This window comes from Cupriavidus sp. GW822-FHT03E04, from assembly GCF_058801495.1.
On record NZ_JBXANI010000032.1, the window covers coordinates 1 to 88916 of the forward strand.

The 88916-nt window shown below is 64.1% G+C and carries 70 protein-coding genes, 7 pseudogenes and 1 riboswitch; of the genes and pseudogenes, 41 read left to right on the forward strand and 36 right to left on the reverse strand.

The genetic code is table 11. The features are described from left to right. A partial coding sequence (locus tag AC1RQC_RS33965; RefSeq protein ID WP_492885888.1) for an amino acid adenylation domain-containing protein occupies positions 1 to 3375 on the forward strand: 3375 nt, incomplete at its 5' end. Between the two features lie 67 nt (positions 3376 to 3442). Here the strand turns inward: AC1RQC_RS33965 and AC1RQC_RS33970 are convergent. The 4 genes from AC1RQC_RS33970 to AC1RQC_RS33985 all read right to left on the reverse strand — a co-directional run bounded on the left by AC1RQC_RS33970 (position 3443) and on the right by AC1RQC_RS33985 (position 9379). After that, positions 3443 to 5884, reverse strand: coding sequence for a TonB-dependent siderophore receptor (locus tag AC1RQC_RS33970; protein WP_492885890.1), 2442 nt, complete (start codon positions 5882 to 5884; stop codon positions 3443 to 3445). Positions 5885 to 6093: 209 nt separating this feature from the next. Beyond that, positions 6094 to 7107, reverse strand: a complete 1014-nt coding sequence (locus AC1RQC_RS33975; RefSeq protein WP_492885892.1) for a FecR family protein — start codon at positions 7105 to 7107, stop codon at positions 6094 to 6096. Positions 7108 to 7124: 17 nt separating this feature from the next. Beyond that, positions 7125 to 7724 (reverse strand): RNA polymerase sigma factor, encoded by a 600-nt coding sequence (locus AC1RQC_RS33980; RefSeq protein ID WP_492885894.1) that lies wholly within the window; start codon positions 7722 to 7724, stop codon positions 7125 to 7127. A 212-nt stretch (positions 7725 to 7936) separates the two neighbouring features. Then, positions 7937 to 9379: a diaminobutyrate--2-oxoglutarate transaminase gene (locus AC1RQC_RS33985; protein ID WP_492885896.1), complete on the reverse strand. Its 1443-nt coding sequence runs from the start codon at positions 9377 to 9379 to the stop codon at positions 7937 to 7939. A gap of 244 nt (positions 9380 to 9623) precedes the next feature. On the opposite strand from AC1RQC_RS33985, the gene AC1RQC_RS33990 reads away from it, so the two are divergent. Genes AC1RQC_RS33990 through AC1RQC_RS34005 form a run of 4 tightly spaced genes read left to right on the forward strand, consistent with a single transcriptional unit; the run spans position 9624 to position 15339 of the window. Further along, positions 9624 to 12068, forward strand: a complete 2445-nt coding sequence (locus AC1RQC_RS33990; RefSeq protein ID WP_492885898.1) for a penicillin acylase family protein — start codon at positions 9624 to 9626, stop codon at positions 12066 to 12068. A 40-nt stretch (positions 12069 to 12108) separates the two neighbouring features. Continuing rightward, the gene (locus tag AC1RQC_RS33995) at positions 12109 to 13482 is read left to right on the forward strand and encodes a PepSY-associated TM helix domain-containing protein (RefSeq protein WP_492885900.1); all 1374 of its coding nucleotides are present in this window, start codon (positions 12109 to 12111) and stop codon (positions 13480 to 13482) included. Positions 13483 to 13521: 39 nt separating this feature from the next. Next, complete coding sequence (locus tag AC1RQC_RS34000) at positions 13522 to 15150, forward strand: cyclic peptide export ABC transporter (protein ID WP_492885902.1); 1629 nt, start codon at positions 13522 to 13524, stop codon at positions 15148 to 15150. Positions 15151 to 15210: 60 nt separating this feature from the next. Then, complete coding sequence (locus AC1RQC_RS34005; RefSeq protein WP_492885904.1) at positions 15211 to 15339, forward strand: hypothetical protein; 129 nt, start codon at positions 15211 to 15213, stop codon at positions 15337 to 15339. Positions 15340 to 15523: 184 nt separating this feature from the next. Here the strand turns inward: AC1RQC_RS34005 and AC1RQC_RS34010 are convergent. Next, positions 15524 to 15595: pseudogene (locus AC1RQC_RS34010) on the reverse strand (IS6 family transposase); the annotation flags it as partial. Between the two features lie 262 nt (positions 15596 to 15857). Between AC1RQC_RS34010 and AC1RQC_RS34015 the strand changes: the two are divergent. Beyond that, positions 15858 to 17057 carry a Fic family protein gene (locus tag AC1RQC_RS34015; RefSeq protein ID WP_492885906.1) on the forward strand — a complete coding sequence of 400 codons (1200 nt, stop codon included), beginning with the start codon at positions 15858 to 15860 and terminating at the stop codon, positions 17055 to 17057. An 80-nt stretch (positions 17058 to 17137) separates the two neighbouring features. Here the strand turns inward: AC1RQC_RS34015 and AC1RQC_RS34020 are convergent, their stop codons facing one another. Both AC1RQC_RS34020 and AC1RQC_RS34025 read right to left on the reverse strand, forming a co-directional pair. Then, positions 17138 to 17335, reverse strand: a complete 198-nt coding sequence (locus tag AC1RQC_RS34020; RefSeq protein ID WP_492885908.1) for a type II toxin-antitoxin system VapC family toxin — start codon at positions 17333 to 17335, stop codon at positions 17138 to 17140. Beyond that, positions 17332 to 17499 (reverse strand): type II toxin-antitoxin system VapB family antitoxin, encoded by a 168-nt coding sequence (locus AC1RQC_RS34025; protein ID WP_492885910.1) that lies wholly within the window; start codon positions 17497 to 17499, stop codon positions 17332 to 17334. The genes AC1RQC_RS34020 and AC1RQC_RS34025 overlap by 4 nt, the downstream gene beginning before the upstream one ends. A gap of 199 nt (positions 17500 to 17698) precedes the next feature. Here AC1RQC_RS34025 and AC1RQC_RS34030 point away from each other — a divergent pair, with 199 nt between their 5' ends. Continuing rightward, positions 17699 to 18352, forward strand: a complete 654-nt coding sequence (locus tag AC1RQC_RS34030) for an alternative oxidase (RefSeq protein ID WP_492885912.1) — start codon at positions 17699 to 17701, stop codon at positions 18350 to 18352. Between the two features lie 197 nt (positions 18353 to 18549). On the opposite strand, the gene AC1RQC_RS34035 is transcribed toward AC1RQC_RS34030, so the two are convergent. Beyond that, the gene (locus AC1RQC_RS34035; RefSeq protein ID WP_492885914.1) at positions 18550 to 18879 is read right to left on the reverse strand and encodes a hypothetical protein; all 330 of its coding nucleotides are present in this window, start codon (positions 18877 to 18879) and stop codon (positions 18550 to 18552) included. A gap of 408 nt (positions 18880 to 19287) precedes the next feature. Between AC1RQC_RS34035 and AC1RQC_RS34040 the strand changes: the two genes are divergently transcribed. Continuing rightward, positions 19288 to 19713, forward strand: coding sequence for a transposase (locus AC1RQC_RS34040; RefSeq protein WP_492885916.1), 426 nt, complete (start codon positions 19288 to 19290; stop codon positions 19711 to 19713). A gap of 214 nt (positions 19714 to 19927) precedes the next feature. Here AC1RQC_RS34040 and AC1RQC_RS34045 read toward each other — a convergent pair whose 3' ends face one another. Beyond that, positions 19928 to 20209 carry a hypothetical protein gene (locus AC1RQC_RS34045; protein ID WP_492809542.1) on the reverse strand — a complete coding sequence of 94 codons (282 nt, stop codon included), beginning with the start codon at positions 20207 to 20209 and terminating at the stop codon, positions 19928 to 19930. Between the two features lie 685 nt (positions 20210 to 20894). On the opposite strand from AC1RQC_RS34045, the gene AC1RQC_RS34050 reads away from it, so the two are divergent. Beyond that, positions 20895 to 22475, forward strand: coding sequence for a methyl-accepting chemotaxis protein (locus AC1RQC_RS34050; protein ID WP_492885970.1), 1581 nt, complete (start codon positions 20895 to 20897; stop codon positions 22473 to 22475). A gap of 524 nt (positions 22476 to 22999) precedes the next feature. Then, a complete protein-coding gene (locus AC1RQC_RS34055; protein WP_492885918.1) occupies positions 23000 to 23662 on the forward strand; it encodes a hypothetical protein in 663 nt (220 codons plus the stop codon). A gap of 45 nt (positions 23663 to 23707) precedes the next feature. Here AC1RQC_RS34055 and AC1RQC_RS34060 read toward each other — a convergent pair whose 3' ends face one another. Beyond that, positions 23708 to 23911 (reverse strand): hypothetical protein, encoded by a 204-nt coding sequence (locus AC1RQC_RS34060; protein WP_492809468.1) that lies wholly within the window; start codon positions 23909 to 23911, stop codon positions 23708 to 23710. Between the two features lie 562 nt (positions 23912 to 24473). Next, positions 24474 to 24740: a hypothetical protein gene (locus AC1RQC_RS34065; RefSeq protein ID WP_492885920.1), complete on the reverse strand. Its 267-nt coding sequence runs from the start codon at positions 24738 to 24740 to the stop codon at positions 24474 to 24476. Here AC1RQC_RS34065 and AC1RQC_RS34070 point away from each other — a divergent pair. Further along, positions 24739 to 25164: a DUF5990 family protein gene (locus tag AC1RQC_RS34070; RefSeq protein ID WP_492885922.1), complete on the forward strand. Its 426-nt coding sequence runs from the start codon at positions 24739 to 24741 to the stop codon at positions 25162 to 25164. The genes AC1RQC_RS34065 and AC1RQC_RS34070 overlap by 2 nt on opposite strands. Continuing rightward, complete coding sequence (locus AC1RQC_RS34075) at positions 25161 to 26108, forward strand: GNAT family N-acetyltransferase (protein WP_492885924.1); 948 nt, start codon at positions 25161 to 25163, stop codon at positions 26106 to 26108. The genes AC1RQC_RS34070 and AC1RQC_RS34075 overlap by 4 nt, the downstream gene beginning before the upstream one ends. 139 nt (positions 26109 to 26247) lie before the next feature. On the opposite strand, the gene tnpC is transcribed toward AC1RQC_RS34075, so the two are convergent. The 3 genes from tnpC to tnpA form a co-directional block, all read right to left on the reverse strand. After that, positions 26248 to 27852 (reverse strand): IS66 family transposase, encoded by a 1605-nt coding sequence (gene tnpC / locus AC1RQC_RS34080; RefSeq protein ID WP_492885926.1) that lies wholly within the window; start codon positions 27850 to 27852, stop codon positions 26248 to 26250. Between the two features lie 71 nt (positions 27853 to 27923). Further along, positions 27924 to 28262: an IS66 family insertion sequence element accessory protein TnpB gene (gene tnpB / locus AC1RQC_RS34085; protein WP_492885928.1), complete on the reverse strand. Its 339-nt coding sequence runs from the start codon at positions 28260 to 28262 to the stop codon at positions 27924 to 27926. 41 nt (positions 28263 to 28303) lie between these two features. Further along, positions 28304 to 28660 (reverse strand): IS66-like element accessory protein TnpA, encoded by a 357-nt coding sequence (tnpA, locus tag AC1RQC_RS34090; protein WP_492885972.1) that lies wholly within the window; start codon positions 28658 to 28660, stop codon positions 28304 to 28306. A 639-nt stretch (positions 28661 to 29299) separates the two neighbouring features. On the opposite strand from tnpA, the pseudogene AC1RQC_RS34095 reads away from it, so the two are divergent. From AC1RQC_RS34095 to AC1RQC_RS34140, 10 genes and pseudogenes are all read left to right on the forward strand, one after another. Beyond that, positions 29300 to 30299: pseudogene (locus tag AC1RQC_RS34095) on the forward strand (IS110 family RNA-guided transposase). Between the two features lie 563 nt (positions 30300 to 30862). Further along, positions 30863 to 31687: an ABC transporter substrate-binding protein gene (locus AC1RQC_RS34100; RefSeq protein WP_492809469.1), complete on the forward strand. Its 825-nt coding sequence runs from the start codon at positions 30863 to 30865 to the stop codon at positions 31685 to 31687. After that, entirely contained in the window at positions 31684 to 32529 is an 846-nt protein-coding gene (locus AC1RQC_RS34105; protein WP_492885930.1) for a class II aldolase/adducin family protein, read from the forward strand. The genes AC1RQC_RS34100 and AC1RQC_RS34105 overlap by 4 nt, the downstream gene beginning before the upstream one ends. 8 nt (positions 32530 to 32537) lie before the next feature. Next, on the forward strand, positions 32538 to 33869 hold the full coding sequence (locus AC1RQC_RS34110; protein WP_492885932.1) for an LLM class flavin-dependent oxidoreductase: 1332 nt from the start codon (positions 32538 to 32540) through the stop codon (positions 33867 to 33869). Next, entirely contained in the window at positions 33866 to 34666 is an 801-nt protein-coding gene (locus AC1RQC_RS34115) for an N-acyl homoserine lactonase family protein (RefSeq protein WP_492885934.1), read from the forward strand. Before AC1RQC_RS34110 ends, AC1RQC_RS34115 begins: the two co-directional genes overlap by 4 nt. A gap of 107 nt (positions 34667 to 34773) precedes the next feature. After that, positions 34774 to 35793, forward strand: a complete 1020-nt coding sequence (locus AC1RQC_RS34120; protein ID WP_492885936.1) for a D-2-hydroxyacid dehydrogenase — start codon at positions 34774 to 34776, stop codon at positions 35791 to 35793. After that, positions 35790 to 37055 (forward strand): tripartite tricarboxylate transporter substrate-binding protein, encoded by a 1266-nt coding sequence (locus AC1RQC_RS34125; protein ID WP_492885938.1) that lies wholly within the window; start codon positions 35790 to 35792, stop codon positions 37053 to 37055. Before AC1RQC_RS34120 ends, AC1RQC_RS34125 begins: the two co-directional genes overlap by 4 nt. A 32-nt stretch (positions 37056 to 37087) precedes the next feature. Then, entirely contained in the window at positions 37088 to 38077 is a 990-nt protein-coding gene (locus AC1RQC_RS34130) for a Bug family tripartite tricarboxylate transporter substrate binding protein (protein WP_492885940.1), read from the forward strand. An 11-nt stretch (positions 38078 to 38088) separates the two neighbouring features. Further along, on the forward strand, positions 38089 to 39066 hold the full coding sequence (locus AC1RQC_RS34135; RefSeq protein WP_492885942.1) for a tripartite tricarboxylate transporter substrate binding protein: 978 nt from the start codon (positions 38089 to 38091) through the stop codon (positions 39064 to 39066). 156 nt (positions 39067 to 39222) lie between these two features. After that, on the forward strand, positions 39223 to 40257 hold the full coding sequence (locus AC1RQC_RS34140; protein ID WP_492885944.1) for a porin: 1035 nt from the start codon (positions 39223 to 39225) through the stop codon (positions 40255 to 40257). A gap of 299 nt (positions 40258 to 40556) precedes the next feature. On the opposite strand, the pseudogene AC1RQC_RS34145 reads toward AC1RQC_RS34140, so the two are convergent. The 4 genes and pseudogenes from AC1RQC_RS34145 to AC1RQC_RS34160 all read right to left on the reverse strand — a co-directional run. Continuing rightward, positions 40557 to 40683, reverse strand: a pseudogene (locus AC1RQC_RS34145) (lytic transglycosylase domain-containing protein); the annotation flags it as partial. Positions 40684 to 40691: 8 nt separating this feature from the next. Then, a pseudogene (locus tag AC1RQC_RS34150) lies at positions 40692 to 40855 on the reverse strand (IS5/IS1182 family transposase); the annotation flags it as partial. Positions 40856 to 41869: 1014 nt separating this feature from the next. Then, a complete protein-coding gene (locus AC1RQC_RS34155; protein WP_492809480.1) occupies positions 41870 to 42910 on the reverse strand; it encodes a PDDEXK nuclease domain-containing protein in 1041 nt (346 codons plus the stop codon). Positions 42911 to 43045: 135 nt separating this feature from the next. After that, positions 43046 to 43345 (reverse strand): hypothetical protein, encoded by a 300-nt coding sequence (locus AC1RQC_RS34160; protein ID WP_492809481.1) that lies wholly within the window; start codon positions 43343 to 43345, stop codon positions 43046 to 43048. Positions 43346 to 43647: 302 nt separating this feature from the next. After that, a riboswitch (guanidine-I (ykkC/yxkD leader) is annotated at positions 43648 to 43765 on the forward strand. A 58-nt stretch (positions 43766 to 43823) separates the two neighbouring features. On the opposite strand from AC1RQC_RS34160, the gene AC1RQC_RS34165 reads away from it, so the two are divergent. The 8 genes from AC1RQC_RS34165 (at position 43824) to AC1RQC_RS34200 (ending at position 54855) form a co-directional block, all read left to right on the forward strand. Beyond that, positions 43824 to 44837, forward strand: coding sequence for an ABC transporter substrate-binding protein (locus tag AC1RQC_RS34165; RefSeq protein WP_492809482.1), 1014 nt, complete (start codon positions 43824 to 43826; stop codon positions 44835 to 44837). Between the two features lie 7 nt (positions 44838 to 44844). Beyond that, on the forward strand, positions 44845 to 45747 hold the full coding sequence (locus AC1RQC_RS34170; RefSeq protein WP_492809483.1) for an ABC transporter permease: 903 nt from the start codon (positions 44845 to 44847) through the stop codon (positions 45745 to 45747). 4 nt (positions 45748 to 45751) lie between these two features. Beyond that, positions 45752 to 46636, forward strand: coding sequence for an ABC transporter ATP-binding protein (locus tag AC1RQC_RS34175; RefSeq protein WP_400095694.1), 885 nt, complete (start codon positions 45752 to 45754; stop codon positions 46634 to 46636). A 22-nt stretch (positions 46637 to 46658) separates the two neighbouring features. Further along, positions 46659 to 47465 carry an urea amidolyase associated protein UAAP1 gene (locus tag AC1RQC_RS34180; RefSeq protein ID WP_492885946.1) on the forward strand — a complete coding sequence of 269 codons (807 nt, stop codon included), beginning with the start codon at positions 46659 to 46661 and terminating at the stop codon, positions 47463 to 47465. A gap of 18 nt (positions 47466 to 47483) precedes the next feature. Beyond that, positions 47484 to 48155, forward strand: a complete 672-nt coding sequence (locus AC1RQC_RS34185; RefSeq protein ID WP_492809484.1) for an urea amidolyase associated protein UAAP2 — start codon at positions 47484 to 47486, stop codon at positions 48153 to 48155. Positions 48156 to 48283: 128 nt separating this feature from the next. Then, a complete protein-coding gene (gene uca / locus AC1RQC_RS34190; RefSeq protein ID WP_492885948.1) occupies positions 48284 to 51946 on the forward strand; it encodes an urea carboxylase in 3663 nt (1220 codons plus the stop codon). After that, on the forward strand, positions 51943 to 53784 hold the full coding sequence (atzF, locus tag AC1RQC_RS34195) for an allophanate hydrolase (protein WP_492885950.1): 1842 nt from the start codon (positions 51943 to 51945) through the stop codon (positions 53782 to 53784). The genes uca and atzF overlap by 4 nt, the downstream gene beginning before the upstream one ends. Positions 53785 to 53874: 90 nt before the next feature. Next, positions 53875 to 54855, forward strand: coding sequence for a TorF family putative porin (locus AC1RQC_RS34200; protein ID WP_492809487.1), 981 nt, complete (start codon positions 53875 to 53877; stop codon positions 54853 to 54855). 309 nt (positions 54856 to 55164) lie between these two features. Here AC1RQC_RS34200 and ku read toward each other — a convergent pair. Next, positions 55165 to 55674: pseudogene (ku, locus tag AC1RQC_RS34205) on the reverse strand (non-homologous end joining protein Ku); the annotation flags it as partial. 55 nt (positions 55675 to 55729) lie between these two features. Between ku and AC1RQC_RS34210 the strand changes: the two are divergent. After that, complete coding sequence (locus AC1RQC_RS34210; RefSeq protein WP_492809488.1) at positions 55730 to 56098, forward strand: nucleotidyl transferase AbiEii/AbiGii toxin family protein; 369 nt, start codon at positions 55730 to 55732, stop codon at positions 56096 to 56098. Between the two features lie 349 nt (positions 56099 to 56447). Here the strand turns inward: AC1RQC_RS34210 and AC1RQC_RS34215 are convergent, their stop codons facing one another. The 4 genes from AC1RQC_RS34215 to AC1RQC_RS34230 form a co-directional block, all read right to left on the reverse strand. Further along, on the reverse strand, positions 56448 to 57254 hold the full coding sequence (locus tag AC1RQC_RS34215) for a sterol desaturase family protein (protein ID WP_492809489.1): 807 nt from the start codon (positions 57252 to 57254) through the stop codon (positions 56448 to 56450). A 194-nt stretch (positions 57255 to 57448) separates the two neighbouring features. After that, entirely contained in the window at positions 57449 to 58831 is a 1383-nt protein-coding gene (locus tag AC1RQC_RS34220) for an MFS transporter (RefSeq protein WP_253927715.1), read from the reverse strand. A gap of 146 nt (positions 58832 to 58977) precedes the next feature. Beyond that, entirely contained in the window at positions 58978 to 60264 is a 1287-nt protein-coding gene (locus AC1RQC_RS34225; protein ID WP_492809490.1) for an iron-containing alcohol dehydrogenase, read from the reverse strand. After that, positions 60261 to 61022 carry an alpha/beta fold hydrolase gene (locus AC1RQC_RS34230; protein ID WP_492885952.1) on the reverse strand — a complete coding sequence of 254 codons (762 nt, stop codon included), beginning with the start codon at positions 61020 to 61022 and terminating at the stop codon, positions 60261 to 60263. The genes AC1RQC_RS34225 and AC1RQC_RS34230 overlap by 4 nt, the downstream gene beginning before the upstream one ends. A gap of 125 nt (positions 61023 to 61147) precedes the next feature. On the opposite strand from AC1RQC_RS34230, the gene AC1RQC_RS34235 reads away from it, so the two are divergent. Next, the gene (locus tag AC1RQC_RS34235) at positions 61148 to 61873 is read left to right on the forward strand and encodes a GntR family transcriptional regulator (RefSeq protein WP_253927713.1); all 726 of its coding nucleotides are present in this window, start codon (positions 61148 to 61150) and stop codon (positions 61871 to 61873) included. Positions 61874 to 62234: 361 nt separating this feature from the next. Here the strand turns inward: AC1RQC_RS34235 and AC1RQC_RS34240 are convergent, their stop codons facing one another. Then, positions 62235 to 63845 (reverse strand): IclR family transcriptional regulator domain-containing protein, encoded by a 1611-nt coding sequence (locus AC1RQC_RS34240; RefSeq protein ID WP_492809492.1) that lies wholly within the window; start codon positions 63843 to 63845, stop codon positions 62235 to 62237. 187 nt (positions 63846 to 64032) lie between these two features. Here AC1RQC_RS34240 and AC1RQC_RS34245 point away from each other — a divergent pair, with 187 nt between their 5' ends. The 5 genes from AC1RQC_RS34245 to AC1RQC_RS34265 all read left to right on the forward strand — a co-directional run bounded on the left by AC1RQC_RS34245 (position 64033) and on the right by AC1RQC_RS34265 (position 68381). Beyond that, on the forward strand, positions 64033 to 64854 hold the full coding sequence (locus AC1RQC_RS34245; protein ID WP_253927711.1) for an RraA family protein: 822 nt from the start codon (positions 64033 to 64035) through the stop codon (positions 64852 to 64854). A 27-nt stretch (positions 64855 to 64881) separates the two neighbouring features. Beyond that, positions 64882 to 65334 carry a nuclear transport factor 2 family protein gene (locus tag AC1RQC_RS34250; RefSeq protein ID WP_045242059.1) on the forward strand — a complete coding sequence of 151 codons (453 nt, stop codon included), beginning with the start codon at positions 64882 to 64884 and terminating at the stop codon, positions 65332 to 65334. After that, positions 65331 to 66836: an aldehyde dehydrogenase (NADP(+)) gene (locus tag AC1RQC_RS34255; RefSeq protein ID WP_492809493.1), complete on the forward strand. Its 1506-nt coding sequence runs from the start codon at positions 65331 to 65333 to the stop codon at positions 66834 to 66836. Before AC1RQC_RS34250 ends, AC1RQC_RS34255 begins: the two co-directional genes overlap by 4 nt. Then, positions 66830 to 67135: a Dabb family protein gene (locus AC1RQC_RS34260; RefSeq protein ID WP_492809494.1), complete on the forward strand. Its 306-nt coding sequence runs from the start codon at positions 66830 to 66832 to the stop codon at positions 67133 to 67135. The genes AC1RQC_RS34255 and AC1RQC_RS34260 overlap by 7 nt, the downstream gene beginning before the upstream one ends. Before the next feature lie 145 nt (positions 67136 to 67280). Continuing rightward, positions 67281 to 68381, forward strand: a complete 1101-nt coding sequence (locus tag AC1RQC_RS34265) for an SMP-30/gluconolactonase/LRE family protein (RefSeq protein WP_492809495.1) — start codon at positions 67281 to 67283, stop codon at positions 68379 to 68381. 83 nt (positions 68382 to 68464) lie between these two features. Here AC1RQC_RS34265 and AC1RQC_RS34270 read toward each other — a convergent pair whose 3' ends face one another. The 4 genes from AC1RQC_RS34270 to AC1RQC_RS34285 all read right to left on the reverse strand — a co-directional run bounded on the left by AC1RQC_RS34270 (position 68465) and on the right by AC1RQC_RS34285 (position 73913). Continuing rightward, positions 68465 to 69670 (reverse strand): L-talarate/galactarate dehydratase, encoded by a 1206-nt coding sequence (locus AC1RQC_RS34270; RefSeq protein ID WP_492809496.1) that lies wholly within the window; start codon positions 69668 to 69670, stop codon positions 68465 to 68467. Between the two features lie 72 nt (positions 69671 to 69742). After that, positions 69743 to 70729, reverse strand: coding sequence for a Bug family tripartite tricarboxylate transporter substrate binding protein (locus AC1RQC_RS34275; protein WP_492809497.1), 987 nt, complete (start codon positions 70727 to 70729; stop codon positions 69743 to 69745). A 63-nt stretch (positions 70730 to 70792) separates the two neighbouring features. After that, positions 70793 to 72337, reverse strand: coding sequence for a UxaA family hydrolase (locus tag AC1RQC_RS34280; protein WP_492885974.1), 1545 nt, complete (start codon positions 72335 to 72337; stop codon positions 70793 to 70795). A gap of 43 nt (positions 72338 to 72380) precedes the next feature. Further along, positions 72381 to 73913, reverse strand: coding sequence for a UxaA family hydrolase (locus tag AC1RQC_RS34285; protein ID WP_492885954.1), 1533 nt, complete (start codon positions 73911 to 73913; stop codon positions 72381 to 72383). A 269-nt stretch (positions 73914 to 74182) separates the two neighbouring features. Between AC1RQC_RS34285 and AC1RQC_RS34290 the strand changes: the two genes are divergently transcribed. Both AC1RQC_RS34290 and AC1RQC_RS34295 read left to right on the forward strand, forming a co-directional pair. After that, on the forward strand, positions 74183 to 75232 hold the full coding sequence (locus tag AC1RQC_RS34290; protein ID WP_492885956.1) for a LacI family DNA-binding transcriptional regulator: 1050 nt from the start codon (positions 74183 to 74185) through the stop codon (positions 75230 to 75232). Between the two features lie 54 nt (positions 75233 to 75286). Next, positions 75287 to 76330 carry a LacI family DNA-binding transcriptional regulator gene (locus AC1RQC_RS34295; protein WP_492885958.1) on the forward strand — a complete coding sequence of 348 codons (1044 nt, stop codon included), beginning with the start codon at positions 75287 to 75289 and terminating at the stop codon, positions 76328 to 76330. Positions 76331 to 76456: 126 nt separating this feature from the next. On the opposite strand, the gene araD is transcribed toward AC1RQC_RS34295, so the two are convergent. Then, positions 76457 to 78199 (reverse strand): L-arabinonate dehydratase, encoded by a 1743-nt coding sequence (araD, locus tag AC1RQC_RS34300; RefSeq protein WP_492885960.1) that lies wholly within the window; start codon positions 78197 to 78199, stop codon positions 76457 to 76459. An 18-nt stretch (positions 78200 to 78217) separates the two neighbouring features. Then, positions 78218 to 79306 carry a mannonate dehydratase gene (locus tag AC1RQC_RS34305; RefSeq protein ID WP_492809503.1) on the reverse strand — a complete coding sequence of 363 codons (1089 nt, stop codon included), beginning with the start codon at positions 79304 to 79306 and terminating at the stop codon, positions 78218 to 78220. A gap of 542 nt (positions 79307 to 79848) precedes the next feature. Here AC1RQC_RS34305 and AC1RQC_RS34310 point away from each other — a divergent pair. Continuing rightward, the gene (locus AC1RQC_RS34310; protein ID WP_301542479.1) at positions 79849 to 81243 is read left to right on the forward strand and encodes an MFS transporter; all 1395 of its coding nucleotides are present in this window, start codon (positions 79849 to 79851) and stop codon (positions 81241 to 81243) included. Positions 81244 to 81893: 650 nt separating this feature from the next. Here the strand turns inward: AC1RQC_RS34310 and AC1RQC_RS34315 are convergent. From AC1RQC_RS34315 to AC1RQC_RS34330, 4 genes and pseudogenes are all read right to left on the reverse strand, one after another. Next, positions 81894 to 83261: an AbiJ-related protein gene (locus tag AC1RQC_RS34315; protein WP_492885962.1), complete on the reverse strand. Its 1368-nt coding sequence runs from the start codon at positions 83259 to 83261 to the stop codon at positions 81894 to 81896. Between the two features lie 11 nt (positions 83262 to 83272). Beyond that, positions 83273 to 84142 carry a hypothetical protein gene (locus AC1RQC_RS34320; RefSeq protein ID WP_492885964.1) on the reverse strand — a complete coding sequence of 290 codons (870 nt, stop codon included), beginning with the start codon at positions 84140 to 84142 and terminating at the stop codon, positions 83273 to 83275. Continuing rightward, positions 84130 to 85212, reverse strand: a complete 1083-nt coding sequence (locus AC1RQC_RS34325) for a hypothetical protein (RefSeq protein WP_492809507.1) — start codon at positions 85210 to 85212, stop codon at positions 84130 to 84132. Before AC1RQC_RS34325 ends, AC1RQC_RS34320 begins: the two co-directional genes overlap by 13 nt. A 247-nt stretch (positions 85213 to 85459) precedes the next feature. Further along, positions 85460 to 85824, reverse strand: a pseudogene (locus AC1RQC_RS34330) (DUF4158 domain-containing protein); the annotation flags it as partial. A gap of 160 nt (positions 85825 to 85984) precedes the next feature. On the opposite strand from AC1RQC_RS34330, the pseudogene AC1RQC_RS34335 reads away from it, so the two are divergent. Continuing rightward, a pseudogene (locus AC1RQC_RS34335) lies at positions 85985 to 86323 on the forward strand (transposase); the annotation flags it as partial. Positions 86324 to 86566: 243 nt separating this feature from the next. Here the strand turns inward: AC1RQC_RS34335 and AC1RQC_RS34340 are convergent. Then, the gene (locus AC1RQC_RS34340; RefSeq protein WP_492885966.1) at positions 86567 to 87721 is read right to left on the reverse strand and encodes an ATP-binding protein; all 1155 of its coding nucleotides are present in this window, start codon (positions 87719 to 87721) and stop codon (positions 86567 to 86569) included. Positions 87722 to 88066: 345 nt separating this feature from the next. Next, complete coding sequence (locus tag AC1RQC_RS34345; RefSeq protein WP_492885968.1) at positions 88067 to 88522, reverse strand: hypothetical protein; 456 nt, start codon at positions 88520 to 88522, stop codon at positions 88067 to 88069. Positions 88523 to 88916: the final 394 nt, after the last annotated feature.

An 88916-nucleotide genomic window follows, 5' to 3' on the forward strand; every position in this document is an offset into this window, starting at 1 on the left:
CAGCTTGCTTACTGGACGGCGCAGTTGGGCAACGAGCAGCCGGTGCTGCAGCTGCCGGCGGACCATCCGCGCCGCGCCGATGGCAGCTACCGTGCCGCGCGGCACGGCTTCGTACTGCCTGCGTCGCTGGTGCAGGCGCTGGGCCGCCGGGCGCAGGCAGAGGGCGCGACCTTGTTCATGGTACTGCTGGCCGGCTTCCAGGCCCTATTGCACCGCTACACGGGCGAGGCGGATATCCGCGTTGGCGTGCCCATCGCCAACCGGCATCGCGCCGAGACCGAGGGCGTGGTCGGCTTCTTCGTCAACACGCAGGTGCTGCGCAATGTGATTGGCGGGCGCATGCGCCTAGAGCAGGTATTGCAACAGGCCAGGGAGGGCGCCCTGGGCGCGCAGGCGCACCAGGACCTGCCGTTCGAGCAGCTGGTGGAGGCGCTGCAGCCAGGGCGCAGCCGCAGCCATGGTCCCTTGTTCCAGGTGATGTTCAACCACCAGCGCGATGCCGACGAGGCGCTGGCACGGCTGCCCGGCATCGCGGTGGCGGGCTACGAGCTTGGCGCGAGTGCCGCGCAGTTCGAGCTGACTATGGATGTCACGGAAGCGAAGGACGGCACCGTCGGGGTCAGGCTGATCTACGCGGCGGAGTTGTTCGAGCCGAACACGGTGTGCCGCCTTGGCTGGCACTACGTGGCCTTGCTGGGCGCGCTGGCGGAGCGGCCGAACCAGGCGCTCGGGGATGTGCCGATGGTGGAGGGCACCGAGCGCCGGCAATTCCGGCAATGGGGCGTCAATGACCGGCAGTACCCTGACATGCAACCGGTGCACCGGCTGATCGAGCAGCAGGCGGCAGCGCGGCCGCAGGCCACGGCGCTGGTGTTTGGCGGCGCGCAGCTGAACTACGCGGAACTCAATGCCAGCGCCAACCGGCTCGCGCACCGGCTGATCGCGCTGGGCGTGCGGCCCGAGGCCAAGGTCGGCATCGCGGTGGAGCGCTCGGTCGAGATGGTGGTGGGGCTGCTGGGCATCCTGAAGGCGGGCGGCGCCTACGTGCCGCTGGACCCGGACTACCCCGCCGAGCGCCTTGCCTACATGGTCGAGGACAGCGGCATCGGGCTGTTGCTCACGCAGCGCCACCTGGCACAACGGATCCCGCATACGGCGGCGATGACGGTGCTGGAACTCGACGCGCTGGACCTTGGCAGCAAATCGCAGGACAACCCCGAGGTTGCCCTGCACGGCGAGAACCTGGCCTACGTGATCTACACCTCGGGCTCCACCGGCCGGCCCAAAGGCGCAGCGAACCGGCATCGTTCGTTGAGCAACCGCCTGGCCTGGATGCAGGAGGCCTATTCGCTAACGGCGTCCGACACAGTACTGCAGAAGACGCCGTTCAGCTTCGACGTGTCGGTGTGGGAGTTCTTCTGGCCGCTGATGCAGGGCGCGCGGCTGGTGGTGGCGCAGCCGGGGGATCACCGCGACCCGGCGACGCTGACGGCGCTGATCCGCGAGTACGACGTGACGACGATCCACTTCGTGCCGTCGATGCTGCAAGCCTTCATGGCGCACGAGGGGATCGAGGCCTGCACCAGCCTGCGGCGCATCGTCTGCAGCGGCGAGGCGCTGCCGGTGGAAACGCAGGGCCAGGTCTTTGCACGGCTGCCGGACGCTGCGCTGTACAACCTCTACGGCCCCACCGAAGCGGCCATCGACGTCACGCACTGGACCTGCCGCGATGACGGGCACGGCCACGTGGCCATCGGCCAGCCGATCGCGGGGATCCAGGCGTATGTGCTGGATGCGGATCTCAGCCTGGCGCTGCAGGGCGTGGCGGGCGAGCTGTGCCTGGGCGGCATCGGGCTGGCGCGTGGCTACCTGCACAGGCCGGGGCTGAGCGCGGAGCGCTTCGTGGCCGATCCGCTCGACAGCGGAGGCGGGCGGCTGTACCGCACGGGCGACTTGGTGCGCTGGCGGCAGGACGGGCAGTTGGAGTACCTGGGGCGTTTGGACCACCAGGTGAAGATCCGCGGGCTGCGCATCGAACTGGGCGAGATCGAGGCGCAGCTGCTGGCGCAGCCGGGTGTGGCCGAGGCCGTGGTGGTGGCCAGGCCGATGCCGGCCGGCGCGCAACTGGTGGCCTATGTGTCGGCCCGCCCGGGTGCGCCGCTGGAAGCCGGCGCGCTGCGGGCGCAACTGGCGAAGGCGTTGCCGGACTACATGGTGCCGGGAGCGGTCGTGCTGCTCGATGCGCTGCCGCTGAACCCCAACGGCAAGCTGGACCGCAAGGCCCTGCCCGAGCCAGAGGCCGGCAACGCGCTGGCCTGGGAGCCGCCCCGGGGTGACGCGGAAATTGCCCTGGCGGCGATCTGGGCGGAGGTACTAGGCCTGGACCCGGACCGCGTCGGCCGTCAGGACAACTTCTTTGAACTTGGCGGGCATTCGCTGGCTGTGCTTCGGCTGGTGGCGGCGGCCTGCCGGCGCTTTGGCGAAGGCGCCCTCACCGTGGAAGAGGCCATCCAATGTCCGGTCCTGCACGAGCAGGCTGGCCGGCTGGCCTCGCCCAACCCATGCGAAATCCACTTTGCCAGGCGCAGCGGCCAGGCCGCGGGGATACCTCTGTACTGCTTCCCGGGCCTGCACGTGAACGCGTTCGAATACGGCGCGATCGTCGATGCGGTGGGTGAGGATCGCGCCGTGCACAGCTTTGGCTGCTATACGTTGTCGCGCGCACGTTGGCACACCTGGCGCTTCGAGGATCTGGCGACGCTATACGCCAGCCAGATCGCGGCAATGGCAGGGGGCAAGCCGGTTGCCCTCCTTGGCTGGTCGTCGGGCGGGGACCTGGCATTCGAGACGGCGCGGCAGCTCAAAGGCATGGTGGACGTGCGTTTTGCCGGCATGCTCGATGTCTGCCATCCGGTCGGGGCCGAGACCTGCGCGGAAGGCCGGGAGCGCGACGCCGCGCAATTCGATACAGTGCTCGGGGCGTGGATCGAGCGCTCGGCGATGGCCACGCACTGGCGAGCCTTGTTTGCCGGCATCGGGGAGGGCGAGAAAGCGCTGGTGCTGGACTATGTGCGTGAGAAATGGCAACCGCTGCCGCTTGACGGGCCCGCGCTCGGCTCGGTGGAGTTCGCCGCCTGGGCCGGGATCCGGCACTCGGCCATGATGCGCCGCTACCGTTGGCTGCGGAGCGACGTCGCGGCCTATGTCTGGCATGCCGACGATACGCTGGCGCGCAAGCGGGAAACCGTGCGCGATTGGCGGCCTATCGCGCAGGTGCGCTATGAAAGCGTGATCGGGCAGAGCGACCACCGGTCGCTGTTGACGAAGCCGGCGTTCCTGGCGGAACTGAAGGCTTGCCTGCGCGGGATCGACTAAGCGCGCGCGGCGGGCCCGGATTGGATCGTGGCAGGCCCACTATCCGGTCCGGGCTCGCCCGTCAAACTTACCAGTTGTACCGGACGCCAGCCGTCACCGTGCGCTCCAGGCCGTACAGGCAGTTGCCGAAGAAGCAGGTCATGTAGGTCTTGTCCGTCAGGTTCTTGACATTCAGGTAAGCCAGGGCGCCTTTCAGGCTGGAGCTGGCCCGGCCGAGGTCATAGCGCACCGACAGGTCCAGCAGCGTGTAGCCCGGCACACGCGTGGCGTTCATGCTATCGGCCCAGGTCGCGCCGATATAGCGGATGCCCGCGCCGACATTCAGTCCGGCCACCAGGGCGTAAGGCAGCGCGTAGTCGACCCACAGCGATGCGGTATGGCGCGGTGACTGGACCAGGTCCTTGCCGGCATCGCCATCGTTGCTGCTCTCGACCTTGGCCCGCGTATAGGAGTAGCTGCCGATCAGGTTCAGTCCCCTGGCGATTTCGCTCTTGACTTCTAGCTCAAGCCCGCGCGATCCGACTTCGCCCTTCTGGATCTGGTTAAGCGGCTGGATCGGGTCCGGGGTCATGACATTCTGGCGGCGGATGTCGAACACCGCGGCCGTGACCAGCGTATTGCTGCCTGGCGGCTGGTACTTCATACCCAGCTCGTACTGGCGGCCGGTCTCCGGCTTGAACGGGGTGCCATAGTAGTTGTTACCCAGCGTTGGCACGAAGGATTCGGCATAGCTCGCGTAGGGCGTGATGCCATTGTCGAACAGGTAGGCCGTGCCCGCTTGCCAGGTAAAGGCGCTGTCGGACTGGCTGGTGTGAGCCAGGCTGGTGCCCGGCGTGCCGGCATCGGTCCAGTTCTTGGCCCAGTCCTTGCGGCCGCCCAAGGAAAACACCAGGCGCTTGTCGATCTTGATCTGGTCCTGCACGTACAGGCCGACCTGCTGATCGTTCGCGGTGCGCTGGTAGGTAGCCTTGTTGCTGTAGCTCACCGGCGTGTAGACCGGGTTGAACAGGTCCAGCGGCGCCGCCATGCCGCTGCCCTGCTGCCAGCCGTCCCTCTGCCTGGCGTAGTCCACGCCGGCCAGCACGGTGTGCTCGACAATGCCGGTGTGGAAGTTGGCCTGGGCCTGGTTGTCCATCGTCAGGTTGTAGTTGCCGCCCATCGACCAGTAGTTGCCGACATTGCGGTCAATGATGCGTTCCTGGCCGGCCTGGTAGCCACCGCTGCGCGCGTACTGGCGCTTGCCGGTCTGCTGGTTCAGCCGCAGGTTCGAGCGGAAGGTCCAGATATTGTCGGTGCGGTGCTCGAACAGCCAGCCGACATACTTGTTCTCGAAGTGCGCGTTGTTGTTGTCGTTGACGGCCCGATTGCGCACGATCTTGCCGTTGACGTTAGGCAGCAGCGTGCCGGCCAGGGGCAGGTTGTTGTTCGACTCGCCATCGTTGCGCTGGTAACCGGCGCGGAAGATCAGGTCGGTCCGCGCCGACGGACGCCATGCCAGCGCGCCGGCGAGGAAGTAGCGGTTGTTCTTGGAATAGTCGATCTGCGTATTGCTGTCGCGCGCCAGCCCGGTCAGGCGATAGCTCCATTCACCAGCGGCATCGATCGGGCCGCCGAAGTCCGCCGTCACTTGCTTGCGGTCGAAGCTGCCGAATTCCACGCCGATCTCATGCAGGGGCGTCGCCGTGGGGCGTTTGGAGATCATGTTGATGGTGCCATTGGGCTGGCCCTGGCCGTACATGATCGAGGCCGGCCCGCGCAGCACTTCGATGCGCTCGAAACCGTACGGCTCGTAGCCGCTGAAGCCGAACCAGCCGGGGAACTTGTTGCGCATGCCGTCCTGGTAGAACGCATCGCCATCGCTGGTGCGGAAACCCCGGATGGCGAAGCCCGACGTCGAATCGGTCGAGGAAGCGGCCAGGGGCGGGGCAAAGATGCCGGGCGTATAGCCCAGTGCCTCCTGCATGGTGCTGGGCTGCTGCGCCTCGATCTGTTCTCGGGTGATGACGGAGATGGAGCGGGGCGTCTCGATCAGTGGCGTGTCGGTCTTGGTGCCGGTGGCGCTGCGCTTGGCGACATAGCCGTGCACGGGGCCGTTCGCGGTTTCGGCCTCCGCGCTCGCCACGATATGGACCGCGGGCAGGGTAGCGCCGCTGGCACCTTCGGTCGCGTGGCGAATCGCATAGCCGCCGGCGCTGGTTTTTGTGGCTTCCAGCAGCGTATTTGCTAGTAACGCGCCCAGGGCCTGGTCGGCCGTGAGCTTGCCTGCCACGGCGTTGGCGCGTATGCCGGACACCAGGGTCGCGTCGGCATACACCTGCAGGCCGGTCTGGCGCGAGAATTCGGTGAGTGCCGCGCTAAGCGGCAGGGAGGCAATCCTTACCTCGAATGTTTGCGCCGCGGTCGGCGTGCTGGCCTGGGCGGTAGCGTGTCCGTGCCATGCGAGGGGCGCGGCGCCAAAAGCGGTGGTGAGGGCAGCTGCCAGCAAACGCTGGCGGGGACGGAAACGCATGGCTCGGGAAACTCCTGATTAGTAAATGAGACGTGTTCAATGTTTTTGGCAGCAGCACGCAATAGAAAAAATGCTCTTTGCTATTGGACTTCCTTAATGAAGACGTTTCATTCGCGGAAACTAGGACAGGTAATTCCCCCGCGTCGGGACGGCATGCGGTGCCGCACCCGATGAACCCGTTGTCCGGGTCGGTCCCGAGGCCGCGAGGACTAGCGCCGGGACAGGCGCAGCTCCACACTGCCGTCGGCTTTGGTGTCCGCCCGGACCGGCAGGATGATCGGCAGGGCGGCGACCAGGCCGGCGGAGTCGTCGGTACGGAAGCGCCCCGACAGTTGCAGGGCCTTCACCCGCTCATCAGTGGCGAGGATGGGGCGTGCGCGATAGGCGTTGATGGTGGCGAGCGCATCGCCCAGCGGCATGCCGTCGAAGATCAGCCAGCCATCGACCCAGGATGACAACGAGGCAATGTTCACTGCTCGCACGGCTTCCGCCTCGCCATTGCGGATGGTCAGCGACTGGCCCTGCCACAGGTCGATGGCCTGGGTGGCCGGGTCCCCTGCGTCCTGCCGGGGGGTAACCCGGACCCGGACATGGCCGCGCTCGACGCCGACGGAAATGCGGCCGCCGCGGTCGCTGACAGTGAACACGGTGCCAATGACCTCGATCACGGCTTCCCGCGTGATCACCTGGAACGGGCGCCCGGGGTCGCGCGCCACCTCAAAGCGAACCACGCCTCCCGTCATGTCGGCCACACGCCGGTTGCGGTACAGGGTGATGGCCACCCGGCTTTCGGGTGCGAGGGTGAGCAGGCTTTGCTGTGGGCCATCAGGCAGTGGTACGCGGCGTTGCTCCGCGGTGCCGGTTTCATGACTGGCGCTGTAAACGGGTTGGCGCCAGTGCCAGCGCAGGCCCTGGGCAACGACGGCGCCCGTGCCGATCAGGCTGGCGATGGACAGCAGGACCTTTCTGCGGCGGTGGTCAGGCGCGACGCGGGTAATGCGGGCAGGTTCGACGAATTGCTCGCGCAGGCGGGGGCCAAGGCCACCCAGCATGTCCCATTGGCGTGCGGCCTCGACTGCGGCTTGCTCGTGCACGGGCGACTTCGCCCGCCACTGATCGAGCGAGGTCTGTGCGTGGGCAGCGGTTTCGCGGCTACCGCCATCGATCTGGATGATGAAGGCAAGCGCATGTTCCAGCAGCTTTTCTTGTTGTGAGGAGGCCATCGCGTGGTCGGGTGGGGTCAGTGTTCTTCGGCCAGTGACGCCTTGAAAGTCTGGTGGGTGGGTGCCGGCGCCGGATCCAGTAACTGCGCCCGCAGTTCGAGGAGAATCCTGGAGCAGTCGACCACGGCGCGCACCAGGTGCTTGGCCACCGCCATCTCGGTGATGCCCAGGCGCTGCGCGATCTCGGCATGACTATAGCCATAGGCGCGCGAGAGCAGGAAGACCTCGCGCCGCCTGGGCGGCAGTGCCTCCAGGGTTGCCACGACCCTTTCGAGCACTTGCGATTGCGCTGCCAGGAATTCGCTGGAGGGCGCGGCCGCGTGTGATTCCGTGGCGACGCGGTCGCGCGCCCAGGATTGGACAACCTGGCGATGGCGTGCCTCGTCCACGCACAGGTTGCGAGCGACCCGGAAAAGCAGGGCGCGCATCGAACGGATGCCTACCTCGGTGGATTCTCCCTGGCAGGCGCGGGAGTCTGCCTCGAGCGCCTGCACGTAGACGCGCTCGAAACTGGACTGGGCAATATCGTCCGCATGGTCGCGGTCGCGTAGTTCGCGCGTAAGGTATCGGCGCAGGTCGGCATAGTGCGCCACTAGTTCATGGACCAACGCATTCATCCGGCTCTGCCCCCGATATATCGATTGGTTAAGAGGTGTCGCGCATGGCGCCGGACTGTCCAGCCGGGCGCTTTGCCTTTCTCCGGGACCAAAGGGGAAGCCAGTGGGCGCGCGGGATCTCCAATCCCCGCAAATCTAAATGAGAATTGTTATTAAATTGTAGCGTAATTTCTACAGACCTCCATCGGAAACTTCATCACGCAGGCAGGAATTCAGCGGGTCCCGTGGTCGCCATGCAGGTCGGCGAAGGCGGCACTGATGATATCGGCGACATGATCGGTCTCGGATTCCGAGATGATCAGCGGCGGCAGCAGGCGTACCACGGCGCCATGGCGTCCCCCGAGTTCGATGATCAGCCCCCGGCGCAGGCAGGCTTGTTGCAGACGGGCGGCCAGCGCGGCATCGGCGGGAATGTGGCCCAGGCGGTTCGGCTTACCTTCGTGGTCCACCAGTTCGATACCGATCATCAGCCCCTTGCCGCGCACGTCGCCGATGCAGGGGTAATGGGCCTGGAGTTCGCGCAGGCGGCTGCGCAGGCGCGCGCCCATGCTCTCGGCGTGTACGTCCAGGCGATCGGCGCGCAGCAGGCGCAGTGTGGCAGTGCCCGCCGCCATGGCCAGCTGGTTGCCGCGGAACGTGCCCGCGTGCGCGCCAGGTTTCCATTGGTCTAGTTCGCCGCGATAGACCACCACCGCCAGCGGCAGGCTCCCGCCGATTGCCTTCGACAGCACCAGCACATCCGGAACGATGTCCGCGTGCTCGAATGCAAACATCTTGCCGGTCCGCCCAAGGCCGGTCTGCACTTCGTCGATGATCAGCGGAAGCGCCGCGCGCCGGCTCAGCTCGCGTAGCCCGCGCACCCAGTCATCGGGCGCCGGAATGACGCCGCCTTCGCCCTGGACGATTTCGGTGATGATGCCGGCGGGCGACGGCACCCCCGATTCCGGATCGGCCAGGATGTTCTCGATATAGCTCAGGCTGGCGGTGGTGGTCGCTTGGGGATCCAGCCCAAACGGGCTGCGGAACGTGTAAGGGAAGGGCAGGAACTGCACCCCGGACACCAGCCCGCCCAGCGCGGTCTTCGGCCCCAGGTTGCCCATCAGGTTGAGCGTGCCCTGCGTCATGCCATGGTAGGCGCCATGGAAGCCGAGTATGGTCTGGCGGCCAGTGGCGATCTTTGCCAGCTTGAGTGCGGCCTCGATGCCGTCGGCGCCGGTGGGCCCGCAGAACTGGATACGTGCATTCGCGGCGAACGCCGGCGGCAGCATGTCGAACAAGGTCTCGACGAACGCGTCCTTGACCGGGGTGGTCAGGTCGAGCGTGAGCAGCGGCAATTCGTCGCGCAGTACCTGGTGGATGGCTTCGATCACCAGTGGATGGTTGTGCCCCAGCGCCAGCGTGCCGGCGCCGGCCAGGCAGTCGATGAAAACCCGCCCCTCCACGTCTTCCACGTAGATGCCTCGCCCGCGCTTGAGCGCGATGGGCAGGCGACGTGGATAGCTTCGTGCGTTGGACTCGCGTGCCTTCTGGCGTTCCAGCAAGGGGTTGGTGCCCAGTTCGTAGGGGCGCGACAGCGCGTTGTGGCGGTGTTGCAGGGGCTCTGGCCGTTTCGTCGCGATCGCGTCGGGCAGCGGCAGGACGTTGGAACTTGACATGGAACACGCTCCGGTTGTTGGCGGATCCGCCAGCCACGGCATGCCGCGCCTCGCGCTGGCGAGGGACAAGGGATCCATCGATTGATCTGAAGCAGAGTTGTCCTCCGCTCAGGGTAAAGACGTTGCAGCCGCGCGCTTGTTCAGCCCCTGCCTCTTGCACCCGCGTTAAACAAGATCGTCCCTGATCCGTCTATCTCCGTCATGGAGGGACGTTAGCCGTCCATCGACTACGGGGAGTGAAGGCATGTGGAATCGGTTGTGGCTGCTCGCGGCTATCCAGCTGGGCGTGGTGGGAGTGCTGGGCACGTCCTTGCAAGCACAAGCGCGCGCGGGCCGCGGGGACGGCGCCGCAGCGGCGCAGGTGCAGGTGCGCAGGACGGCGGACGGCATTCCCCACATCCGGGCCGGCGACTGGCAAGGTGCGGGTTTGGGCCTGGGCTATGCGCAGGCGCAGGACGCGCTGTGTCCGCTCGCCGAAGCCTTCGTGACCTTCGCAGGGCGGCGGGCCTACTATTTCGGGGCGCTTGGGCGGCCCGAGAATAACGCCACCTTCGGCCGGCCGAAGAACCTGGACCTGGATTTTTTCTTCCGGGCCTTTGCCGACGCGCGCGCCGTCGAGGGCTTGCGCAGCGCGCAGCCGGCGGAGCTGAATGCGCTGATCGCCGGCTTCGCGCGGGGCTATAACCGCTACCTGCGCGAAACCGCGCACGATAGCGGCAAGCGCGCGTCGCACGATTGCCGCGGCCAGGCCTGGGTGCGCGAGATCACACCCGAAGACATCTATCGCCGCATGTACGCCGCGAACCTGGCCGCCGGCTATGCCCGATTTATCCCTGAGATCGTCAACGCGACGCCTGGCGCGCCCGCGCCAGCACAGGCGCATGGCGCCGACCTGCGCGCGAGGCTGGCCGCCCGCCTGGGCACATCGGCCGGGCTGGGCAGCAATATGCTTGCGTTCGGCAGGGAGGCGACCGGCGAGGAAGGCGGCGTCCTGTTTGGCAACCCGCACTGGTACTGGGGCGGCGCGGACCGCTTCTACCAGGCGCACCTGACGGTGCCGGGCAAGCTCGACGTCGCCGGCGTGTCATTCCTGGGCATCCCGGTGATCATGATCGGCTTCAACAATCATGTGGCCTGGAGCCACACGGTATCGGAAGCACGGCGCTTCGGCCTGTTCGAGCTGGCGCTCGATCCGGCCGATCCCACGCGCTACCGTGTCGACGGCGTGACCGAGGCTATGCAGGCAATTCGCGTCGCGGTCGAGGTCCGCAACCAGGACGGCTCGGTCGGAACGGTCACGCGCACGCTCTACCGCTCGCGATTCGGGCCGGTGATCGACCTGGGGAGCCACAATCCGGCCTTCGGCTGGAACGCGGGGCACGCGCTGGCAATCCGCGACATCAACGCGGACAATTTCCGCCTGTTCCGCAATTTCTTTGCCTGGAACCAAGCGCACTCGCTGGACGAGTTCATCGAAATCCAGCGCCGCGAAGCCGGCATGCCATGGGTCAACACCGCTGCCATCGGCAAGGATGATGGCCGTGCCTGGTACGCGGACATCGGCGCCGTGCCCAATGTGCCAGATGCGCTGCGCCAGGCCTGTACGACCCAGCTCGGCAAGGCATTTGCCGGCGCGGATCGGCGCACCCCGTTCCTGGACGGCAGCCGCTCCGCCTGCGACTGGGTCACCGATCCCGCCGCCGCCCAGCCAGGCGCCATGCCGGCGTCGGCCATGCCGAGCCTGCTGCGCGAGGATTACGTGGCCAACATGAACGACAGCTATTGGCTAAGCAACCCGGCGCAGCCGCTGGAGGGCTTCTCCGCCATGCTCGGCGGCGAACGCGAGGCGCTGTCGCTGCGCGGGCGCCAGGGCCACCAGCTGGCCGGCGCGCTTAGCCGCTCGCGGGCGCCGTCGGCCCGCATGCTGAGCGAGCGCGTCATGGGTGCCGTGCTGGGTTCCCGGGCGTATTCGGCGGAGCAGTTCAAGGCGCCGCTGCTGGATGCGGCGTGCGCCAACGACGCAGTGCTGCTGCCCGCGCAAGTCGGTAGCGGCGACACAGCCGCCGCAGCGCGCCGCGTCGACGTACGCCATGCGTGCACGGTCTTGCGCCATTGGCCTGACCGGGCGTTGGCGCAAGATCGTGGCGCCATCCTTTGGGATGCCTTCTGGGCCCGGCTGGAGAAGATTCCAGCCGCCGCGTTCTACCAGGTCCCGTTCTCGCCTCAAGCGCCGCTGCTCACGCCGAGCACGCCCAATGCCGCTGACGCCAGGGTGGCGCAGGCGCTGGCCGATGCGGTAAGCGAGCTGGCAAGCAAGGGCTTGCCGCTGGATGCGCCGCTGGGTAGCGCGCGCCTCGCCAGCAGTGCCGCGTGGACGGTCCCGCTCTATGGCGGATGCCAGGAAGCCGGGTACTTCACGGTGGCCTGCAACGACGATGGCAGCTACGGCATGGGGCCGAACTCCCATGGGAACAGCTATCTGCAAGTAGTTCGCTTCGGCCAGCAAGGCGTGGAGGCTCATACCTTGCTGGCACACGGACTCAAGGCCTCCGCGCTGGCCCTTGATGCACGCGGCGCGGCCGATCCGGCTGTGCTGCGCTACGCCCGGCAGGAATGGTTGCGGTTCCCCTTCCGCGAGGCCGATATCGCGCGGGATCCGGCGCTCAAGCGCTTGGTGCTGTCGCCATGACCCGGCCATGGCTGGCTTGGCCTCATCTCGCCATGCGCCCATGATTCGCCGCGTACGCTCCCACGCGCAAGCCGCCGCGCGTCGCGCACTGGCACGGTTCAAGGGCAGGGCGCAGGTCGCCGGTGCCGCGCCACGCCCGCAGCCGGCGCGCGCGCTCGTGGTCCTGGCCCATCGCTACGTTGGCCTGGTGATGGCCGGCTTCCTGTTTGTCGCTGGCATTACCGGCATGCTGCTGGCCTGGAACGAAGAACTGGAGGCGCTGGCCAGTCCCGACTTGTTCCGCGTGTCATCGCCTGGGCCGGACGCCAGCCGCCTGGACCCGCTGGCGTTGCGCGATATCGTCGCGCGGCACTATCCCGATGCAACCGTGATGCTTGTGCCGCTTGGCCAGAAGCCGGACTTTGCGACTGCCTTCTTCCTGGAGCCGAGGCCGGACCAAGGTTTCGGGGCTCCGCTGCCACTACCCGACAACCAGGTTTTCATCAATCCATACACGGGCGAGATTCTTGGCGCACGCAAATGGGGAGAGATCCCCCAGGGGATGAAGAACTTCATGCCATTTGTCTACCGGCTGCACTATTCGCTGGCACTGGGATCGGTGGGAGCCTATGCACTGGGCATCGTCGCGTTGCTGTGGACCCTTGACTGCTTTGCCGGCGCCTTCCTGACCTTGCCCGCCGGCGCGCGCATGCCGCTGGTGGCGGCTCCCGCCCAGCAGCGCCCGGCCAGGTCGTGGTGGTCGCGCTGGCGGCCCGCCTGGGCGGTGCGCTGGGACGGCAGCGCATACAAGATCCAGTTCGATCTGCATCGCGCCAGCGGCCTGTGGGTCTGGGCCATGCTGTTCGTGCTGGCCTGGAGCAGCGTGGCGTTCAACTTGCCGCAGGTCTACCAGCCGGTCATGCAGGCCGGCTTTTCTCACCAGGCGGGGCCGGCGGCGCCAGTGGCCCCCGTGCGGCCACGCGCAGAGCCGGGCCTGGGCTGGCGGCAGGCCTGGCAGACCGGGCGCAGCCTGATGCGGGGCGAGGCGGATCGCCACGGCTTTCGCGTGCTCGGCGAGCAGTCGCTGTACTACGACGCCCGCCAGGCGCTGTTTCACTACACGGTGCGCAGCAGCCGCGACGTTCGCGACCATACCGGCAATACCACCGTCTATTTCGATGTCGATACTGGCGAGCCGCGCGGCGTGTGGCTGCCGGCCGGCGCGGCCAGCGGCGATACCGTCCGTACCTGGCTAGGGAGCCTGCATATGGCTGCCGTGTGGGGCTTGCCGTTCCGGCTGCTCGTGTGCGCGATGGGGCTGGCAGTGGCGGTGCTCAGCGTCACTGGCGCGGTGATCTGGTGGAAGAAGCGCCAGGGGCGCAAGGCAAGCGCCATGCGCCGCCCGGGTGCCGGAGGTAAACAACCCGCGTCCTGAACCGTCTTCCCAGGAGTCTTCTTTCGATTCGAGGTCCATGTGCTTACCTTCCTGATCAAGCGGTCGCGCTTGCTGCTGCTGACGGCGTCGATCGTGAGCGTTGTCTCCGGCGTATGCGGCGTCCTGCTGGTTACCCAGATCAACAACGCCCTGATGGCCGACAGCGCCACTCACGCGAGCTTGCCGTGGTCATTCGCTGCGGTGGTGGTGGGGGCGCTGGTCTGTGGTGTGTGGTCCAAGATCCTGTTCGAACGCCTGCGCCAGCGCGCCATGGCGGAGTTGCGCCAGTTCGTCTCGGAGCGGGTGATGGACGCGCCCATCCGCTTGCTGGAGCAAGTGGGTGCGGCCAAGGTCCATTCGGCCCTGGCCGACCACGTGGCCGACGTGGCGCGGTTCTTTGTCAGCGTTCCCAACATTCTGACCAACGGTGTGATCGTCGTGGGCTGCCTCGCCTACCTTGCCATGCTGTCCAGCCAGGTGTTCCTGGCGGCCATCGGCGTAATCGTCCTGGGATCGGTGGGCTACCTGCTCGCGCACCGCCGCGCCGCGCGCCATCTGGAAGCGGCATCGAAGGAGCAGGACCGCCTGTTCGGCTATTTTCGTTCGTTGACGGACGGCGCCAAGGAACTACGGCAGAACCGCCACAAGCGCAGCCGCTTCGCCACCGACATGCTCGGCACCACAATCGAGGCGTTCAAGTACCACCGCATGCGTGGGATGGCGATCTTCGAAGCCGCGGCAGGCTGGGGAAACTTTCTGATCTATGCATTTATCGGGCTGGTCCTGTTCGCACTGGTCGGCGATGTGCCGGAGCGAGCCCGGGTCATGACCGGCTTCGCGCTGGTGCTGGTGTATATGGTGACGCCGCTGCAAAGCCTGTTGGATTGGCTGCCCGAGGCCAACCTGGCGCGTATCGCTTCGGCCCGGATCGACGAGTTGAGCCGGCACATGGCCTCGCCGGAAGCCACGGCCGCGCACGCAGAAGTGCTGAGCTTCGGCTCTGTGGAACTGCGTGGCGTGAAGCACCGCTACTACCATGAGCAAAGCGGCGACTTCTTCGAGCTGGGTCCGATCGACCTTAGCTTCGTCCCGGGCGAAATCGTGTTCCTGGTGGGCGGCAACGGCAGCGGCAAGACCACCCTGGCCAAGCTGATCGTCGGCCTGTATCCACAGGAATCGGGCGAGCTGCGGCTGGACGGCGCGGCGGTGGGCGATGGCAACCGAGACAGCTACCGGCAGTTGTTCTCGGCGGTGTTCTCAGACTTCCACCTGTTTGACCAGTTGCTGGAAACGGGACGGCCGGAGATCGATGTCGAAGGCAATCGCCTGATCAATAAACTCCATCTCCAGCATAAGGTCCAGGTGCGCAATGGCGCGTTCACCACGCGCGAGCTGTCCCAGGGGCAACGTAAGCGGCTAGCGCTGGTCGCCGCCTACCTGGAAAATCGCCCCATTCTGATCTTCGACGAATGGGCGGCTGACCAAGATCCCGTGTTCAAGCAGTTCTTCTACCACCAGGTGCTTCCCGAACTGCGTGCGCAGGGCAAAACCATCCTGGTGATTTCCCACGACGACCGTTACTTCCATGTCGGTGATCGGCTAGTGCGCTTGGAGAGCGGCAGGATACTGTCCGTCGAGGTGCCAGCGCGAGCGGCGCCCGGCAATTAGGCTGCGGGGGAGACGGCCGATGCGCCGACGTCCTTCGTCAAGAAGCGCCGGGAGCTATTGGTGCTGACCAAGAAGGGCATCGATCGCCGGCACTATGAATTGTGCGCGCTGTCCGAACTGCGCAATCGCCCGCGTTCCGGCGACATCTGGGTCCAGGGCCCACGGCAATTCAAGGACTTTGACGAGTAACTACTGGCAGCTGAGAGCTTCGTCGCGCTCACTGTGCTGCAGTCATGCGCATGTCAGATGTGGCTGTGATACTCGATCACCGCATGCCACGTAGTGCCTCTGCACGAGATGCTTGCCACTCCGGCCAGACGTTCTGTGGATCAACGTCACGGTAGCCATGCTGTTTGTCCATGGCCCGCCTAGCCGAGAACCGCTTGATCCAGCGCATGATCGTCGTGAGCGCAAGCGACAGGCCGCGCTCGGCCATGATTTCAATGATGGTCTCTAGGCTGAAGGCGATAACCGAACTGCTCAAGTCGCAGCTGTGACAAATGCGCCATGCGAATTCTGGCGGTAATACTGTGTGGAGCGGACAGCGCTACGGCCAAACCACAAGAAGCACGACCGCACTGACATTTCAAATTAGCCAGCCGACTGACATCTAAAAACAGCCTTGACACAACAAGTGGTGTCGGACGTGAGCCGCAAATCTTAAAAAGCGGCGCACCATGTGAGCCGAATATGGCAAAATGCGGCTCATGAGCACGAATTCTTCCTGGATCTGGCGCCGCGCAGAATGGCCTGACTTCATTTATGACGCGCAGATGATCGCGCCTGACTTGGCGGAGGCCTACCGGATGCACGGTGTCGTCGAGGGCAAGGCCATGGCCATTGGCCTTGGAAGTACCAGCCAGGTCGCGCTGGATGCGCTATCCGATGAGGTGGTGGCCACGGCCGCCATTGAAGGGGAGCGCCTGTCGCTCGATGTTGTCCGGTCGTCAGTGATGAGGCGGCTTGGCTTGGCGACATCGGGGCCCACCGACCGCCATGTCGATGGCTTGGTTGGGGTCATCAGCGATGCCGCAACAGCATTTGATCTGCCCCTGGATAGGGACCGCTTGTACCGCTGGCAATCTGCGCTATTCCCTGGTGGCACGTCCGGCATCGACCGAATCGCCGTCGGCCGATACCGCGACCATGACGATCCGATGCAAATCGTAAGCGGTCCGCCAGGCCGTGAGGTGGTGCATTACGAGGCACCCCCATCAAAGGACGTGCCAGCGCAGATGACGCGCTTCCTCGCATGGTTTGCTGAGTCCTCGCCAGCGCAGGCCTCTCCGTTGACGTCGGGCAGCAAGCTGATCGATGGCTTCGCTCGGTCCGCTATTGCGCACCTATGGTTCGAGAGCATTCACCCGTTTGAGGACGGCAACGGCCGTATTGGGAGGGCCATTGTTGACATGGCCATGGCGCAGCATCTGCGACAACCGGTGCGCTTCTACAGTCTTTCGCGGCAGCTACTGACCTCGCGCTCGGCGTACTACGACGCCCTCAATCAAGCTCAGCGTGGTGACGCCGACGTGACGTCGTGGGTGCGGTGGTTTGCGCGCCAATGCACGGCGGCATGTTCTGCCGCAAGCCAAGTCATCGACCAGGCGATCGAGAAGAGGCGCTTTTGGGAGAAGTATGAGGGCAGCGGGATTCATGATCGGCAGCGCAAGGTGCTGCAGCGGCTTCTCGACGACGGGAACGGTGGCTTCCTGGGCGGCCTGAACGCTGAGAAGTACATGAAGATGACCGGCGTCTCAAAGGCCACGGCTACACGCGACCTTTCGGAGATGGTCACGGGCGGGCAATTGTGGAGCCACGGTGTGGGCAAAGCGGTGCGCTATTACATCAATGTGCCGGGATGGGCGCATGGCGCAGCCTTGGAGCCCGATCCGGGTGAGGCCGTATAGCCACTTTTCCGTCACGACGTGTCGACATATTCGATTCCACGATTGAACAAACCTTCACGCTCGACCAGATAAAAAATCTCCTACGGCGTCGCAACTGGCGCGCACGGCAGGTCGAGCAATGCGCCAAGCACGACGTCAGGGTCACGCAGACTACCGAGCGAAATCTCGCCTATCACATATGAATGAGCCAGCACACGCTCCTCGGCAAGTAGGCTAATCAGCCTAGGGTCAGAAGCGTCGATGTGGTCAATCCAGACCGACGTGTCGACAAGAATCATTCGACGTCCTGCCGGCGACGCGGTGCCCCCTTGATGCCCGGCTGGCTACCACCAGGATTCGCGAGTCGTTTCGCGGCTTCACGCCGGATCAAGGCCTTTAGTGCTTCACACAGAAGTGCCGTTTTCTCCTCCAGGCCCATATAGGCTTGAGCCTTGGCGAGCATAGTGCGCTATGAAATACATTTTGAATCCGAGCCATCCCACTCGAAACCGGTAATCGCCCATGACATGTTGCGAAGCAGCAAATCGCATTGTTGTTGCTCTTTAAAAGGTGTATCGTAAATGCATGTTTATGGGATGCGGACCGGCCACCCACTTCTCCTGAACGATCGCAATCGCAACGCTCAAAACTTGGAGCCCATCATGCAAGCCCCCATCAACCCGTCGACAGACCTCAATGCTCATCACAATGTCGCCGGCCTTTCCGACTGCGTCGCCTTGGCCATCACGATGACGTTGCGCTTTTTCGCCGATACATTTTTTGCCAAGCGCTATGGGAACCGCGCCATCGTGCTCGAAACCGTGGCGGCGGTGCCTGGAATGGTTGGTGGCATGCTGGTCCATCTGCGTTGCCTGCGCTGGATGGTGGCCGATGAAGGGTGGATTCGCACTCTGCTCGAGGAAGCAGAGAACGAACGGATGCACCTGATGACGTTTATCCAGCTCGCCCGGCCGAGCTGGTTTGAGCGAGCTGTGATCTTGCTCGTGCAGGCCGCCTTCTTCGTGACATACTTCCTTCTGTATCTGGCGTCCGCCCGGACCGCGCACCGGCTGGTTGGATATTTCGAAGAACAAGCGGTGATCAGCTACACCCTCTACCTAACCGAAATCGATGCTGGTCGCGTCGAGAACGTTTCCGCCCCAGCCTTCGCGATCGAATACTGGAACCTGCCGACTAATGCCCGCCTTCGTGACGTGGTGGTGGCAGTGCGCGCCGACGAGGTCGGTCACCGTGATGTCAACCACGGCTTCGCCAACGCCCTCACAACCGGGGTAACTTTCAGTCAAGCTGAGTAAGCAGAGCCCCATGACAAAGAGATGCCCGCCTTTAAACGGCGGGCCTTTTGCTAGCTGCAATTGAGGGTATCCCTCAAGCCGGCTAGCCGGCGACAATCCCAATCACTCTCGTCCTGTATAGGCTCGCCCCCACACCGGCGCCGATGGATCGCCGCACGCGCCGTAACCCGGCATAATGCCGCGACACGCATCGTGCCTCACGGGGAAGCAGAAAAATGAAAGTGCGAGCCCCGTCGAATGCGCCGGATGACGACCTGTATAACGCCTACCTCGCCCTCTTCGAAACGCCCTTCAGGACCCAGTTCAAGCGGCGGGGTCTGGAAGAGTTGGCCCTCGAAATCAAGTAGTGGCACGTCACTCATATTTCGCTGGAAGCAGTCAAAAGCATCCGAGCGACCGGCGATGCCAAGGGGGTTCCACGCGGCCACCACAAGATGGAGCGAAAGGAACGCGGCGTGGCTCTCGTCGAGCGTGAGACGCCACTTACGCTGCAGGAGTTCGTTGGGTTCTTCTTCGATAATGACCACGTGACGCTGGTAGTGCCTTCTGAAAACGGGAAAAATGGGACCGACCACTGGTCGCACTGCTTCCCGGTGCCAGATGGCTATTTCATCCAAACAGGTAGCTTTCGCGTGAGCGCCAAGAAACGGGACATCGACTGGGCAACGAACGGCTTAGACACGACGCGCCACGGCTAAAGTTGAGCGTGCCAGGCATGATCTGACAGGATCGTCATCAGCACGTTCTTTGGGCAGCCAGGAACCGTCCGCATCTGCCTCGGCATCCTGGTGTTGCCTAGCAGCAGACCGGCGCCTTGTGCGAGGCGACGCGCTGCGGCCTGCACGACTGCATCGTAAGCGCGAAACTTGCCAGACATAGCGTCGGAAGCCTAGACGGCGCAGGATTGTATCCACTGTTTTTAGTGGACACAAGTCATGGGCCAGATCGATTTGGATTTCTTGCCGCTGCGGGTGATCAACGTCGGCGCCAACGGCAAGCGCAGCCTTGCCAAAGGCGACAACAAGCGGCGGTTAGTTGAAGCTTGCCTGCAGCCGGGGGTATCGGTGGCCAGCATGGCAATCAAGGCCGGGGGGAACGCGAACCAGTTGCGCCGCTGGATTGAGCAATACAAGGCGGAACAGAAAAAACGCTGCTGGCACGATGGACGTCATCGAAAATGCACCGGCGGCGTTCATTCCGGTTGTGGAGGTTCACGGTGTCGGCCCGCAGATGGAGCCGGCGCGGCCAACCGTGCCCGGGCCAGTGCCTGTTCGCGCGCTGTAGCCGCAGCCGCCATTGTCGTCGCAACTGCTGGTCGTACAGCAGGTCACGGCTTTAATCTCCAATGTCTCGGTTGTTGAATGTGACAAGGCAAGAAAGCGCTTTGCCATCCTTTCAGCATGCCGCTTAACGCGCGGCGGCCGGCGACACGTGTCGCACATCAAATGGTCTCGTACTGCGACAGAACCTAAAAAAAGCCCGCCGAGCGGCGGGCTTGACGACTGGGTCGTCGGCTTGCTTCTTGATTCCTGCCTGGCAAGCAGTGATATCAGAACGCGAATCCTTAGCGATCAATCAACGGCCAATCTGCCTGCTCACTGCGTTTTCCTGCTGGTTAAGGGCGCGCTGGTCGGCACGGGTAATGTGGCTTCCGTCATGGCTTGCCATGGTGCGTTCTTCGGCGCGGATCTGGTGATCTTCTCTGTGCAGCTTGGCTGCCTGGCCGCGGGACATTTCACCTTCCTTGACCTCTTGGTGGATACGAGCATTCTGGTTGGCAAGACGCCCGTTGACCTGCTCGCGACGCGGGTGATTCTTCTGCCACTGGGTATCGTTTGCCATTGCGCCACCAGCCATGCCTGCCGCCAGAACGGCGATTGCCACACTTCCGATCAGTTTGCGAGTAAACACCGTGAGCTCCCTTACTTGTTGATGCCCGGCAGGATTGGCCGCGCATGATTCAGTAACGCCGCGGAACCGGGCGACGATGACGAAGGGGCAAGGAGTGCTTTGTAACGTTTTGTTGATGTTGAGGCTGATTTTGATGCGTTGATATCGATGCGTCGAGATCGAGAGTGAGGATAGTCTTTCGAAGTTTCCGGCCGCTCAGGTTCAGACATGGAATGCCGCAAGCAAGGCGAGCATGCCGTCGAGCGCGTCCACACCGTGCGAAGTTTGCACGAGGCGGGCCGAGGGGGCAGCAACTTGAGCATCTGAGACGATGCGAACTTACTTTGGATGCCTCGATTTCACGCCAAGACGCGCTTTACGGATTCTGTTGCAACGTGAAGAGGGCGGGCGGATTTTGGATGAATCCATTCGAGAATACGCCACGTATGAACTGTGTGGTGGTTGGCGAATCGCCCCGACGCCGCTGACCGGTATGCGGAGTCTGTCATTCGGCACTTTGTGGCGACTGCGCGGCGCCGGCGCCCATCGCTGGCCGTTGGCAGGGACGATGCCGGGCACATTCCACAGTCAGTGCTTCAGTCGATCGCTGGCGTCGCCGTTAACGACAGCATCCAAGTACAGATGGTTCGTCATGTTCCACAAGCTCTCTATTCGCATCCGGCTCAACGCCGCCCTGACACTATTGGCTGCGCTACTGGTCGTCATCGGCCTGATCGGGATCGTCGGCATGCAGGCCTCCAGTGCAGACATCAAGGAAATCCACTCCAACCAGATGGCATCCACCGTCTTCGTTGCCAGGTCGCAGCTGAGTGCGGCTATTGTGCGGACTACGCTGGACCGTGCGGCGTTCCACGTTGATGCTGCCGATGTGTCCGGCATCGTAGACAAGGCGCTCGGCTATCGCGCCAAGTCCGAGGCCGCATGGGAGGCCTACCAGGCGCTGCCCAAGTCCGAGGAGGAGAAGCACCTGTCGGCGACGGTCGCCACGAACCGCGAGACGTTCTTCCGCCACGGCATCGACCCGCTGGTTGCCGCACTCCGCGCCCGCGATCCCGCCGCCGTCGACAAGGCCGTGATGATCACTATCCCGCCGCTGTTCGTGGCGCTATCCGGTGCCGTGGATGCGCTTGAGCGCAACCAGAGCGAGCAAGCCCAGGCCATGTATGACAAAGCTGCAGCGCGATCGCAGCGCTTTCTGCTGCTGGCAATGGGCGCCATTGGCATCGGCATCGCGGCAGCGCTCGGCTGCGCGATCGGCCTGCAGCGCGCCATTTCCGCGCCGATGGCACGCATGCTGGGCAGCTTCGGTGAGATCTCGCGCGGAAACTTGATAGAGACCATCGCCGTAACCAGCCAGGACGAGATGGGCGCGCTAGCGCGCGGCGTGCAGGAAATGCAGCGTGGCCTGATCGCCACCATCCGCACAATGCGCGGCGGCAGCGACGCGATTGCCAGTGCCACCCAACAGATCGCCGCAGGCAACCTCGACCTGTCGCAGCGGACCGAGGAACAGGCCAGCGCCCTGGAGCAGACCGCATCGAGCATGGAGCAGATGACCTCCATCGTGAAGCAGAACGCCGACAACGCGCGGCAAGCCAATGCACTGGCCGCACAGGCCTCCGACCTTGCTGCACGCGGCGGGCAGGCCGTGCGGCGCGTGGTAGATACGATGGGTGACATCCGGCTCGCCTCCAGCAAGATTGGCGAGATCACCGGCGTGATCGAAGGCATTGCCTTCCAGACCAACATCCTGGCGCTAAATGCCGCCGTGGAAGCAGCGCGCGCGGGCGAGCAGGGCCGCGGCTTTGCGGTGGTGGCGGGCGAGGTCCGAGCGCTGGCCCAACGCTCGGCGTCGGCCGCAAAGGAGATCGTGCAACTGATCAGCAGCACGGTAAGTCAAGTGGAAAACGGCGCCCATCAGGTGGACGAAGCCGGCTCTACCATGACCGAGGTGGTGCAAGCGGTGCGTCGAGTCACCAACGTCATGGCTGAGATCAGCGCAGCCTCCAACGAGCAGAGTACGGGTATCGAGCAGATCGGCTTAGCCGTCAACCAGATGGACGAGGTGACCCAGCAGAATGCCGCCCTAGTGGAGGAGGCAGCATCGGCAGCGCAGGCGCTGGCGGAACAAGCTGACGCGCTGAAGGCCGCGGTGGCATCGTTCCGGCTGCCTGCCGGCGGCGTAGCGCTGGCGGGGGCTGGCGGCTATTGAGCTCGCTGGATCAGAGTGCGAGAAGCCCAAACCGTCGCGCGCAGAGGTGAGTGTCCTGTCAGGATCCTCGCGGACGTGGAAACAGTTGCAAAGGCTTCCTCCGCCATCCCAGGACTTCTTGACGCTGCTGGAAGCGTACGCTTTACCCGTGCGCCATCCCACGGCAGATACGCAGCAAGACTTCGTCGCGAAGTCATCTTTGACCTCGCACGAGGCGACCGAGGCCGGAATGACATGGGTCGATGCACCCACGCATGGTCCTGGGCTACCGGCAAGCCTTGACCAAGCTCCAGCTCGCCGGTTGCGTCGAGCCGGGTGAATATCATTGCGGGCCGGGCACGGACATCGACTGGCACTTTGTGGCGCGCTGATCAACTTCTGGCTGACGTGTAAGCCGCATAGCGACGAAATCGGATGTTGGGCGAATTGACTGACACGGGGCAAGATCTAGCTTTGCGGCCCGATGGAGGCCGGGCGGAGCCGGAGGCAGCCGGCCGTCAGTTGGTGGTGCTACGTACCTAATCTTGACCGAACTGGAACGGGCGAGCGAGCAGGCCTGCGGTGGGCCGAGGTTGCTCTTGTCGGATTTTTATACCTATTGGTTCGCCACGCCAGCTCGATCCGGGGATCTACATTCCCCCATGAAGGGCTATTGCCGACACAGCCAGCACATCGGAGACTGGCCATCACTTCACCATTATGCAGCTGACATGGACGCCACAAAAGAGCAGGGTGACGCCGCCAGGAAAAATGCCATGCGCGCCGAGATGCTTCGCGCGCAGGCGAGGCGGTTCATGAGGTTCGTGGGCGAATGTCTCGCCCAAGAGGGATTCTTGGCCCGCTCCGGGGTGGAAGGCCCAGCGTTACCGGGTGATGAGAGAGAGAGTTTCGAACTCAATACTAGCTTCGGTCGCGTTTATGCTCAGTTCGGCTTTGCGAACTGGGATGGACACCTCGTGGGGCGGTACCAATTCTCGCGCTTCGTTCTAGGCACGGATGAGATGATGCGGCTGGTTCCGTTCCATGTGATCCTGATCGAGGATCAGGGGAACGCAACCTTTTCCGAGGATGGTTTCTTTGAATGGAAGATCCCAGATAGTCCGGATAGCAATTACGGTCCGGCGCTCGTCCGCTGTTTGCTCCACGGATTCCAAGAGTCGCTTCCACAGATAAAGCGACCGCAGTAGAACCGATTCGCCAGAATACGGCCACCTTCGGGTGGCTTTATTCATCTAGGGCGTCAGCGTGCGCACCAGTCTCGACTTCAGTGGCCAAGGCCTAAATGCGAGAATCCAGACACAGGCCAGAGGCCCAAAAATAGGTATCAGGGCTAGATACTCGTAGCCCGACTTGAAGCGAGCCGTGCGGAAAACCTTCCGGAACGGGAAGAACCAGAGCGCCTCGAAGACGAGGAAGCCCAGCAGGGAGATGCTCATAGCGGCCTCATGGTGCAGTGCACACGTTGGAAGCAGTGTACGGCCGGTCTGCGTTCTTTGATCCCCCAATGTTGGGGGAGCGTTCGAATTCCTCGAATTGCTCCCTACCACTTAGCATTTCCTAGACCCGAAGCCAGTTTCCGCGCTACCCGGATAGAGGGATGGTCGGCATTCTCGAATATGTGAAGCTACTCATATGACTAATCCCGGCCATCCCTCGACTTGGCGCGCGCCGCAGTGGTCGTGGCCGAGCAGGAGAAAGCTGTCGTAGAGGCCGGGCTCGAGGTCGCCCAGCGAGCGCGCGCGGCGCGCAGGCGGAACTAGAGGCCGAGCGCCAGGCCCACGCCGCCGCGTAGACGCGCCAGGAGGAAGGCGGTGCCAGATCGAGGCGCTCGAGCGGCAACTGGGCGAGATGCATACGCAGTTCTCGGCGGACCTCGAGCGCACCCCCGAGTAGGTGGCGGTGGCGCAGGAACGGGCCAGCGCCACGGAGCGCCGCGCGCCGCACGAAATAGACAAGGAGAGCACGCTGCGGCAGGAGGGCCAGCAGGCGGTGGCGGACCTACGGACCGAACTCGCGATGGCGCAAGCGCGGCTGCAGGCCGAGCGCGACAAGCTCAGTTGGCAGTTGCTGGGTAAGCGTCCCGCCGGCCCACCTTATCAGCGGACCGACGTCTGTGAGTAAAGCGGTCGCGCTCAGCGCGCGGGACGCCAGTGGTGCGAAAGTAGCATCGTCGATGCGGCTGTTCAGATGTGTAAGCAGGCGGATCAACGCCTCATGGCAGAATACGGCTCCCGCGAACGTCTGCATGGAAGGATTGGTTAGCATGAGCGATTTCCCCCGTGACATCCAGGTGACCCTGGTGTGCAAGATGCTACCGCCGGTCGAGGAACCGGTGACCGTTGGTATCCAAGACAAGGACCAAGATGTCCATGAGGGCACGCGCAAGCGCGACGGCTCCTTCGAATTCAAGTGCGTGATCCAGGTGCGCGACAAGGGGGCCGGCAATATCGATTTCGCTGGTCCCTTCGTTCACGGCAAGCCTGCAGCGCGTTTTGTGTACCTGAGTTGGAAACGTACTGCCGCGTCCATCGCGCCATGGTGGCAGCGGGTCAAGGTACCTCTAGCCTTTAAGGTAGCCGAACTCGGGACGGCAACGGCGATCCGGGCAGACATTACCGGTCGTCGGCCGCACGCGACTGAGCCGGTCGTCTGGAAGGTCACTGGACGGCCACTGGACGCCGCCGAATGAAGACGCTTGTGCGACCCCTGCAAACTGCCAGGCTGCAGTTGCATGCGTTATCCCTGCACGATGCGCCAGCCTTGTTCGAGCTGTTCCACGATGCCGAAGCTATGCCGTATTGGCACACGCTCCCGCACCAGACAGTGGAGGAAACGCGGGCGGCTATCGAAGCCATGTTGCGCCCGCAGCGTGCATGCTGGTGGACCGTGCGTACGGACGCGCCGCAGGTGACGATCGGTTTCGTGGGTTTTCTCGGCTTCGGCACGATCCCGGGATTCGGTTACGCCATCCATGCCGTACACCGGTCCCGGGGATACGCGACGGAAGCGGCGCGCGCAGCACTGGACTTCGGATTTCGGCAGTTGGACCTCGACCGTGTCGAACTGTGGATCCATGAGGCCAACATGTCGTCCCGACGGGTCGCGGAGTCGCTCGGGTTCGCGCGACGAGGCTGTTTCCGCCAGATCTATCCGAGAGAGCGGCAATCGCGTGAAACGTTGGTGTACGGTAGCACGCGTTCGCAGTGGCTCGACCGCAATGCGTCGGAGAACGATCGAGTGCCAATTCACCAAGACGGCGTGCCGCTGTTCTATGGAATCGAGCCAGTACTGGAGGTGGCTGACGTTGCCTCCGCCGTGGAGTTCTACCGCGAGCAACTTGGCTTCACGGTGGAGTTCGTGTTTGGTGATCCAGTTTCGCATGCCGGGGTGTTTCGGGGCGAGTGGTCCACTCAGGGGCTGAGGCTGCAACTGACGCAGCGAGAGCAGGCCTCCGGTGCGCCTTCCGGTTCGCTGTACCTCTTAGTCGCTCCGCGACTGGACACGCTCTATGAGGAGTACCGGCGCAAGAATGTGCCGATCGTCAAGGAGCTCGCTTTGTGGCCCTGGGGCCGACGCGAGTTCACCATACGCGACCCGGACGGCCATCTGCTGCGCTTTGGCGAGCCTGCATAGTCGGGCCCGCAACCGTCTGTGGGCGTGCCCCATGCGCCAAATCGACTGCTCCCGGAAATTAGATACTGGGCGCCTGACGCCGAGGCCAGCTCGTAGGCCTCGGGACTAGCGCCACCGAGATCGGTATGGGATCGCACGCTCAACGCGCAGGACGCCAGCGGTGAGGAAGCAGCTCGTCGATGCGGCTGTTCAGGTGTGTAGGCAGGCGAGTCAATACATCGTTGAGGTAAGCCCATGGATCATGTCCATGGAGCTTGGCGGATTGCACCAGGCTCATCACGACCGCGGCACGCTGGCCGGCCATTTCGCTGCCAGCGAACAACCAGGCGCGCCTGCCCATCGCCCAGGGACGGATCAGGTTCTCCAAGCTGTTGTTGTCCACGCTCACCTCGCCATCGAGCAGGTTGCGCGCCAGCGTCGCCCAGTTTTTGAGGCTGTAATCCAAAGCCTTGGCCGTGACGCTGCCGTCGGGCACGCGAGATCGTTCCAGTTGCAGCCAGGCATGCAGTCGCTCCCACAGTGGCTGTGCATCGCTGCGCTTCCTGGCCAGCCGCCGCTCACTGCCCAGCGTGGCCAGCTCCCGCTCCAGGCGATAGATCTGCGCGATGCGACTCAGTGCCTCTGGCGCGACCGTGCTGTTGCCTAGGTTCCGTAGCAACTCGTCGAACTTGCGTCGGGCATGAGCAAGACATCCCGCGGCCACGCGTCCTGGGTGGGCTTGCAACACGCTATCGTAGGCCGCGTATTCGTCGCGCACCAAGGTTCCCTGCCAACATCGCTCAGTGCCGTATTCCCTGGTTCCTCCGAGGAACGTAATTGGGTACTGCGCCGCGCGCCCCGTACAGAAGTCGTAGATCACGCCAGGCAGCGGATCGAAGGCACCGCGCGCGTAGGCCCAGACGTAGGCTCTCTTGGTCTTGCCGGCGCCGGGGTCGAGCATGGCCACCGGCGTTTCGTCGGCATGCAGCACCCGTGCCGCGAGCACGAAGCGCTTGTGCGCTTCATAAAGCGGTTCCAGTGCCGCATCAGCGCGCCCGCACCAAGCCGCCAGCGTCGAGCGCGGCGTGTGCACGCCCGAGCGAGCGTTAATCGCCTCCTGCCGGTAGTACGGCAGGTGATCGACGAAGCGACTGATCAGCGTGTGCGCGACCAGTCCGGCTGCAGGTAGGCCACCGTCAATGATCTGCGGTTCGACGGCTTCCTGCACCAGGCGCTGGCAGCAGCGGCAGGCCCACTTGCCATAGATGTGACGGTGCACGAAGAACTCGGCCGGCACGACATCCAGTTTCTCGCTGACGTCCTCGCCAACGCGTACCATTGCCCGTCCACAGTCCGGTGTTGGACAGCGGGTGTCCTCAGGCTCGTGGTGGTGCTCAACTCGGCGCAGCTCCGGCGGCAGTGGTTGACGCCGGGGTGTACTCTTGGTCGGGGTGTTGCACTCGGCGGGCGTGGAGGACTCGCCCTTGGCCTGCTGCAACTGGGCTTGCAGACTGGCCTCGTCTTCGGCCAGCGTTTCCTCGAACAGCCGGCGCTGCTCGGTGCTCATCGCCTCGGTTTTTGCACCGAACTTCCAGGCCTTGAGGCGCGCCAACTCGAAGGTGATCTTCTCGATCTTGACGTCCTTGAGCTTGATCTCGCGCTCCTGCCGCTGGATGTGCGAGAGCATCTGCTGTGCCAGCGCCACGACCGCCTCGGGCGCGAGGCCTTGAAGGTCTTGGCTTTGCAGTTGGCGTAGGTTTAGCATGCTGAGCATCGTGCCAGCCCGCAGGCAGCACCGCCATCCGGATTTGCGCTGTCAACGCACCGTGACCGCCGTTACAACCGCGTGATTGCGCGCAGATTCTCCAGGCGCTGCCAAGGCAAACCGAGCACCAGAGCATCGAACTGCGCCTGGGTCAGTTGTGCCCCTGCGGCACCGGCTTGTGTATCGGGCCACAGGAAGCGCCCTTGGTTGAGACGGCGCGCTGCGCACCACACGCTAAAGCCATCATGTACCAACAGCTTGATGCGCGTGTGCCGAGCGTTGGCAAAGAGGTAGGCGTGGTGAGAGTGCGCCGCGCCGAAGACTTGCACCACCCGCGCCAGCAGCCGCTCGGTCCCGGCACGCATGTCGAAGGGCTCGACGGCTAGCCACAACGCCTCGATGCGGATCATCGCAGCCAGTCCCTGAGCAGTTGGGCACATTGCTGCGCCGCCTACAGGGGCCAGCGCACGATCAACGTGCCGGCTGCGCGTTGAATCTCGATGTGGATTACCTCAGGCGTCGCCGGCGCTGGCGTCTCGCATCGGTCTGCATCAGCGAGTTGCCCGGCTGCGGGCGAGGGCAGCACCTGCAGCGGTACAAACGCGCTGCCGTTCTGCAGCGTTGCCAGCATCTGGCGCTGACGGTCTTCGCGCATCCATCGGTGCACCATGTTGGGGTTCACGCCGTGGCTGAGTGCCACTCCAGCCACCGATGCGCCCTCCTGTCGGATCTGTTCGAGCACCGTCATCTTGAATTCGGCGCTGTACTCGCGCCTGCGCGGCCGCGCAACTGTCGACACTTTATCCATGGTCTCCACGATCTCCTTCGTGGGGACGATGCAGGATCGCTTCGATCAACTCAAGGTGGGAACGCTGGACGCTTACGTTGCTGGCGGTGCAGCAGACACTAGCGGAGGGGCCGGCGGCGCAGGGCAGAACTGGGGGCGGCGCTGCGGCGGCCCGAGCGTGCCCAGGCGGAAGTCACGCCGACGCACCGCTTGACGAGCACGAGGCGGCGGGCGCCGGCGACGCGCACCAATTTCAAACCCGGGCTGGCCTAACGGGGGCGCCGGCGATGTCCGATGGAATTTATCCGCCGCACGAGGGGACAAGCCTGTGGACAAGCCGCGCAGGGGTCGAGTGCCGACGGTGTCAGCGGAGTTGACTAAATTTAATGTGGGTAATCGCAAGGCGGCACTTGGCGTTTACTCTCTGCTTTTGCGTGACGCATTGGCAGCCGAATCGACACACTAGGCATCATCTGCTGGCGGCACCTCAGGAAGTCATTTTGTTAGATGGTATGGCCGCCTCCTCCCGGCAAAGGGTATCTCTGGCGCAAGGATAGGGATCCGGAGATCGTACACTGCGTAGGCCAAGCTGTGCCAAAGTGGAGCCGCCGAGTGCAACCACCTGCGGGAGGATCCGAAACGAAGCTTACCGTAATCGGCATGGATATTGCCAAGCAAGTCTTCCAACTGCATGCGGTCAACCCGTACACGGGCGAAATCGAGCGCATCAAACTCAGACGAAGACAGTTTCTCGAGTTTTTTGGGAGGAGGGAACGCTCGCTGGTGGCGATTGGGGCATGTGGCGGAGCACCCCACTGGGCGCGACAACTGCAGCACCTCGGACACGCCATCACGTCAGGTCAGGCTCATCTACGCACGCTCAGTGCGTCCATTCGCGCTGCGTAACAAGACGGACGCCGCCGACGCCCGCGCCATCTGGACGGCAGTCCAGCAACCCGAGGCACGGTTTATAGCGATCAAGAGCGAAGCGCAACAAACCATTCTTGCGCTGCACCGCTTGCGCACACAACTGATGAAGCTCCGTATCATGCAGACCAACGCCCTGCGTGGTTTGCTCCATGAATTCGGAGAAACACTTCCGGAAGGCTATCAGGCTTTCTCAACAAAGTTTGCTACGGCGCTTGCCAAGCTCGCGGATCGCGTGCCTGCCATGCCAATCGATAGCCTGCGCGAGCAGTGGGCCCGCGTGCAGGCTACTGACAAAGACATAGCATTGCTCGAACGCCGGGTCAAGGCCGCGCTTCACGACAATCTGGACTGCCAAAGGATCGCGGCAATCCCAGGCATTGGTCTGCTCACCGCCACAGCAGCCGTTGCCGCCATCTGTGAGGCGGCCACCTTTCGTTCCGGCCGTGAGTCCGCCGCGTGGCTCGGCCTTGTACCGAGGCAAACTGCGACTGGCGGTCATGTTCGACAGTTCGGATTAAGCAAACGCGGCGATACCTCCTTGCGGACTCTATTGATGCATGGTGCGCGGTCTGTGATCACTCGCGGTACACGAACCAAGTGGCTAGACGGGATGCTCCAGCGACGCCCCTTTAACGTTGTCGTTGCCGCGATGGCAAACAAGCTCGCTCGCACTATCTGGGCAGTGCTATCGCGAGGCACAAGATACCAAGGCGAGATCAAAGCTACCTAGCCTTGCCGCCCGGCCAACGTCGATCCATTCACCCCTTCACCAAGGAACGCAAGCCACTAATACATGATGGCTAACAGGTTGGACCGGGACGAGAAAAGTCTGGTAAGAGCGCTGAACCTTAGCGTTCGATTGTTAGATGGGACCCTCGTCGGCGAATTCCATATGGGCCAGCAGGCCAGATGGCCTGCATCAACGTGCCGGACATAAGCGTGCTGCCTTTACCCGTCGACCAACATGCCAAACAGCTTGCAATCCGGGAGGCGTCCACGTAAGACGTTCTTAGAGGAACCGCTGCTCTACAGGTGGGCACTGCGAACAGTGCCCCTCCACCGTCGGACGCTTCAATTGCCGATCGAAAGTGGGTTCTAAGGCTACGCGCGATCCATCCACGGCATCCACGGATTCTAATTTCAAAATGAATATGAATAATCGGTAATTTAATATGAGAAACTAATACTTCCGATAGATTGTTCCTGGCTAGATACTACGGTCATCCTTTATCCACCTGAGGTTACGCAATGTCTAGGCAACGCCAAAAAATCCGGATTGCATCCGGAAGTTCCATGTTTTACCTGCCGCTGTATGTGGCAAGAGACGAGGGATTCTTCAACCAGGCCGGCCTGGATGTCGAATTCGCCGATGGAGACGGCAACACGTCCCCATCGGAGCAGGACGTGTTCGAGCGTCTGAAGGAAAACCAGTTCGAGAAATGTGAGGCCGATACCTACAACATCTGCGAATGGGCAGGCGTTGACCGTTCCGAGAGAGGCCAGCGGGCGGCCCGGGTGGTGGGCTTGCGCGCAGCGGTGGCTGCTCAAGCTATCATCACCTTCGACGCGGCGATCCAGGAACCGCGCGACCTCGCCGGTGTGAAGATCGGTGTCAACGACCGCGCGGGATCGCACTATGCCACCTCGCAACTGCTCGAAGGCGCAATTCCGGCCGACCAGACGCTGATCGAACACGCCGGTGCACCGCAAGACCGGTATGCGGCACTGAAAAGCGGAAAATACCGCGCCGTCACGCTCATGGAGCCCTTCATCAGCCTGGCTCTGAAGGAGGGCGCGCACATCGTGAGCCTAACGTTCTATCGCGGTGTCGAGGTTGTTTCGGCCGACCTCAATGTCGAGCAGCAGCGCGCTTACTTCGCCGCCATCGACAAGGCGGTGGATCTGATCAACAGCGACTTCGCCGAGTACAAGCACGTCATCACGGCGCGCGTCGGTGACGCGCTGGCACCCGAGGAGCTGGGCAATCAGTACATCCGCTATGTCCACACAACGCCGTTCACTGCGGATCGGTTCGAGGATACGTACGAAAGCATGAAGCGCTGGGGCCTGACCACGGGCCTGTCGTCCTACGGTCAAGTCGCGGCAGCCTATCAATGATGGGAGCGCTAGACAGCCAGTTGACAGCGGAGAGCGGTCTTCCAGCCGCCGTGCAGGAGCAAGGCGGCGTACCGGAATCCTCGGGCAGCACGGTGTCTCCGTTGGGCGCGCCGAAGGATGAGCGGGAAGCTCGGATCGCGCTGGCGGCTTGTTACCGCGCCGCGGTCCATTTCCGTTGGACCGACCACATCTACACCCACTTCTCGGCGCGTGTTCCAGGTCGCCACGAGCACTATCTGGTCAATGCCTACGGATTGACCTTCGACGAGGTCACCGCCTCGAACCTGGTCAAGATTGACCTGGATGGAAACATCATTGAGGACAACACGGGCCTCGGGGTCAACGCGGCCGGCTTCGTCATCCACAGCGCGATCCATCGTGCGCGCCCTGATCTGCATTGTGTGCTTCACACGCATACTGCAGCGGGTGTGGGGGTCTCATCGCAACGCGATGGACTGCTGATGATCTCGCAGCATGCCATGCGCTACCAGGGGCGCCTAGGCTACCACGCCTACGAGGGATTTGCCCTCGACCTCGCCGAGCAGGAGCGGCTGGTCGCAGACCTGGGTAGGCACAGCGCCTTGATTCTGCGCAATCACGGCCTGATCGCGTGTGGCGCGACCATTCCGCAGGCGTTCCAGGAGTTGCACTTCCTCGAGCGCGCGTGCTCGGCACAGATCGCCGCCCAAGCCGGTGGCACTACACTGTTGGTTCCTCCGTCAGAAATCGCCGAGCGCGTGGCCAACCACATTGCCAAGTCCGTCGGCGGATTTCGCACGCAGCGTCATTGGGAGGCCATCATCCGGCAGCTCGACCGTATCGATCCGTCCTATCGGCAATGAACTCGGGCATGCGCAAACTCATTCTGGGCCTGTTTCTTCACGCGGCGGGATACCACACGGCAGGATGGCGGCATGAGAGCGCCTGCTCTGACACGGAAGACATCGATTACCTGATTCGTCTTTGCCGCACCGCGGAGCGTGGCAAGTTCCAGCTCGCTTTCGTCGCCGACGGGCTGAGCACCTCGCGGCATGCCAGTCCGTCTGTCGCCGCGCGACTGGAGCCACTCACGCTGCTCAGCGCAGTGGCCACGCAGACAATGAACATCGGTCTCGCGGCAACGGTGTCCACCACCTACAGCGAGCCCTACGTCACGGCGCGTCAGCTTGCCTCGCTCGACCACATCAGCCGTGGACGGGCCGGTTGGAACATCGTCACCTCGTCGAGTGCCGCAGCCGCCCTCAATTTCGGTGCGGAGCCGCTTCCGGACCCCAAACAGCGCTACGCGCGGGGCGAGGAATTCGTCGACGTGGTGTGTGGCCTGTGGGACAGCTGGGAGTCGGATGCCCTCGTGCGCGACAAGGCGACGGGGCGCTACTTCGATCCGCAGAAGCTGCATTCCCTGAACCACAAGGGCGGCTTCTTCTCGGTGGCCGGCCCGCTGAACGTCTCGCGCACGCCGCAGGGTCGTCCGATCTTGATTCAAGCCGGGTCTTCGGGTCCGGGACAGACACTGGCCGCACGCGTTGCGGACATCGTTTTTACGGCCCAGCCCGAACGGGTAGGGGCGCAGTCCTTTTACGCCGGCATCAAGGATCTAGCCAGTCGAAAATATGGGCGCCCGCGGGATTCGATTCTCGTCATGCCGGGAATCGTACCTTTCATCGGCCGCACGCGAGAGGAGGCATTCGATCTGTACGACAGCCTGCAAGAAAAGCTTGATACGGAACGGGCAAGGGCCACTCTGACCGAGCGCTTCGGGCAGGACATTTCTTCTCTCTCCCTGGATGATCCCGCTCCCGACTCGCTGATCCAGAGCCATCTGTCGAGCCGCGTCAGCTTGCTCAAGCACCTCGCAGACAAGAATCAACTAACACTGCGAGGCCTCTATCGCATCATGGCAGGCACCAACGGGCACCTGCCTGTGATCGGGACACCCGAGGAAGTCGCCGATCACATGATCGCGTGGCTTGAACACGGAGCGGCTGATGGTTTCAACGTCATGCCACCGTATTTCCCGGGAGGGCTTGAAGATTTCGTCGACACCGTGGTGCCTTTGCTGCAAGAGAAAGGGCGCTTCCATACGGAGTACGCCGAGGGAGGACTTCGGCACAACCTCGGGCTCGCGGTGCCCGAGAACCGTCACTCGGCACCGAGGCAGGCCGAGAGCGTCAGGACATGAGCTCGCCGTTCAACCTCTTTGCGGTTCGCTATGCGACGAATCAGAGACGCAGAACTATTTCGAACTTTCTTTCGAATGCCGACATTCATGATGGTCCGATGCCCATGGACTACTTCGTCTGGCTTGCGGTCAATGAGGATCATGCCGTCCTGATCGACAGCGGCATGGATGAAATGGCGTGCCGGGGCAGAGGGCATGACTTCCTGTGCGATCCAGTGGTTGCCGTAGAGCGCCTGGGCGTTCCACCGAAAGCCATCGAGCACGTCATCGTGACCCACATGCATTGGGACCATGCTGGCAATCTCGACAAGTTTCCGAATGCGCAGTTCCACATCCATCCAAAAGACCTGGGTCATACCTGTGGTCCGCATATGCGCCACGCCACCCTGCGTCGGCCATACCACGTGGAACACGTTTGCAATGCGATCCGTCTTCTCTACCGGGACCAGGTGAGTTTCACTGGTGAGGAGACGCAAGTGGTGCCCGGCATCACGACTCACCATGTCGGCGGCCACACGCCTGGCATGCAGGTGGTGCGGGTGCGCGCGGCTGGCGGCATCGTGGTTCTGGCTTCGGACGCCATGCACTACTACGCGAATCTGGACCAGCGCAATCCGTTTCCCATCCTCACTGACACCCTGGCCTACGTCGCGGTCTGGGATCGACTGCAAGAGCTTGCCGGCAGCACGGGCGAAATCGTCGCCGGCCACGATCCCTTGGTCATGCAGCGATACCCCGATGCATCTCAAGAGTATCCAGGGCTCGCCGTCCGCTTGGATGGGAATCGATTCTCCTGAAGAGAGATTCTTTTAATTTCGAAACAGTCATTCAGTTTCAATACTCTCGGGGTGATTTTTCTTAGTTCCGCTTGAGGAAACTGTTTTGTAGACTGACCGCATTCAAGATGAAATACCCCAAACTCATGATACCGAATCACTCCAGCGTCGTATTGGTCAATATATTGACCGGGATCAATGAACTAGCTCGAGCGTGTGCCGGTGATGAGGTACTTCGACTCGTACCCTTCGCCGACATCGATGAAGTCGCCGAAGAGTTGCCGAACACCCGGATTCTGGTGACCAGCACACTCCAGTACGACGCGAAGACTGCACAGGCTCTGCGAAGGGATGCCAAGCGCCTGGAGTGGATCTTCTGCCCGAACACCGGACTCGAGACATTCGCAATGCATGGCATTCCAGATGACGTCATCTTGAGCCACGCGCCCGGCAGGGCAGCAGCACGGGTCGCAGAGCATGCGATGGCGCTGCTGCTCGGTCTTGTGCGCGGGCTTCCGCTGCTGGAGCGCATGAGGGTAGGTGCCATCTGGGACCGCGCTCGCGTGGTCGACGCGATGTCTTCGCTGGCGGGAAAGCGGCTCTGTCTGGTCGGCTTCGGTGCGATCGGGCGCGAAGTGGCGCAGCGTGCCAAGGCATTCGGTATGCGCATCACCGCCGTGGCCACGCAGGCCCGCTCCGATCCCGATGGGGATCGGGTGCTCGGCGTCTCGGACTTGGACCGGGCGCTGCAGCACGCCGATGCCGTGGTCCTCGCGGTGCCGCTGTCGGCTACCACGTACCACCTCCTGGATGCGCGACGGATCGCGCTGCTCAAGCCTGCCGCCTTTGTCGTGAACGTCGCACGAGGTCAGGTGATCGACACCGATGCCTTGACCAACGCCCTGCGAACTGGCCGTATCGCCGGTGCGGCGCTGGATGTGTTCGATCAGGAACCCCTGCCGTCGACGAGCCCGCTCTGGGAGCTCGGCAATGTGTTGCTCTCCCCCCATGTCGCCGGTGTGGGCGGGGCGGAAGAAATCCGGGAGCGCGCCGTGCTGATCCGTCAGCAACTGCTGGACTTCGTCGCAGGGCATCCGCCTGCGCATCAGGTGATCCCGGTGGGTCTGACGACAAGGGAGGCGGCATGAGCGGCTCGCTGCCTGCACTGACTGTGATCGACGATGCGCTCTGGGCTCGCATCGAGGCCATCCTTCCCGCTCCGCCGCCTCGCAACCACCGATATGCAGGCCGTCGACCCACGCCAGACAGGCAGATTGTCAACGGGATCGTGTTTGTGTTGACCAGGGGCATCACCTGGAACCAGCTCCCCTCCCAATTGGAGTTCGGTTCGGGCACGTCCTGCTGGCAGCGTTTCAGAACCTGGGACGCCTCGGGGCTGTGGCCTGACATCCAGAACGTGCTGATCGATGGCTGGCGGCAACGGGGCATGGGGGCGCTCGCGCAAGCACTCGAGGAGAACCTTCGAGGCCGCTCGGCGCTCAACGCACAGATCGCTCGCAGCAGAAGCGCGGGATTCGATAGAACCATCCACCTGGTGATTGGATTCAATGGGGGGATGTCGGAGCGTGTCGCCAAGCTGGTGAGGCAGACCGTCAGCCAACGGCTTCAGGCGCGCATCGAGGTGGCATCGATGGGGGCGTGGAGCGACGGTCTTCGACAAGGCAGGGCGCCGTCGCATGGGCTGACCTTGATTCTCGGCGGGGCTTGGCTTGCATCACATCAAAGCGGTGGGCAAGCGATCCACATGGACGTGGCGAGGCTCACGCCCATCGCTCCGCTCCTGGCTACTCCTTTTGCGTTCGTTGTGCCGATTTCATCTCCGCATGTCAATTGGATCAGCTTGATCAGGCAGGTACAGCGCGACGGTCCGGTTCCGATCTGCGCCACGCCGAGCATTGGCACCCGAGCTCACCTGTATCTCGATCAGGTCAGGGCTGACACGGGCATCTCTTTCCGTCCCATGACCTGCGCCGGGGGTGGGGAGCAAGTGAAAGCCTTGCTGCAAGGGGCCGCTGATTGTGCGGTGATGTCGCTAGTCACGGCGATGCCGCTGTTGCGCCAGGGAAGGCTGCGCGCTTTGGCGTTTTCCACGCCAGAGCGGATGCCCTCCGCGCCCGACATTCCTTCAATGGCTGAGCTCGGACATCCGGGGCTGCAAGCTCAAACCTGGCTTGCACTGTACGGCGTCGACGACGTGGAGGGCAAGGTCGTGAACCGCCTGGCACTCGAGACCGCATTTGCGTTCAAATCACCGCAGGCGCGTTCATTCATGAAGGCGCTTGGTGCCACCCATCCCGCCGGCGGCGCCGCGCGGCTCCATCGCCTCCTGAACGAGGAGAGGCGTCTGCCCGCATCCCTCGCACAAGCGCGGAATCTTTCGTTTCGCTGAGCCAATTCCGCCTTCAGACTTTCTCCAATCCCATGTCCATCTTTAGATCCGCGACTTTGTTTTCGCGCGCGCTGGTGGTCGCCCTCCTGGCAGCGGTCGGGAGTGCGTCCACGCATGCACAGGCTGACTATCCACAGCGCCCCATCAAGCTGATCGAGGCGTTCAGCGGAGGACTCTCGACGCTGGTGGCGCACAGCGTCTCCGATCGCGCCGCTCCCTTCCTTGGTCAACCGCTTGTCGTGACCTCCTTGCCGGGCGCGGGCGGCAACATCGGGCTTCGCACGGCCGCAATGGCCAAGGCCGACGGGTACACGTTGATCGTCGGCGGGCAATGGCTGGCGACCAACTGGGCGCTGAAAGCGACCGAGTGGAACGATCCCACCATCCATCTCACCCCCATTGCACCAGTGCTTGGCGTGCCTTACGTTGTCATTGCCAACCCCGCCAAGGGTTTCAGGACCTTGAAGGAGCTGATGGCCGCAGCCAGCAAAAAGGCCAACGGGCTGTCATACGGAAGTCCGGGTGTGGGCACCGCTGTGCACCTGTATGTGGCGGACCTGGCCAAAGAGTCCAGGATTGAGTTGCTGCATGTCGCCTACAAGGGCGGCGGTGCTCAATTGAATGCGGTTCTCAGCGGAGAGGTCGATTTCGGTGTGATGTCGCTGACAAGCGCGCTGCCGCAGCTCGCGGCCGGCAAGCTCACGGCACTGGCGGTGACGTCCGAGCAGCGGGTCAGCGCGGCACCCCAGATTCCGACGATCGCCGAAGCGGGATTTCCAGGCTGGGAAACCACGACCTGGTTCGCCGTTTTTGGCCCTGCGGGCCTGCCGCCAGAGATCGTTCGCAAGCTCAACGTAGAAGTGCTCAAAGCATTCGACAGCCCTGAAGGCCGGGCGCTGATCGAAAGCCGGGGGGCGACACCCCTCAAGGAGCGCTCTCCCGAAGGACTGCAGCGCCTAGTCAAGTCGGACGCGCAGCATTGGCGCAAGGTGGTCACCGAACTTGGCCTAGCGAACAACTGAACCGGCCTCTCATGAAGAAACTACTCTTGGCGTTCGTCGCCCTGCCTTTCTACCTGTCAACGGTCTCTGTGTCTCAGGCGGAAAATGAAGGGGCATTCCCCAACCGGCCCATCCGGCTCGTCACCGCGTTCAACGGAGGTATTTCGGACACTGTCGCGCACACCCTCAGCGATGCCCTGGGCGAGCAACTCGGCCAGCCGGTTGTCGTGACCGCCACCAGCGGTGCCGGTGGCAACCTGGGCGTACAAACGGTCGCCAAGGCTGCGCCGGACGGCCACACCCTTTTGCTGGGTGGCGGATGGCTGTTCACCAACTTTCTTCTCCAACCGACGCCCTACAACAACCCGGACACGAACCTCAAGGCGGTTGCGCCCATCATTTCGGTACCATACGTTTGGGTCGCACATCCGAAATGCGCCTGCCGCATCTTGCAGGGTCTCGCTCAGCGCATCCGATCCGCGAATGTGCCCGTTCCTTATGGCACACCGGGCGTTGGCACCCCTCCACACCTGCTCATCGAGCAGTTCGCGAGAAGCGCCGGGCGCGAGGCTCTGCATGTGCCATATCGTGGCGGCGGTCCCCAGATCATTGCGGTGATTCGCGGCGAGATCGACTTCAGCCTCGTGTCCATCACGATGGCTTTGCCGCACGTGTTGCGCGGTGATTTGATCCCACTGGCCATCACGTCCAAGGGGCGGTCGGCTCTTCTGCCCAATGTGCCGACGGCGCGAGAACAAGGCTTCACCAATCAAGAGGTCTCGACGTGGTTCGGACTGTTTGGGCCGGCCGAGCTTGCGAGCGAAAGGATCCAACGCATCGCTGATGCGTCCAAGGCCGCGCTGCAAGGGCAGAAATTGCGCTCCGCATACGAGAAGCTGGGTGCGGAGGCGTTCGCGCCTGAAGCCATCGACGAATTCGCCAGCCTGCTGCGCGAAGAGCGCGAGCGATGGCGTGCAGCGGTCAGAACCAAGACTGGGGCGAACCCCTGAGCTGCGGCGGTAGTCGCCAGCCGCCGTGAGATGGCGGGGCTTCACTTCCAACCTTCCCAACCATCCGACTGATTCCATGCCTGCGCGGAGCGCGGGCAGGCGCAGCCATGCCCCCGTGTTCGCCGAGCAAGCACGTCATCAACGATGAGAAGAACCATGCGGAACCACATTGCCATCTTATTCTTCCTGTCGCTCGCCCTCGCAGGAGTGCGGCAGGCGGTCGCCCAATCGAGTGTCACGATCTTCGGCGTGGCCGATGCGGGTCTGCGCTATGTCAGGAACGCAAGCACCAGCCAGACGCAGCTGTCCAGTGGCAATGATGCAACCAGTCGGATCGGGTTTCGCGGAATCGAGGATCTTGGGGGGGGCTTGAAGGCGGGCTTCTGGCTGGAAAGTCAGCTGGCCTTGGACACGGGCGTTGGCGGCGTGACTGAAGGAGGCGTGAACCGATTCTGGCACCGTCGTTCGACCGTGAGCTTGTACGGCGACTTCGGAGAGTTGCGCCTGGGCCGGGCGGTGGTGCCCACGTGGGCCATCCTGGTGGAGACGGATCCATTCTCGCTGGTCGGTGTGGGCAACGGCATGGCGCTGTACCCAGCTTGGATGGCGTATGGTAGTCGGACACGTGTACGCGCCGACAACGCCGTTCACTATGTGCTTCCCCAAGGTCTCAATGGCATCTACGGGCATCTTGCGTTCGCGCCGAGCGAGGGCGTGGACGGTGCAAAGTACACGGGCGCTCGGCTCGGCTGGCGATCAGCATCCCTGGATATCTCGGGTGCCTTCAGCCGAAGTCCGGTCGCTGGAGACGACTTCTCGGTATCCATTTTCGGCGCTAGCTACGCCGCGGGTGCGACCGTGCTGAGCGCAAGCTACCAACGGGCAAAGTACGTCGCAAGCCGCAATGATCATCTTCTGCTAGGCGTCACCCATCGCATTGGCGCAGGAAAACTGCGCGTGTCCTATGAGAGCACCGACAGCAAAGGGCCAGACGCTGGTCGAGACGCTCGCAAATTTGCGATCGGGTACGTGCATGAGCTTTCCAAGCGTACCGCGGTCTACATAACGTTGGCGCACCTGAAGAATCGCGGCAGGGGACAGTTTCTCATTTCCGACAACGGCCATGTGCCCACAGCCGGCTCCAGGGTCAGATCCACGGGACTTGACTTCGGCCTTCGATTCAGCTTTTGATGCCATCGACCAAGTGTGCGGGGGCGAGAGATATCAGGGGGTTCGCCTTGGCGAAGATCAATGCACTCTCCGCACTATCTCAGATAGTACAGATAGGCACGTCACACCACTACTTTCACTGTCCATGGGCAGCGAAGCGTCGACCCGGTCAAGATCGGCGTGGTTGTCAGCGCCACTTGGATTGCAACCAGCGCTGTCTGTCAGCCACGCGGTGGTGAGGTTCTGCATGCTCTGAATGCCTCTCTGAGAAGCCGGTGCCAAACCTACAGTCTGACTTTCCCATCGTGCAGTCAATACACTTATTGCGGTGTAAATGATCGGGGCTTGTCTGCGCGGCTGCCGAGTACCTGGGCGAGGTGTTTTTGAGACACTGTTGCGATAGCGCGCTGCTGGCTCACCACCAGCTTGCCGGTAATAGTGACCTATTTCCGAATGCCTTGGGCCTCAGTCAGGAGGTGATGCTTTGAACCGCGTCGCGCGCGATCGGTGGGGTTGGGTCCTGTTTTTTACCCGACGCTACAGCACGAATGGAAGAGGAATCGACGATGACACGTGACCAATCGATGCGGTCGGCCGCACGCAGACTCATGGTGATCAACCCTCGATCCTTCACGGCGCGCTCCCGTCCAACCCAGGCGCTACCAGTATAGGTCTATCCAGAGGACATTCTGATGTGGCTGGAAGCGGACATTCTGATTTGGCCTTTACATTTTTTGACACGCATAATATTTATTATGTTAAATAATAAACATGTGAACGAATTGGGGTCTAGCGGAGGCACCCGATCGCGCGCTGAGGGCATCGACTGACTGTGGGCCAGGCCGAGCGCCTGCGCCGCGGCGATCCCGACGCCAACCAGCTGTGTTGCTGCGCGTCGGCCAACTGCTGATCCCGTCTGCGGCGCCGAGGCGCTGACCACCATCCAGGGCCTCGCGCATGACGCAAGCAGCGCGCGCGAGCGCGATCGCAACCTAGCCGGGCTGATCGGCGCGCCCTGGGAAAAAATCCCGGCCTGGCGAGCACTCTGACTGACGTGGGTGCCGGCGGCGTCCTGCTCCCTCGCCTGCACCGCTGCCAGCTCCGCGCGCAGGTCCGCGAGCGCCTGCTCGCCCTTCTGCCGCAGCGTGCGCTCCTGGTCGAATTCGCGCAGCGCGGCGCTCGGTGGCGCTGGCCCGCTCCTGCGCCAAAGCGACCTGCTCGCGCATGCGTTCCGGCTCCGCTGAGAATTGGGTACATGCAGTTGCAGTAACTTCCGCTCGAGCGCATCGCTCACCTGCAGCCGCGTCTCGTCCCGCAGGGCGGCCAGTTCACCGGCGGCGATCTCGGTTGGCGGCCTGCCACTGGACGGTACGGCATCGGCTGCGATGCTTGTATGCGTCGGGCAAGCGCAAGGGGCGCTCCGGTCGTAGCGCGGACGCTGGGAAACAGCGCAGGCTAGCGGCACGCCATTCAGTTCGAGGCGAAAATCATCCGCACCGCTTGCGCCGCAGCCAGCATGGTGCGCACCGTCTATGGTTCGCTGCCTGCCGGCCCTGCGCCTTAGTGAGCCGCATTGGAGACGCCAGCGCGGGAGGCCGCGGTGATCTCGAGCGCGGCGGTGCCTATCTCAGGCTTAATCCCCCTCATTACCCCGGGCTTCGGCCACCAATTCTTGAGTCAACGCCTCCACGCTCGGCAGACTCTCCTGCAGTTCGGCCGGCAACTCCGCCACCAGCTGATACTGGGCCACGCCAATCGGATTTCCCATGCCGCGCAGTGCGTATTCGACAACCAGCCGGTTGTGCTCCTGGCACAGCAGCAGCCCGATAGTAGGATTGTCGGCCGCTGACTTCATCTCGGCATCGACGGCCGACAGGTAGAAGCTGATCTGTCCCGCATACTCCGGCCTGAAGGCGCCTGTCTTCAGTTCGATTACGATGTAACAGCGCAGCTTTAGGTGGTAGAAGAGCAGATCGAGATAGAAGTCCTCGCCCCCCACCTCGAGATGGACCTGGCGGCCAACATAGGCAAAACCGGCCCCAAGTTCGAGCAGGAAACGGGTAATGTGGTCGACTAGCGCTGTTTCGAGGTCTCGCTCTGTCGCATCGGCGCGCAAGCTGAGGAAGTCGAAGACGTAGGGGTCCTTGAGTGTGGCCCGCGCCAAGTCCGACTGCGGCGACGGCAACTGGGCGGCGAAGTTGTTTGGCGCCTGTGCCGCCCGATCGACAAGGCGAGTTTCGATTTGCGCCACCAGTACGGCGCGGGACCAGCCGTGCGCGGCCGCTTGCTGTGCGTACCATTGGCGCTGCTCGACCGATTTGAGCTTCTGCAGCAGCGCTTGGTTGTGCCCCCAGGGCAATTGTCCAACAAGCTGTTGGACAATTGCTGCATCGGGCCATGCTTCGGCGAATGCGCGCATCGCCATCAGGTTGGAGCGCGAGAGCCCGCTCATGTCGGGAAACTCCTGTCGCAGATCCTGCGCTAAGCGCTCGATCACCTTGGCGCCCCACCCCTGCTTAGCCTGCCGCTCAAGGATCTCCTTGCCGATATCCCAGTACAGCGTGACCAAGGTCTGGTTGACGGCAGTCGCCGCGCGTTGCTGCGCGCGCCCGATGCGGGATTTGAGTGATGCAAGCCAATCAGCATAGTCGGGAGGCAGCGGCAAGGAAACCATGGCAGGGAGGCAGAGAAGATACAGTGCGAGCAGTATAGAGCACGCAACGGATTCGCCTTGCCACACCCCACGCGGCGCCATTCAAATGAGAGGACTTGGGGACCACGCTGGGCGGCTCCGAGCGGCCGCCGCAGCCTACAAGGTGGACGCGCCGGTAGGTCGCCAACTACGCGAGGCCTGCAGGCGATCCACAGGAGGTGCGTCTTCATAGTCTGCCCTTCTCAATTTGGCGCATTCGTGCGAATCGATCTGGCTCGAGGCTTCGGCCAGCCAGGCGCGCGTGGCTGCCTCGGCACTGTCCGGCCGCAACTCGCCGACGCTGAACTGCTGGCGGAATGCCCCCGGCATCATTTCTGCCAGGATTTGGCCCCCGGCGCCGGACCAGATTGCTGGCCGGAACGTCCAAGTCGTCTTCCCCTTCGTCTGGATGCGCATCCATTTCCTCAGCGCCTCATACGACGGCGGCCCAGCGCATAATTTTCGACATAGCGGCGTGCCTGAGCAAGCTGGCGGCGTGACCGGATCGGGCCCGCGCACCGGAAGCGCTACATCACGCGCACCCTGACGGTGCGCGCGGGCACCACCCGCGCACCAAGCGATGGCATTCAGCCAGGCAGATCCAAAATTCGCACCTGACATTAGGCATTCAGCGCCACATTTGCCGGCCAGCGCGCTTTCCATGCGCCTGGCATGCCGTTTGCTGAGTAACCCACAGGGAAGCGACCAAGCGTCGCTCACCGAAGGGTAGCTAGGGTTCCGATCGTGCCGTGCGCACGATGTCTGGTCCGAGAGCAACCGGCCTCAGGCGCGCTAGTTCGCGCCCAGGCTCCACGGCGGGACAAAAGCCCGGGAGGTTCACTTCGTTGAGAGGTGGCTTCCCTGCCATTTGTCACCGCCGATCGGAGCCGAACCCATGCCTGCATTTCCTCTTTCACGTCTTACGCGACGCCCGTTCCGGCGTACTTGCGCCGGCCTGCTGGGCGCTGCGCTGCTTGCCATTGGCCTGGCCGGAGCGCGACCCGCCATGGCCGAAATCAAGGTCGGCGTCTCCGACTGGCCGGGCTGGGTTGCCTGGTACGTCGCCGAGCAGAAGGGCTTCTTCAAGAAGCATGGCGCGGACGTGAGGCTGGTCTGGTTCGCCAACTACACCGACTCCATCGCCGCGCTCTCCTCGGGGCAGCTCGACGCCAACTCCCAGACCTGGTCCGACACCCTCGGCCCGCTGGCCAAGGGCCTGCCACTCAAGGCCGTGCTGGTCAACGACAACTCCTCCGGCAACGACGCGCTGGTGGTCAGCGGCAAGATCAAGTCCTTCGCCGATCTCAAGGGCAAGACGGTTGCGCTGGAGCAGTACAGCATCTCGCACTTCGTGCTGGTCACGGCGCTGGCCAGGAATGGCCTCAAGCCCTCCGAGGTCAAGATCACCAACCTCTCGGCCGGCGATGCCGCCGCGGCCTTCATGACCGGCCGCGTCGACGCGGCCGTGGTCTGGAACCCGTGGATCGACCAGATCACCCGCAGCGGCAAGGGCCGCGCGCTATTTACCTCCAAGGACATGCCGGGCCTGATCCCCGACCTGCTGGTGGCGCAGGACAAGGCGATCCGCGCCAAGCGCCGCGACCTGGTCGGCATGATCCGCGCCTGGTTCGACACCGAGAAGTTTATCCGCGAGCAGCCCGCCGAGGCGGCCAGGATCATGGCCAAGGTGGTCAGCATGAAGCCCGATGAGTACAGCGTGTTCTTACCCGGCACGAAGTTCTTTGATGTTGCCGCCAACCACGGCGCGCTAGACCCTGCGCAGGCCACTTCGCTGCAGGCCGTCACGCCGACCATTGCGGCATTCCTGCTGGAGAACAAGCTGATCGACGGCAAGCCGGACCCGGCGCGCGGCGTCGACGCCAGCCTGCTGGCCGAAGCCCTGAAGTGAGGCGGCCATGAGCGAGAACACCGGACTCCTGCCCGCTACCGCGCGCATTGCGCACGTACAGCCGCCGTCGCCAGACACGACCAACGCCACGCCCGCACTGCCGGCATGCCACGCAAAGCGCCAGCCCTGGTGGAGCATACGCAGCGCCATTCCCGCGCACCGCACGGCGGCGCTGGTCAGCCTTGGCCTGCTGCTGCCACTGGTGGCTTGGGCCTGGCTGGCCGCCAGCGGCTGGGTCGAGCCTGTCTTCATGCCCAGCCCGGTGCAGGTGCTGCAGCGGCTGCACGGCTGGTATGCCGACGAGGGTCTCGCCGGCGACATCGGCATCAGCACGTTGCGCGTGATCACGGGCTGGGCCTTGTCAGCGGTGATCGCCCTGCCGCTGGGCCTGGCGATCGGCACGTTCCGCAGCGTGCAGGCCTTGCTGGAACCGCTGACCGATTTCGTGCGTTATATGCCGGCGGTGGCATTCATCCCGCTGGTCATGGTGTGGGTTGGCATTGATGAGGGCGCCAAGATCGCCATCATCTTCATCGGCACATTCTTCCAGATGGTGCTGATGGTGGCCGAGGACGTGCGCCGCGTGCCGATGGCGCAGATCGAAGCGGCCCAGACCATGGGCGCGAGCCGCAGCGAAGTGATCCGGCTGATCATCGTCCCTGCCGCCAAGCCGGCTTTGCTGGATACGCTGCGCATCACCATGGGCTGGGCCTGGACCTACCTGGTGGTGGCCGAACTGGTCGCGGCCAGCTCGGGCCTGGGCTTCTCGATCCTGAAGGCGCAGCGCTTCCTGCAGACCGACAAGATCTTCGCCGGCATCCTGCTGATCGGCGTGATCGGCCTGGCGATCGACCAGTTGCTGCGCTGGACGCACCGGCGCGCGTTTCCCTACCTGCACGCGAGGCGCTAAAGCCATGTCCCTGACGCTATCCCCCAAGCTGCGCGTGCGCGGCGTATGGAAATTCTTCGGCCGCGACAAGACGCCCGACAGCGCGCCACCGGCGGCATTGCAGGACATCCACCTGGATATCGGCAACAACGAGTTCGTCACGCTGGTGGGCGCATCCGGCTGCGGCAAGTCCACGCTGCTGCGCTCGCTCGCCGGCCTGGAGCCGCACAGCGCGGGCGACCTGCTGTGCGACGGCAAGCCGATCGAAGGCCCGGGCCCGCAGCGCGCAATGGTGTTCCAGCACTACAGTCTCTACCCGTGGCTCACGGTGATCGAGAACATCCGCTTCTGCCGCGAGCTCAAGGTCAATACCAGCAGCCGGACCAGCGCCGACGTGGAAGCCGCCTCCGGGCGGGCCGATGCCTTGTTGCGCCTGATGGGGCTGTGCCACGTCAAGGATGCCTATCCGGGCCAGCTCTCGGGCGGCATGCAGCAGCGCGTGGCCATTGCGCGCGCGCTGATGAGCCGCCCGCCGGTGCTGCTGATGGACGAGCCCTTCGGCGCGCTGGATGCGCAGACCCGCGAGGTCATGCACGACCTGATCCTGCATGTGCACCGGCTGGAGCAAAGCACCATCGTGTTCGTCACGCACGATGTGGAAGAGGCGATCTACCTCGGGCAGCGCGTGGTGCTGATGGCCCCGCGCCCGGGACGCATCGACACGATCTACGAGGTGCCGCTGCCGGCCGCGCGCACGCAGGAGATGAAGCTCTCGCCCGCGTTCCTGAACCTCAAGCGCGAGGTGCTGGCGCGCATCCGCGCCACCTCCGGCATGCAGACCGATTTCGAATTGCTCGAGCAGCTTTCGCATGCCGCATCCACCGACCTTGCGCCCGAGCCGCAGGCCTGAGTTGCCCCCCGGAGACCAACGAATGCAAACCCCTGAACACGCCCTTGCAAACCCACCCGCGCATGCCGCGGTGGATGTCATCGACCACTGGCGCCGCTTTGCGCCCGACCTGCCCGCCAGCCAGGTGGCCTGGAGCGAAGTCCTGCCCGGTGGCTGCCACTGGAGCTGGCGCCTGTCGCGCGGCACGGCCCTGCGCTTTGCCGCGCTGGACGCGCGCGCCAACTGCTCGGTGGTGCTCTACGCCGCGCATGACCGGCTGGAGCGCTACAGCATGCCCGACACCTGCAAGGCGCTGCATACCGCGCATTTCACGCGTGGCCACGTGCTGATGAGCGACATGGGCCGCGCCATGGCCTCGATCACGCACGACACGCTGGGCTGGCACGATCCGTTTGGCGGCTTGCTCGACCTTGCGCGACTGCATGAGAAATACGGCGAGCAGCGTTTCGAGCAACACCGCAATGCCATGTACCGCGCCGGCCGCGACGGCCTGCTGATCGAGATCGGCAAGTACGGCCTCGCCGCGCGCGACCTGATCGCGCCTGTCAACCTGTTCAGCAAGATCGCCGTGGACGCGCAAGGCCGCTTCGCCTTCGATGCCAGCCGGCCGGTAGAAGGCACCACGGTGGAACTGCGCTGCGACATGGACCTGATCGTGGCCGTCTCCACCGCCCCGCATCCACTGGACCCGCGCCCCGGCTACGCGCCCGGCAAGGTGGGCATCGCGGCCTGGCGCAACGGCCCGGCCCCGGCCGACGACTTCTGCCGCGGCTACCGCCCCGAATGCGCGCGGGCATTGCACAACACCGATGTGTTCGCACTGTCCTGAAGACCACGAGGAACCGATATGACAAACGCTGCCACCGCCACCCTGCGCACGAGCTTGCTGGACCCTGCCCACGCCGCCCTGCGCCACCGCCAGCCGGCGGGCGAGCCCTGGCTCGCCGAGATCCGTGCCGGGCAGACCGTGCGCATCGTCGACCTGGAAGGCAACCAGGCCGCCGACGTGCTGTTCTACAACCGGCATGACGTGGCCGAGCACTACAGCGCCACCGATACGCTGTTGCGCCAAGGCGGCATCTACCTCTCCAGCGGCTCCGTGCTGGTGTCCAGCGAGAGCCGGCCGATGCTGACCATCGTGGCCGATACCTGCGGCCGCCACGACACGCTGGGCGGCGCCTGCGCGGCCGAGAGCAACACGGTGCGCTATGCGCTGCAGAAGAAGTTCATGCACTCCTGCCGCGACAACTACCTGCTGGCGATGGCGCATGCCGACGTGGGCCTGAGCAAGCGTGACCTGGTGCCGAACATCAATTTCTTCATGAACGTGCCGGTCACGCCGGAAGGCGGCCTGTGCTTTGCCGACGGAATTTCCGGCCCGGGCAAGTATGTCGAGCTGCGCGCCGAGATGGATGTCTGGATGCTGGTGTCCAATTGTCCGCAGCTCAACAACCCATGCAACGCGTACAACCCCACGCCGGTGGAGTTCATCGTGTGGGATGCTGCGGCCGCTGCCTGACCGTGGATCGTGTAGTTCGCACAGCGTAGTACCAGCCTGACCATTCCGCGCCCCAAGGGCGCCGCTGCGGGACGACCCGCAGCCGAGATGATTCCCGCAGGACGACCTGCCCCGAGGGAACCACCCGCATGTCCTCGCCATCCGCACGATTCGACACCGTCCTGATCGCCAATCGCGGCGCCATCGCCTGCCGCATCATCCGTACCCTGCGCGCGCTTGGCCTGCGCTCGGTCGCCGTCTACTCCGAAGCCGATGTGGATTCGGCCCACGTTGCGCAGGCCGATGTGGCAGTCTGCATCGGCCCGGCGCCCGCGGCGCAGAGCTACCTCGATGCCGAGCGCATCCTGGCCGCCGCCCGTGAGACCGGTGCCGGCGCCATTCATCCCGGCTATGGCTTCCTGTCCGAGAACGCCGGCTTTGCCGAAGCCTGCGAAGCCGCCGGCATTGCCTTTATCGGCCCGACGCCCGCGCAGATGCGCGCCTTCGGCCTCAAGCACACGGCCCGCGCGCTGGCGGAGCTGCACCGCGCACCGTTGCTGCCCGGCAGCGGGCTGCTGCCCGACCTGGCTGCGGCCCGGGCCGAAGCGCTGCGCATCGGCTATCCGGTGATGCTCAAGAGCACCGCGGGTGGTGGCGGCATCGGCATGCGGCTGATCCGCAGCGAGGCCGAGCTGGCCCCCGCCTTCGAAGCGGTGGAGCGCCTGGCGCGCGCCAACTTCAAGGACGCCGGGCTGTTCCTGGAGAAGTTTGTCGAGCGCGCCCGCCATATCGAGGTGCAGTTGTTCGGCGATGGGCGAGGCAAGGTGGTCACGCTCGGCGAGCGCGATTGCTCGGCGCAGCGCCGCAACCAGAAGGTCATCGAGGAAACACCCGCGCCGGGGCTGGATGCGGCCACGCGCAGCGCGCTGCTGGGCGCAGCCGAGCGGCTTGGCCAGGCGGTTGGCTACCGCTCCGCCGGCACGGTGGAATTCGTGCTCGACGCGGACACCGGTGCCTTCTACTTCCTGGAGGTCAACACGCGCCTGCAGGTAGAGCACGGCGTGACCGAGCAGGTCACGGGCATCGACCTGGTTGCGTGGATGGTGCGTCTCGCGCGCGGCGACGACTTCGCGCTGGAAGCCCCCGCCCCGCGAGGCGCCGCGATCCAGGTACGCCTCTATGCCGAAGACCCTGCCCGCAATTTCCAGCCAAGCGCGGGCTTGCTGACCGAAGTGCGCTTTCCCGAACAAGCCCGGCTCGATACCTGGATCGGCGCGGGCAGCGAGGTGCCGCCGCACTACGACCCGATGCTCGCCAAGCTGATCGTTACCGGCACCGACCGCGATGACGCAGTGGCAAAGCTGCAGGCGGCACTTGGCACGACACGGCTGGCCGGCATCGAGACCAACCTGCGCTACCTGCGCGCGGTGGTAGCCAGCGACGACTTCATCCACGGCCGCATCATCACGCGCTCGCTGGCGGATTTCACCTACCGCCCCAACGCGGTCGAAGTGCTGGATGCCGGCGTGCAGACCACGGTGCAGGACTGGCCGGGCCGCGTCGGCTACTGGGACGTGGGCGTGCCGCCGTCCGGCCCCATGGACGACCTGGCGTTTCGGCTGGCCAACCGGCTGGTCGGCAACGCCGACACTGCGGCCGGGCTGGAATGCACGCTGAGCGGGCCAACGCTGCGCTTCCACCATGACGCGGTCATCGCGCTGTGCGGCGCGCCCATGCCTGCCACGGTGGACGGCGTAGCGCTGGCGCCCTGGCAATCGCACCGCGTGACGGCAGGCAGCGTGCTGCGGCTGGGCGCGGTGGCCGCCGGCGGCAGCCGCGCCTACCTGGCCGTGCGCGGCGGCATGGATGTGCCGCACTACCTCGGCAGCCGCGCCACCTTTACGCTGGGCCAGTTCGGCGGCCATGCCGGGCGCACGCTGCGCGCCGCCGACATGCTGCACATCGGCCTTGAGACCGCCGGCGAACCGGCAACGGCGCTCGCGCGCGAGCAAACACCCGACTATGCCGGCGGCAGCCGCGCCTGGGATATCGCCGTGCTCTACGGCCCGCACGGCGCGCCGGACTTCTTCACCGATGACGACATCGATACGTTCTTCGGCACCGAATGGCAGGTGCACTACAACTCCAGCCGCACCGGCGTGCGCCTGATCGGCCCCAAGCCAGCGTGGGCGCGCCGCGATGGCGGCGAGGCGGGGCTGCATCCCTCCAACATCCACGACAACGCCTACGCCATTGGCGCCATCGACTTCACCGGCGACATGCCGGTGATCCTCGGCCCGGATGGCCCCAGCCTCGGCGGTTTCGTCTGCCCGGCCGTGGTGATTGCCGCCGAGCGCTGGAAGCTTGGCCAGCTGCGCCCGGGCGATGCGGTGCGCTTCCATGGCGTGACGCAGGAGCAGGCCGCGCAGCGGCAAGCGGCGCAGGACCGCTGGGTGCGCGAGCTGACCGCGCCGCCGGCCTTCCTGCCCGGCACCGCAACAGGCGAACGCGGCTCGCCGATCCTGCGCGAGCGCGCGGCCTCGGCCAGCCGCCCCGGCCTGGTCGTGCGTCAGGCGGGTGACCGCTACCTGCTGGTGGAGCTGGGCGAGTTGCAGCTCGATATCGCCTTGCGCATGCGCATCCATGCGCTGCATGCCGCGCTGCAAGCCCTGCGGCTCGACGGCGTGGTCGACCTGACGCCCGGCATCCGCTCGCTGCAGGTGCATTTCGACCCGCGCCGGCTCGCGCGCGCCGCGCTCATCGACACCATCCTGGCCGCGGACGATGCGCTGGGCGATACGGACGACCTCGTCGTGCCGTCGCGCACCGTGTATCTCCCGCTGTCGTGGGACGACAGCGCCACGCGCCTGGCCATCGACAAATACATGCAATCGGTGCGCCCGGATGCGCCGTGGTGCCCGAGCAATATCGAGTTCATCCGCCGCATCAACGGGCTCGATGCGATCGAGGCGGTGCAGCGCATCGTCTTCGATGCCAGCTACCTGGTGCTGGGGCTGGGCGACGTGTACCTGGGCGCGCCCGTGGCCACGCCGCTGGACCCGCGCCACCGGCTGGTCACCACCAAGTACAACCCGGCCCGCACCTGGACGCCGGAGAACGCGGTGGGCATCGGCGGCGCCTATATGTGCGTCTACGGCATGGAGGGTCCCGGCGGCTACCAGTTCGTCGGCCGCACGCTGCAGATGTGGAACCGCTGGCGCGACGCGCAAAGCGGCGCCGCCGACTTCGAAGCGGGCAAGCCGTGGCTGCTGCGCTTCTTCGACCAGATCCGCTTCTATCCTGTCAGCGAAGCCGACCTCACCAGAATCCGCCGCGACTTCCCCGCGGGCCGCTATCCGCTGCGCATCGAGCAAGGCACCTTCGGCATGCGCGACTATCGCCGCTTCCTGGACGCGAATGCAACGGATATCGCGGCGTTCAGGCAATGCCAGCAAGCCGCGTTCGGCGCGGAGCGAGAACGCTGGCGCGCGCTCGGGCAGGCCGAGTACGTGAATGAAACCGAGACGACCGTGGCGGCTGCCACGGACGCCGCCGAGCTTCCCGAACAAGCCCATGTGGTATGCAGCCAGGTGCCTGGCAGCGTGTGGCGCGTGCTGGTGCACGAAGGCGACGCGGTGGCCGAGGGCGACACGCTGGCCATCGTGGAATCGATGAAAATGGAGTTTGCCGTCACGGCGCCTTGCGCCGGCTACGCCTGGCGTGTTGCCTGCCGGGAAGGCGCGCCCGTCAGCGCCGGGCAGGAGGTCGTCATCGTGGTGCCGCAAAGCGTGGCGGCGAAGGAGGCAGCATGATGGTCCCGGTCCCCTTCTCGCTCGATATCGCCTCGCTGCACGCGGCCTACCAAAGCGGCGAACGCACGCCTGCCGAGGTGATCGAATCGGTAATTGCGGCGACGCAGCACGATCCGCATCACGCGTGGATTCATCGCCTCGACGCCACCGCCTTGCGTGCCCGCGCAAGGGCACTGGAACAGCGCGGGCCGGCCGGCCTGCCGCTGTATGGCATCCCGTTCGCGATCAAGGACAACATCGACCTGGCCGGCGCGCCGACCACGGCGGCCTGCCCGGACTTCGCCTATACGCCGGCTCGCAGTGCGTTCGTGGTGCAACGGCTGGTGGATGCAGGGGCCATCGCCGTGGGAAAGACCAACCTCGACCAGTTTGCCACCGGGCTCAACGGCACGCGCTCGCCCTATGGCGCTTGCCTGAATGCGTTCGATGCGACACGCATCTCCGGCGGGTCCAGCTCGGGCTCCGCCGTGGCGGTGGCGCTGGGGCAAGTGAGCTTTGCGCTGGGCACCGACACGGCGGGCTCGGGCCGCGTGCCGGCCGCATTCCATCACCTGGTTGGCCTCAAGCCGAGTTGCGGACTGCTGTCGACCAGCGGCGTGGTGCCGGCTTGCCGCTCGCTCGATACGCCATCGGTCTTCGCGCTCACTGCCGATGACGCACACCGTGTGTTCGCGGTGGCGCTGGGGTTCGACGCGGATGACCCCTACTCGCGCGCGGCGCAGCCGCACGGCTTCGATTTCGGGCTGGCTACGACGTTCCGCCTGGGCGTGCCCGCGCCGGGCCAACTGCAGTTCTACCAGCCCGGCTATGCCGAAGCCTTCGAGCAAGCCTGCGCGCATGCCCGCATGCTAGGCGCGGAACTGGTGGAGATCGACTTCGCGCCGTTCCTCGAAGCGGCCCGGCTGCTCTATGACGGGCCCTGGGTGGCCGAGCGCTACCAGGCGATCCGGAAGTTCATCGATGGCAACGCAGACTCCTTGTTCCCGGTGACGCGGCAGATCACGCTGGGCGGTGCCACGCCGCTGGCCGCCGATGCCTTCGCGGCCATGTACCGGCTGCGCGCGCTCCAGCGCCAGAGCGAGGCGGCGTGGTTGCAGGCGGACGCGCTGCTGCTGCCGACCGTGCCCTCGCACCCGAGCATCGCCGCCATGCTGGCGGAGCCGATCGCGCGCAACAGCGAACTTGGCCTTTACACCAATTTCATGAACCTGCTGGATTGCGCTGGCGTTGCGGTGCCGGCAGGCTTCCTGGCGGATGGCCTGCCCTTCGGCATCACGCTGGCGGCGCCGGCGCATCAGGACGTGCCGCTGTTGCATCTGGCGCGGCGCTGGCAGCGGGCACTGACTGGCAAGGCGGCGACGCTGGGCGCGACGGGTAGCAGCGGCCCTGCGCAAAGCGCAACCATGCCGAGCGCAGTGTGCAGCAGCCAGCTACGGGTTGCGGTTTGCGGCGCCCACCTGCAAGGCCAGCCCCTGCACCATCAACTGGCCGAACGCGGCGCGCGCCTGGTGGCGCGCACAAGCACGGCGCCCTGCTATCGCCTGTACGCGCTGGCTGGCGCTGGCGTGCAGCGGCCCGGGCTGGTGCGCGTGGGCGACGCAGAGGCAGGCGCCGCCATCGAGGTCGAAGTGTGGGAGATGCCCGAAGCCCGCTTCGGGAGCTTTGTCGCGGGCATTCCCGCGCCGCTCGGCATTGGCCGCACGGTACTGGCCGATGGCAGCAGCGTGCCCGGCTTTATCTGCGAGCCCGGCGGCCTTGCGGGCGCCACCGATGTCACCGCCTTTGGCGGCTGGCGCGCGTGGCGGGCTCACCAGGCCGCGATCCCCACTGAGCCTTAGCCGCGCTTGCAGGCTCAGGCGGGCGCATCGCCCGCCCCGATTTCCGTTTGCTTTACCTCCCACCCACCGTTGTTGACCGTGAGTTCGACCATGTTCGCCCCTACTACTGGCATGCTTCCCCGTCGTCCGCTTCGTCCATTGTCGCGGCGCGCCGTGCCGGCGTGCTTCGCCGCCTGCGCGCTGATTGCCTGCGCCACGCAAGCCCACGCGCAGGACAGCGGCCAGCCGGCCGATGCCGGCGCCACCAAGCCCGCCGAGCCGGCCAGCCCCTACACGTTCACCGGCCATCTCGATGCGGTATCGCGCTACGTGCTGCGCGGCGCGACCACCACCTACGGCAACGGCGCCCCGTTGGGCAACGCCGGCGGCGACGCGCCGGAATCCTCGATACCGGCCTTGCAGTGGGGCGTGGACCTGGCGCACGAGAGCGGCTGGAGCATCGGCTATTGGGCGTCGATGATCAACTACTCGTACCAGCAGCTCGGCAACTCCTACAGCGACCGCTCGATCACGAGCTTCCAGACCGCCAAGTCGGTCGAGAACGATTTTTATGGCGCCTACAGCGGCAAGATCATCGGCGACCTTGGCTACACGGCAGGACTGACCGGCTACTACTACATCAATGGTTCGCACGCCAACGCGCTGGAGACAAAGCTCGGCTTGAGCTACGGTCCGTTCAGTCTCAACGCGCAGACGCTGCTCAACGACGTGGTATGGGGCAACAAGGGGGACACGTACTGGACCTTGGTCTATAGCACGACCCTGCCGTACGGCATTACCTTTACCGGCACGGTCGGGGCTTATACGTACAAGAAGGAGGGCAAATACCTGGGCACCACGGATACGCTGACCGGGACTTCATGCGGGCCGCATAGCGCTTTTGTGGTCAATGGCTGCTTTGCAGGCAACACGCCCTCTAGCGGCGCTTTCCGGCATCTGACCCTGGCGCTGGCCGCGCCGATCCCGGGGACTCCCCTTAGTGCCGGGGTGCAGTGGATCATCGGCGGTTATAACCGGTTTGGCGTGCACCAGGAGAATCGGGTGATTGCTTCGGTTAGCTATGGGTTTTGAGGAAGAGGGTTGGGTCGGCCGTGGCGTATCGTTCCTGGCGAACGACTGCCCTCCCCTGGCCCTCATCCGCTGCGCGGGAGCGGGGCAAACCATCAGCATCGGTCGAAGCCGACAGGATGCGCCAAAGCCGTTTGACATGACGATGGCTGTCGCTCCCTCTCCCCTCATGGGGAGAGGGGCGGTTTGGCTAGGAGCCACTGAAAGCGAAGCCAATGGCCTTGTCCCGCACCACGGCATAACGAGTGTCCCCTCCCGCAGGGGAGAATTGCAATCATAGTTATAGTTGTAGTCTGGCTGGACCTCGGCCTTCTCCACGTGCAGATCCAGCATCGAGCGAACCTCGTCAGCGTAGAGCAGTTGCTGGAGCACCAAGCCCTCGTCGTTCGCCCGCACCTGCACCACGTACTGCTTGCCTTTCCAGACCCACTGCGCCAGCGCACAGGTCCCCGTCTTTCGCATGGCTTCGGCCAACAAGTTGTATGGCTTACCACCGCGCTTGTCCGGGCCCAGGTAGTAGATCTTGTCGAAATAGATGGGGTCGACGGCTCCGGCCGGCATGAACGACACGATGTCGATGGTGTGCTTCGCCTCGTCTTCCAACGCCTTTAGTTCATCCGGCTCAAACACCGCGTAGTGGTCAGTCTCGAACTCGTAGCCTTTGACCATCTCGGACCGCTCAACCACCACGTCCTCTCGGATGCACACATACTGCTGCTTGAGCCTGGAGCCGCATCCCCTGTGCTGGAAGAACCTCAGACGGCTCGCGCAGTCATTGACGGCGACACGCGGAGGGTTGTGGGCATGAAGATTGAGCTCCAGGGTGACATCTGGGAAAGCCTATTCCCTCACGCCTGCACGCTGATGGAGGAAGTTTTTGAGCGAGACTGCAGAGGGCATCACAAGCGACTATGTGGAACAGGGGAATTTCGTGAAGCTGGTCCTCGACGCAGGCGAAGTCGACGTAGTGGCCTCGCCCAACCTGACCGATGAGCCATTCGAAATCTGGGAGATCATGGGGCAGCCAGTCAAAGTGGAGACCGCAGCCGAAATTGTTGCCAAGAAGCTCTACCATCGGGGCGACCGCGCCACCGCACGAGATCTCTTCGACCTGGCCGTCGTGGTCGAGCAAGAACCAACAGCCCTCGCGCATGCCGCGCCGTTTCTGCTTAGGCATGCAGCAGCCTTCCTAGGCCAAATCGAGGCGGGCCCGCCGATCATGCGCGAGCAGTTCGCCAGGATCTAGCGGATCAGCTTCGACCGAAGCTTTGATGCGTGTGTCGCGCTGGCGCGGGATTTTCTCGATTCGCTGCGGGAGACCGATGACTCTCCGCAGAGGGCGCGGGAACGACAGGGCTGCGACGCCGAAGATAAGGTCATCGCGTCGCCCGGGCTAGCCGACGGCTTCAGGCACTAGGGGCGGCGGGCCCGCGGCCGGCAAGTGGTCCACAGTCAGGCATTGCGGGGCTATCAGGATCTATCACTGGCACGGTAAGCCCCCTACCGCCTTCGGCACTCGGTGGGACAGAAACAATACAGGCAAACGCCAAGACGCCTGCCTGCACCTATTCACGCAGTCCTACATGATCGAGGAGTCAGGCGGCCATGACGCGGCGCTCGTCTTCACTGAGATCGGGACCGTCGAGTGTTACGCGTGAATGGTCCGTGCGGAACTTGTTGATAATGGGTTTCAGTTCTTCCTTGACGTGCTCTTCACTGTAGCCGTTAAAGAGGTGGCCGAGCAGCCCGCGGCGCAAGTCGGTGGTGTCCATGAACCAGTCGGCGATCGGGAACGTCAGATTCATGTTGTATTGCATCATGATGCCCATGTTGTGATGCGCGGTGTGATGGCGGCGTATGGTATTGATGAAGGGCATGTTTCGCACGAACCAGTTGTCGTGCACGTGGCAGCAGTAGTGGAACGTTTCGTAGATGAGGTATTGAGCGACCATTGTTAGAAAGACAATGTACCCCGCGTTAGTGTTGATCACGAGCGAAGTCAGATAGCCAAGACTGCCGCCGCCTACGCCGAGGGTGATCAGCACGCGCCAGGGAAAGAACACGATACGAAACTCACGCGTGGTGTCGATTGTGGCGTCCTGGTCGGTGAAGTATTGATGATGTTGCCGGGTATGGCGGTCATAGATCGCGCGAAGCGCGAACACATCGATCTTCCGATGCATGACATACCGGTGCATAAACCATTCGACGAAGTTGCCGGCCAGGAAGATAGGCAAGACTAAAGCCCACTCCCACCTAGCACCTTGCAGATGCGTGAGCGCGTAGTACAGCGCGGCAATGCCGACGCCAAAGATCACGGTGATGTGCAGCACACCGTTATAAAGTGGGCTGATGTCGGCCTTGTACTGCTCTCGGAATTTTCGTTGGCGTTCGGTCATCATGGTTGGTCTCCTTCGTCTGTAGGGGCAATGGCTGCGCTTCTTCTCGGCTAATACATAACTAACATATTAGTGGGATATATAAAAAAGTCAAAGGCTGAATGGGTATATGCGACGCGGCAACAGCAGCCTTGCAACGGCCCAAAAAAATGCCCCCGGCAAGCCGGGGGCAGTTCCGCCGCCGTAGCACAGGGTGGCTAGTGCGAGACGTCTTCGAGTGCCCGCCCTTTCGTTTCCACACCCAATACGAGGACCGCCAGCGCCGCCACGACGAAGGAGAGCGCACCCAATGTGAATACACCCCCCTGCCCGGCCAAAGGCAGCAGCACGCCAACGAGGTAGGGTCCGGCTAAGGAGCCAATGCGACCGATGGAAGACGCGAAGCCGGAGCCAGTGGCACGCGAGCGTGTGGGATAGAGTTCCGGGGTGTAGGCGTACAGGACTGACCACATGCCGAACAGAAAGAACTGCATGCAAAGACCAGCCGCAATGAGTTGCTCCACTGGAACGCGATGCACGGCCGCTTGGCCGTAGAGGAACGCAGCGCCAGCGCTACCCAGCAACATGAGAGCGCAGGTTGGCTTGCGCCCCCACTTCTCCAACAACCATGCGGAAAACATGAATCCCGGAATGCCTGCCAGGGAAATATAGACCGTATAGAGTACCGACTTGGTCACGGCATAGCCGGCTTGTTGCAGCAGTGCTCCCAGCCAGGTAGTCAGTCCGTAATAACCAAGTAGCGCGAAGAACCAGACGGACCACAGCATGATGGTGCGGCGCGCGTAAGGGCCCTGCCAGATTTCCACAAAGCGTGCCTTGCGGTTGGATACCTGCGGAGGTGGCGCGTAGATGTCCGAGACAGTTGGCAATGGGCGTCCCCATGCACGTTGGACGTGAGCTTCGATGCCTGCCATCACGGAGTCGGCTTCGCTGCGACGACCGACATCTTCCAGCCAGCGCGGAGACTCGGGAACACGGCGGCGCACCACGAATACAAAGACGGCAGGCAGCGATAGCGCAATGAAGATTCCGCGCCAGCCGACGATGGGCAGGAAAATGTAAGTAAGCGCGCCGGCTGCAATGAAGCCTATGGGCCAGAACCCTTCCAGAATGGCCACGTACTTACCGCGACTCTTCGCCGGCACGATCTCGGAGACCATCGATAAGCCGATCGGGAACTCCATGCCCATGCCAAAGCCAAGCAGTACCCGACAGAGCATCAGCGCCGTTACGCTATCGGCGAACCCGCACATCAGACTGCCGAGCCCCCAGAAGACCATACTTACCTGGAAGACCGGCTTGCGACCGAAACGGTCGGCCAGCAGGCCCGCGATTGCGGCGCCAAGAAACATGCCGAGGAAACTCGAACTGGCCAGCAGGCCCGCCTGGGCGGCAGTGAGTGCGAATTCCGCCTTGATCGAGCCGAGGACAAAGGTCATCAGGCCCAAATCCATTGAATCAAAGAACCACGCGGTGGCGATGATGCCGAATAGCGAACGCTGATATCCGGTCATGGGTAAGCGTTCGAGGCGAGCAGCGATGCCCGCCTCTATCTTGAGGGCGCCTGCCGACATATCCATGTCTGTCTCCTTGGGTACGACGGCCTCCTGGCGTGCCGCCTGATCTAATATATTAGATGGATTGTAGTAACATTCAAATAATAAACGTACTGGCTAGTGAAACTACGTAGGTACCAGAGCTGCGGGACGTGGCGCCCTGAGATGCGTTAAACCGCGCGTAGCGCGCCGCCCGCAGCAGCTTGAGAGGGGCAGAATGAATTGGAAAACTCGCCGCGCCAGGCACCGCGGATAATGCTGGAGTAGCGTGAGGATACGTCGGCAACCGGGAATGCCTCGGCCAGGCGGGTCACGGCGAGCGCGTCCGCCGTCAGTGCGACAAGCTGTGACTCCGGAATGCCGAACGAGGCCAGGTCACCGGGGATCCCCACAGCTTCTACCATCGCCCGGATGACGTGTGGCAGCCGGGCGATGGCCTCGGCTTCATCCGTCTCCTCGATACCGAACATTCTTGCGATCTCCAGCAGTTCCGCCGCGCGCTCATGCTGGAGGGCATCCAGGACATACGGCAGCACTACTGCGTTAGTGCTGCCGTGGGACTTGTGCGTGATTCCGGCGACGCCGTATGCAATGCCATGCACGGCATTCAATCCCGCACTTCCGTACGACAAGGCGGCATAGAGACTTGCGTAGCACATCCCTACGCGTGCCTCAGTGTCCTTGCCGTCTTGATAGGCGCGCAGCAAGTACCTGGCGCACAGCCGGATCGATTCTCGCGCAAACAGCATCGTCAACGCGTTGCGGCCACTGTAGCCCGGGTCAGGGTGACCACCGCGATTGAACTGTGCCGAATCCAAGGTGAGAAAGGATTCAATGGCATGCGTCAGCGCATCGATGCCCGCGTCTGCAGTGACGCGCGGTGGGCAGCTATAGGTAAATTCGGGATCGATGAGAGCGATGCCGGGGCGCAAGCGGTTGTCCATCACCGCGACTTTGGTGGCATTGTCCGGGTCGACTAGGATCGCGCCGGGCGTTGCCTCGGAACCGGTACCTGCCGTAGTGGGCAGTGCGATCAGAGGTAGCACTGCGGTCGCGCTGTCGATTGCGACGACAAAATCGCCGATCGGCCGCCCGGCAGGCAGGGTCAGGCAAAGTGCCTTGGCCAAGTCGATGTTGCTGCCGCCGCCCAGCGCAATGATATGGTCAAGTTGGCGGCCGCCCAGTCGGCGGCGGACATCGGCGGTGGCCGCATCGCACAGCGTGGTCGTGGGGTCCGCCATACCACCGTCATAAACAAGGGTCTCGACGCCGCGCGCGCGGGCCGCTTCTACATATTTGCTCACCCACGGCATATGTGTGGTGAAGTAGGTGTCCGTGACAAGCAGCCCGGTACGATAGCCCAGGTGCTGGAGCAACTCCGGCAACTGGGCCCGTGTGCCGGCCCCTATGATCAGTCGTGACGGAGCACAGAAATAGACAAGATCTTCAACTCTCATGGCAACTCCAGTGGGGAAACGGATGAGGGCCTGGCAGGCCAACGCGTTAGTCGATCCAACTGCGCTCGAATCGCGTTGGCGACCTGGACCATGTTCTGGGTAAGCAAGCTATGGCCGCCGCCGTCGAGCATCGTCTGTTCCGCATTGGGTAAGCCGTTCGCGAGGGTGAAGGCATGCCCCACAGGACAGTCATCGTCATGGCTGCCATGCACCACGAGAGCCGGTATGTCGATTTCACCAAGCCCCGGACGCTGGTCGGTGGCATACAAGGCTCGCCAGGTCCATGCCACCGTCGTGTGGTCTGCGGCTTCCGTCAGCCCCAGCCTGTGCTCCCGCGCGGCAATCTCTTTCACCAGGGGATCCGGCGCAAGCGACTCGAACCACGACACTGCATTCAGTTGCGGCGTACCGGAAAGCAGGATCAGTCCGCATGGTGCAGATACGCCAAAATTAGCGTGTCCTCCATAGAGGTATTCCAATGCCACCGATACGCCCATACTCCAGCCGGCGAGGATAAAAGGACGACCCGATGCATGCATTTGAATGGTCCGTTGGAGATCCCTCGCATAAGCCGCCAAGGTGCAGTCTGCAGGTGAACAAGGCCTCGGAGCGCGCCCACGCCCAGGCAGGTTCGGTAGCACAAAGGTGCAGGTGTCCTGCAGTTCACGCGCAAGTGGCAGCCACGCCGCGCGTGTGCCCTGTATGCCATGCACGGCGACCACCAAGACCGGGCCCGTGCCGACCGAAATGACATCCATGTTCTACCCCAGACATCTGATATATTAGATGGATCATAGCAGTCGATCAGAGAAACGCAAGAGCCCAGTCGTTGATGCGTACGACTCATATACAATTGGTATCTCGCGAACTCGAATGAGCAGCAATGACTGGCAAGACTGCATCTCGCACCAAGGCCGCCGCGCCCCCAGAGCCGGATGACACGACCGACAACGTTGCGGGACAACGCGGCCGGCTGACTGATCTGGCCTACGAACAGATCGAGGAAGCCATTGTCACGTTGCGTTTGGCACCCGGTACGTCAATCTCCGAGTTGCAACTCAGCGAGCTAACAGGGATAGGGCGCACGCCCATTCGAGAGGCTATCCAGCGCCTTGCCCGAGAGCATCTGATCATCGTGCTGCCGCAGCGCGGATTGTTGATTCCACCGATCGATGTCGGAAAGCAGTTGCGTTTATTGGAGACACGGCGCGAAGTGGAGCGCCTGATTTGCCGAAGCGCAGCGCGCCGGGCCACGCCGGAGCAGCGCGAGCACTTCACGCGTCTAGCCCGGGAGTTCGCCCAGTCAGCAAGAGTCGGAGATGATGTCTCGTTTGTGCGCGCGGATCGCGAGTTCAATGAGCTGTGCCTCGTGGCCGCCCGCAATGAGTTCGCCGAAGGCGCCATGCGCTTGATGCACGGGCTATCCCGGCGCTTCTGGTATTTGCACTACAAGGAAGCGGCCGACTTACCGATGATGGCTAAGCTGCATGCCAACGTTGCCGGCGCTATCGCCAAGGGAGATGTCGATGGAGCCGGCAAAGCCCTTGACGCGCTGCTGGATAATATCGAAGACTTCACGCGCGCCACTGTCCTCGGAGACAGGCGCTAATCCCTGCACTGCGGCGGATAGTCTTTGAATTGGCGGACCGGACCCGTGCGTGCGACGGCGAGGAGTATGCCTATCGGGTCTGGATCGACCCAAGCAGACGCATCGCTGCGGGGGCCTCCTCTTCTAATTTGCGACGCAGCCAATGAGCATGGGTCGAGCGGAGATCAGCGACAGAGCGCGTGCTGGCCAAGGGCCGGGCGTCCGTACAGAGCCTGGACAACATGCGGCCAAGGCCCAGTTCGAGCAGTATCCGCACGCCGGACTCCGCGAGCTCGCATAGAAAATCGCGCAAGTGAATCGGCCCGGATATCGCCAAGGATGGGAAGAACAGGAAGAATACGGAACTCCAAACTGTCCGGCTTTAAACCTTTACTTCGAACAAGCATCCGGACTGTGGCGCCTTGGCCAGCGTTTCCAGCGACACCTGCTGTCGGGAGGTGGTGATGTAGAGCGTATCCATGTTCGCGCCACCGATGGCAACGTCGCTGGGGCACGGCACTGGCATGCCGACCACGCGTTCGAGCGTGCCGTCGCGCGTGAAGCGCACCACGCTCCAGCCTTCGCATAGCGCCGTCCAGATGCCGCCATTGCTGTCCAGCGCGAGCCCGCTCAGCTTGCCCGCCCCGGGCGGCATGCTGGCCAGGCGACGCACCGCCGTTGAGCCAGGCTGCAGCATCAGGATGGCGCCGGAGGCCGGCGTGGTGGCATAGAGGGTTTCGTCCGCCGCGCTCCAGCACAGTGCCTGCACCGCTTCGCCAATATGCCAGTGCGCATCGAGGCTGCCATCGGCTCGCAGTAGACCCACCGCGGAGCCACCCTCGGCGGACTCCGTCGCAGCCCACACCGCGTTGGTCTGCCCGCCTTCGCCGCTGCCCTCGCCCCCCTCGCAGAAAGCCTGCAACGGCGCGCGGATCCAGCCTTCCAGCGGGCGCCGGCTGCCGTCCGCCGCGATGGCCTCCGCGCCGCCCTCATGCATGGCCCATACTTCGTCGCCAAGCAGCAGCAGCCCGGTCACCGGTACCTCCAGGCGCACCAACTGCTCGTCGCGCACAGGGTTCTGTGTGGTGTCGAGCACGCGCACCGACGGCGCCAGCACGTCAGCCCAGTACAGCCGCTGACGCTGCGGGCACCACAGCGGATGCGCGCCTTGGAATGCCCACGGCCCAGGCACCGCCGTTACCGAAGCATCGCCGGCGGGCAGGCGCAAGCCTTCGAGTTGCGCGCCGATGCGGCGGGCGGCCTGCGCCACCTCGGGACCGAGCAGCTCCAGCCGCGCGCGTGTCAACCGGTAGGCCGGGCCGGCCACGCTGATGGCGCCACGGACCACGCCCTCCGGATCGACGATGGGCGCACCCACGCAGCGCACGCCCAGCACAATCTCCTCATCGTCGATGGCGTAGCCGCGCGCGGCGGTGATATTGAGTTCCGCGTTGAGGCGGCGCCGGTCTGTAATAGTGAGCGGCGTGAGTGCCTTAAGCGTGAGTTCGCGCACGATGGCGTCGCGCGCCGGGCCCGCCATGGCCGAAAGGATGGCTTTGCCCTGGCTCGTGCAGTGAACCGGCTTGCGCTGGCCCAGTACCGCCGCGGAGCGCTCGCTGTGCGCGCCGTCACAGCGTTCCAGCGAGATCACCTCCAGCCCGTCCAGCGTGGCGAGGTAGCAGGTCTCGCCGGTCAGGTCGCGCAGGCCGCGCATCTCATGCGAGGCGGCGGCCACCAGGTCCGGCATGGTATAGGCCTGTCGCGCCATCTCGAAGCAGCGAAAGCCCAGCCGGTACACCTTGCGCAGTGGATCGCGCCGCAGCATACCGCGGGCCACCAGCGTGGCCAGCAGGCGGTACACCGTGGTTCGCGGCAGCGCGAGTTGCGCCGTCAGGTCGGACTGGCTGATGCCGCCGGGGTTGGCACCCACGGCTTCGAGCACGTCGATGGCCTTCTCAATTGCGCCGGTACCGTCACCGGGATTAACTGACATGGTGGCTTGTCTCAATATATGGAAAAAATGGAGCAGTCTAGCGGGGCCGCCCCACTGCGAAGCATTTTAAGTTGCGGTGAAGTTCAATACCATGCAATCAGCCAGCACAGCTGACACGCAGGCAGATTTGTCCCACTGATTGGGACGATGGCCGCCCCGACCATTTGCAACCTGGACAGCACGCATCATGAGCACCAACCCCACCTTCGCGCCTCCCCCGCCCCTTGCCACCATCCCCCAGCGCGCACCCGCGCCGCACGTGCCGGATTCGGTACTCGACCGACTGGCCAAGGTGACCAGTGGCTCGCTGACCACGCAGCTCTACATCAAAGGCTTCCGCCAGCCCGTATTGCACGGGCTGACACCGCTTAACCCCAAGGTCAAGCCATTTGCCGGGCGCGCGTACACCATGCGCTTCATCCCGGCGCGCGAGGACATCGACGTCTACGGCAACCTCACCACCGAGCCTTCTGCCGACAACCTGCAATGGGTGGGCGTGGAGCAGATCGAGCCGGGCCATGTGCTGGTGATCGACAGCAACCGCGACGGCCGCGCCGCGTCGATGGGCAATATGCTGATCACGCGGATGATGATGCGCGGCGCCCGCGCGGTCATCACCGACGGCAGCTTCCGCGACGGAACGGAGCTGAGCCAGATGGATTTTCCGGTATGGAGCACGGGTGTGACCGCCACCACGCGGCTGTCCTATCACCATGTGGCGGACCTGCAAGTGCCGATCGGCTGCGCCGGCGTGGCGATCTATCCAGGCGATGTGATCCACGGCGACGGCGACAACATCACCGTGATCCCCGCTCACCTGGCCGAGGAAATGGCCAACCTGTGCGAGAAGCGCGACGACATCGAATCCTACCTGGCATTGCGCGTGCAGGCCGGCGAAGCGCTGTGGGGCCTGTACCCGCCTAGCGAAGCCACGCGCGCGCAGCATCGCGAATGGGTCGTCGCCGGCCGCCCGCCGATTCCGGCCGCCAAGCCCGCCGGCAGCCGCTGAATCCGCCCAACTGGACACAAGACCAAGATGACCGCCAAATTCACTCCCGAACAACACGCTGCGCTGATCCGCCGCTACTTCGACGCCTGCAACGCGGCCGACTACGACGCGCTGGTGGACTGCTTCACGCCCGACGCCGTGCACTACTTCCCTGCCGGCCTGCCCGAAGTACCCTGGCGCACCGCCGACACCATCGCCAAAAAGTGGATCTGGTGCGTGGAAACGCTCGGCTCGCAATGGACCATCGAGCGCCTCATCGTCAGTCATGACAGCCCGGAGGCGATGATCGAATGGACGCACTGGAAGAACAAGAGCGGCACCGCGCTGCGCGGCGCCGAGTGGTACGACTTTGATCCGCAGACCGGCAAGATCGCCGAAATCCGTGCCTACTACGCCTCGCCCGCCGACAAGGCAACGCCCATCAACGAACTAGTGGCGTTCGACTACGCGGGCCGCGGCTATCACTTGAAGAGCGTATGACCATGTCCTCCCTGCTGCAATCGATCGACGCGCGCAGTGGCCAGCCCACCGGCGCAAGCTGGCCGGCCTCCACGCCGGCGCAGATCGACGCCACCGTCGCCGCCGCTGCTGCCGTGGCCGGCCAATGGGGCGCGAGCCCCGCCGCGCAACGCGCCGCCCTGCTGCGCGCGCTGGCCGCCGCGCTCGAAGCGGATCGCGAAACCCTGGTGCCACTGGCCGACCGCGAGAGCGCGCTCGGCCTGCCGCGCCTGAATGGCGAACTGGACCGCACCGCATTCCAGCTGCGCGGCTTTGCCGATGTGCTGGAGCGCGGCGACGCGCACGCCAGCCTTGACGATCCCGCTGTAGCCGGCGCGCCACCCGCCGGGCGTCCACGCCTGACGCGCGTGCGCGTGCCCGTGGGCCCGGTGGCGATGTTCTCCGCAAGCAATTTTCCGTTTGCGTTCTCGGTGCTCGGTGGCGACACGGCCGCTGCGCTGGCGGCCGGCTGCCCGGTGGTAGTGAAGGCGCATCCGGCGCATCCGGAACTGTCGCGCAAGACCGCCGCGCTGGCGCAACGCGTGGTGGCCGGGCAAGGCCTGCCAGCCGGCATCTTCGGCTGTGTCGAAGGCGCTGCCATCGAGACCGGCGTACGCCTGGTGCAAGCGCAGGCAATCGCAGCCGTGGCCTTCACCGGCTCGTTCAAGGGCGGCACCGCGCTGGCCAAGGTGGCGGCCGAGCGCCCGCATCCGATACCCTTCTACGGGGAACTCGGCTCAGTCAATCCGCTGGTGGTATTGCCGGCCGCGCTGAGCGGCAGCGGTGCCGCGCTGGCGCAAAACCTGGCCAGTTCAATCTGCCTGGGCAGCGGCCAGTTCTGCACCAGCCCCGGCGTGATCGTGGTCGGCAAGGACGCGGCCGGCGACGCCTTCGTCGGCGCGCTGGCCGAAGCCCTACACGCGCTCGCGCCGCATGCCATGCTCAGTGCCGGCATTCGCGCCGCGTTTGACCAGGGCGTGGCGCGCTGGCGTGCGTCCGACCAGCTCAAGCCGCTGCTCGGCGAAGTGGCGCGAGCGGACTCGGGCGGCCTGCCGCGCCCCTACCTCGCCGAGGTCGACGCCGCGGACTTTATCGCCGACCACAGCCTGCACGAAGAAGTCTTCGGCGCCGCCGCGCTGGTGGTGCGGATCGATTCGCCCGAGCAGGCGCAGCAAGTGCTGCGCGCCGTAGGCGGCTCGCTCACCGTAACGCTGTGGGGCGTGCATGCCGGCAGCGAAGCGCCGGACGCCGCCACGCTGGAACTCGTGCGCGCGGCCACCCAGGTGGCTGGGCGCGTGCTGTTTGCGGGCGTGCCCACCGGCGTGGCCGTGACCGCCGCGCAACACCACGGTGGCCCCTTCCCCTCATCGACGCAACCGTTCTCCACCTCGGTGGGCTACGCCGCGCTCGATCGCTTCCTGCGTCCGGTGGCGCTGCAAGATGCACCAGCCTGGCTGATTGCGCGCGAGGGGGTGCCATGCTGAAGACAAGAATGCGGCATATCGTGTTGTTCCGGCGCAAACCGGAGGTGCCCAAGGACGCCACGCTGGAAGCCGCACTCGCCGCGCGCATGGCGGCCCTCGGCGCGCTGATCCCGGCCATACGGAGCTGGCGCTTTGCCGCCAACGAGCTGGATCGTGCGATCTGCTGGGACTATGTGCTGGAGTCCGAGGTGGATGACAAAGAGGCGCTGGATGCTTATCTGTTCCATCCCTTGCACCAGGCGCTGGTGGCGGATCTGAAGCCTTACTTTGAGTGGGCAGCGGTGGACTACACGGTTTGAGGCGGCGGGGTTTTCCCGCGCAATGGGCACGACCGTCCCATTTGCTGGGAGTGCGCTGACGATCCCCGCCTCGCGAGCATCGCCAGCGCGCGCAAAGCTTCCTATTGTGTTGATTCCCGCAAGATCAAGACAAAGGAGCCCGGGCATGGAGACACAAGCCGATTCGCACCAACCTGAGGAGCATCAACTTCCGCTGCAGCAAGCCGCTTCGCCGCAGCGTCGTGGCTTCCTGAGGGGCAGCCTCGCACTGGCGGCCAGCGCCGTCGCCGGTGATGCCGCAGCACAGTGGACACCATCGCTGCGCTACCCTGACCCCAACGTCGTCATCCTCGATCCGTCCTTCGCGAAGTACCGCCTGTTCAACGCCAGCGTGGAACAGCTCGCCACTGGACTGCGCTGGGCCGAGGGCCCGGTGTGGATTGGCGACGGCGGCTACCTGCTTGTCAGCGACGTGGCGTCCAACCGCATCATGCGCTGGGATGAGGCCAGCGGCCAGCTCACGACTTTCCGCGCGCCCGCCAACTATCCCAACGGCAACACGCGCGACCGCCAGGGCCGGCTGATCACCTGCGAAGGCGCCATCACGCGGCGCATCAGCCGTACCGAGCACAGTGGCAAAGTGGTCACGCTGGCCGACAACTTCGCGGGCAAGTCCTTCAACTCGCCGAACGACATCGTCTGCAAGTCCGATGGCTCCATCTGGTTCACCGATCCGCCCTTCCAGCTCAGCAACAACTACGAAGGCCGCATCGGCAAGCCAGAGCTGCCGCACGCGGTGTATCGCATCGATGGCGAGACCGGCAAGCTCACCCAGGTCATCAACGACCTGGCCGGGCCGAACGGCCTGTGCTTCTCGCCGGACGAGAAAACGCTCTATGTGATCGAAGGCCGTGCCCAGCCCAACCGGCTGGTGTGGGCGTACAGCGTCGGGCTCGATGGACGCCTGACGAACCGCACCAAACATATCGACGCCAACGGCCCCGGCGCGCTGGACGGCATCAAGTGCGACGAGGACGGCAACATCTGGGCGGGCTGGGGCAGCGGCGGCGCGCCCGGCGTGGACCCGGCACCGCTGGACGGCGTGATGGTGTTCAACGCCAAGGGCAAGCCCATTGGCCATGTCCGCCTGCCAGAGCGCTGTGCCAACCTGTGCTTCGGCGGCCTGGAGAACAACCGGCTGTTCATGGCGAGCAGCCATTCCATTTACGCGCTGTACGTCAATACGCGTGGCGCTGGCGCGGCGTGACGCGAAGCGGGCGTCAAACGTAACCGGCGCGCCCTGAAGCGCGCCGGTTACATATGGCTTAGTGCGCTATCGCTTACGACTGCCTAGGGCCTCGCCCCAAACTCCACCTTGTCCGCCGTCCACGCCAGCGCCTGGTCGCTCAAGCTAAACCCAAGACCCGGCCGGCTGGGCACAATCATCCTGCCATCGCGCAGCTCTAGCCGTTCGTTGAACATTGGCTCCAGCCATTCGAAATGTTCCAGCCACGGCTCCTGCGGATAGGCGGCAGCCAGGTGCAGGTGGATCTCCATGGCGAAGTGCGGCGCCAGCTTCAGGCCCTTGAAGTCCGCCAGGCTCATGATCTGCAGGAAGGGCGTGATACCCCCAACGCGCGGCGCGTCGGGTTGCACGAAATCGCTGGCATGCGCGGTGATGAGCTGCGCGTGCTCGCCAAAACTGGTCAGCATCTCGCCGGTGGCGATCGGAGTATCCAACGAGGTGGCGAGCGCGGCGTGGCCTTCGATGTCATAGGCGTCCAGCGGCTCCTCGATCCACACCAGGTTGAACTGCTCCAGCACGCGGCCGAAGCGCTGCGCGGTGGTGCGGTCCCATTGCTGGTTGGCGTCCACCATGAAGGGGAAGTCGTCGCCCAGCAGTTCGCGCACCGCCTTGACGCGCTTGAGGTCGGTGGCGGTGTCGGGCTGGCCGACCTTGATCTTGATGCCACCGATGCCGTTGGCGCGCGACTTCTCGATGTTTTTGAGCACCTGGTCCAACGGCATCGACAGGTAGCCGCCCGAGGTGTTATAGCAGCGCACCGAGTCGCGATGGGCACCCAGTAGCTTGGCCAGCGGCAACCCGGCACGCTTGGCCTTCAGGTCCCACAGCGCGATATCGAACGGGGCAATCGCCTGCGTGGTCAGCCCGCTGCGGCCCATCGATGCCCCGGCCCATAGCAGCTTGTTCCAGATGCGGGCGATATCGTTGGGGTCTTCGCCGATCAGCTCCGGCGCGATTTCCTTGGCGTGCGCGTACATGCCGGGGCCGCCGGCGCGCTTGGAGTAGCCGAAGCCGATGCCCTCATGTCCGTCCCGGGTGCGGATCTCGGCAAAGATAAAGGCAATCTCGGTCAAGGGGCGCTGGCGGCCGGTCAACACCTTGGCATCGCTGATCGGCGCGGCCAGCGGGAGGTAGACTAGCGACACCTTGACCCATTCGATGCGGTCTCCGGCCGCGTGCGCCGTGGGCTGCAGCGTGGCAGCGGCTTGTGGCGAGGCTAGGGAGGTGTTGGATGTTGCGGTATTGCTCATGAATCGTCCTTGTTTGCTCGAAGTCTGTATGTTGCCCGCGGCCTGCATCGGCGCAGAGGGCAGCGCGTGCCCTTATTCCGGCTTGATGCCCGCCTCCTTGATAACCTTGCTCCAACGCTCTGTCTCGGACTGCAGGAAGCGCGAGTATTCCTGGGAGCTGGATGCCACCACCACAAAGCCGTTGGCTTCCAGCTTGGCGCGCACGTCCGGCTGGCGAAACGCCTTTATCATCTCTGCCTCAAGTTTGTCGACGATGGGCTTGGGCGTGCCTCTTGGTGCCGACAGCCCAACCCACGATACGGCAGAGAAGCCCGGATAGCCGGATTCCGCCACTGTCGGCACATCCGGGAACAAGGCGTTGCGCTGCGCGCTAGTCACTGCCAGCGCACGCAGCTTGCCGGCCTTCACATAAGGCAGCACGGCGTCCTGGTTCACGAACATGGAGGGGATCTGATTGGCCAGCACATCCGTTAGCGCCGGGCCACCGCCGCGGTAAGGAATGCCGACCATGTTCAGGCCCGCGGTTTGCTTGAGCAGTTCCATCGCCAGGTGGCCGGACGAGGCGTTGGTCACGCCGTAGTTGACCTTGCCTGGATGCGCCTTGACGTAGTCGACGAACTCCTTGAAGGTCTTTGCCGGAAACGCCGGATTGACCACCAGCACATTGGGACCGGCAATCAGTTGTGAGATCTGAAGGAAGTCGCGACTGGAATCATAGTTGGGCTTGGGCGTCATGCCGTGCGCGATGGCATTGCTGCCGATACCGGACAGCAGCAACGTGTAGCCATCCGCCGGCGCCTTGGCCGCTTGTTCAGCGCCGATGGTGCCGCCCGCGCCGCCTTTGTTCTCGACGATAAAGGGCTGCTTGAGCGCCTTGCCCAACTGCTCGGCGATCAGGCGGCCCATGATGTCGCTGGTGCCGCCGGCGGGGAATGGCACGATCACGCGCACCGGCTTGCTGGGCCATGCATCTCCCTGGGCGAAGGCGGCGCCCGATACGATGCCGGCGAGCGCCAATGCACAGCCGGCGAGAAAGGTTCGTTTGCTGCGGTGGATCATATGCTGTCTCCTGTATTTTTTTGTGAAAGGCTAGTAAAAGGTGCGAAGCAAGGGATCAGAGATTCAATCGACCACCCCGATCGGCCAAGGCACGAACTCGTTCAGCCCCACACCGAGCGCTTCGCTGCAGGTCTTCTCGCCGGAGGCGTGGCGCAGGATCCGCGCGAAGATCTGCTGGCCCATCTGCTCGATGGTGGCCTCGCCGTCGATCACCACCCCGCAGTTGATGTCCATGTCCTTGACCATGCGCCGGTACATTGGCGTGTTGCTGGCCAGCTTGATGGTGGGCGCCGGCACCGAGCCGAAGCAGGAGCCGCGTCCGGTGGTGAAGCAGATCAGATTGGCGCCGCCGGCGATCTGCCCGGTGGCGGAGACCGGGTCATAGCCCGGCGTGTCCATGAATACCAAACCGTGCTGCGTAACCGGCTCAGCGTACTTGTAGACTTCCATCAAGGGCGCGTTGCCGCCCTTTTTGGCACCCCCCAGGCTTTTTTCCAGCACATTGGCCAGGCCGCCGGCGTTGTTGCCGGGGCTGACGCGGCCATTGATCTGCGTGTCGCGGCCCTTGTTGTACTCAAGCCACCAGTTGATCCGGTCGACCAGTTTCTGGCCGACTTCCGGCGTGACCGCGCGGGCGGTCAGGGTCTGCTCCACGCCAAAGATCTCTGAAGTCTCGGACAGGATCGCGGTGCCACCGTGGCGCACCAGGATCTCCATCGCCGCGCCCAGCGCAGGGTTGGCCGACAAGCCGGAGAATCCATCGGAGCCGCCACATTGCAGGCCAACCGTGATGTGCTCGGCCGACACCGGCTCGCGCTTCACGGCATTGGCCGTGGCCAGCATCTGCTCCACCAGCGCGATGCCGGCCGCGATCGCTTTGCGCGTGCCGCCGGCCTCTTCGATTACCAGCGTCTTCAGCATGGGGCCGGGCTGCAGGCCCTGGTCGGCCAGGAAGGCCGGCAGCACGTTGTGCTCGTGTCCGAGCGCGACGACCAGCGCGCCGGCCGTATTGGGATGGCGGATATAGCCGCCGAGGGTGCGGCGCAGCAGGTCCATCGGCTCGCCGCTCATCTCCATTCCGCTGCCCTGCTCGTGCACATAGGGCACCACGCCATCGACATTCGGAAAGTCAACCGTGCGCTCCTCGCCAAACGCGTTGGCGATCTTGCGCGCCACGGTGGCGCCGCTATGGCCCACCAGGAACACGCCGATGTAGTTGCGCGTGGCCACGCGTCCGTCGGTGCGCACGATGCCCATGAACCGGGCACGCTGTTCGGGCGGCACGTAATTCGTCGGCTTGTAGTCCTGGCCGTGACGGTAGTCCTTCACCAGGTCGCCGAAGGCGATATTGTGGCTGTGCATCCAGGTGCCGGGCGGCAAATCCTCGGCCGCGAAACCGATCACCGTGTTGTACTTGAGCACCGGTTCGCCCTTGGCGATAAAGCGGGCCGCGACCTTGTGGCCGGAAGGCACGAGCTGTAGCGTCACAAGGCCCTCGCTGGGCACGGTGGTGCCTGCCGGCACTTCCATGCGCGCCACCACCACATTGTCTTGCAGGTCGAGGCGGATAAAGGGATTGCGCGCTACGCCGTGCGTGTTGGAATTCATCGTTGTTGTCATGGCATTGTCCTTTGCGGTCCGGCGATCCGGCTTAAGCCAGCACGCCTATGGGCCAGGGCACGAACTCGTTCTCGCCCACGCCCAGCGCTTCGCTGCAAGTCTTCTCGCCGGACGCATGGCGCAGCATCTGCGCGAAGATGTGTTGGCCCATTTCCGCTACGGTGGTCTCGCCATCCAGCACCTGGCCGCAATCGATATCGAGGTCATCCTCCATGCGCTGGAAGGTCTGTGTATTGGAGGCCAGCTTGATGGTCGGCGCCGGCAACGCGCCAAAACCCGATCCTGTGCCGGTGGACAGGCAGATCAGGTTGGCGCCGCCTGCGATCTGGCCTGTGGCGGATACCGCCTCGTAGCTGGGCGCGTCCATGAACACCAGGCCGCGCGCGGTGACGGGATTGGCGTACACATAGACCGCCGTCACCGGTGAACTGCCCGCACGCTGCACGCCGCTGGCGGCCTTCTCCAATGCGTTGCTAAGGCCGCTGGCGCCACCGTCGGCTCGCTGGCGACGGTTCAGTTGGGTATCGCGTCCCGCGTGGTACTGCTCCCACCAGCCGACGCATTGCGCGAGTTCGCCCGCGACCTCCGGGGTGGCGGCGCGCGCAATGAAGCGATGCCCCAGGCTCACCAGGTCCACGGTTTCCGACAGGATCGCGGTTCCTCCCTGCGCCACCAGCAGATCCACTGCAGCACCCAGCGCCGGGTTGGCCGATACCGCGGAAAAGCCATCGGCGCCTGCCGATTGCAGGCCCACCACCAGGTGTTCCGCGGATACCGGCTGGCGCGAGCAGGCGTTGGCCGCCGGCAGCATGTCCTTGATGATGGCGATGCCCGCCTCGATGGTGTTTGCGGTGCCGCCGATTTCCTGCATCACGAGCGTCTTGAGCGCGGTCCCCACGGCAAGTTTCTCCTGCTCCAGGAAGCCGTAGATATTGTTGCGCTCGCAACCCAACGCGATCACCAGTGCGCCGGCAATGTTGGGGTTGCGGATGGTGCCGGACAACGTGCGGCGTAGCAGATCCATCGGCTCGCCGGTCATCTCCATGCCGCAGCCGATCTCATGCACGAAGGGCACGACGCCATCGACGTTGGGATATGCCGCCAGGCGCGACTCGGTGAACCAGTCAGCCACCTTGCGTGCGGCGGTGGCGCCACAATTCCCCACCACGAACACGCCGATGTAATTGCGCGTGGCTACGCGGCCGTCGGCCCTTACGAAGCCCTGGAAGGTGGCGCGCCGACCAGCGGCGGCGACCGACGGCGACGAAGCTGCGGGTGCGCTCGCATCACGCTGCGCGGTGGCGGTGTCGTCGGCAATGAGGTTGTGCGAATGCACCCAGGTGCCCGCCGGCAGGTTTTCGGAGGCAAGTCCGATGGCGAATCCGCCCTTGATCACCGCTTCGCCCTTCCGAATGGCCCGTGCGGCGAGCTTGTGGCCGGCGGGGATGTCCTGCGCCGCGAGGACGTCGCCAATGTCGGTGCCGGCAGCAATCCCGGCGCGTGCCAGTACGACATTGTCGGACTCGGCCAGGCGGATGATGAGATGGGGTAGAGGCTGATTCATGGTGTCTCGGTGAGGCCCGGTGCCGGCGTTTTTCCAACGGAGGAATCAGTCGCCGTGCGCCCTTATGGATGCGCTTCCATTTTTCGGGATCGTCGTCGACAATACAAGCCAGTCGCTCAGCGCCCGCCCCGTGCATTCCCATGATCTGGGACAAAGCTGCAGGTAGCCGCCGGCATAAGTGACCCGCGCGCAGCAAATCGGGGAAAACCAGCAGGCAAGCCGGGCCGCAGGTGAGCCCGCCTGACACCGGCAATACCAACACCGAGCCAATGCATACAGACCACCCGAACCCGCCGGATAGCGCCGGCAGCAGCACACCGGGAAGTGGCCGCATGGTGGACGTAGCGCGCATGGCGGGGGTGTCGCGCGTAACGGTTTCGCGAGCGATCAGCCATCCCCACCTGGTCTCGCCAGCCACGTTGGCCGCCGTGCAACAGGCCATTGCGCAACTGGGCTATGTGCCTAACCTGAACGCCGGCAGCCTGGCGACGAGGCGTTCGCACATCGTCGGCGCCATCGTGCCAACGCTTTCCAATGCCTGGTTTGCGGAAACCATGGATGGGCTGGGTGAAGTGCTGGAGAGCGGCAGCTACCAGTTGCTGCTGGGCCAGACGCGCTACCGGCAAAGTCAGGAAGAAATCCTGATCGACGCCTTTATAGGTCGCCAGGTGGACGCGGTAGTGCTCACGGGCGTCAGCCATGCGCCTGCCGTGCGTGCCAAGCTGCGCCGCTGTGGCATTCCGGTGGTAGAGACTTGGGACCTCACCGACGACCCCATCGATATGGTAGCCGGCTTTTCCAACCGCGCGGCGGGTGCCGCAGTGGCCGATCACCTGCTGGCGCGCGGGTACCGCCGCCTCGGCTTTATCGGCGCGGAAGAGGATCGCGCTCTGAAACGCCTTGCAGGATACCGCGAGGCCATCGCGGCACGCGGCCTGCCGGACGTGGCGGTGCACACGGTGGAGCCGCCCTCCTCCATCGCGGACGGCGCGCGCGCGCTGGCCGGACTGGTGCGGCAACACCCGCGGTTGCAGGCGGTGTACTGCAGCAACGATACCCTCGGCGTGGGGGCGCTGCAGGCTTGCCGCGAGCTGGGCTGGCCGGTGCCCGGGCGGATGGCGGTAGTGGGTTTTTCCGATCTGGCCATCGCCGCGGCCAGCGTGCCCGCGCTGAGCAGTGTCAGGGTGCAATCTCGCGAGATGGGCAGGCGTGCCGGAGAAATGCTGCTGGCCCGGCTTGGCGCGGCGGAGGCCGCAGGCAAGGTCGGGGACCGGATTATCGATCTCGGCTTCAGTGTGGTCGCTCGCGCCACTAGCTGATGCCGGCAATGATGATCGAGGAATGAACCTGAACACAGCGAACTGCAGGTAGCCATGAAAACGACCAAGACCGCCGACATGCCAGCGCAGGCGCGCAAAGGCCCGGTGCGCATGCTGGATGTGGCCCGCGCGGCCGGCGTCGCTAGCGTGACCGTATCCCGCGTGATCAACCACCCAGAGACGGTGGCGCAGGCAACGCGCGAACTGGTGCAGGCCACTATCCGGCGGCTCGGCTATGTGCCGGACCTCACCGCTGGCAGCCTGGCGTCCACGCGCTCGCGCATTGTCGGTGCCATTGTTCCCACGCTGTCAAATGCCTGGTTCGCGGACACGATGGACGGCCTGGCTGCCGCGCTGGCGCCGCAAGGCTACCAACTCATGCTTGCGCAGTCGAGCTACCACCCGCGTGAAGAGGCCGGTCTGGTCGACGCCTTCCTCGGCCGGCGCGTGGATGCGATCGTGCTCACCGGCGTGAGCCATGAAAAGAGCGTGCGCGACAAGCTGCGCCGCCTCGGCCTGCCGGTGGTGGAAACGTGGGACCTGACCGACGATCCCATCGATATGGCGGTGGGGTTCTCCAATGCCGGCGTGGGCGCAGCGGTGGCGCAATATCTGCGCGAGCGCGGGCACAGGCGCATCGGCTTTATCGGTGCCGACGAACTCCGTGCGCGAAAGCGATTGGATGGCTTGCAAGCGCAGCTGGCCGAACTTGGTATGGCACCAGCCGAAGTGGAGCTGCTGCCGCCGCCCTCCACGATCGATGCCGGCGCGCAGGCATTCACGCGGTTGCTGGAGCGTGCCCCGCAAATCCAGGCTGTCTTCTGCAGCAACGATATCCTCGGCGTGGGCGCGCTGCTGGCATGCCGGCAACGCGGTTGGCAGGTGCCCGGCCGCGTTGCCGTGGTGGGCTTCTCGGACCTGGCCATGGCCGCGGCAAGTTACCCGACCCTGACCACTGTGCAGGTACAGCCGCGCGAACTCGGACGCCAGGCTGGCGAGGTGCTGCTGCGCAGGCTGCAGGGGCTGGCGCGGCCGGGAAAGCGGGCGCAACGGGTGATCGACATCGGCTTTCGCCTCGTGCCGAGGGAGAGTGCCTAAGGAGAACGGCGAGCGTGTCTCAGTCCCCCGTGCATTGCGATCGCCGCGTACAATTGGCGCTTGCCAGGAACAATCCCGCGATTTGACCCCGATCATTGGCATGCCTGCAAACAAGACCGACAGGCCTCAAAAAATGTCCGGCTCCCTCGTCGCTTCAGTGCCCCGCAACAGCGCAAAATCGCATCCCTCATCTGCCTGCGTCACCTGCTGAGCGAAGATCGCGCCATAGCCGCGCTGGTACCGCGGCGGCGGTGGCGTCCATGCGGTGCGGCGACGTTGCAGTTCGGCGTCGTCGACCAGCAGTTCCAGTTTGCGTGCGGGGATATCGAGCTCGATCAGGTCGCCCGTCTGCACCAGCGCCAGCGGGCCACCCACGAAGGATTCCGGGGCCACGTGGAGTACGCAAGCGCCGAAGCTGGTGCCGCTCATGCGCGCATCGCTGATGCGCACCATGTCGCGCACGCCCTGCTGCAGCAGTTTCTTCGGAATCGGCAATTGGCCCCACTCCGGCATGCCCGGCCCGCCCAGCGGCCCGGCATTGCGCAGCACCAGTACGCTATTGGCGTCGATATCGAGATCGGGCGCATCGATGCCCGCGTTGAGCGCCTCGTAGCTGTCGAACACCACCGCGCGGCCCGTATGCCGGTGCAGGTGCGGCTCGGCGGCGGCAGGCTTGATGACAGCGCCGTTGGGGGTGAGGTTGCCGCGTAGCACGGCGAGGCTGCCGCGGCTGACCAGCGCGCGTTCCACGGGCAGGATCACATCGTCGTCACGCACCGGAGCGCCGGCGATATTGTCGCCAAGGGTGCGGCCGTTAACGGTGAGCGCATCGACCTGCAACAGCGGGCGCAGCCGCTCCAGCAGCGCGCGCAAGCCGCCCGCGTAAAAGAAGTCCTCCATCAGGTACTTGCCCGCCGGCCGCAGGTTGGCGATCAGCGGCGTGTTCGCGGCCAGTTCATCGAAGCGCTGGAGATCCAGTGCCACGCCGGCACGCCGCGCCATGGCCACCAGGTGCACCAGCGCATTGGTCGAGCCGCCCAATGCGAGCACGCATACCACGGCATTGTCGAACGCCTGGGCGCTGAGCAACCTGGATGGCGTCAGGTCTTCCCACACCATCTCCACTACGCGCTGCCCGGTTTGTACTGCCATCAGCGCGTGGCGCGAGTCTGGCGCGGGAATGGAGGCCGCGCCCGGTAGCGTCAAGCCCATGGCCTCAGCGGCGCTGGTCATGGTGGAGGCGGTGCCCATCGTCATGCAGTGGCCAGCGAAGCGGGCAATTCCGCCCAGTACCTCCTCCCAGTCGTCATGCGTAATGGTGCCCGCGCGCAGCTCGGCCCAGTTCTTGAACATGTCCGAACCCGATCCCAGCGTCTTGCCGCTCGCATTGCCACGCAGCATTGGCCCGGCCGGCATGAAGATGGCTGGCAGGTTCATCGACGTCGCGCCCATGATCAGGCCAGGCGTGGTCTTGTCGCAGCCGCCCATCAGCACCACGCCGTCAACAGGATAAGGGCGCAGCAGCTCTTCGGTTTCCATCGCCAGCAGGTTGCGGTACAGCAGCGCGCTGGGCTTCTGGAATGGCTCGGCAAGCGACATAGCCGGCATTTCCAGTGGAAAGCCGCCAGCCTGCCAGATGCCACGCTTGACCTCTTCCGCGCGCGCCTTGAAATGCGTGTGGCAGGGATTGATCTCGCTCCATGTGTTAAGGATGGCGATAACCGGCTTGCCGCCATATTCCTTCGCGCCAAAGCCGATCTGCGCCATGCGCGAGCGGTGGTTGAAGGTGCGCATGGACTCCTTGCCGAACCAGCGGTGCGAGCGCAAATCTTGGGGCGTCTTGCGGGTTGTCTGCTGTGCGTCTGTCATGTCTGGCCGCCGCTATGCTTAACCGCGCACCGGCGTGGACCACACGCCGGCCGCCTGCAACAGCCCCCGCGTGTAGCCCAGCGCGAAGGACATGAAGCGCTCGCGGTTCTCGTCGAGATCCGACACCGGCACGTGGTCCGGGCACAGCGGTCCCTTGTAGCCACCACGCTGGTAGGCATTGATGGCCTGGAACATATCGACGTCGCCTTCATCCGGGAAGACTTCCTGGAAGTCGAGATAGCCGCCGCGGATATTGCGGAAGTGGACCATGAAGATGCGGCCGGTCGCGGCGAACTCCTCGATCACTGGGATCATGGCGCGGCCCGGCTCCTTGAACATCTCGGCCACCGTGCCCTGGCAGAAGTTCAGGCCGTGGTTGGCACTCGGGCTGAGGGCGAGGAACTTGCGGATGCCATCGGCGGAGCCCACCACGTGCTCGATGCCGTTGAGGCCGCCCACCGGGTACGCAGGGTCGTGTGGATGGCAAGCCAAGCGCACGCCGGCGAGGTCGGCGGCGGGCACCAGGCCTTCCACCAGGAATTCGATGGCGTCCCAGCCGGCCTTCTCGGTTACTGGAGGCACATCGCGCGCCATCTTCTGCCCGCACAGCATGGCGGTTTCCGCATCGCCTTCATCCTGGTTGGTGGGATAGCCCACGCCCCAGTAGGAATGCTTGCGATCGTCATCCGCCGAATACTCGGCATAGGCAAAGCCGGAGTTTTTCGCGCCGCCGCGCCCCGGCTTGAGCCCGGTACGGGTGATGCCCACCATCTGCACGTTGTACTTGAGACAGGTAATGCCAGCGTCGGCCGCCTTCTGGACATTCTGCGCCAGCACGTCGCGCTGCCTGCGCGCGCCTTCCAGGTCCACCAGCGAATCCAGCAGGATGGAGCCCACGTCCAGCGCGAACACATCGAGCTTGAGGCCGAAGCTCTCCACCCACTTGCGATAGGCGGTGAGCTTGCCGGTATCCCACGCGCAGACGCCGCCGCTGGCCGACACCAACTCGGTGCCGCGGTTATCCAGCACCACGCTCTCTACCCCGAGTTGGGTGGAAAGGCGCAGACGGCGCTCGTCAGGGTTGAGTAGCTGTTCGCTGATGTACATGGTGCGTCTCCTGGATACTGGAATGCTGGATGTTTGTTGTACGGGGTGCGGCGTCTTGGCCGCCACGTCGCTCGACTCGGGGGAGCAGTACGTCCACCCCCAATGAACACGTGTTCATTCTTCTGCAAGCGAGGGGAGTCGGCAAGCGCGGAACGAGGGGAAGACCGGCAAACGTTCCGCACCGTCCCAGCATATGGAAAATATCGCGCGTTGCACCGTCCACGTGTGCCGCTGCGACGGAAGCCCGCTATGGCACATCGGACCTGGCAGCCGCCGCGGCCCTTCGTGGTCACTACTCCTCCTTGACCACCACGTCGTGACTCGGGTCACGCGCGCAGCGATGATTTGCTACTCCATGCCGCACATCTGCGCCACATTTCCCAAGTTATGGGACACAAGGCACCCTTGCCACCCGCTGCCGCTATCTTCTTCCGATGGTCTTCTCTAGCATGCAGGCCATACGCCCCGGCACCACCCCGCCGCGGGACGCGCCGGCATTTAGAGCCCGGCGCCATTGCCATCAAACAAGTTTGGAGACCGCCATGTCAGTCGTCATGACATCCGCCCCCACGACCCCGGCGGCGCCCGCGTCCGCTGCTGCACCCACTACCCCCGCACAACCGACGGCCGCCTCCGTTGCCAGCGGACGCTACCGCTACCTGATGCTGGCCCTGATCACCATCGTGCTGGCGCTGAGTACCGGCGACCGCGCCACGCTATCGGTCGCAGGCCCGCATATGAGCAAGGACCTAGCGCTGGACGCCGTGCAGATGGGCTGGTTGTTTTCTTCGTTTGCATGGGCTTATGTGCTGAGCCAGGTGCCAGCCGGCTGGCTGGTGGACAAGATCGGTGCCAAGCAGGCCATCGGCCTGGGGCTGGTGCTGTGGTCGCTCACCACGCTGCTGATGAGTATGGTGCATTGGTTTGCCTTTGCCTTCATAGCGCTGCTGGTGCTGCGCTTCCTGCTGGGGGCGATGGAGTCGCCGGTGGGCCCATCGTCCGGGCGCGTGATCGCCGCATGGTTCCCATCCACGGAGCGCGGCGTGGCCGGCGCGATCTTCAATAGTGCGCAGTACCTGTCGCTGGTGGTGTTCACGCCGCTGATGGGCTGGCTCGACCACCGCTTTGGCTGGCAGCACATCTTCTCGGTGATGGGCGCGCTGGGGCTGCTGCTCGCATGGGCGTGGTATCGCTTCTATCACGCACCCGCCGCGCATCCGCGCGTGACGCAGGCGGAGATCGACTATATCGAGCAAGGCGGCGCGCTGGTGCATCTCGGCGGCAAGAGCGCCAAGGGCAGCAAGGGCCCGACGCTGGCGCAGCTCGGCCAGCTGTTCCGCAGCCGCATGCTGGTGGGCATCTTCCTGGCACAGTACTGCATCAGCGCCATCACCTGGTTCTTTGTCTCGTGGTTTCCCAGCTATCTGGTGAGCGGGCGCGGCTTTACCATCCTGCAAGCTGGCTTCGTTGCCGCTGTGCCAGCCATCTTCGGATTTATCGGCGGCGTGTCCACCGGCTTCGTGTCGGATGCGCTGCTGCGCCGCACTGGCTCGCTGACGATGGCGCGCAAGTTGCCTATCACCATCGGCCTGTTGCTCAGCGCCACCATGATCGCCTGTAACTACGTTGACACCGACTGGGTCGTGATCGCGCTGATGAGCCTGGCGTTCTTCGGCAAGGGCTTCGGCTCGCTGGGCTGGACCGTGGTAGCCGACACCGCGCCCGCCACCATCGTGGGCAGCACCGGAGGCGTGTTCAACGCGGTGGGCAATATCGCCGGCATCGTCACGCCGATCGTAATCGGCTACATCGTGGCTGACACGCACTCCTTCAATGGCGCGCTGGTATATGTCGGTGCCCATGGACTGCTGGCCATCCTGAGCTACTGGCTGATCGTGGGTAAGATCGAACGCGTGGAGTTGTCTGAAAAGGACTGAGGCGGTTTCATGCTTACTCAGCAGCCACTTCCGCAATTTCCAACTGGAAGCAGGAGGACACTACGGTAGCGGATCTTCACGCGACGAGCGCCGTTTTTCGTACGAAGGCAACCATTACCGCAAGAAATGCCCACTGAGACCGAATTGAGTCTGGGTAAGGACGGGGTAGAAGTATGGGCGTGCAATGCCGTGTATGCTGCCGCCCATTTCGACTTTGCACCGGTTCCAACCCACCGCTCGCCGACGGGCAACTGACGGCCGGATGATTCGCCAGGCCGTGGGTACATTTCGCACCCGACAAACAGTCGAGTCAGTCCATTTTCGGCGACCCGGGCGCTATGTTCAATGCTGCTTCCGCGCGAAGACTAGTGCCTTTGGCGACTGTGTTGCCGCCGGTGTCCCGTAGCAGCTCCTCGTACATGCGTACGGAGAGTCTTGTAACAACGATAGAGGGATCGGAGCAAAGGGATCGTCGCCCACGTCAGGCCGATTCACTGGCCGACATAGTGCAACAGCTGACGAGGCAGCGACCAGGTGAGCAACCTCGGCCGGATCACCGAAGCGCCCGGCCGGGCTATCACAAACCACGGTCGCCACCGGGCCGGCCTAGCCGAGAGTATGGCCGCTTGCACGCAGATACCAGTTGGATGTCAGCTCGTTGGAACGCCGTAGCGCTTGAATAGGGCCTCGAAGAATGCTTTCACGTCGGCCTTCGCTGTGGGCGGCCGCAGTTCCGCTGCCCCGAAGCGAAAAACTTCATAGCCGGCGAGCTTGAGTTCGCGGTCGGCCTTAACCATCTGTGCATAGCGCTGCACGTCGGCGCTGCCCGTGGCGTCTGCATAGTGGTGCTTGCCGTCGACCTCGATCACGACCCGCACGCCATGCGGCAGCAGGAGCAGGAAGTCCATGCGAAACCTGAGGAGCGCATCTGGCCCTCGCTCCTTGACCGTCCGTGGGTCCCAATGCAACCAGACTTCGGGCAGCAGCGCCGGCAGGTTAGGCACAGCACTGCGAAACCCCTCGAAGAAGGCATCGAACAGCAAGTTTTGCGGTGGGGAGTTGCGTGGCAGGCTGGACTTGAGGCGCGTGTACAGCGAGCGCTTGGCCTGCGTGGCGTCGGCGATCTGCTCTGCCTCGCCCCACCACTGCTGCAGATCGTTCCAGCGTAGCCCGTCATTGCCGATGGGCCGGTCGTAGACGAGCACCTTGTCCGCGTTGGTGACGATCTCGACGTCATTGTCCAGCGCGTCGCGAAAGCGCAGGTCGGGCTTGTCGGGCGAGGCGAAGATGAGATTTTTCGGCTGGCCCTTGGTCCCAGCGCGCAGTGAGACCAAGGAGAAGATCGGGTAACCGCCTTCAGAGTCGGTCTCGCGTAGCTCGACGCCGCAACTGCGCAGCGGCTCGTTGACACAGGCGACGAAGTGGCGTTGCGCGGCCTCGTCGGGGCGCACGTCGGCCGAAGCCAGTCCCTCAAGAAACAGCGCGAATCGCGGGTCGGAGGCGTCATATGCGCCCAACTGGTCGAACAGCACCTCAGCCGGCCAGTCCTCCGGGTTGCGATGGACGTGCTGCTGGATTTCAGCGCGCAATCCCGTGGGCTCTCCGCCCAACAGGTGCATCCAGTCATCGGCATCCAAGATCCACAGCCGCTCCAGCAGTTCGTCGAACCTGCGGGCATCCCCATACAGCTCTTCGCTATTCAGCCTGCGCGCGACCTCGCGGCGATATCGCTTCGGGATAGGTGGCCACAGACGGTCGCTCCAGAGGATGTCCTGAATCTGGTTGCGCGTAGTGGCGTTGGGTGGGCGGCGTTCCAACAGCTTGCGTGCAACTGCCGGCAGGTCCGGGTCCGCTACAGCGTCGAAGCTGGCGGCTATGCGCTCGCGCTTGGAACCATCAGCGCCAAGCGCCGGCAGCCCCAATTCTTCGCAAAGCGTCGGCAACAATGTGTGGGTGCCGGCATCCTTCAGCGCGGTGACGAGAGGCTCAAGCAGGTTGCGAAGCCGCGCGTAGTCCATAGGCGTGCGACTCAACCTCTCAGCGCCATGGCGCGCAGCAGCGCGTCGATCTGCCCGAACGCATCTTGTTGCCATTGTTCGGGCGTCCGATCGCCTAGCGCGTGCGTGTCTTCGACGAAGCGTCTCACGCAGGTGGGCCCGTAACCCTCGAAGGTGTCGAACTTGTCGGCGATGTGTCGGAAACCGCGCTCGCCACTGGCATGCCCCAGCAATACGCGACATTCCTGTACCAGCACTTCGATACCGCCGGGGTAGTTTCGCACGCAGTAGTAGATGTCGTAGGCGTCCTTCTGCTTGTAGCGGCCCGCCAGTGCGTGACCTTTCATGGCAAGAAGAGCGGGAATTGAGCACACCGCGATCTCCACCCGGTTGGTTCCGCCGTCGGGCATCGCCCCTGCCACAGCGACCAGCTGGTAGAACCGCATCGCCAAGTCGGCGCCGTCCGCCCGCTGCACAGCGAAGTCGCTAATCAAGGGAGGATCGTTCTTGACGATCTCCGCGTCGCGCGGCATCAAGAAGTCGACCACGATGTCGATCGCTTCCCCACCATCTCGCGTCGTAACCTGGCGAACCAACTGGAAGCGCCGAAGCCCCTCGCGCTGCGCGTATCCATGGCCTTGAAGAGCACCGATCAAGGTCGCGTACTCGCCATCGCCCAGTGCTTCCGCGTCCAGTCCTACGTCCACGTCGAGTGTGCCAACGTGCGGCATATCCTCGTTGGCGAGCAGCAGCCAAGGAACTGCGCCGCCAATGATGGCGAACTTGCCCTTGAAGCTGCCAAGGATCTGGCCGATCTCGATCAGCACTGACTTCACGGCTGCGGTCGTCCGATCGTCGTATTCGGCGGCCGACTGTGGTTCCTGGGGTGTCATTTGGGCCATGAGAGCCTTTCTAGGCGCAGGTGCTCAGCGGCCTCCGCGCCGCGTTCGCCCGCAATGGATAGATCAAGGTAGGTCTGGACGGGGCTCGTGCAAATCGCGCCCGGGGCAGGTTCAACCGTGTCAGCGAGTAGGCCCAAGTCCTTCGGGACGGTGACGACCACGTTCTCCCCCTTAGAGGCAGTCGCGAGCTTCAGTGCTGCTTGGAGCTTGCGCAGACCATCTTCGTCAGCGAAGAAGTAGTGGGTGCCGGTTCGCCCATAAGGCGCAAGCCACTGTGCGGCCGAAAAGGAGGCAAAGGCAGCATGACCCTGGCCATCTTGTGTGCCCAACGCATTGCGGGCCGCGCCTTCCAGCGCGCTGCCGTGCAACGGCGTGTAGAACCGCAGCCGCTCGCCTGACGGCGGGGTGTAGCTGTCCCGCCATGCGTCAAGCAGCGCGTCGGGTGCTGAGAGGACGAGGCCATCGTCCGACGCGCTCGCCCATTCCCGATCAATCAAGCCGGTGCGCACATTGCTGACGTGCCCCAGGCTGACTCGGGAGATTTCCGACAACTCGGTGACGCGCCAAGCACGGTCGGGCTCGCGCAGCATGGCGCGTAGAACCTGGGCCGACTTCGGCCTGAACAGCGACTTTAGTTCGCGTTGTTCGGCCGCGGGCTTGTCTGCCACCATGCGTTCGATGAACACGCCGCCGAAGGCGATCCGGGCGTTTCCCTCCAGGTCGAGATAGCCGACGCCCTTTTCCGCACACAATTGCCTCACCGCAGGTGAGAGGTAGGGTGCGATAAAGACGGGCGTCGCCTGCGGGGCTCGCTGCGCCACGTAGTTACGCAGTTCGAGCAGCGCGGAACGGGCGTACCGCGGTTGGCCGTTCGACTTGTACCCGCAGATGAGCAGGTGCTGCCGCCCGTCCACGAGCAACCGGGCGATCAAGTCGGGCCGCCAATCGCCGGACACGGCGGCGGCTTCGATGCCTTCGATCTGAAGGATCGGGATCTTCTCAAGCAGCCGTCGCAACGCCTCGCCGGCACGGGCTTCTGCCTCTTTCATAGGATGAGCCTCTTTCAGCATCCGCTGAAAATACCATATTTCTTGAAATATACCCAAGATTTTCACTGGAGCGCGCATTTTCACCAGATGCTGAAAGTGAGGTCTATGGTGAAAGTCTTTGCATGGTGGCAGCCAGAGCGAGCCGTACCGAGCTGCTTAAGAGGCTCATCGGGCACGGCCAACGACAGCACCGACTCTGCCGCGCCGGCTTTCTTGGCATACCCGAAAGTGCGCCGGCTCACACCCTGGCTGTGCGGTGAAATGGTGCCCACTGGTCCGGGCCGATTGACTTCAAGCCCAAATACCCGCAGGCCCAAATCAGGTGGTCGTAGAGCGTCTTGTACCGGCGATATAGGGTCCGAAGCGATGCGATCGTCGGCGTCGGTAAGCCGAGCCGCTGGCCGATGTAGTGGAGCAACTGGCGCGGCAGCGTACTGACCTGGCCGAGGCTATGCCCACTTGCGCGCAGAAATACCAGTTGGATGGCCGCTCAGGCGCGCGATCGTGCCGAAAGCGCACATTTATCGCCGCGACGTCGCTGTCGGTCAGCGCGAAATACCGTTCCACATCGAATTCCGACAGACGAATCGACAACCGGTCACTTCCCACATAGCGAAATCCCAAGCCCGGCATATCTTGCCCCCATCGAGATGGCGCGATCCGAATCGCGGGCGGCTATGTTACGCCCTCCTCTCATTCGCAGCGGCCAACAGGTGTGGGCTCTTCGGAACGCGTTGTCGACAAAGGCTTTCGGGGAAACCGCCAGATTTTGCACGAAAAGTACGATTACCCCGATGTGGAAGTCACCGTGGGTGCGGACAAGAGCTATGACGCGCACGAGTTTATTGAGGCTTGCCTGGTGATGAAGGTAACGCCGCATGTGGCACAGAACACCTCGGGGCGGCGCTCGGCCGTTCCTGATGCCATTGCCTGCAGCGCCGGTTATGCCGTTTCGCAACAAAAGCGCAAGCTGATCGAACAGGGCTTTGGCTGGGTCAAGACCGTGGGGCGCATGCGTCAGGTGATGGTGCGCGGTCTGAAGAAAGTCGATCAGATGTTTGTGCTAAGCATGGCGGCCTACAACCTCGTGCGCATGCGCTCGTTGGGACAAATCCGTCCGCAGTTGCAGTAATGGCGGTAATGAGGCCGGAAATGGGCGCCAAAACGCGGAAAAACTCGATGCAGTAACGTACGGCTTCCGGATTGTGAAAAACAGCGCTCCCCGCCCTTGCGGGGGAAGACTCATCGCTAGCGCGATGAGTACTTCAGCAGTACTGCTAGAGCGGCCGACCCGTCGCGCACATAAAAATCGCGTTCTTTTTCTTTATTACTTCCAGCATTATGTGTCATTTCCGGCTTTATCCCGGCATGCCCCCTATGTCGCCGGCACTGGCTTCAGCATTCCCGCCTGCTGCATCAGACTCGCCAATCCGGTCTCCTCGAGCGCGTAGACGCCGCGCGCTGCCCGCCATACAAGCGCTTTGTCCTGGAGCGCAGAAAGCGCCTGCTGGGCATTCGAAACATCGACTCTCGCGTCGGCGCCCGGGTCAATCGCCTTCAAGACGGCGTCATACGCCTCCATGGTGGCTGCCTCGAACGGCGCGTAATTGCTCCCCCGAACGGCCATGACTCGAAGAACTGTGGATTGAAGCGGCGTCAGACTGTGAACCACGCGCATCTGTTCGGTGTTGCTGACCGCGATCTGCTCTTCAACCGCGGCCGCAAATCTCGCGGGGATGTCTCCTGCCGGAAGTCCGAATTCAAACCGAAGCGCGTCAGCCGCGGCACCCAACAGTTCCGGGCGGAAAGCGGCTCGCTTGAACAGCTCGAACACCTCTGCCGGGTCAAGTTTGGCTCCCAAGTCAAGTCGATCACAGAACCATTGGACATAGGCCATGTCCAGCGCCGGGAAGTTGACGAGGGGAGCTCCGTAGAACGCCTGGTCTCGGCTATTGCGAAGCATGGCCAGCTTGTCACGATTGGATCCCGTCGCGACGATTCGCAGACCCTTATGTCTGCTGCTATTCAGTTCATCCCGCGCGGCCTTTAACGCGAACAGGGCGTCGTTCCCCTTCTCACTGACAATCGCTTGCTGCGCTTCGTCGATTACCAGCACAATGGGCTTGCCCGCATCATCCGATAGGGCGGCAAGTGCCGCCGACAGGGAAATCCCTTCGCCAAGGCCAACCCGATCAAGGGAGAACGACATCCCGCCAACCGCGATTTTCTCCATTCCGGCAGAGCGAGCGAGTCGCTTAATGACGCCTTCATGGCTCGCGAGCTCGGCCCGCACGGCCCCGACAATGACCTCTCCTGGGTCAGCTCGGCGGTCTTCCCACAGATCGGCATAGACTACAAGGGCACCAAGGTTCTCCAACGCCGGCCGCAGATCCTCCCTTAAGAAGGTCGACTTGCCGGTTCGTCTTGGCGCCGCCAGAAAAAGGCCGGAACTGGACGCGGAAGTCGGTGAGACCGTTAGAATTTTGGTGGCCAACTCTGTTGCTAGTGCCTCTCGTTTGAAGACTTCCATCCGCGCGCCCCCTAGAATATGTTCGATTAGACCAAACTATAGTCGATTATAGTCAATGTCGCTAATTTGTGGAGTTTGGGCCGCATTTGTACGGTTTCGTCGCTCACTATGTAGATCTTGCAGCACATGTTAGAGGGCGAAGCGAGTCTGTCGCGATGGAGCGCTGACGTGGCGGGCACTGGGTACATCCCAGGGCACCTTGGGGGAGCACGGCGGCAGTCGGGAAAGCCACATTTCCTCGTAAGGAAGGCCGCGCCCTATTTGGCCGCCGTCCCCGCGCGGTTTGTCCACAGGCTTATCTCGCGGCGCGGTGGACAAATCCCACCCTCGCCCTCGGGCGCTCCCTTAGACCGGCCCGGGCTTGAACTTGGTGCGCGTCACCGGCGCCCGCCGCCTGGGCGATACCAGGCGGCGCGTCGCGGCGGCTTGCGCATCGGCCCGCTCGGCGCGCCGCAGTGCCGTTTCCAGTTGTGCCAGCAGCTCATCTTGCGCCGCCTGCCCATCCGCCAGCGCCTGTTGCGCCTGCGCCAGTTGCAGGAGGAGCGTGTCGCGCTCGGCGTGCTGCCTTGCCCGTGCCTCGGCACTGGCCACGGCGGCGTCCTGCGCCCGCGCCTGTACCGCCGCCTGCTCGGCCTTCTGGCGCAGTGTGCGCTCCTGGTCGATCTCGCGCAGCGCACGGCGCTCGGTGGCGCTGGCCCGCTCCTGCGCGACGGCGACCTGCTCGCGGGTGCGCTCCAGGTCCGTCGAGAATTGGGTACGCAGCTCCAACAACTGCCGCTCGAGCGCCTCGACCTGACGCACGCCCTCCTCCTGACGCGCCCGCGCGGCCGCGTGGGCCTGGCGCTCGGCTTCCAATTCGCCTTGCAGCACCGCGCGCGCGCGCTGGACGGCGTCGCGCTCGCCCCGAATCTCGTTGGCGTCGAAGAATAGAGATCGTAAGGCGCAGTTTTCGTATCTGATAGCTATCTGGTACCAATTCCGTGAAGCATGAGGTTTTCGGCGGCTGGCGGTAGAGTCGGCTGCAATGACTCGGTGCTGCACAATTCCCCATTCGTTCAAACGAGTTTGCCGCCCCTCGAGCAGCAGCCCAGCCGTTCAGATATCACAACGTTTCGCTTAGAGGGTGAGGACAAATTCAGGCATTGGACAATCGGCGTACGAGCAAACGTGCCTGAGATAGCCAGACCCAGGCGGT

Excerpts from the sequence above, each read along its gene's own strand:
- AC1RQC_RS33970 (WP_492885890.1), bottom strand. The coding sequence starts at position 5,884 with ATGCGTTTCCGTCCCCGCCAGCGTTTGCTGGCAGCTGCCCTCACCACC.
- AC1RQC_RS33975 (WP_492885892.1), bottom strand. The coding sequence starts at position 7,107 with ATGGCCTCCTCACAACAAGAAAAGCTGCTGGAACATGCGCTTGCCTTC.
- AC1RQC_RS33980 (WP_492885894.1), bottom strand. The coding sequence starts at position 7,724 with ATGAATGCGTTGGTCCATGAACTAGTGGCGCACTATGCCGACCTGCGC.
- AC1RQC_RS33985 (WP_492885896.1), bottom strand. The coding sequence starts at position 9,379 with ATGTCAAGTTCCAACGTCCTGCCGCTGCCCGACGCGATCGCGACGAAA.
- AC1RQC_RS33990 (WP_492885898.1), top strand. The coding sequence starts at position 9,624 with ATGTGGAATCGGTTGTGGCTGCTCGCGGCTATCCAGCTGGGCGTGGTG.
- AC1RQC_RS33995 (WP_492885900.1), top strand. The coding sequence starts at position 12,109 with ATGATTCGCCGCGTACGCTCCCACGCGCAAGCCGCCGCGCGTCGCGCA.
- AC1RQC_RS34015 (WP_492885906.1), top strand. The coding sequence starts at position 15,858 with ATGAGCACGAATTCTTCCTGGATCTGGCGCCGCGCAGAATGGCCTGAC.
- AC1RQC_RS34020 (WP_492885908.1), bottom strand. The coding sequence starts at position 17,335 with ATGATTCTTGTCGACACGTCGGTCTGGATTGACCACATCGACGCTTCT.
- AC1RQC_RS34025 (WP_492885910.1), bottom strand. The coding sequence starts at position 17,499 with ATGCTCGCCAAGGCTCAAGCCTATATGGGCCTGGAGGAGAAAACGGCA.
- AC1RQC_RS34030 (WP_492885912.1), top strand. The coding sequence starts at position 17,699 with ATGCAAGCCCCCATCAACCCGTCGACAGACCTCAATGCTCATCACAAT.
- AC1RQC_RS34040 (WP_492885916.1), top strand. The coding sequence starts at position 19,288 with ATGGGCCAGATCGATTTGGATTTCTTGCCGCTGCGGGTGATCAACGTC.
- AC1RQC_RS34045 (WP_492809542.1), bottom strand. The coding sequence starts at position 20,209 with ATGGCTGGTGGCGCAATGGCAAACGATACCCAGTGGCAGAAGAATCAC.
- AC1RQC_RS34050 (WP_492885970.1), top strand. The coding sequence starts at position 20,895 with ATGTTCCACAAGCTCTCTATTCGCATCCGGCTCAACGCCGCCCTGACA.
- AC1RQC_RS34060 (WP_492809468.1), bottom strand. The coding sequence starts at position 23,911 with ATGAGCATCTCCCTGCTGGGCTTCCTCGTCTTCGAGGCGCTCTGGTTC.
- AC1RQC_RS34070 (WP_492885922.1), top strand. The coding sequence starts at position 24,739 with ATGAGCGATTTCCCCCGTGACATCCAGGTGACCCTGGTGTGCAAGATG.
- AC1RQC_RS34065 (WP_492885920.1), bottom strand. The coding sequence starts at position 24,740 with ATGCTAACCAATCCTTCCATGCAGACGTTCGCGGGAGCCGTATTCTGC.
- AC1RQC_RS34075 (WP_492885924.1), top strand. The coding sequence starts at position 25,161 with ATGAAGACGCTTGTGCGACCCCTGCAAACTGCCAGGCTGCAGTTGCAT.
- tnpC (WP_492885926.1), bottom strand. The coding sequence starts at position 27,852 with ATGCTAAACCTACGCCAACTGCAAAGCCAAGACCTTCAAGGCCTCGCG.
- tnpB (WP_492885928.1), bottom strand. The coding sequence starts at position 28,262 with ATGATCCGCATCGAGGCGTTGTGGCTAGCCGTCGAGCCCTTCGACATG.
- tnpA (WP_492885972.1), bottom strand. The coding sequence starts at position 28,660 with ATGGATAAAGTGTCGACAGTTGCGCGGCCGCGCAGGCGCGAGTACAGC.
- AC1RQC_RS34100 (WP_492809469.1), top strand. The coding sequence starts at position 30,863 with ATGTTTTACCTGCCGCTGTATGTGGCAAGAGACGAGGGATTCTTCAAC.
- AC1RQC_RS34105 (WP_492885930.1), top strand. The coding sequence starts at position 31,684 with ATGATGGGAGCGCTAGACAGCCAGTTGACAGCGGAGAGCGGTCTTCCA.
- AC1RQC_RS34110 (WP_492885932.1), top strand. The coding sequence starts at position 32,538 with ATGCGCAAACTCATTCTGGGCCTGTTTCTTCACGCGGCGGGATACCAC.
- AC1RQC_RS34115 (WP_492885934.1), top strand. The coding sequence starts at position 33,866 with ATGAGCTCGCCGTTCAACCTCTTTGCGGTTCGCTATGCGACGAATCAG.
- AC1RQC_RS34120 (WP_492885936.1), top strand. The coding sequence starts at position 34,774 with ATGAAATACCCCAAACTCATGATACCGAATCACTCCAGCGTCGTATTG.
- AC1RQC_RS34125 (WP_492885938.1), top strand. The coding sequence starts at position 35,790 with ATGAGCGGCTCGCTGCCTGCACTGACTGTGATCGACGATGCGCTCTGG.
- AC1RQC_RS34130 (WP_492885940.1), top strand. The coding sequence starts at position 37,088 with ATGTCCATCTTTAGATCCGCGACTTTGTTTTCGCGCGCGCTGGTGGTC.
- AC1RQC_RS34135 (WP_492885942.1), top strand. The coding sequence starts at position 38,089 with ATGAAGAAACTACTCTTGGCGTTCGTCGCCCTGCCTTTCTACCTGTCA.
- AC1RQC_RS34140 (WP_492885944.1), top strand. The coding sequence starts at position 39,223 with ATGCGGAACCACATTGCCATCTTATTCTTCCTGTCGCTCGCCCTCGCA.
- AC1RQC_RS34155 (WP_492809480.1), bottom strand. The coding sequence starts at position 42,910 with ATGGTTTCCTTGCCGCTGCCTCCCGACTATGCTGATTGGCTTGCATCA.
- AC1RQC_RS34160 (WP_492809481.1), bottom strand. The coding sequence starts at position 43,345 with ATGCGCATCCAGACGAAGGGGAAGACGACTTGGACGTTCCGGCCAGCA.
- AC1RQC_RS34165 (WP_492809482.1), top strand. The coding sequence starts at position 43,824 with ATGCCTGCATTTCCTCTTTCACGTCTTACGCGACGCCCGTTCCGGCGT.
- AC1RQC_RS34170 (WP_492809483.1), top strand. The coding sequence starts at position 44,845 with ATGAGCGAGAACACCGGACTCCTGCCCGCTACCGCGCGCATTGCGCAC.
- AC1RQC_RS34175 (WP_400095694.1), top strand. The coding sequence starts at position 45,752 with ATGTCCCTGACGCTATCCCCCAAGCTGCGCGTGCGCGGCGTATGGAAA.
- AC1RQC_RS34180 (WP_492885946.1), top strand. The coding sequence starts at position 46,659 with ATGCAAACCCCTGAACACGCCCTTGCAAACCCACCCGCGCATGCCGCG.
- AC1RQC_RS34185 (WP_492809484.1), top strand. The coding sequence starts at position 47,484 with ATGACAAACGCTGCCACCGCCACCCTGCGCACGAGCTTGCTGGACCCT.
- uca (WP_492885948.1), top strand. The coding sequence starts at position 48,284 with ATGTCCTCGCCATCCGCACGATTCGACACCGTCCTGATCGCCAATCGC.
- atzF (WP_492885950.1), top strand. The coding sequence starts at position 51,943 with ATGATGGTCCCGGTCCCCTTCTCGCTCGATATCGCCTCGCTGCACGCG.
- AC1RQC_RS34200 (WP_492809487.1), top strand. The coding sequence starts at position 53,875 with ATGTTCGCCCCTACTACTGGCATGCTTCCCCGTCGTCCGCTTCGTCCA.
- AC1RQC_RS34215 (WP_492809489.1), bottom strand. The coding sequence starts at position 57,254 with ATGATGACCGAACGCCAACGAAAATTCCGAGAGCAGTACAAGGCCGAC.
- AC1RQC_RS34220 (WP_253927715.1), bottom strand. The coding sequence starts at position 58,831 with ATGGATATGTCGGCAGGCGCCCTCAAGATAGAGGCGGGCATCGCTGCT.
- AC1RQC_RS34225 (WP_492809490.1), bottom strand. The coding sequence starts at position 60,264 with ATGAGAGTTGAAGATCTTGTCTATTTCTGTGCTCCGTCACGACTGATC.
- AC1RQC_RS34230 (WP_492885952.1), bottom strand. The coding sequence starts at position 61,022 with ATGGATGTCATTTCGGTCGGCACGGGCCCGGTCTTGGTGGTCGCCGTG.
- AC1RQC_RS34235 (WP_253927713.1), top strand. The coding sequence starts at position 61,148 with ATGACTGGCAAGACTGCATCTCGCACCAAGGCCGCCGCGCCCCCAGAG.
- AC1RQC_RS34240 (WP_492809492.1), bottom strand. The coding sequence starts at position 63,845 with ATGTCAGTTAATCCCGGTGACGGTACCGGCGCAATTGAGAAGGCCATC.
- AC1RQC_RS34245 (WP_253927711.1), top strand. The coding sequence starts at position 64,033 with ATGAGCACCAACCCCACCTTCGCGCCTCCCCCGCCCCTTGCCACCATC.
- AC1RQC_RS34250 (WP_045242059.1), top strand. The coding sequence starts at position 64,882 with ATGACCGCCAAATTCACTCCCGAACAACACGCTGCGCTGATCCGCCGC.
- AC1RQC_RS34255 (WP_492809493.1), top strand. The coding sequence starts at position 65,331 with ATGACCATGTCCTCCCTGCTGCAATCGATCGACGCGCGCAGTGGCCAG.
- AC1RQC_RS34260 (WP_492809494.1), top strand. The coding sequence starts at position 66,830 with ATGCTGAAGACAAGAATGCGGCATATCGTGTTGTTCCGGCGCAAACCG.
- AC1RQC_RS34265 (WP_492809495.1), top strand. The coding sequence starts at position 67,281 with ATGGAGACACAAGCCGATTCGCACCAACCTGAGGAGCATCAACTTCCG.
- AC1RQC_RS34270 (WP_492809496.1), bottom strand. The coding sequence starts at position 69,670 with ATGAGCAATACCGCAACATCCAACACCTCCCTAGCCTCGCCACAAGCC.
- AC1RQC_RS34275 (WP_492809497.1), bottom strand. The coding sequence starts at position 70,729 with ATGATCCACCGCAGCAAACGAACCTTTCTCGCCGGCTGTGCATTGGCG.
- AC1RQC_RS34280 (WP_492885974.1), bottom strand. The coding sequence starts at position 72,337 with ATGAATTCCAACACGCACGGCGTAGCGCGCAATCCCTTTATCCGCCTC.
- AC1RQC_RS34285 (WP_492885954.1), bottom strand. The coding sequence starts at position 73,913 with ATGAATCAGCCTCTACCCCATCTCATCATCCGCCTGGCCGAGTCCGAC.
- AC1RQC_RS34290 (WP_492885956.1), top strand. The coding sequence starts at position 74,183 with ATGCATACAGACCACCCGAACCCGCCGGATAGCGCCGGCAGCAGCACA.
- AC1RQC_RS34295 (WP_492885958.1), top strand. The coding sequence starts at position 75,287 with ATGAAAACGACCAAGACCGCCGACATGCCAGCGCAGGCGCGCAAAGGC.
- araD (WP_492885960.1), bottom strand. The coding sequence starts at position 78,199 with ATGACAGACGCACAGCAGACAACCCGCAAGACGCCCCAAGATTTGCGC.
- AC1RQC_RS34305 (WP_492809503.1), bottom strand. The coding sequence starts at position 79,306 with ATGTACATCAGCGAACAGCTACTCAACCCTGACGAGCGCCGTCTGCGC.
- AC1RQC_RS34310 (WP_301542479.1), top strand. The coding sequence starts at position 79,849 with ATGTCAGTCGTCATGACATCCGCCCCCACGACCCCGGCGGCGCCCGCG.
- AC1RQC_RS34315 (WP_492885962.1), bottom strand. The coding sequence starts at position 83,261 with ATGGACTACGCGCGGCTTCGCAACCTGCTTGAGCCTCTCGTCACCGCG.
- AC1RQC_RS34320 (WP_492885964.1), bottom strand. The coding sequence starts at position 84,142 with ATGGCCCAAATGACACCCCAGGAACCACAGTCGGCCGCCGAATACGAC.
- AC1RQC_RS34325 (WP_492809507.1), bottom strand. The coding sequence starts at position 85,212 with ATGCTGAAAGAGGCTCATCCTATGAAAGAGGCAGAAGCCCGTGCCGGC.
- AC1RQC_RS34340 (WP_492885966.1), bottom strand. The coding sequence starts at position 87,721 with ATGGAAGTCTTCAAACGAGAGGCACTAGCAACAGAGTTGGCCACCAAA.